The following is an 89276-nucleotide window of genomic DNA, read 5'->3' as shown; positions in this document are numbered from 1 at the left end:
CGCGTGCACAACGACGACCCGAAACCATTCGTCTGGACCGCCACCGCCGAATCAATCCTGGCCAAGGTCCGACGTGGACGAGTCGCTCTCCAGCAAGCGGCAAGCCAAAACTGAGACAGAACACTAGTTACTCCTCGTCGTCGCCCTGGCCGGCAAGCTCCGGTCGGTACTTCGCGATCCACTTCTCGACGTCCGAGGCGCGCCACACCTTGCCCTGTTGCAGATCGGCAATCGGGGCCGGGAACGACCGGTGCGACGTGATCGCGTAGACGCGCTGCCGGCTGATTCCGCCCAGCCGCATCCGGATCTCGTGAGCACCCATGAGCCGCATGAACGCGACGGTAGGCGCACGTCAAGAGGCACGAGTCAACTTGTCGTACGTCAACATGCGGTGTGCTCTTGACGAGTACTGTTGTCATACGTCAAGGTACCTCGCATACGTTTGAGCAGCAAGTTGGGCTGGCAGATCGGCTCTCGGGTTGTCCGCCCCGGCACCACCAGCACCAGCAGCACACCCCCTACGAAGGAGTTCGGCGTGACAGTGTCGGAAGCGGCGACGACAGACGTACCGACGGATGTGGAAGGTGACCTGGCCACGGGTGTGGAGGGTGCGGCGTGGGCCGCAGAGCGGGTCTGTGGCGAGTTGCGTGAGGCGTACCTGACGGTCGCGGCGGCGGCCGTGCTGCTCGGCCGGGCCGGTGACGGGTCGATGCACCCGGAACTGCGCCTGGCCCGCCGCTGCGGTGAGGAGGCCCTCGACCTGGCCAGCCACGTCGAACAGTTGCTCGGCAGCGGGCTGGCCCGGCTACGGGACCAGATCGGCGGCGGTGACGTGACCAGCATCGGCCGGGTCGTCGCCTCGCTGGACGAGTCACGTACCCAGTTCGCCGAGGCCGCCGAACGCCTCGCCGGGCTCCCCGGCCGGCTCCGCGCCGCCGAACGGCAACTCCGGGACGACGAGGACCCGAGGCTGCGGATCGTCGGCGTCACCGAGGACTGGTCGCAGGCGGCCGACCACCTCGGCCTGCTCACCGACAACCTGACCGAGGCGGTCGCCGCGCTCGCCACGTACGCCGATCGGATCACCGGCGCAACCACCACCTGACCCAGACTCCCCCGACCGCCGGACCCCCTGCCGGTGGTCGGGGGCCCGAACTGGCCCGGGGCGGGTGCCGGGCCACCGGCCGCCGCCGCATCCGGAAACGGCGGCGGACGACCCCGCCCGCCTCGGCGCCGCCTGATCGCGAGAGGAACCGATGATGAGCGTGACCAGCAACAACAGTGCCCCGATGCTCTACCGCGTCGGGCAGCGGATCCGGTCCTACCAGGTCCGCGCCAAAACGTTCGGCCGCCGGTGGCGGGGCCTCGACCCCGACGAGGTGTACGCCTACCTCCGGCAGGTCGCCGACGAACTCGACCGGGTACTGCGCTCCGAGTCGATCGCCCGCGCCGAAGCCGAACGCATCCGCCAAGGCCTGCGCCAGTGGCAGTCCCGACACACCCCGTGCTACCGCGCCGAGCAGGAACGACGCGCCGCCGCGACCCGTACCCCGAATCGCGGCCCCTGGTGACCAGCCCGCCCCGACCCGACGTGACGCCCCGGCCAGCCGGCTGGTGGTACGCCTACCGCGACGCCATCCCCGACTGGTTCCAGCCGTACCTCCTACTGGAAGCCGCCGCGCACCAGCTCCGCGAACACGCCGACCTGCTCGTCCCCGGCCTGCTCCAAACCCCGGACTACGCGTACGCCGTCTTCCAGACCCGCCTCGCCACCAGCGGCACCGAACGCGACCACCTGGTCGAGGTACGCCTGCACCGCCAACACCTGCTCCGACGACACCTGCCCCCACCACCCCGACTCGACGTGATCCTCTCCGAAGCGGTACTGCTCCGCGTCGTCGGCAGCCGTGCCACCATGGCCGGCCAACTCCGCCGACTGCACGAGGTCTCCGAGCTGCCACACGCCTCGATCCGAGTCGTCCCACTCGCCGCCGGCGCCCACCACGGCACGGTCGCCGGAGCGTTCAACCTGCTCGACTTCCCACCCGGCGACGGGCCGCCCGACGTTTCCTCGCCCGACGACGGGAGCACCGCCGAGCCGTCGTCGGTCGTCTACCGGGAGTTCCTCACCGGGGCGCTCTATCTCGACGAGGTCACCGAGGTCGACGCGTACCGGCGGATCTGGACCAGCCTCGACACCCTCGCCCTCGACGAACAACAGTCCCGACACCTCATCGACAAGGTCCGCAAGGAGGTCCACCATGGCTGAACCGACCAACGAATCCGCTGGCGTCCGGTGGCGAAAGAGCAGCCGCAGCGGCGACAACGGCGGCAACTGCGTCGAAGTCGCCGCACCCGTACCCGTTCCGCCCTGCCGGGCCGGGATCCGGGCCAGCGTCGGAGTCCGAGACAGCAAGGACCCGACCGGCCCGGTCCTCCGCTTCTCCCCCACCGCCTGGACCAGGTTCCTCCACCACACCCCCGGACGCCGCTGAGCGGGCCCACCGCCGACAACAGTGACGACGAAGGCGGGCCGGCTGCGCCATGACGGCCACGCCCGACCCGCCGCCTGCACGTCAGCTCCGTCGTCACCGATCGTGGTCACCGTCCGTGCTCACGTAGGAGAACAGCCCGCGCATCGGCTGCGGGTACACCTGGTCCTGTTTGACGAGCCGGTCGCGGAGCAGGCTGTGTCGGAACTGGTAGACGCCGCCCGCCTGACGTAGTACGCCTCGCCGGTGGGCGTCGGCAAGAAACGCCATGATCGGCCAGGGTAGTTCGTTCCGAATGCACCACCACAGCCGCGCGTGCTGGAAGCCGCCACTTGAGGTTCTCCCAAGCCCAAGCGCGAGCCCGCCCAACAGCCCAACCCCGATCCCGCCCACGAGCACGGCGGTGAGCACGGCCCCGAGACCGACCGCGAACCCGACCACAAGCCCGATCACGAGTCCACCCATGAGCGCGGCCGCCAGCGCGTTTGCCAGCGTTCGGCGCCGGTCGTTGTACAGGAGTGCGAGCGGGTCGGAGGCGGTGATGTCGCCGTCACCGTGGTCGAAAAAGGTCGTGAATTCCTTGACCAGCCCGACAATGGATCCCACGGTGGAACCGACCACGACCCCACCCACAAACCCGACCGCCCACCCGCCCACAGGTACGCCTCTGAGCCAGACCGTGAAGGCGCCCAGAAGCCCGACCGCGATCCCGACCGCAATCCCGAACGCGAGCCCGGACCCGATGCGACGGGTCAGGGGCCGGCTCGACCGCCGCCAACGTATACCCCGTTCAGACGGGGACGTGTGCCCGCCCGAGAGCCCGCCCATGAGCCCGAACGCGAGCCCGCCCCCGACGCCGGCTGCGAGTCCGAACGCCAGTCCGACCACGAGCCCGACCGCAATCCCGATCGTGAGCCCGATCCCGAGTCGGATATGGCGGGGCAGGGCGTGGACGAGTTCCCACCAGGCGAGGTCCTGGGTGTTGAGGCGGTGCATGTGGGTGGCGAGGTTGCGGAGGTACCGGTCGGCATCCGCGCGGTGCCAGGTGTGACCAATGGGATTCGGTTCGGGCGGGTCGGGGTAGACGGCGGGGATGAGGCGATCCAAGAGGTAGGTATGGACGGTTTCGGCGTCGGTCAGATCGATGAGTCTGCCGGGTTGGTTGTCGGGCTGGTCGGGATCGGTGTGGGTGATCCGGGCGAGGTCGATCCACAGGGGTGCGTTGAGTGCGGCCGCCAGCCGGCCGCCGTGCTCTGTGGTGTCGCGGTCCAACGCTGCTTCCCAGTCGCCCGGCCGGCTGGTCGTTCGGCGCAGGTAGTCCCGCACGACGTCAGCGGGAATGGCGGTGAGTTCCAGAACTGCGGCGGCGGCCATCGTGGTGCCGGGCAGTCTGGTGAGGGTGTCGAGGTATTCCGTGGTGCGGCTGGTCAGCACAAGTGGCTGGTCCGGGTCGAACGTGTTGCCGATGGCTTGGATGGCGCGTGCCCGGCGCGGGGCCGGCATCTCGTCGAGGCCGTCGAGCAGCGGAAAGAGCTTGCCGGTCGGGATGGATCTGCGGTAGCCGTAGTCGGTGGCGAGCCGGCTGGTGACCCATTGTTCGAGGGTCTGCTCGTCGGGGTTCCAGGTGGGCAGGCGTAGCAGCACCGGCACCCGGTCCTCCGGGGTGCGTGCCTGGAGGAGTCGCAGGGCCTCGCGCAGCAGCAGTGAGGTCTTGCCCGCGCCGGGTTCGCCGAGGATGACGATCCGGCCACGCAGCCGCCTGTCCGTCAGGACCTGGTGCAGGGCGTCGGGGTGACGCAGGTCAAGACAACCGTCAAGGTCCAGCGGGGTCGGGACACCGTCAACGCGGATGTTGCTCCAGTGATCGGCGACTGGCGGGCCGACGGTGGTCCAGGCGACGGGCAGGGGATGCGGATTGGCGAGCCGGCGACGACTCAGTTCCGGACGCCACACGTGCTCCACCGCCGCTGCGAGTCCGTCCCACGCCGCCGGATCCGCCTGCCCGTCAGGGGTGTCGGCAGGGCCGCCCGCAGAGCGCAGCGCCTGGACCGTCAGAACGAGCCCGAGGAGGCCGGACGTCCCCCCGATGACGCTGAAGACCTTGTCGAGCCCCTCCAGCACATCGTTGTCATGGAAGAGCCGGGCCAGCCCGATCACCACGCCACCCAGGACGAGAAGTCCGGCACCCCACACAAGGTGCCGCACTCGGCCGCCGACCCGTTCACCACCCACCACCGCATCGTACTTATCGTGATCGAATTATCACGCCAGGGTCATCCGTCCCGATATCCGCGCGCGGACGTGCAGAAAGCCGGCTGATGCCGAAAGCGGGCGACTTCGCTTGCTCGGGGTTGGGAGGTGCGAAAGGCCTGGCGCGGCATAGGGTCGGCCCGGCACGGTGACCTTCGTGAGACCAGGACGGGCGAGACATGGACCGAGGCACTCGCGGCGAGCTGCTCGGCCGGGTGGCTGAGGCGGTCGGATCCGTCACGGTCGCACACCCGACCCGGGTTGCCGTCGACGGACCGCCCGCCGCCGGCAAGACCACCCTCGCCGACGAGCTGGCCGTCGTCCTGCGTGCACAGGGCCGCGACGTCATCCGCGCGACCATCGACGACTTCCTCTTCCCCCGGGCACAGCGCTATCCGCGCGGTGAGTACTCGGCCGAAGGCTGCTACTTCGACACCCACGACCACCAGGCGCTGAACCGGGTGCTGCTCGATCCGCTCGGGCCGGGCGGAAATCGACGCTTCCAACCCACGGTGTACGACCACAGCACCGACACCCTGCTGTCCCCGCCGGTCGCGACTGCCCCGGCCGACGCCGTGCTGGTCTTCGACGGCGTCTTCCTCCTGCGCCCGGAACTGATCGACCGGTGGGACCTGCGCGTCTTCGTGTCGACGTCGCTCGAGAAGACCGTGGACCGTGCCATGATCCGGGAGCGCCGGGTGTCCTCTCAGGCCAACATCGAGCGGCGCTGGCGCGAGCGTTACATCCCCGCCCAACAGTTCTACTTCGCCACGGTCCACCCGACCCGGTACGCCGACATCGTCGTGCACAACGACAAGCCCCAGCTACCGGTCTGGGAGTTCCGGACACCCTGACCGCACGGCAGCTCAGGAAGTCGACCGACGGCGACGGGTTCGAGGACTCACGGTCGGTGGTGAGGGCGTTGCCGATCGCGGGCAGACGTCTACTTTCGGGTGACGCGCGCGACCCCGCACCCACCCCAGGCTGGTGTGGTCGCGAACCGTCGACTCCAGCGGGTCCCCGACGAGCGCTGGCCGATCCGCAGCGCCGGGAGGAACTTCGAGTGAGTACACGACCACGTCGACGGCGACGCTGGGCCTGGCTGGCGGCCGGCCTGGGCGCCCTGGTGCTGGCGGTGGGTACGACGCTGGTACTGGCGTACCCGTCGGTTGCCGCGACGACCTGCCCCCGGTGTTACGGGCTCGTGCCGGTGCAGGACGGACTCTATGCCGAACCCGACCTGTCGGACGCCGACCGGCAGCGGCTCGTCGAGATGCATCGCGACGCCGTCGCGCGGGTCGACGCCTTCTACCAGGGGCGCCGGAGCCAGCCGACAGTGCTCGCCTGCCTCACCCGCGACTGTTACCGGCGGATCGGTGGTGGCGGCGAGCGGGGGGGTCGCGGTACGCAACCAGGCGGTGATGCTCTCGCCCCGGGGCGTCGACCCGGTGATCGCCGCGCACGAGCTCTCGCACGTCGAGTTCCATGTGCGCCTCGACGCCCCGCGTGACCAGATTCCCCAGTGGTTCGACGAGGGACTTGCCGTCCTGGTCTCGAACGACGAGCGCTACCTGTTGCCGCCGACCGCCCCGGACCGCTGCCGCGACGCCTCACCGGAGCCACTGCCCCGGACACTGACCGCATGGCTCTCCGCTGCCAGCGCGGACGAGCAGGTGTACGCCAGAGCCGCCTGCCGGGTGTACCGGTGGGTCGACGCACACGGTGGCCCACCGGCCGTGCTCGACCTCGTCGACCGGCTCAACCGCGGCGAGCCCTTCGCCACACTCGTCCAGGACTGAGTCAGGTGTCGCGGCGCACGGTCAGGGCCCAGGCGACGCCGACGAACAGCAGCGCCCAGCCGGTGAGCACAAGCAGCCCGGCACCCCGTCCCAGGGCGGTGGCCGGGTCGGCGGCCCGGCCGAGGAAGCTGAGCGTCGCCTCGTGCGGGAGAAACCTGACGACCTGCGGGAACAGTCCGGCAAGCGTTGTCGACACCAGCACCGGCAGGGTGAACAGGACGGCCAGCGGTGTGACGAAGCCCCGGGCGAGGAACGCGGAACCGAAACCGACCAGGCTCAACAGCAGGTAGGCGGTCAGCAGCGCGAGCAGGTCCGTGACGGGGCGGCCCGTCGCGGTACGGCCCGGGGCGAACCCGCCCGCGACGGCGTGCTGGACGAGCAGCCCGGGAAGCACGGCGGGGATCGCGGCGACGAGGGCGACCACGGCGGTCGCGGCCAGCTTCGCGCCGAACCATCGGGTACGGTCCGGCACGGCGGCCAGGCTGACCCGGAGCTGACCGCCGTGGTACTCGGTGCCGGCCGCGACCGCCGCGATCGCGACGAACACGTAGACCGGGGCGAGCATCAGCGTGCCGACCTGGCCCACGGCCACCTCGCCGTCCGGGGAGGCGATCCGGACGGAATCGGTGCCGGCGACGATGCCGAGCAGCGTGTTCGCGACCGCCGTGAGCGCCAGTGCGATCCAACTGACCGGCAACGTACGGATCTTGGTCAGTTCCGCGCTCAGCGGGGCCCTCACCGCACGTCCCTGCGGTGCAGCAGCAGCCCGGCGGCCGTGACGGTGAGCAGCGGCCACAGCAGCAACACCACCAGGGCGTGCACCGGGCCGGCGCTGAGCCGGGAGTCCTCGGGGTTGAGCAGCAGGTTACGCCCGGCACTGAGCGGAAACAGCGCATCCAGCGCGGGCAGGTGCAGGGCGAGCACCTGGGTCATCGTCACCGCGATGAGCGCCACCGAGGCGACGACGCCGATCAGCGTGCTGCGCGCGACGAGCGTGAGGGCGTACCCCACCAGGGCCCACAGCACGGCGAAGGTCAGGAACCGTGCCTGCCCGAGCAGCGCCTCGCCGCTGACCACGACTCCCGGATCCCAGTCCCTGACGGTGGCCCACATGAAGGCGGTGCTGACACCCGCGATCACCAGCGACACGAACAGCAGGTACGCGGCGACCGCGACGGTCTTCGCGGTGACCAGTACGCCCCGGCGGGGAACCGCCAACACCGACCACCCGAGCTGCCGGGTCCGGAACTCCTGTCCCGCCAGCACCGCCGCCAGACCGGGCAGGAACAGGCCCATCTGGAACGACGACGAGACCAGGAAGTCGACGATCGCCCGGTGCGCCGGGCGTGACTCGCCGACGAACAGCTCGATCAGGCCGTCCGGGGTGATGTCGGCGACCGCCGTACCGGTCCGCCCCAGGTTCGCGACGGAGATCAGCAGGTGCAGGGCGAGGATGCCGCCGGTGACGATCCAGGTGACGCGCAGCGTGAAGATTTTGGTGAGTTCCGCGCGGACGGCGGCGGCCACGGCAGTCACCGTCCCGGACCCTGGTCGGCGGTGAGCGCGAAGAAGGCCCTCTCCAGCGACCCGTGCCCGGCGGTGATCTCGTCGAGTGGGCCGCGCGCGGCGATGCGCCCCCGGGCGATCACGACCACCTCGTCGGCGGTGTCGGCCATCTCGGTCATCAGGTGGCTGGACAGCAGCACCGTACGACCTTGGGCCGCCTGGTCGCGCAGGAACGTCCGCACCCAGCGGATCCCGTCGGGGTCCAGGCCGTTGACCGGCTCGTCGAGCACGAGGATCTCCGGATCACCGAGCAGCGCCGCGGCCAGCCCGAGACGCTGGCCCATACCCAGCGAGTACTTCTTCACCCGTTGCCTGGCGACCCCGGCGAGCCCGACCAGGTCGAGCACCTCGGTCACCCGCCGCCGGGGAATCCGGTTGGACTGGGCGATCCAGGTCAGATGGTCGACGGCCCGCCGCTCGGGCACCGGCCCGGCGCCGTCCAGCATCGCCCCCACCGTGTGCAGCGGGTGACGCAACCTCCGGTACGGCCTGCCGTCGACGAGCGCGGTCCCGGCGTCGGCCCGGTCCAGGCCCAACAAGATGCGCAGGGTGGTGGACTTGCCGGCGCCGTTCGGGCCCAGGAACCCGGTCACCCGGCCGGGCCGGACGGTGAAACTGACGTCGTCCACGGCGACCCTGGACCCGTAACGTTTGCTGAGCTGGGCTACTTCGATCACCCGCCCAGAATCGCGGCCCCGGCCGGCACCTCGCGTCCCCCGGAAGTAGACAACGAGGTTCAGCGCTGATCGTGCAACAGGCCCGCCTCGTAGGCCAGCACGGCCAGGTGGGTGCGGTCGCGCACGTCCAACTTCGCGAAGGTGCGGCGCAGATAGGTACGGACCGTCTCCAGGCTCAGGAACAACTCGTCGGCGATCTGCTGGTTCGAGTAGCCGCGCGCGACGTACCGGATGACCTGCACTTCCCGCTCGGAGAGCAACTGCCCGGCGAAGTGGTGCCGGCGCTGGGGCCGGCGCTGCGCGAACGTGTGCAGCATCCGCGCGGTGACCTCCGGCGCGAGCATGGCGTGCCCGTCGTGTACGGCCCGGACCGCTCGCAGCACCTCCTGCGGGGAGGCGTTCTTGAGCAGGAATCCCGAGGCGCCCAGCACCAGCGCCTCGTGCACGTAGTCGTCCAGGTGAAACGTGGTCAGCATGATCACCCGGGTGTCGGTGGCCGGCAGGATCCGCCGCGCCGCCTCCAGCCCGTCCACGCCGGGCATCTGCACGTCCAGCAGCACCACGTCCGGCTTCAGCGCGAGACACAGCCGGGCGGCCTCCGCACCGTCGGCGGCCTCCCCGGCGGTGCGGAACCCCTCGGTACGGTCGAACAGCTTGCGGTAGACCCCGCGGAAGCGCGCGTCGTCGTCGGCGAGCAGGACCGAGATTCCCACCGTCAGACCTTCCGCATCGGTAACCGCGCCTCGACCTCGAAGCCGCCCTCCGGGGTGCCGCCCCACGCCACCGTACCGCCGAGGGCCGCGACGCGTTCCCGCATGCCGCGCAGGCCGTACCCGGTACCGCCGGAGGCCGGCGCCGGCCCGGGTGCGCCGCTGTCTCGTACCCGTACGGCGATCTCCTTCCCGGTCTCCCACAGCTCGACGGTGCAGCGGGCCCGCGGAGCATGCCGCACCACGTTGGTCAGCGCCTCCTGCGCGATCCGCACCACCGCCACGCCGATGTCGGCGTCGACCGGGCCGTGCGGTTCCAGTCGGGCGTCCACGGAGACTCCGGCAGCACGGGTGGTGGCGATGATCGCCGGCAGCCCGTCCAGTGTCGGTCCGGGATCCCGCAGGGTACGCACCAGGCGTTGCGTTTCCTCAAGAGCGCCTCGGGCCTGCGACTCGATGTCGGCGAGCGTCTCGCGCAGTTCGGCCTCGCCCGCGTCCGGCAGTGCCCGGACCACACCGGCCTCGGCGGCGATCACCCCGAGGGTGTGCCCCACGACGTCGTGCACCTCACGGGCCAGGTCCACCTGTAGCCGCGCCCTCTCCGCCGCCCGCTCGGAGAGCATCCGCCGGCCCACGGCGGTGCCGACCAGCCACGCCAGGCACAACGCGGCCGTGGCCACGGCCACCCGCGCGCCGAGGCCGGGCGAGACTCCGATGACCAGGACGAATCCGGCGAGCATGCCGACCAGCGTGGTCACCAGCGTCCGGACGTACGGACCGCGTTCCACCGCCACCAGGTACAGACACCAGGCGGTGGCCAACATCGGATCCTGACAGACGTCGAGGGCCGCACCCACCAGGGTCGTGGCCGCGACCGCCGCGGTCGCCGCGACCGGCGCCCGGCTGTTGAGCACAAGCGCGGCACCGGTCAGGGCGGCCAGCACGATCCCGGCACAGATCCGGGCCCAGCCACCGGCCGTGATGGTGGACGGCATCCACAGCACGGCGACCACCAGGACCGCGACCAGGAGGTTTCTGCGCAGCAGCACCGTCACCCCGCTCATCTTGCCAGCGCACATGCCTGCTCGAAGCGCCATGATCGGGTGCGTGCACCGACATCGCCCGGGGCGCCGGCGACCCGCCCGGTGCTGTGGTTCGCGGGCAACGGTGAGAGCCGAAAATCTCCGTCGGATTCGAGCCCTGTTCGGATAGCATCCGCGTGATTCTCTGCGGGAAGGAAGACCGTGCAGACAGGTGTTCGTAGGTCAGCGGCGTCGGGCCTCGTCCTCGTCACCGCGATGAGCCTCTCGGTCGCTGGCTGCGGCATCAGCGGGACGCCTCTCGGCAGAGCAGCCCCGCCCAGTGCGACCTCCACGCCGGACGCCAGCCAGTTCAGCCCGGTGGAGAAGTTGGTGGACGCGGCTGCGAAAACGAACCAGGGACTCATCACCGTCGTCATGCGGGTCCCCGGGATCAGGACCGAAGCCAGAATGGATCCCGATGGCAGGAAAGCCCGGACGAACATCTTCTTGGAGGATGTGGCGGGCGACCTCTTCGAGGTCGAAGTGATCCAGATCGGCGCTGATCTGTACCTGCGGCTGCCCGACGTACCCGGTCAGACCAGCTGGATGCACGGCGGTGCCGCAGACTTTCCACCGGACAGCCCGCTTCGCGCGCTGCGCGAGAGCGACCACAGTCGCGCCGCCGACCTCGCCAACTGCGTCGTCAGCGCGGACCGGAAGGGCGGGCACGACTTCACCGGCCTGCTGGACCTCACCCGTTCGCGCAACGTCCCCCAGAAGCTGCTCACCGAACTCGGCCCGAAGGCCAAGGCGGTTCCGTTCCGGGCGCGCACGAGCCGCGACGGTAGCCTGCACGAATTCACCGTCGAGCTGCCGAGCGTGCTGCCAGGGTACGACGAGATCAGGTACACCTACAGCAGGATGGACACGTTCGACGTCGAGCGTCCCGACGCCTCCCAGGTCACCGAGCTGACCGACTCCCTCACCGACCGCTTCGAGGTGTGACCAGCCGCCGCGACGCTCCCCGCGTCGCGGTGCTCCACGTTGCCGTACCGCCGATCCTGCGTCCGTGGCGTCGACCGGACATCGACCGTTCGGCGACGTTTCCGGCCCGACGTAGGTTGTCCCGTCGTACGTCGGATTGATTGTCTTGCCCCCGTTGCGCGGTACGGGTGGAGACGGGAGCAGGCATGGTCGCGGCGCAGGAGACAACACTGCGGGAGTTGTTGGAGGGCGCGAAGCAGTACCAGGTGCCGTTGTACCAACGGACCTACTCGTGGGGGTCTGACCAGCTCAGGCGGCTGTGGGAGGACGTCGTCAAGCTGGCGGAGGACCGGGTCGAGGACCGGAGCGCCACGCACTTCATCGGCTCGGTCGTGCTGGCGCCGAGCCCGTCGATCGGCCCGGCCGGTGTCTCGGAGTTTCTGGTGGTGGACGGCCAGCAGCGGCTGACCACCCTCTCCATCCTGCTTTGCGCCATCCGCGACCACCGCGCCCAGCACGAGGGTCCCGAGCACCGCGAACGGATCACCGAACAGTTCCTGATCAACAAGTGGCGGTCGGAGCGGCAGCGGCCGAAACTGCTACCCACCCAAGCCGACCGGGCGGCGTACCTGGCCTGTCTGGACTCGACTCCGCAGGCCGGCGGGAGCGATCCGGTCGGTGCGGCGTACCGGTTCTTCGGTGACCAGCTCGCCGCGTACGACGCCCCCGACGATCCGCTGGACATCGAGCGTATCGAGGACGCGGTCATCTCCGGGCTGGCACTGGTCTCGGTGACCGCCCAGGCCGGCGACAACGTCTATCGGATCTTCGAGTCGCTGAACAACACCGGGTTGCAGCTCAAGCAGGCGGACCTGCTGCGCAACTACCTTTTCATGCGGCTGCCGACCCGGGGTGAGGCCGTCTACGAGTCGCTGTGGCTGCCGCTGCAGAGCCGGCTCACCCGCGAGGAGCTGGAGCTGCTCTTCTGGCTCGACCTGGTGCAGGCCAACCCCCGGGTCAAGCAGTCGGACATCTACTCGGCCCAGCAGGTGCGGCTGCACCGCATGCGCACGGAGGAGGAGATCGAGGCCGAGGTACGCCGGTTCGGCCGTCTCGGCCTGCTGCTCCGGGTCATCCTGCACCCCGAGGACGAGGCCGACCCGGAGGTCCGGCACCGTCTCGCCCGACTCAGTGCCTGGGGCACCACCACCGTCTATCCGCTTCTGCTGCACCTCCTCGACCGCCGGGACCAGCAGAGCGCGACCTCCGCGCAGATCGCCTCGGCGATGCTCCACGTCGAGAGCTTTTTCGTCCGGCGGCTGGTCATCGGCCGGGCCACCGCGAACATCAACCGGATCCTGCTCTCGATCGTCACCGAGATGAGCCGTGACCTGCCGGTCGACGAGGCGGTCCGGGCGTACCTCTCGACCGGTCGCAAGTACTACGCCACCGACGCCAGCGTCCGCGCCGCGGTCCGGACCATGCCGTACTACCTCAACGGCCGCCCCCACCAGCGCAAACTTGTCCTGCAGTGGCTGGAGGAGTCGTACGGCGGCAAGGAGCCGGTGAAGCCCGACAGGTTGACCATCGAGCACGTGCTGCCGCAGACGCCCACCCCGGAGTGGCGGCAGCTGCTGAGCGAGGATCTCGATCCCGACGAGAACTTCGCCGAAGCGCACGAAGGGTTGCTCCACACGCTCGGAAACCTCACCCTCACCGGCTACAACTCCGAGTTGAGCAACAGCTCGTTCACTGTGAAGCGGGCAATGCTGGCGAAGAGTGGACTCGCCCTCAACCGGGAGATCGCCGACCGGGAGCGTTGGGGACGCCCGGAGATCCAACACCGGGCCGACGCGCTCGCCGAACGCATCATCACCAACTGGCCCGGACCCACCTCCGCAGCGGCGGACACCCGGTCGGAGGTGCCCTGGGACATCATGAACCGGGCGCTCGCCGAGCTGCCCGCCGGCTCCTGGACGACGTACGGGGACGTCGCCGCCCTCATCGGCAGCCATCCGGTCCCGGTCGGGGCACGGATCGCCAACCACTCCACCCCGAACGCGCACCGGGTGCTCCAGGTCGAGGGCACCGTCTCGCCCGGCTTCCGCTGGCCGGACCCGGGCCGTAAAGACGACCCGCGCGACCTGCTGAAGGCGGAGGGGGTGCAGTTCGACAGGTACGACCGGGCCAACCCGGCGCAGCGGATCGTCACCGAGGAGCTGGCCCAGCTGATCGGGATGACGCCGGAGGATCTGCCCCGCCCCCACGTCGACCGGGACGTCCGGTTCACCGAACAGCTGACAGAACTGCTGAGCCCGGAGGTCGCCGAGGCCACGGCGCAGGTGTTGGCGGCGTGGGCGGACCTCGGCGGCGTCTTCGGCTTCGGCACCGGTGGGGAAACCTCCTGCTTCCTGCTGGCCCGGGACAAGGGCCACCGGCTCGGCAACATCTGGCCGGCGACGATCTATCCCAGCGGCAAGTTCGAGATCGTGTTCCAGCACCTCAGCATCCGTACGCCGTTCGACGACATCAGGCTGCGGGAGGAGTTCCGGCAGCGGCTGAACACGGTGCCGGGCGTGGAGATCGCCGCCGCGAAGCTCGCGCTCCGGCCCGGCTTCCCGCTCACGGTGCTCGTCGACCCCGGAGCCCGCAAGGCGCTCATCGAGCAGCTCCGGTGGTTCTACGAGCAGGCCCAGGCGGACGATTCCGACCTCTGATCACCGGCTGTGCCGGAGAGTCACCTTCGGGACTCTCCGGCGCCCGGAGCTGCGTGCTACGGAACGCTGCCTGCTGCTATCTCGGGGTGCCCGGGGACTGGCCGGGCGGCCTGGGAGGCCCAGCGGTTGACCACGAACAGCTGTCCGAGGTGCTCGACCTGGCCCGGCATCTGCGGTAGCCAGGGATGATGCGGCAACCGACACTGTTCCTGACCGTGGGACTTCCGTGTACCGGGAAGACCACCGCCGCCCGGCGCATCGAGGTCGAGCAGAGAGCCCTTCGTCTCACGAAGGACGAGTGGGTGAAGGCTCTCTACGGGCACGAGAATCCGCCGTCGGCTCAGGACGTGATCGAAGGACGACTCATCGAGATCGGGCTACGCGCCCTCGAACTCGGCAACAACGTCGTGATCGACTACGGACTGTGGAGTCGAGACGAACGCTCCTCCCTACGGCAGGCAGCAGCAGACCTCGGCGCAGCGGTGCAGATGCGCTATTTCGAGGTGACCCGGGCCGAGCAGCGTAGACGCCTGGACCAGCGCCAAGCCGAGGCGCCACACACGACGTGGCCGATGTCCGACGAGGAACTGGCTGAGTGGGCGACCACCATCGACATCCCCACGCCAGGCGAACTCGACGGCAGCGAGCCGATCGACGACCCGCCGGCGGGATTCGCGACCTGGGACGAATGGCGTACCCACCGCTGGCCGCCGTCGGTTTCCTGACGCCTGCTCCTCGCGACGCCGCCACGACCACTCGTCTGGCTTGGGGCATGGGTCGGCGCGTGAGCGACAGGATGCGTCGGAGCCCCGGGAGCCGCCTCTGCGGCTGGCCCGGGGCTCCGCCTCTCGGAACGGCTGCCCGCTGCTATCTCGGGGCGTCGTCCGGGGACGGGCAGGTCGCCGTCGGGGTGGTGGGTGAGCTGGTCGGATCGGCCGGCCCGGCGGACCCGTCTCTCGGGTTCTGCACGCTGCCGCCGACGCCCAGGCCGCCGGTGACGGTGTGCTGTGGCTGCCCGACGGCGTCGTACGCGGTGAGTGTCACCTGTTCCGGGCCCTCGTAGAACCCCGAGACCGTGTGCCGCTCCGGCGGCAGCGGAGTGGCCCGGCGCTGGGCCCAGAAGAGGGTCCAGCCGGTGGCGGCGTTCCGGGAGGTCTCGGCGTCTGTCGCGGCTCCCTCGGAGGCGACCGTGATGCGGTGCGCCGTCCTGGTGTAGAGCCCGACGTCGAGGACGGTGTTCGGCCCGAGTTCGAGTTGGCTGCTGAGGAACTGACGGGGCGGATCGTCGGCCCGCTTCCCTGCCAGGTCCCCGCTAGGGTCGCGCACCTCCAGCGTCGTGTCCCACACCTCGACCGTGCCGGCCTGCTGATCGCGGAAGGCCACTGCGAAGCCGGGCTCGTCGATGGTCCAGGTGAGGCCGATGAGGACGTCGTATCGGAGGTTCCTGCTCGGTACGTCGAGAACGGCACCGGTTTCGACCAACGTCCCGAGGGCGTCCATCTCGCTGGTCGGACCGTCCGGAGGGCTCGGGCAGAGGGACGTACCCGACGACGGCGGCCCGGCGACGTCGAAGCCCGGGGTCGCGGCGTTGACCAGCCTGACCGTGGAGACGGTACCGGCCGCGACGGCGATCACGGCGGCGGCGGCCACGGTCCGACGCCAGGTCCGGATCCGGTGGGCGCGGCGCCGGACCAGGTCCGGTGAGATGTGTACGGCCACGTCCGTGGTTTCGGCGTTGAGGGCGTGACGCAAATCGTGGATGTCTCGCATCAGGACTCCCTGGGTCGGGTCGGGGCTCCCACCCGCGACGGCAGATCGGTTGACCTCGACGGCTCGACGAGGTCAGGCTCGACGAGGTCAGGAGAGACGCGCAGCTTGGCGAGCGCGCGGGCATTGGTGCTCTTCACCGTGCCGCGCGTGACGCCCAGCTCGACGGCGGTGTCCTGCTCGGTGAGGTCGAGGAAGTAGCGCAGCACCACCACGGCCCGTTCCCGGCGGGTGAGCTGGCGCAGCGCACGCATCACGCTGTCCTGCTGCGCGAACCGGCCGCCGTGGTCCACACCGTCGGTCACGTCCGGCACGACGGCGCTGAGTGTTTCGCGTTGGCGTCGCAGCCCACGCCACCAGTCGGTGTGCAGGTTGACCATGGTTCGGCGGGCGTACCCGAAGCCGTCTCCGGGTCGTATTCGGTGCCAGGCCAGGTAGACCCGGGCGAGCACCTCGGCGACCAGATCCTCCGCCTGGGCCCGGTTGCCGCCGGTCAGCAGGTATCCGACCCGGTACAGTCGATGGGAGCAGGCGCGGACGAAGTCGTCAAAACTTTCCGGTTCCGGCATTGGCCACCTTTCGTTCGTGTCTGCAGGACGTACGAGTCGGATGCGCGGAAAGGTTGCGCCGGCCGCTCGGCAAGCTCTGTTCGGCAGCGGCCTGCCCCGGCGGCAGCGGTTCGTCGTTTGGACAACGTGCCTGAGAGTCACCGTGGTGACTCTCAGGCACATCGCGAACTGTGGGTGGCGCCTCGGCCCGGCTGGTCCGTACACGTTCGGGCTGCCCGCCCACCGCACGCTGGCCGGACTGGAGGACCGGCGTGCCGGGCGTAGTCTCGGCTCATGGATGCCGTCCTGCCGGTCCTGGTGCTCGCCGTCACGCTGGCCGCGATCCTGGCCGGGCTCAGCTGGCTGGGCCTGCGGGTACGACGCCGGGGCGCGGGCGGCGACGTGATGGGACCGTTCGAGGAGATCTGGCATCCGGCGGCCCACCGGTACCGTGCCGAGGTCCGGGTGCACGAGCAACGTATGCTGCCGACGCCGTCAGCCGCCGACCCGGATCGTCAGCGGGAATCAGCCTGAGAATGCCGAGAGTGGCGTGTCGGGACAGGCAGCGCGCCATGCTCTCAGGTGCCGGTGCTCTCCAGGACCTTCTTCAGCAGGGCGAGGTCGCCGCTGACCAGCGCGGTGTCCCGCTCGAATTCCGCGTCGGTCATCCCGGGGGTACGGCGCAGTGTGAAGACCACCTCGCAGCCGTCGCCGTCGGCGATGGCGCGTAGTGGCACGTACACCGTCGCACCGGAGGGCGTCAGCACCTCATGGTCGAGCACGCCGTACCGGTTGTCCGGGGCGAACATCACGCGGGCCCGCCCCTCGGGCGTCTCGACGAACCACTTGTCGTCGACTTTCACCACCAAGCTGCCCAGCCCTGGCGCCCACCGGGGCAGGTTCGCCGGGTCGGAGGCGAACGAGTACACCTCCGCCACCGGCCGGTCGATGTACACGCTGAGGTGGCGGGATTCCGGTCGCATCGACAGATGGTGTCACGGGTGCGCCCGTCCGGGTGTACTGCCGCCAGCACCGCTGCCACGACCCCCGTTCGCGGAGTGATCGCCGGGCGCTGCCGGCCCTCCTCGTCAATCCTGATCAAGGAACGGTGCTGGTAGAAACGAATATCCACGGTAGTGTGGATGTCATGGTTGCGGTCCATGACGAGGTGCCGTTCAGCGAGTTCCTGCACCGTCCCGGTGCGGCCGCAGAGCGGCTGAACGTCGTACGCGCGCTGCGGCTCCGCCGCCGCGACGCCGACGATCTGGCCCTGATTCGGGCCGACCAGATGGAACGCGAAGCTGTTGTCGTCGATTTCACCGCCCGCCTGCTGGCCGGCCTGGTCCGCACCGGCTCCCTGGACGCGGTACGCCGAGTTCTGGTCGACGCGCTTCCCTGGGTCACCTTTCTCCCGGAAACGGACGTCGATCAGCTCCTCTCCGAACTTGTGGCGGTAACCCAGGGGGCCGCATCGTTGGACAACCTGACCCCGATCGCGGTGCTGCTGGCCCAGTGGCGGCACACCGCCGAGGTGTACAGCGACCCCACCCTGCTGGAGATCCTCAGCCGTGAGCCCGAGGGCGACTTCGGTGCCGTGCCGCCGCCCGCGGATGAGGAGCGATGAGTCCGAAGCGTGGCGACCGGGCGGCACCGCCGCCGATCGGCGCGGAATACGACCTCAGGTTCGCCAACTCCTCGGCAGCCGTCGGCTGGGAGGAACTGGCCCGTCAGGCCGCCGCCAACCTCCGGCGGGCGTACGACGCCATCCGGACCAACCCGAAGGCGAAAGCAGCGCCGGAGCGCCACCACCGCCTCAAGGGCTCGCTCGCCAGCGGCGCGTGGAAGGGCCAGCACCTTGAACGCTGGCAGTACGAGGTCACCGGCGGCGGACGGATCTGGTATCTGGTCGACGACAACGCCCGGACCGTCTGGATCACCTACGCGGGCGTTGGTCACCCCAAGGAAACTGACTGACACCCCGCCCAGGTGGGCGTGATCCGCTCCGGCTTTCGGATGCGGCGCGTCAGGCGGTGGCGGAGGCGGACGGGGTGCCGTCTCCGCCGCTGGCCTCGGTCTCCTGGGGCTCGCCTGCCGCGGCGGCGAAGGCACGCGACGCGCGGATGATCGTCAAAGCGTCGGGCCGGATCCGGGCGATGTCGAACAGAAAGCCCGGTAGCTGCCGGGCCAGTGTCGGATACTCGCTGTCGCCAACGAGTCCAAGCCGACGTTCGAGGTCTCCGCCCGAGAGCAACTCCCAGGCCAGATAGCTGCGGTACGCCGCCTTGAACGTGTGCGGCGGGTTCCAGACCGCTTCCGCCAGCGGTCGGATACGACCGATCCCCGCCCACGGGACCGGTGCCGACGATTCGGAACGGGTCAGATGTACGCCGTCCGGCCCGAGCAGCGCCAACGGCTCCCGGGACCGCACGTACCCCGCCACCGCGGCAACGGCCATCACGATCCCGAGCAAGAGAAAGACCCAGGGTCCGAACCCGGGCAACGGAAAATCCTGGCCGCGCGCGAAGTTCCAGAAACACGCTGCGGAGACGAACGGCCGCCAGACCCACGAGAGCAGCGGCCTACGAAGGTGGATCGCCACCGGCGTCGGCGGAGGGGTGACGCGTTCCTCATCGGCCAACCACCCGAGGTTGGCGGCTTCCACCCTGGCCGGTGACCGGCTCAGCCGGCGGGCGGCCACGAACAGCAGTGCCAGAGATAACAGCAGGACAACGACCGGCACCATCCACTCGACCGCGCCGCCGGCTGCGGCAACCGGACCGGACCCGCCGGCCGCGCCAGCGGCGACCACCAACGCGATGAAGCAACCGTGGAGCAGGGCCACACGCGTCAGACGCGCACGCCCCGCCCAGGCCACCGCCGCGCCTGCCACCGCCGGATCCGGGTACCCTTCGCCGCGTCCCGCCCGCCGCCGGACCTCGGCCCGCACGTCCGCCGGCAGTTGGCGCCACCGACGATCGCCCGTCGCCCGCATGACCACACCACCCCGTTGTCGTCTGTCGGCAACTCCCAGAGCTTGCCGGGCGGCCTCGCCGTTCCGAAACCGCCGAACGCCGGCACATCTCTGGCTGGTCGACCGCTTCGGGAGTTGACGGCCGCGACCCGGCTATCCGGCCGGCCGGGTCGCGTAATCCGCGAGTGACGCCCCGAGGACCTCGAAGGCGACCCGGGCCTCGCGGGTGATGGCCTCGGCGATCGAGTTGTTGTCGTCGCCGGCGAGGGTACGGCGCATCGTCTCCTCGAAGAGCAGCCGGTGAACGCCGGCCAGCAGGGTGGCGGCGACCCGGGGCATGAGGTCGCCGTCCGGGGCGCCGGTCTCCTCGGCCAGGGTCGCGGCGAGGACTCTCTCCCGCTCGTCGTGGAACTCCCGTAGGCGGGCCACCAGCGCCGGACTGTCGATGATCATGCGGGCGAACTCGGGGCCGGAGAACCCGACGACCGGATCGTGCCCGGCCACGGCGGCGAGGTACGCCCGGCGCAGGGCGGCGAGCGCCGACTCGCCCGGTTCACGTTCGCGGACGGCGGCGGCCAACTGCTGCACGAACACCTCGCGCATGTCCAGGGCCAGGTCTTCCTTGCGCGGGAAGTAGTTGGTGACGGTCATCTTGGCGACCTGGGCGGCGGCGGCCACGTCGGCGATCGTCACGTTGTCGAAGCCCCGTTCGAGGAACAGCCGGGTGGCCTGGTTGGAGATGTTCTCCCTGGTCAGCTGCTTCTTCAGGGCTCTGAGGCCGGTGCTCTGCACGGTCATTCCGCCACTATACATGGGTCGGGCCTAAGTTTTTTCTTGACATGCTTCTAGGCTCGACCTAAGTTTGTACCCGTGCTGGTGAGCGGCCGGCACGGAAGGAGCAGCCCCGCATGGCGATCAACCCAGGCAATCGCACCGCCGCCCGCCAACGCGGCATGGGACAGGCCCGACGTCCCTGACCGCCCGCCGCGACCACCGCACCGCCCAGCGTCAACCCGGAAGGACACCGCGCTTGCCCGTCACCACCCGCACCACGCCCGCCGGTCCCACCACCGACGCGGTGGCCGACTATCTCAGGGCGATCGGCCGCACCCCGCTGCTCGCCGCCGAGCAGGAGGTGCGCCTGGGCGCCCGCATCGAGGCCGGCGCCCTGGCCCAGCGGCGGCTGGACGAGGACGGCGACCAGCTCGACCCCGCCGAGCGCGCCGAACTGCGGCGGCGCGCGGCGGACGGCCGACGCGCCAGACAACAGATGGTCGAGGCCAACCTCCGGTTGGTCGTCTCGATCGCCAAGCGGTACGCCGTCGCCGGCGGACTACCCCTGCTCGACCTGATCCAGGAGGGCACCATCGGGATGATGCGCGCCGTGGAGAAGTTCGACCACCGGCGCGGGCTGAAGTTCTCCACCTACGCCACCTGGTGGATCAAGCAGGCGATCGGCCGCGCCCTGGCTGACCAGAGCCGCACCATCCGACTCCCCGTCCACCTGGTGGAGGTACTCAACCGGGTCATCCGCACCCGCCGTACGCTGGCACAACAGCTCGACCGGGAGCCCACTCCCGCCGAGATCGCGGCCCACCTCGACCTACCGCCGGAGAAGGTGGAACAGCTGCTGCGACACAACCGCGAACCGGTCTCGCTGCACACTCCGGTCGGCACCGACGGCGAGGCCGAGTTGCGCGACCTCATCCCGGACGACGCACCCGACCCGGCCATCACGGTCGCGACCCGCTGGCGGCGTCGGTACCTCGACAATGTGCTGGGCACCCTCACCGAGCGGGAGGCCGCCGTGATCCGCCAGCGGTACGGCCTGGACGACGACCATCCCCGCACCCTGGACGAGATCGGCCGGAGACACGGGCTGACCCGGGAACGCATCCGCCAGATCGAGAGCGCGGCGATGCGGAAATTGCGCCACCCCACCCGCGCCCGGGTACTGGCGGACCTGGCGTAACCCGCCACCCCCATTCAAAAGCACCGACCATCTCACCGCGAGGAGATACCGTGACCCCCGACCCCACGATCCTGCACCCGCTGCCCGCCCACGACCGCGTGGTGTTCCTCAAACCGTTGGTCACCTCGCCGAAGATCGTGGTGGGCGAGTACACCTACTACGACGACCCGGACGACCCGACAGCGTTCGAGCACCGCAACGTGCTCTACGGTTACGGGCCGGAGCGGCTGGTCATCGGCAGGTACTGCGCGATCGCCGCCGGCACCCGGTTCCTGATGGCCGGCGCCGAGCACCCCACGATCGGCGTCTCCACGTTCCCGTTCACCATGTTCGGCGGCGTCTGGACCGACCGGACGCTGGACATCGTCACCGGCCTGCCGAGCCGGGGCGACACCGTGCTCGGCAACGACGTGTGGTGCGGCTACCAGGCCACCATCATGCCGGGCGTACAGATCGGCGACGGCGCCATCATCGCCGCCGGTGCGGTGGTCACCACCGACGTACCGCCGTACACCATCGTCGGCGGCAACCCCGCCCGCCCGATCCGGCAACGGTTCGACGACCACGACGTCGAGCTGCTGCTCCGCGCCGCCTGGTGGGACTGGCCCGTCGACCTCGTCACCGAGCACGCCCGCACCATCATGGCCGGCACCCCGGCGCAGATCGCCCAGATCGCCGCCGAGCACCTCCCTCGGCCGCCGGAGCGTCATTCCGCGGATGCGGCGGGTAGGGTGTGGCAGGCCGCGATCGACTGACCACTCTGGAGGTCCGCCGTGCCGCACCTCGCCCTCGCCAACAGTTTCTGGGAGAGCTGGGAGCTGCTCGAAAAACCGGTCCGGGCCGGCGTACGCAAGGCGATGGCGAAGTTCCAGCAGCTCAGCATCGCCGAACTGCACGCCGACAAGGGCCTGCACCTGGAGTCGGTGAACAACGCCCGCGACCCCCGGATGCGGACCATCCGGGTCAGCGACTTCTGGCGCGGCGTGGTCCTCGCCCCCGACGACGGCAGCGACACGTTCCTGCTGCTCAACGTCGTCCCGCACGACGAGGCGTACGGCTGGGCGGCGAAACGCCTCTACACCGTCAACAGCGCCACCCGGGCGCTGGAGGTCCGCAACGTCGTCGCCCTCGAACAGCTCACCCCGGCGCTGGAGAAGGCCGCGAAGACGGCACCGAGCCTGCTCTTCGCCACCCACTCCGACAAGACGCTGCGCCAGCTCGGCATCGACGACCAGGTGCTCCGCGCGGTCCGGACGATCATCGACAAGCCGCAACTGGAAGCGTTCGGCACCCTGCTGCCCGAGGACCAGTTCGAGGTCCTGCAGTACCTCGCCGAAGGCAACACCCCGGACGAGGTGTACCGGGACATCGTCGCCGAACGCCGTCCCGCCGACGCCGACGAACGCGATCCGAGCAGCGACAGCCTGGCGATCGCGATCGCCAACACCAGCAACCGGATCACCCTGGTCAGCAGCGCCGACGACCTCGCCGACATCCTGGAGAAGCCGTTCGCCGCCTGGCGGGTCTTCCTGCACCCGTCCCAGCGCCGGGTCGCCTACCGGGCGACGTACACCGGGCCGGTGCAGGTGACCGGCGGGCCCGGCACCGGCAAGACGGTGGTGGCGCTGCACCGGGTCAAACACCTGCTCGCCCGCTCCCCCGACCGTCGGGTGCTGCTCACCACCTACACCAACGCGCTCGCCCACACCCTGCGGGAGAACCTGGCGCTGCTGCTCGACAACGACCCGAAACGGCTCGACCGGGTCGAGGTGACCACCGTCAACGCGTACGCGGTGCGGGCCGTCCGGGACCTGGCCGGGCGGGTGCCGGCACTGCTCGGCGACGTCGACGAACGGCAACTCTGGCGTCGGGTCCGAAACCGGCTCGACCTGCCCTGGACCGAACAGTTCCTGGCCCAGGAATACCGGCACGTCATCCTCGCCCAGCAGGTCGAGGACCTGGCCGCGTACCAGAAGGTGGTCCGACGCGGCCGGGGCAACACCCTCGGCGCCCGTCAGCGGGAACGGCTCTGGCAGGCGGTCGAGACGTTCCGGTCCGAACTGCGGGCCACCGGCGCCAGCACCCACCTGCAGCTCTGCGCCGACGCGGCCCGGCTGCTCGCCGACGCCGCCCCGGCGACGGCGCACCGGTTCGACCACGTCGTCGTCGACGAGGCACAGGACCTGCACCCGGCGCAGTGGCGGGTGCTGCGCGCCGCCGTACCCGCCGGCCCCGACGACCTCTTCGTCACCGGCGACCCGCACCAGCGGATCTACGACTCCCGGGTCTCCCTCGCCGCGCTCGGCGTCCCCACCGCCGGCCGCAGCTTCCGGCTCCGGATCAACTACCGGAGTACGGAGGAGATCCTCACCTGGTCCACGCGGTTGCTCGACCACACCCGGGTCGAGGAACTCGGCGGCGACGGCACCGACAGCCTGGCCGGCTACCGGTCCCTGCTGCGCGGCCGGCAGCCGCACGTCGGCGGCCAACCCAGCGAGCAGGCCGAGGTCGCGGCCCTGGTCACCCAGGTCCGCCAATGGCTGGACCAGGGGGTACGCCCCAGCGAGATCGCCGTCTGCACCCGGTTCAACCTGCTGCTGGAGAAGGTCCGGGAGGCGCTCGCCGACGCCGACATCCCCGCCGTCCGGGTACGCGACCAACCGGCCGCCGACGTCGACGGGGTACGCCTGGCGACCATGCACGCGATGAAGGGGCTGGAGTTCCGCTGCGTCGCCGTGCTCGGGGTGACCGCCAGCGCCGTACCGTTCGGCAAGGAGGTCACCCCGGCCGACGTGGACCCGATCCAGCACGGCAGCGACCTGCTCCGGGAGCGCTGCGTGCTCTTCGTCGCCTGCACCCGGGCCCGGGAGGCGCTGCACCTGTCCTGGAGCGGTACGCCGAGCCCGTTCCTGCCAGTAACGGCCACGGGCTGAGCCTGCCGACCGTTCCAGGACCCCGGGCTGCCGCGCCGACCCCTAGGATCGGGACGATGCGGAAGATGGGGCTGACGATTCGCCCGGCGACCGTGGCGGACGTGCCCTCGTTGGTGCGGTTGCGCCTCGCCAACGCCGAGGCGCACCTCGCCCTCGACCCGGAGATCTACCGCGTTCCGCAGCAGGCGGCGGTGCTGCGCCACTTCACCTCCGTGCTGGCCGACGCAGCGGGGCGGGACGCCGTTCTGGTCGCCGAGGCTGCCGACGGCCACGTGGTCGGGATGGTCGAGGTGTTACGGCACTCCGACCCGCCGGACCACCAGATCCTGCGTCCCGAGCCCTCGGCGCAGGTGCACACGGTGGTGCTGCCCGAGGCCCGGGGACTCGGGGTCGGATCGGCGTTGCTGGCGGCGGCCCAACAGTGGGCGACCGACCAGGGCATCACGTACCTGTCGGCCGGCATCCACCACCGCAACGACGACGCGGTGCGCTTCTACCGTCGGCACGGCTTCACCGACGCCGGCCTATCCCTGGGCAGGCGTCTGGACCAGGGCCCGCGACGCGTCCCGGCACAGCGCCGCGCCCTTCTGCCAACAACCCGCGTTTCCGCAGGTCCGGCGGCTTTACCCTGGGCTGGTGGCGGTCCAGGTGGTTATGTTGAACGGCGGCTCGAGCGCGGGTAAGTCGGGAATCGCCCGCTGCCTGCAGGCGATCCTGCCCGACCCCTGGCTCGTGGTCGGCACCGACACCCTGGTCCTCGAGGTGATCCCGGCGTCGATGCGGACACGCCCCGAGGGGGTGACGATGGACCCGGAGGCTGGGGTGCAGGTCGGGCCGGAGTTCCTGGCCGCCGAGACGGCGTGGATGGCGGGCATCGCTGCGATGGCCCGGGCCGGCGCCCGGATCATCACCGACGGCCTCTTCCTGGCCGGGGCGGCGGACCAGCAGCGGTGGCGGCAGGCCCTCGCCGGCCTCGACGTGCTGTGGGTCGGGGTCCGGTGCGATCTGGAGGTCGCCGTGGGCCGCGAGATCGCCCGTGGCGACCGGTACCACGGGATGGCCGCGACCGAGGCGGAAACGGTCCACCAGGGCGTCGTCTACGACCTGACGGTGGACACCACGAACAGCGAGGCCATGGCCTGTGCGCGGACCATCGCCGCCCGACTCGACTGATCCGGCCGGCAGCGGTCGGGCGGTCGCCGACCGGTCAGGGCGTCAGGCGCCCCGGGCCGGCGCGCCGAGCTGGCGGGTGGCCAGCGGCACCCGTACCGGCTGGCGGTCGTTGAACCGGAAACGGACAAGTTCGGCGGCGGTCACCTCGGCTGTGCCCAGGGACCGGTGGCGCCGGGCCGCCACCCACTCGACCACCGCCGCCGGGTCGGCGATCGGTCCGGCGAAGTGCACAAGCGTGGCGTACCAGATGTTGCGGTGGAAGTCAGCCTCGAACCAGGCGTCGTCGCCCAGTTCGACGCCGAGCCGGGCCGCGAACCGGTCCGCCGCCGAGTCGACCGGGTACGCGCAGGCCATCACCCCGGACGGGGTGAGGGTCAGGCCGCGCAGCGCCAACCCGATCGGCGGCAGAGCACGGGTCACCCGTTCCAGGGCGGCGGTGGATCGGGCGACCAGCGGGTCGTCGGCCGGCAGCGTCGACCTGTGCGCCTCGATCGCCCGTACGGTGAAGTGCACCGCCTCCGGGGCTCCGGTCGGCTGCTTCCACCGACCGTACGCTATCGTCTCCCGCCGCAGCCTTCCCCTGCTGCCGGCCGCGCCGGCGCGGTCAGCTGGCCGGTGGCACGGCGCCGTTGGCGGATTCGGCGGTCGCCTGCCGCAGAGAGGGCTGGGACCGCCGGAGCGTACGCCGCCACCGGGCCGCCTCCCGGGCCGCCGCGTCCCGTCGACGCCCGACCGGCACCCGTCGACGCGACGGGCGTGCTCCGTCGCCCCCGCCGTCCGGGGGCGCGGTCGGTGGCGGCCCGGCCTGCGACGGCAACGCGGTGGTGAGCGCCTGCACGGCGGTGACCAGGATCTGTACGTTCTCGGTGAGCGCGCCGAGGTGCCGGACCAGTTGATCGTCGATCGGGCTGCCCTGCCCCGCCGGCCGGCGGGGTGCCGGGATCCGTGTCTCGGACGTCAGGTTGTCGTCGGGCGCTGACGGCGCGACCCCGTCGTGCTCCGCTGGCGGCCACGTCTCGAACAGGTTGTCGAGGGCCGAAAGATCGTGGTCAGCGTCGGAGGGGTCGCCGCTGTCATAGCCGAGCCGGGCCTCGACCGCCGCCGGCTCGTACATCTCCTCGACGATCCGCAGGTAGAGCTCGTTCGGGTTGGGCAGGTCGTGGAGCCGGCGCAGCGGTTTGCGCCAGCGCTCCGTCTGGTTCTCGAAGGTCCCGTAGTTCAGCAGCCGGCCGAGCGGCGACTGGACGTACTGGAGGTCGGTGACCCGGATGAGCGGCAGCATCTCGACCCGGCGACGCAGCACGCCACGGGTGGTCATCAGGCGCTTGTTGGTCAGCATCAGGCGGTTGAAGTACCAACGGGGAAACTGCCACAGGAGCAGCAGAACGGTGATCACGACGATCCAGATCGTCAGGTCGTCGACGTACCGGGGCTTGATCCGGACCTGCACCGCCCAAACGCCGAGTACGCCGTAGATCAATACGATTCCGCCGGACTTGACGAGACTGATCCAGTGCCGCCGCCACTCGCCCCGGTAGCGTTCGCTGGGGAAGAGGTACCGCGCCACCAGCGCCGTCGGCTCGTCCTCCAACACCAGGCTCCGGGACGGGCCGACCGGCATCTCGGGCACCGAGTCCCCGGTGGCGGCCGTCTCCGGGCGGAGGAACCGCCGGATCCGGAACAGCACCGCCGAGGAGACGAAACCGAGCCCGGTGAAGAGCTTCGAGAGCTTGCCCGGGCGGACGTTGATCAGCGCCTTGAGCTCCTCCGCGCGGATCTCCGCCTGCTCCGTCCCGCTGTACTGGATCCGGGCCGACCAGCCCACGAAGGCGCGCGCCAGCCAGGGGGACAGTTCGGTGGTCTCGTTGACGACAAGACCGAGGACAATCCCGAGAACGATCTCGATGCCGCTCATCAGCGCGCCGCCAGCCGCCGGCTCATGAAGCCGAACCGGGGCCGCAGTCGGGACGGCACCGGACGGGACTGTGCCCGTACCCGGGAACGGGCCGCCTCCACCCGGTCCGCGACGATCCGGTAGTAGCGTTTCCGGGGCCGATCCTCGCCCGGGGCCAGGGTTTCCCAGCGGGACTCGATCCAGCCCCACTCCTCGAGCCGGTCCAGCGAGCGGTAGACGGCGGGGCCGGAGCGACCCAGGGCCTTCATGATCAGCCAGCCGTGGACGTCGATGTTCCGCTCGAAGCCGTCCAGCAGAACGTCGAGCACGCGCAGTGTCGTACGGTCGATCTGCGGCTCGTCCACTCCGCCATCGTACGACCGGCCGTCCACCGTGGAACAGCACTCACACCTGCCCGAATAGACAGATCGACATGCCGTCGAGTGACGGTCGTCGGACAAACGACACGGCCGGGCGACCGGTCCGGACAATGCACCGTCGGGTGTCGCCTTTCTGGCTAACCAACTCCGGGATCCACGTTACGGTCGTCGTTGCTCAGCGCTCTGCCGGAGTGTTTGCGCAGGTCAACGTTCCGCCAGCCTTGTGCCGGTGATCGCGATGCGGCGACACCGCCCGGGAGCCGCCGCGAGGAGAAGCCATGATCCGACGTTTCCGTACCCTGCTCGCCGCCGTGGTGGTGGTCGCCACCCTGTTCGGTCCGGCCACCCCGGTCCGGGCACACGGTCCGCAGCGCCTCACGGTCGCGACGTACAACCTCTATCAGGGCGCGGACCTGACCGGCCTGCTCACCGCCCCGACACTGCCGGAACTCGTCGAACGGGCCGGGCTCACCTACCAGCGGATGGTCGACACCGACTTCCCGACCCGGGCCCGGGCCATCGCGCGGCTGCTCGCGAAGACCCGCCCGGACGTGCTCGGCCTGCAGGAGGTCGCACTGTGGAAGAAGGGCCCGCTCGGCGGCCCGCTCCAGGTCAGCTACGACTTCCTGGACATCCTGCTCCGGGAGCTGCGCGGTGTCGGACTCCACTACCGCACCGCCGCGACCGTCACGATGTTCACCGGAACGCTGCCGATCAGTGCCACCGAGCAGGCGAGTTTCTCCGACCGGAACGCGCTGCTGATCCGGGACGGACTCCAGGCGAGCAACCCGCGGTCACACCTGTACGAGGCGACGGTGGTGGTCGACACCCCGGCCGGGATCACCTTCGACCTCCCCAGCGGCTGGATCGCCGTGGACGTCGGCGCCACCCGACACGACCGGGTACGGGTGGCCACCACACACCTGGAACCCTCGGTGCCGGCCGTCCGCGACGCCCAGGGCCGGGAACTGTACGCCGCACTGGCCGGCTCACCGTACCCGGTGATCGTCGCCGGTGACCTGAACTCGCCGCCCACCGACCCGACCGGCCCGTACGGGACGTTCGCCAGCGGTGGTTACCGGGACGCCTGGCGGGCCGTGCACGGCGTACCCGGGGGTTTCACCGCCACCCAGGACCCCGATCTGCGGAATCTTCCGTCCCGGTTGGACGAACGGATCGACCACGTCTTCCACCAGCGGGGCCGGTTGTGGGCGGTACGCGCCGAGCTGGTCGGGGAGGCGGTGCGGGACCGCACCGCCTCCGGCCTGTGGCCGTCCGACCACGCCGGTCTGGTGGTCACGTTCCGGCGGGTCGGCCGGTGACCGGCCCGGGCCACCGCCGCCGACGGCCTACTTCACGGCACCCGCGCGACTCAACCAGTCGGCGAAGTGGATGGTGCCGAGGCGGGCGCCGTCGTCCGGAACGAGGGACCGGTCGTCGAGCCGGGAGCCGAAGTAGCGGGCCTCGGGGTCGGTGACCACCGGCCGGTTGTCGCCGTTGGCGGCGAGCACCCGTCGGCCGAGGTCGTCGAGCGACAGCCGCTCGGGGCCGGCGATCTCGACGATGCCGTTGACCGGGGCGGCGAGCGCGACGTCGGCGACCGCCGTGACGACGTCGTCGGCGGCGATCGGCTGCATCAGCGCCGAGGTGAGTCGGATCGTGTCACCGTCGGCGCTGCCCTGGGCGATGGCGTTGAGGAACTCCATGAACTGTGTCGCCCGGACGATCGTGTACGGGACCGAGCCGTTCCTGATCAGCTCCTCCTGCGCGACCTTGGCCCGCATGTAGCCGCTGTCCGGGTTCCGGTCGACGCCGACGATCGAGAGGGCGACGTGGTGTTTCACCCCGGCGGCGGCCTCGGCGGGCAGCAGGTGCTCCCCCGAGGTGCGGAAGAACTCCATGACGGCGGTGTCTTCGAAGGAGGGCGAGTTCGCCACGTCGACGACCACGTCGGCGCCGGCCAGGGCGTCGGCGAGTCCCTCGCCGGTGAGGGTGTTCACGCCGGTGGAGGGTGAGGCGGGCAGTACGTCGTGCCCCCGATCGCGCAGTGTGGTCACGAGTTTGCCGCCGATCAGCCCGCTGCCGCCGATCACCACGATCTTCATGGCTGTTCCTCTCGTCCTCGGGTCGCGGCGCCGGCCGCTGTCGGCCGGCCGCCCGTCACCCGAACTCGGATATCTCTTGTCCGGGATGCTACTCGGACAAGATGTGTCCGAGTCAAGGTAGGGTGGCGTGATGAAGATGTCAGGCGGGGTCGAGTGGGCGCTGCACTGCTGCGTCGTACTGACCGCGGCCCCGGGACCGGTGCCGGCCGCCCGGCTCGCCGAACTGCACGACGTCTCCGCCAGCTACCTCGCCAAGCAGCTACAGGGGCTTTCCCGCGCTGGCCTGATCCAATCCGTCCAGGGTCAGGCCGGCGGGTACCTGCTCACCCGCCCGCCGGACGAGATCACCGTGCTCGACGTCGTCGAGGCCGTCGACGGCCCCCGTCCCGCCTTCGTCTGCACCGAGATCCGGCAGCGGGGGCCGCTCGCCGCCCCGGCCGAGGCGTGCCTCGTACCCTGCGCGATCTCCCGCGCCATGCATGCCGCCGACGCCGCCTGGCGCGCCGCGCTGCGCGCGGTGACCATCGCCGATCTCGCCCACGACGTGCGCGCCGACTACGAGGTCGACGTCTTCGCCGGGATACGCGGCTGGCTGGCGGCGGCGAACGGCGAGACCTGAGCCGACCCGTCTCTTGTACGCTCGCTCTTGTACATCTGTACAAGATTCGTGTCTGTGCGGATGTACAAGAGCGGAGGGACGGGCATGGCGTATCTGTTCCTGGCAGTGGCGATCGGGGCCGAGGTCTTCGCCACCAGCATGATCAAGAGCACCGACGGGTTCAGTCGGCTCTGGCCGACCGTCGTCTGCCTCACCGGCTACGCGGTCTCCTTCGCCGCGCTCTCCCAGGCGGTGAGGGCCGTACCGGTCGGCGTCGCCTACGCCATCTGGTCCGGTCTCGGCACCGCCGCCATCGTCGCCATCGGCGCCGTCTTCCTCCACGAACCGATCACCCCGGTCAAGATCGCCGGGATCGGCCTCATCGTCGCCGGCGTGGTCACCCTCAACCTGGGCGGAGCCTCCCATTGACCCCGGACCGCCGGCCGTCCGAACCACGCCCGGCGGACACGGTGGCCGCCGGACGCCCGCAGCGCCCCCGTGACCCGCAGGCCCGCCGCCGGGCGCTCGCGACCGCGGTCCTGGAGGTCGTCGCCGAGGTCGGCATCGGCCGGACCACCCACCGCGCCGTCGCCGCCCGGGCGGGCCTGCCGCTCGGCGCCACCACCTACTACTTCCCCACCCTCGACGACCTGATCGCCGCCGGGCTGCGGCACGCCACCGAACTACTCGACGCCGAGCTGCGTTCCTGGTCCGACCGGCTCGCCACCGCACCGGACCCGACCGCCGCGCTGGTCCAGCTCGTCGCGGCCTATCTGGCCGACCGACAACGGGCCACCATCGAGTACGAGCTCTACCTCGCCGCCGCCCGCGACCTCACCCTCCGACCCCTCGCCGAAACCTGGCTGCACGGACTCCGCGGCCTGCTGGAGGCGTACGTCGACGGTGCCGACGCCCCTGCGGTCGTCGCGCTGCTCGACGGCGCGATGCTGCAGGCGCTGGTCACCGGCACCGACCTCGACACCGCCGGGTTGCGCACCGCCGTCCGCCGCCTCACCCGCCGACCCGGGTGAGGCACGGAGACCACGCGACCCGCTGGATCCCCGACCCGGCCGGCTCGCCAGGCTTGCTGGTGCGACCTACGTCACCTGCGGCGGGGGTCCCACCGAACGTTCAGCCGCCTCTCCGGGAACTCCCAACCGCGCGACGCATCGTGGGACGACCGCCCGATCCGGGGCACCCGCAGGTCGGGGCATCCGCAGCCCGGGGCATCCGCAGCCGAGGAGAGCAGCCAGCATGCCGAGTCAGAACCAGAGCCGGAAGGCCCGTGCCGAGGCGGCACGGAAGGCGATGGAGCACGCCCGGCGCCGGGAACGCCGGGCGCACCGACTCTTCTGGGGCGTCGGCGGCGGTCTGGTCGCGGTACTCCTGGTCGCCGTCGCCCTGGTGGTGGTCCTCAACCGGCCGGGCCACGCGGCGGACAACGCCGCCGAACCGGCGATTCCCACCACTGCGCCCAGTACCGCCCAGGGACGTACCGACCAGCCGCCGTGGTCGCTACCGGCCGACCCGACCGCCCGGGTACAGGCCGCCGGGCTGCCGATGCTCGGCACCGAGGGAACGGTCGAGCACATCCACGCCCACCTCGACGTGATCGTCGACGGGAAGCCGGTCACCGTACCGGCCGAGATCGGCATCGACGAGGCCGGCGGCGGGATCAGCCCGTTGCACACCCACGACACCACCGGTGTGCTGCACGTCGAGTCGCCGGTGAACGCCAACTTCAGCCTCGGACAGTTCTTCACCGAGTGGCAGGTGGCGCTCTCGCAGAACCAGCTCGGCGGACTCACCGCCGGCGACGGCAAGACCCTCCGGGCGTACGTCAACGGCAAGCCGTACACCGGTGACCCGGCCGGGATCGTGCTGCACGCCCACGACGAGATCGCGCTGGTCTACGGCACCCCCGGCCAGCAGGCGAACCCGCCGTCGAGCTACGCGTTCCCCGCCGGGCTCTGACGGTGGGTCAACCGGCGGCGGGTACCGCCAGTCGTGGCGTCATACCGACCGGCGCGCCGTCCCGCAGGAGCGCCTCGGCCTCCGCCCCGACGAGCGGCCCGGCGAAGAGGTAGCCCTGGCCGTGGTGGCAGCCGTGGCGCCGCAACTGGTCCCGCTGCGCCGGGGTCTCGATCCCCTCCGCCACCAGCTCCAGGCCGAGGTTGAGCCCCATCGAGACGATCGAGCGAACCAGCTCCCGGCTCCGGCCGTCGGTGGCGAGCGGCGCCACGAACGACCGGTCGATCTTGAAGGCGTCGATGGTCAGGTGGTGCAGGGCCTGCAGCGACGAGTAGCCGGTGCCGAAGTCGTCGATGTGCAGCTGCACACCCATCTCGTGCAGGGCGGCGAGCTTCGTCCGGGCCGCCGGCACATCGTGCACGATGACCCCCTCGGTGATCTCGATGATCAACGCCGACGGGTCGAGGCTCACCGCCCGCAGGCTCTCCTCGACGTCGGCCAGCAGCCGGGTGTGCCAGAACTGCCGGTTCGAGACGTTGACGCTCATCCGCAGCCCGTCCGGGGCGAGACCGCAGGCCCGCCAGGCGGCGATCTGCCGGCACGCCTCGGCCAGCGTCCACCGTCCGAGCGACGGCATCAGGCCGCTCTCCTCGGCGATCGGCAGGAAGTCGTCCGGCCCGACCAGCCCCCGGACCGGGTGCCGCCAGCGCACCAGCGCCTCGAAGGCGTGGGTACGGCCGTCGTCCAGCCGTACGATCGGCTGGTAGTGCAGTTCGAAGGCCCCGGTCTCCAGGGCCCGGTGCAGTTCCGCCTCGGTACGCAGCCGCCCGACGACCCGCTCGTGCATCGCGACGTCGAAGACCGCGTGTGAGCCCTTACGCTGCGACTTCGCCGAGTACATCGCGGTGTCGGCGTCCCGGATCACGTCCTCGGCGCACCGGTAGCCGCCGGTGCTGCGGGAGATGCCGATGCTCGCCGAGACGACGAACTCCTCCTCGCCCAGCCGGAACGGTACGTCCAGCGCGGCCCGGATCCGTTCCGCCATCACCACCGGCCCGGGGTCGCCGGGCGGATCGGGCAGCAGGATGGCGAACTCGTCCCCGCCGAACCGGGCCGCCACGTCTGCCTCCCCGGTGCTCGCCCGGATCCGGTCCGCGACCTGGACGAGCAGTCGGTCACCGGCGAGGTGCCCGAGACTGTCGTTGACCCACTTGAAGCCGTCGAGGTCCAGCAGCAGCACCGAGTAGTGCCGGTCCGGCTGCCGGATGTGCCCGGCGATGGCCTGCTCCAGGCGGTCGAGGAAGAGGGTCCGGTTGGCCAGCCCGGTGAGCGGATCGTAGAGCGCCGCCCGGCGCATCAGCTCCTCCTGCGTACGCAGGGACTTCAGCACGTCGTCGTGGTCGAGCGCGATGGCCAGCAGTGCCGCCCACTGGTTCATCATCTCCCGGCCGGTCTCCCGGTCGGCCTCGATGGGCCCGACGATGGCGAGCATGCCCCAGTCCCGCGTGCCGATGTTCAGCGGCGCCACGTACACCATCTGATCGGCGTCCAGGTCCGCCAGTGCGACCAGCTCGGCCGGCGGAAAGGCGTGCGGCGACACCGGCTCCGCCGGTGTCGGCACCGGCCCGCGGTCCCGCTCGAACATCGCGACCACGTCCAGGGACCGCTCGACACCCTGGTCGGCGCCAGCGTCGTCGTCCCGATCGGACCAGAGCCCGAGGCAGCCGGCCCGGGCGTCGGTGTCCTGGATCCAGGCCAGTCCCCGGGGATCCCGCTCGTGGCTGAGCAGCAGGCTCTTACTGACCGTATAGAGCATCTTGAGCGTGGTCAGGAACTCGTTCTCTTCGATCCGACGCGCCCGGGGTCGACTCTGCGCCAGCGTCAGCAGCAGGTTCTCGGTACCGGCCCGAACCCGTCCGGCGGCGTCCCGATCGTCGCGCCCGACCCGGGCGGCCAGTTCCCCGCCGAACCGCCGGATGTGCCGCATCAGCTGCACCACGTCCTCCGGGTGACGCCGGTACCGGGTCTGCAGGTCGACCAGCGCCTGGCGGAGTTCGACCAGGTCCGGACCGGGCGTGCCGTCGGCCGTGGCGGTCAGCGCGGCAGCGATCAGGGCACCTGCCCGGGCAATCGTGGCCCGGCTGGCCCGGTCCGCCGGATCCTGGCTGGGTGGCACCGCCAGCACCAACTCCGCAGCGCAGGAGGCGGCGGAGACCTCGGACGTGACAACCGCCGGGAGGGTGGCCGGCGTCAACGTGTCCGGGCAGCCGCAGGACTCGCGCGGTTGGAAGGACGTGGGGACGCGGTAGACGCGGGACTCGACCTCCTCGCCGGCCAGCGCGCGCAGCGCCAGTTCCGCCGCGACCCGCCCCAGCGAGTCGAAGCTCTGCCGGACGGTGGAGAGGCTCGGGGTGAGATACACGACCCCGTCCATGTCGTCGAAACCGACCACCGCCTGCTCGCGTGGCACGTCGACCCCGGCCTCGTGCAGGGTACGGAGCAGACCGATGGCGTTGAGGTCGTTTCCGGTCACCACCGCCGTCGCCGGGAGGCCGGCGGCGAGCATCGCCCGGGCGGCGTGTTCCCCGCCGCTCTCCCGGTTGTCCCCGGTGTCGAAGTGGAGATCGGCTCGGGGCGTGATGCCGCATTCGACGAGCGCGTCCCGGTACGCGGCGTACCGCTCCCGCAGATCGGGCGGTTCCAGGAATCCGGCAAACGCGATGTCCCGGTGGCCGTGCGCGACAAGATGGTGGACGGCCTCCCGGACACCCGTACGGTTGTCGGGAAGGACCACCGGACAGGGGAAACCCGGCATCTCCTCACTGATCATGACAACCGGTCTGCCGGAACGCCGGATCGCCTCGAGGTATGACAACGACGCGGAGTTGAGGATGACGACAAACGCGGAGACGTGCTCCCAGGCCACCGGATAACCGAAATCCGGCGGCTCCGGCGGATCGAAGTCGAAGGTGCCCGCGCCGAGCGTCTGGATCGCGATCATCCGGCCGCCCACCGCCGCCGCCGTACGGGCGATCCCACCGAGGATGCTGCCGAAGTAGTCGCAGCCGACGGACATGGTGAGCACGCCGATGGTGGGACCCTCGACCACGGGCACATCACCTCCTGCACCGGGGACGGTGCACCGAAGAGTGGGCCGGTTCCGGGAAACGCGACGCCCGCCGCGCGCCTTCCGGAATTGTTCCGGATAACGCGACGAGCCTATCTGATCAACTATCCTCCGTCGATACATCGTGTCCCTTGTGGAGCGGCGCGAACCGGCTCCACCCGTCCGACGAGACGATGGAAATTCCACCTAGTCGACGGCTCGACCGACAGGCGAATCAATACCGGAACGGGGAATGCGCCGCCAATCACCCGAAAACCCGAGGGCGGAGCCGGCGCCTCCTACCGAAGGAGGAGGCGGGTTCGTTCCGAGGGCCGGTGTCCGGGACCACGGGACGGGTGTGCCGGGGCGCCGCCCCCGCGATCGTGAGGACATGACTTCTCCCACCGCCTCCCTGCGACAGGCCGTCCGCTGGCATCCGCCACTCATGTACGTCGCCGCCACGATGACGGCACTCGGGTTCTTCGCCCTGGTCGGGCTGGTCGTCGACGACCGGATCCTGGTCGGCGCGCCGATCTGGCTCAAGCCGTTCAAGTTCGCCGTCTCGTTTGTCATCTACACCGTGACGCTGGCCTGGATGATCTCGCTGATGCAGCGCGGCCGGCGGGTCGCCTGGTGGGCCGGCACCATGGTCGCCGCGCTCGGCCTGGTGGAGACCTTACTGATCTTCCTACAGGCCGCCCGGGGCCGACAGAGCCACTTCAACGCCGCCACCACCCTGGACATCACGATCTTCGCGGCAATGGCCTTGATGATCATCGTGGTCTACACGGCCACGCTGGTGCTCGCCGTACTGCTTATGATCCAACGGATGCCCGATCGGACGATCGCCTGGACGCTGCGGCTGGGCCTGCTCATCGCGCTGGTCGGGATGGGACTCGGGTACCTGATGGTGCTGCCGACCCCCGAGCAGGAGGCCGCCGACCCGGTCACGCTGGTGGGTGCGCACAGCGTCGGCGTGGCCGACGGCGGCCCCGGCATGTGGCTCACCGGCTGGAGCACCACCGGCGGCGACCTGCGGATTCCGCACTTCATCGGAATGCACGCCCTGCAACTGCTACCGCTGATCGCCATCACACTCGGGCTGCTCGGCCGACGTGTCCGCCGGCTGCGTGACGACCGGGTACGGCTACGCCTGATCCTGGTGGCCGCGACCGCGTACGCCGGTCTGGTCGCGCTGGTGACCTGGCAGGCGCTGCGCGGCCAGCCGCTGATCCACCCGGACGGCGCCACCCTGACCGCAGCCGGTCTGCTCGCGGCGCTCACCGCCGTCGGCGTACTCTTCGCGCTGCGTCGGCCGCCGGCGGCGGTGCCGGCGGCCCCGGACGACCGGACCGAGGTGCCCGCGTGACCGAACTCCTCTTCACCCTGGTGTTCGCGCTGGCCGCGCCGTTCTGGGCGCTGATGGTCCTGGCCCCGGGCTGGTCGTGGACCCGCCGGATCGTCAGCTCGCCGTGGATCGTCGCACCACCGATCGTGGTCTACGCGGTCCTCGCCGTACCGCACCTGGACGTGCTGTGGCCGGTCGTCACCCGGCCCACACTGGACGGAGTGGCCGGCGCGCTGGCGGTACCGGCCGTCGCGGCGGCCGGCTGGGCGCACTTCATCGCCTTCGACCTCTTCCTCGGCCGGTGGATGTACCTCGACAGCCGGGAACGCGGTCTCCCGTCACTGGTGACGGCGCCGCTGCTGGTGCTGACCATCCTGCTCGCGCCACTCGGCGTACTCGGCTACCTGCTCGTCCGGCACCTGCGGCCCGCTCCGGTCGACGGTCGGACGGCGGGCCCGGTCGACGGTCGGACGGCGGGCCCGGCCACCGCCGGGCCGGGTTCGCCGATCGGCGGGCTGTCCTCGGCGCGGCCCGCCGACCTAGGCTGACACCGTGGTCCCCCGTCTGGTGTCGCGGCTCTTCGACGACCGGTACGCCTGGCTGCGGCTGACCCTGCTCGGGCTGAGCGGCGTCGGATACCTGCTGCTGCGCCCACACGACACCGAGCCGTACACCCCGCTCGACTGGGCGTTCGCCGCCGCCGCCCTCGCCTGCAGCCCGGTCGGCGTACGGTGGCCGCTGGTCAGCGCGCTCTACGCGGCGCTGGTGTTCGGTCTCGCCGGCTGGTTCGGTCAGGCCGAACCGGTCGTACCCCAGGTCGGCGCCAGCTGGGCGGTCCTCGAGCTGTCGCTGCGGGTGCCGGGCCGACAACTGGCCGTCGGAACGGCGGCGGTACTCGCCGGCTATCTGGTCGACTCGCTCGACAACCTGCCGGCCGAGTTGCCGACCTGGCTCTACGGCATCGCCCTCACGGTGGGGGTGCCGCTGCTGATCGGGATGAACCTCCGCTCCGGGCGGCAACTCGCCCGACAGGCCGAGCAGCGGGTGGCGGTGGAGGCGACCGCGGCCCGGACCAGCGAACGCGCCGCCATCGCCCGGGAACTGCACGACCTGGTCGCCCACCACGTCGCGTCGATGGTGCTCCGGGTCGGCGTCGCCCGGCACGTGCTGCGCGACGCCGACCCCCGGGTCACCGAGGTCTTCGACGACCTGCACCACAGCGGCAGCAGCGCCCTGGCGGACCTGCGTCGGCTGGTGACGGTGCTGCGGAACCCCGCGACGGCGCCCGGCGGGACCGGATACGTCCCGATCGAGCCGGGCGCCTTGCCGCAGGCGCTGGCCGAGACGGTGGACCGGGCGGTGAAGACCGGACTGACCGTGGACGTCACGATCGACCCGGCGGTGTCGACGCTGGACACCGTACGCGGGCTGGCCGTGCTGCGGCTCACCCAGGAGGGCCTGGCCAACGTGACCAGACACGCCGGCCCGAGCGCCCGGGCCCGGGTCAGCGTACGGATGGTCGACGGCGACGTGCACTGGGAGATCAGCGACGACGGCGCCGGTCCGGGGCGGAGTGCGCGCCGCTCGGAGCCGCCCGGACCACCCGCCGAACCCGGTCACAGCCTGACCGGCACGGGCCACGGGCTGACCGGCATGCGGGAACGGGTCGAACTGCTCGGCGGCGTCCTCAGCGCCGGGCCGGCCGGCGACGGATGGCGGCTGCGGACCGTGCTGCCGGCGGGGGCCCGGCCGTGATCCGGGTCCTGCTCGTCGACGACCAGCGGCTGGTCCGGGCCGGGCTGCGGATGCTCTGCGACTCCGCGCCGGACATGACCGTGGTCGGCGAGGCGGAGAACGGCCAGCAGGCGATCCGGCTCACCGAGCAGGTGGCGCCGGACGTGGTGCTGATGGACCTGCGGATGCCGGTGGTCGACGGTACGACGGCGACGGCCCGGATCCACGCCAGCCGACCGGCGGTCCGGGTGGTGGTGCTGACCACCTTCGACGACGACGAGCACCTCTTTCCGGCGTTGGCCGCCGGCGCCTGCGGTTTCCTGGTCAAGGACGCCACCCCGGAGGAGCTGCTGACCGCGGTCCGTACGGCGGCAGCCGGCGAGACGCCGTTCAGCCCGACCGTGCTGCGTCGACTGGTCGACCAGGCGGTCCGGGCCCGGCTCGGCGAGGTACCGGCGGGGTCGCTGCCGGACTGCCTGACCGGTCGGGAGCGGGACGTGCTGGCGCTGGTCGGGGCGGGACTGTCCAACCGGGAAATCGCCGAGCGTCTGCACGTCGGGGTGACCACGGTCAAGACCCACGTGACGAGCCTGCTGGCGAAGACGGGGGCCGGCAACCGGATCCGGCTGGCGCTGCTCGCCGCCCAGTCCGGCCTGGGCACCGACAGCTGACGCCGCCCCGTTCCACGCCACGGCGGATCGGACAGCTGATCCGCCGCCCCCGTACCACGGCACCGAGGAGATCCGACGTATCCAATAGACGACAGCGGAGTCACTTCCCCCGCACCCGTCACCCTGACACGCTGCGACGAGATTTCACTTTCCGGATGGGGCGGTCAGGGTGAACACACGGCGTTGGTTGGTCACGGGGTGTTCGAGTGGGCTCGGTCGGACGCTGGTGGAGCGGCTCGCCGCCGAGGGAGACCAGGTGGTGGCCACGGCCCGCCGACCAGAGACCCTGGCGGACCTGGTCGCCCGCCACCCGGGCACGGTCCGGGCGGCCGGGCTGGACGTACGCGACCCGGCGCAGTGCCAGGCCGCCGTCGACCTGGCGGTGGACGCCTTCGGCGGCGTCGACATCCTGGTCAACAACGCCGCCTACGGCCAGTTCGGCACCCTGGAGGAGATCTCCGACACCGAACTCGCCGACCAGTTCGCCACCAACGTCTTCGGGCCGTGGCGGCTGACCCGGGCGGTGCTGCCGCTGTGGCGGGCCCAACGGTCCGGGCACGTGCTCTTCGTCAGCTCGGTGGCCGGCATGGTGCCGTTTCCGGGACTCGCCGCGTACAACGCGAGCAAGTGCGCGCTGGAGGGGGCCGCGGAGTCGCTGGCCGCCGAGGCCGGCCACCTCGGGGTGAAGGTGACCATCCTGCAGCCGGGCGGCTTCGCCACCGCGTACAGCAGCAAGATGGTGCTGCCGGAGACCCGGATCGACGACTACACCCGTGTCAGCGACGGCACGCTCGGCGCACTGCGTGGGATGAACACCAACCCCGAGATCAACTCGCCGAAACTCTTCGCCGAGGTGGTGTGGCGGCTCAGCCGGCTGGAGTCGCCGCCGATGCGGCTGCCGGTCGGCGCGGACACCGAGGCGTACCTGGGGGCCGCCTACCACGCCCGGCGCAGCGAGTACGACGACGTCATCAAGGCCGGCCACCACACCGCCGGCTGAGCCGGGCCCTCGCCTGGGTCCTTGAGATGGGCGTAACAGGTGATCAGCCGGTGTTCGGGCCGTTCTCCGACGTACCGTGAGACCGTGCCGACGAAAGACGTGATCACCAGCGCTGACCTCGAGGAATTCCGCCGCTCGGCGCTCGGCGCCGCGAACCCGCTCGGGATCGCCGCCGAGCTGGCCGAGGCCGCCGAGCAGGGCCGGCTGGCCGACCCGGACGACGCCGGGGACGCGCTGACCCTGGCCGCCGAGATCGCCGAGGTCCGGGCGAAGCTGGACGCCGCACTCCGGTACGCGGAGCGGGCTGTCTCGGCGTACCCGGACCCGGACGATCCCCGGGCCGGCTTCGCCCGGGCACTGCGGGCCCGGCTCCTGTTCCGCACCCCCGACCGGGTCGACGAGGCGATGGCGGAGCTGACCGCGCTGCGTCCGCTGCTCACCCGCGAGCCCGACGCCGCCGCGTACCTCAGCGCGTCGCTGGACGCGGGCGGGCGTAGCGGCACTGCCGAGGAGTGGCTGAGCGACGCGGTCGACACGCTGCTCGGCGAACGCGCCTCGGCCACCGGCACCACCGCCGCCGAGGACGTGGCGGTGGAGGCCGGCACGCCGGAGGCGCCCGGCATCCTCTTCTTCCTGCTGCAGCAGCGGCACCGGGTACGCCGCAACCTCAACCTGCCGCACGACCGCAACGACGACCTCGCGGACCGGCTGGAGACCCAGCTCGTCCGCCGGGCCGAACAGCAGCAGCAGACCGGCGGGACCGACCTGCTCTTCTTCCCCCAGGGCGAGTTCGACCGGCTGGTCGCCGACCACCCGGACCTGACCGGGGCGGACTGGGACGAGCACCGGGCCCGGCTGGAACGGGAACTCGTTCGACAGGCCAACACCGGGCGCGGCGGGCTGACCGTACCGGCCGGCACCGTCGACGGGTTGACCGGGTACGCCGGCCGTACCGGCGCCGAGCTGACCGACCCCGAGGTCCGGGCCGGCTACGCCCGGGAGGTGGCGCCCCGACCCGCCGCGCTGATCCCCTGGCCGCCGGAGCGGAACGAGGCGTGCTGGTGCGGCTCGGGCCTCAAGTACAAGAAGTGCTGCCTGCCGCGCTCCCGTAGCTGAACCCGCCGGCAGGACGCAGGACGCGCCGACGCAGCGCCGAGGCCCCGCCGCTGACCACCGCTACCCCGTGCCGCCGCCGGTGCGGAACCTCGGTTCCCACCGGCGGGGTACCCCGCCACCACGGTCCGTCCCCGGCGGTACGTCGCCACGTCGGTCAGTCGTAGACCCCGAAGGCATCTTCGGCACAGCAGCGCTGCTCGTCCTCCTCGTCCCAGCGGCGTTGCTCGTCCGCCAGGCCTCCCCGTCCGCCGCGATCGGTCACGTCGTCCGCTCCGATCATTCGAGTACGTCCAGGCGGGCCAACTGGGCGTACCGCTTGTGTTCCCGGCCGTACCGCCGCAGCTCGTCCAGGGTCGGCGCGGGAACCTCCAACTGCCGGGCCAGCCCCGCGATCCTCCGGCGGAACTCCGCCCCGGTCTCGATGTCGGCGGTTCGGGTCATGTTCAGGGCCCGCTCCACCACCGCCTGGCGGCGCACCCCGGCGTCGTCGCACCAGAGTTGCAGGAAGTGCCGTTTACGCAGCTCGAACGAGCCGACCCGGGTCAGCGGCAGCCGGGCGTCCGGGCCGAAGGCGTCGGCCCGTAGGGTGGCCCGCCACACCCCGTTCGGTAGTTGACGCAACGTGCCCCGGCCCGCCCGGCCCTCCGCGAGCCAGGCGGTCCAGATCTCCCGGGGGTCGCCGCGCTCCTCCGCGCTGATCATGTTCCGGATGGTCGGCACCTGCCGGCAGACCTCCTCGAACAGGCTGTCCCGCTCGGCCGCCACCGCCGTGTAGACGAGGAGTCCCCGGTCCGCGGTCTCGACCACGTACGCCGGCAGGAAGGCGTCGTGGTGGCGCAGCACGCTCAGCTCGCGCAGCAGCCGAGGCAGGTTGAACTCGGTCCGGTCCGGACGCCGGGCGAGTTCCTCGACGATCGACGGCTGGAACGCGGTCGGGGCGAACAGTGGTTGGAACCGGCTCCGGTCGCCGAGCCGGTCCTCCGGCACCTCCGGCGTGGCGAAGATCGGCACCGAGCCCTGGTAGTAACGGCGGGGCAGCGGCTGGGCGCTGTACTGCTCGACGTACAGGTCCTGGCGGCTTTCCTTCGGCACATAGCGGATGCCGGCGGCGGCGGCACGGTGGCCGAGGTCGGTCAACCGTACGGCGTCCGCCTCGACCCGCAGGTGCCCGATCACCTCCAGGAACGCCAGACAGCGCCGAACCAGCGGAACCGGTGTGCCGAAGAACCGGGCGAGGTCGTCGACCCGGTGGAAACCGGCCTCCCGGACCGCACGGACGACAAACCAGTCGATCACCTCGTACGCCTGCTCGTCGTAGACGTTCGCGGTCGTCTCGACCTGCCACAGTGGCCACAACACGGGAAAAAGCCGCAGCGGCCGTACGCCGTCGAGGGCGACGGCGTGCTCCACCGCGCGACGCGCCGGATAGACCTGCCGCCCCCGGGCGACCGCCGGGCTCATCCGCGCTCCCGGGCGAGTTCGGCCAGCCGACCCGTGAACTCCCGCGAGCGCCGCAGGTCGCCGGAGTGCGCCAGGTGGGCGGCCAGCAACCGGAACAGCTCGGCGAACGGTTCGTCGCGGGCGGCCCGGAGTGTGCTGGCGTCGCCGATCACGACAAGCTGCCGACGGGCCCGGGTGAGCGCGACGTTGATCCGGCGCAGCTCCCGCAGGAAGCCCACCTCTCCCCTGCTGTTGCTGCGGGTGAAGCCGTAGACGACGAGGTCCCGTTCGCCGCCCTGGAAGGAGTCGACGGTGCCGACCCGGTCCGCGACCGCGGCGGCGTCGCCGAGCGACTTGGCGAGCAGTTCGGAGACCAGGTCGACCTGGGCCCGGTACGGCACGATCACCGCCCAGTCCGGGTAGTGGTGGACGTAGCCGGTGACCAGGTCGGTGATGATTCTGGCCTCCAGGTCGTTGACGTACCCCCGCCGGCCCCACTCCTCGCTGCCGCCGGCCCGCTCGGCCCGTACGGCAGCGGCCTGGTCACTTGTGTCCACCATCGCGAACGGCTGGGCGAAGATCGGGTCGTGGTGGTCACCGGCGTGCTCGGTCTCCAGCACGTTGGAGTAGAACGCCTCCGACACGAAGCGGGCCACCGGCTCCGGCATCCGCCGCTGCGTCGTGAGCATCACCCGGTGCCCGTCACCGGCGTCCAGGTACAGCCGCTCGAAGGCGCTGCGCCGCAACAGGTCACCGATCTCCCCCGCCCTGCCGGCGGCTGCGTCCGGCGACCTGGCGAGATTCTCCGCCCATCCCTTGACCTCGTCGTCCAGGAACGGCGGCAGCTGGTGGTGGTCGCCGACGAGGACGCTGCGCCGGGCCCGGACCAGCGGCACGAGCAGGTTCGGGGTGGAGATCTGCCCGGCCTCGTCGACGATCGCCAGGTCGAAGTCGAGGCCGGCGAGCAGCGGGGTGGTGGCGGTGCCGATGCAGGTAGCGGCGACCACGTCGGCGTACCGGACCGTCTCCCGGTGCAGGTCCTCACCGGGTTCGCGTACCCGAGCCCGCCATTCGTCGAGCAGGGCCGCCCGGCGTCGGGCCAGATCCACCGCCTGGCCGAGCGCCTCGGCGTGGCGCTGCCAGCCGGCCGGCTCGGCGGGTGGTCCGTCGGGCAGCGGTACGACCGCCCGCAGGGCGTTCCCGATCATGGTGGCGGCCCGCTCCGCCTCGCGGATCGCCTGCTGGCCCGCCGCGGCGGCGCCGTCGCGGGCGGCGAGCAGGCGTGCCGCCTCCGGATCCCGGTTGACCGCGTCGTCGATCCGGGCCCGCAGGGCTGCCCGGGTCGACTCCGCCTCCGCGAGCGCCACGCGCAGCCGCGACCGCCCCTCCTCCAGTTCCTGTACCCGCCGCCACCGCCGCTGGGCCAGCCAGCTGAAGAAGAAGGCGAACCATCCGGTACGGGACCGCGCGTCCGCCGCCGCGTGCCGACGGCGGGCGGTCTCCAACAGTCCGGTGATCGCGTGGATCTCCGCCCCGGTCCGGGTCACCGTGGCCACGGCCCCCGCCATCGCCGCCGCGAGCGGCGCCATCAGCCGCTCGACCAGGGCGTCGATCGACGCCGTGTGCGCACGTACCTCGGCGTCTCGCTGGTTCGCCGCCGCGACCTGCGACGTCAGGAACTCCTGCCAGCGAGCCAGCGGCGCGTCGGTGCCGCGGAAGGCGGCCAGCCGGGACGCGGCGCCGTCGGTCGCCGCGAGAATCTCCGCGCGCAGCGCGTCGACCTGTTTCTCCACCATGAAGCCCCGGGCCTCGCTGGTCATGGCGTCCTCGTTGCCGACCCGCACCGCCCGCACCTCGGCCGGCAACCGTTCCAGTACGTTGTCAACCGCCCGATTGGTATGCGAGGTGACCAGCACCCGCTGCCCGCGGGCGACGCAGGCGGCGGCAATCTCCGTGATGGTCCGGGTCTTGCCGGTGCCCGGTGGTCCGAGCACCAGCAGTTGGTCCGGCACGGTCAGGGCCCGCCGGAGAGCGGCCAACTGTCCCGCGTCGAGCGGCTCCCGGGGCGTCGCGGTGTGGTCGGGCTGGTAGGGCTGGAGCCACCGGTCCACCAGATTCGCCAGCAGGTACGGGTTCACCATCTCGCGCCGGCGCAGCGCGTCGAGGGCATCGAGCTGCGCCCGGTACACGCGGTCACTGGGCTGGGTCTGGAGCGCGCCCTGCGGCGGAATACGCCGGTAGTCGACGGCGGTGTCGAACCGTACGACAATTTGGCGGTCCCGGACGTCCCGCACCCGGCCGCGTAGCTCCGGTTCGTCGACCAGGTAAACGGCGGCACCGACCGCCAGCGCTGACGCGGGACGCGGGAGGTGGAAGGCGTAGACGCCGCGCGCCGAGTGCCGCTCCTCCCGGGCTGTCGTGACCCGCCGGTAGGGCACCGGTCGCCCGGTGCGCTGCCGCTCGATCTCGATGTCGCGGGTCGCCCCGACCACCTCGGTCAACAGGTCGAGCCAGGCCAGGTGATGCGGCGCCAGGGTCGGCGGCGGGGACGTCACGGCCGCGGCCCGCCACGCCCCGGCGATGGCCGGCCAGTGCCCGGACCACCCCGGCGGTACGTCCCGCACCTGGTGGTACGCCCACCAGCCGGCCGGGCAGTGCAACAGCAGCGCGCCCCGGAGCAGCCGCTCCTGGTCGCGGAAGTTCAGTGGCGTCAGATGCCCGAGCGAGTACGCGTCCCCCCGGCGGGTCAGATACAACGACACCATGTGCCGGGACGTGTAGACGACCAGTCGCTGCGGATCGTCGCCCTCGACCCGGGCGGGCAGGGTACCGGCCCGGGACAGCCGGTCGATCTCCGCCACCACGTCGGTGAGGCCGGCGACGTCGCCGGGCCCGCCGCCCCGGTTACCGGACCGGCGCTGCTGGACGGCCAGTTTCTGCGCGGCCTTCGGTGATGGGATCACCGCCACCGGGCCGGGCAGCGGCACGGTTCGGGCGGTCATCCCGCCCGCCCCGGATGGAGGTCCGGCCAGGGCTGGTCCGGTCGGGGCTGCGACAGTTCGCGGCGGCCGGACCGCAGCGCGTCCGCGAGGGCCTGGATGGTGGCCGGACGCCGTTCGGGGTCCTCGTCGAGTGCGCGGCGCAGCGCCTGGTCGAGCGGCTCCGGGAAGTCGGCCAGCGTGGCGCGTACCGGCGGGGTCAGGTTCCCGGCCGGCGGGTGGCCGGTGACAGTGTGGTAGACGACCGCGGCGAGTTGGTAGACGTCGGTACGCCCGTCGACGGCGTACGGTCGCCGGTGCTGCTCCGGTGCGCGGTACCGGCCGTCGCCCTCCCCCGGTCCGGCCGGTACGGCCGCCAACCCGACGTCCCGCAGGTAGCAGCGCTGACGGTCGACCATGATGCCCTCCGGGCTGATCGCCCGATGACTGTGGCCACGCTCGTGCAGTGCCCGTAGGCCGGTGCAGAGGTCGACGGCGGCGGTGAGCACATCGGCTGTGGTGAGCCGGTCGACGGGGATCGGACCCGGGCCGAAGACCTCGGTCCACGGCCGGCCGGGCGGCAGGGAGGTAACGAGGGTGATGCTCTCCGCCCGCTCGACGACGTCGAGCAGCCTCGGCAGGCCGCACCGCCCACCGAGTCGGGCCAGCAGGGCGGCCTGGGCACGCAACGCGGCGCGCCGCTGCTCGGCAGCGGGCATCGGCCGGTGGACGTGGAGTTGCCGGAGCCGGACCCGGCCGATGTCCGGTTCGATCCGGTCCGCGGTCGTCTCCCGCCAGGTCCAGGACCGGTCGGGGGCGCTTTGTTCGGTCGTACCCTCGTGCAGCAGGTGGACAGCCCCGCCCAGCCGGTGTTCCGCCCCGGGCCGCCAGGCGCTCTCCTCCTCCGGAGCTGGAAGTGGCCGTACCCCGGGGGTACTCTCCTCCGACGCCCGGTCCTGCCGGTACGGGTTGTAGTAGTGCCGCCGGACGTGAGCGGCTGCCGGCTGCAGCAGCAACCGGCGCAGCTCGGTCTCGTCCCACAGTTCGATGCGCGGCACGTCTCGCTGGCGCTCGGTCCGCCACCGGTGCCACCACCGGGTGGTGGGGGCGTCCATGCTGGACGGGATGCAGAGCACCCAGCGGGCGATCCGGTGCCCGTCGGCGGAGGCTGCGTTCAGCGCCGACCTGAGCGAGTGTTCGATCTGTCGCCGCTGGCTCTCGCCGACCCCACGGATGAAGTACTTCGCCTGCCAGATCGACACCTGGCCGTGCAGGTCGCCGACCAGAACGTCGATGCCCCAGTCGCCCGGGTTGGCGAAGACGAGGTTCGCCTCGCCGGAGGTGGCCTGGACCAGCAGGGCGAGCATCTGCTCGAAGTCCTCGGGCGCCCCGGCGGCGCCGGCCCGGGCCTGGTGGACCGAAAAGTTGATCATCGGCTCCGCCGGATCGGTCACCCGTCGCCCCTACTCGTCCGCAGACTCGTACCCGTCCGCCTCTCCGGGCGGCCCCTCGTCCGCGACACCCACGGCATCGACGAGGGTCTGCAGCAGCATTCCAAAGGTGACGATCGACGGCAACCCGCCGACAGGTTCCGACTACGGTCGGTGAATCGCCAGGGCCTCGTCGATCGCCGCCTCCGCCTCCTGCCGGCTCAGGCCGGCGCCGAGCGCGACCTCGGACACCAGGATCGCCCGGGCCCGCGCGAACAGCTGGCTCATACCGGGGTCGAGCGGCTCACGCTGGCTGCGCACGGTCAGGTTCCGGAGCACCTGCGCGACCTGGCGGGCCTCCAGCACCGCCGGCATGCCGTCGCGGCCGGCGTCCGCGGTGATCCCGCCGATCATCGTCAGGTACGTGTCGAACACCGACCCCCAGGTCGTCGGCTCCTTGTCCGGCACCGGGGCGGCCAGCACCTCCAGCACCGCCGGTACGCCACCGCGGCCGAGCACCTCCGACAACGGCGCCAGGCTGTCGTTGTCGATCAGGGGTGTCGCGATCATCTCCGGCTCGTCACTGTCGAACGGATAGCCGAGGACAAGACTCGTCCACGTCTTCCCCGCGACCTCCTTGGTGGTGATCGCCCGGACGATGGTGGCACCGTCCTCGCCACAGACGACCGCCTGCCCGACCTCGTATCCCATGACGGCTCCTCGACATCGACGTACCGTCACGGTATCCAGGTTCGCCGATGGCCGGCTACCGGCCGTTACTCCGGTCCGCACCCGCGTCCGGCGCACCGGTACGTCCCCCGATCGGGGGACCCGCACCTGGCAATCCCGTACCCGGAAGATCACGTTCTGTCGAGTGGTGATGCTCTGCACGTCGGCGCTGCGGTGTACCGTCCGAGATGGCGGTCCAGGGTGACAGCCCTGGGCCTGCCACCACCCCCAGCCCGTCCCTGGGAGGTACGCCATGCCGCGTTTTGTCGACCCCCAGTTTGCCGAGATCCTGCGTGACCTGCGGCGGCAGCGCGGACTCTCGTTGCGCGACCTGGCGCGGATCAGCCACCGATCGAAGGGCCACCTCCATGAGCTGGAGACCGGCCGCAAGACGCCCAGCCTCCATGTGGCACGCCACCTGGACAGCGTGTTGGAGAGCGGAGGCGCGCCCTCACAGCCAGAGCACGGAACGTCCCCTGATGATCCATGGCCCAGCCCGATGCCACGACGCACCGACGAGAGGGCGTGCCAGCGCTGGCGCCCAACCCGCGGTCGGGTGTGCGGCGAGCCGCTCGGTACGTGCGGCTCAGGAAACCGTCGAGGACCCGGTACGCCGCAGTACGAGCGTCACGAAACCCAACACGTTGCGGTACCCGCGCAGCCATCCGTCACGGTGTTCCCGGGCGACGGTGAGCGCCTCGGCAGCTCCAGGATGGCCGGGATTGTCGAGCGCCCACTCGGTGAGGGAGCCGGTCCACGACCATTCGTAGTCGTCCCATTCGGCGCCGTCACTGACGTGGGCGTACACCGGGGTCCACCCGGCCTGTTCGGCGACGTCGACCAGGCCGGCAAGATCGGTGAAATCCTCCGGCGTCGCATCCAGCGCGACGAGAGCCTCCGGCGTCGGCGGAGCCTGCCAGAAGCCCTCACCCACTATCAGGATGCCGTCGGAATTCACGTGCCGACCGGCCAGTTCCAACGTCTGGGCAAACCCGCCGAACGCGTGCGTCGATCCGACGCACAGTACGAGGTCGTGGTCACCGTCCGGCACGTACGTCCGGGCGTCACGTTCGTGCAGCGTCAGCCGGTCGGCGAGGCCACGTTCGACAGCGGCGGCCTCGGCGCGTTCGAGGGCGTACGGGCTGACGTCGACGCCGTCGGCGTGGCCGTCGGGGTAGTGGGCGAGGGCCTGCAGTGCCCAGGCTCCCTCCCCACAGCCGAGGTCGAGGATACGTGCCGACGGTTGCCGGTCCGCGCGGCGCAGCAGCCGATTGACGTTGACACCGAAGATCGGGGCCGCGATCGGGTGGTGCGTGTGCGCGATGCTGCTGAGCCGTTGACGATCCACCGTCAGAGTGAACACGACGACGATCGAGGGCCGATCACCGCCTCGCCCCTGTGGCGGATCGACGACGTGTCACCTGGCGGATTCGGGATGTGCGTCGGACCCGCACCTCCCACGAGTTCCGGATCCCCGCGGAGTCGTACCAAATCGTCACGTCGCCCGGTCTCCGGCAGAGAGTGGACCGCGACCGGAGGCCATACTGGTGTGGTGACAGCGTGGTTCGACCAGGCATCGGCGGAAGCGGCCGAAGCGCGCGGCGACTGGGCTTCCGCGATCGCCGTTGTGGGCGGGTTCGCCGAGTGTTACAGCGACGACTATTACCGGCACAACGCACACCTGTGGCACATGGATCTGCTGGTCAAGGCCGGGCTGCTGCGCGAGTTGGTTGATCGAGCCGAGACCGACGTGCACGCGCGGCGCCGGTTGGACCGATTCCTGAACGAGGACGGCCGCGACGGTGAGCTACGTGAGCGTGCCCAGGGCGGTGACAAGTACGCCCAGCACCTTCTGGCGCGTCTGCTTCGCGACCGCGGAGGGGCACGCGGCCGCTATGCGGGCGATTGCCGACATGACGCGACCGACACCTTCGCCATCGAGCTGGCGCGCCGTCCGCCGTCGAGCGGTTAGGACTACTCGGGGGGAGTTCGTGTGGGCGCCTGCCGAACCTGCTCGAAGTGGAACTCGCGGATGAAACAGTCCCGTGGTTGGCTGACCGCGAACAGCACGCAGTCGACAACCGACCGCGCGGTGAGGTCGCGGTCCGCCTGTCGGGGCCCCTCCTGGACAAAATCCGGCGGGAAGAGTGAGATCACCCGAATCCCTTCCGGCCTGAGTCGGTGCGACAGGATCTCGGCGAGTCCGGCGTGGGCGTGCTTGGCGGCGTAGAAGGCGGGATGCGCGCCCGAACGACGGTGCCCCACCTCGCCACACGCGGAGATCATGTTGACGATGTCGGGCCGCGCCGATGCCCGGAGCAGCGGCAGCAGATGTTTGGTCAGCAACACGGTGCCGGTCCCGCCCGCGGCCATGACCGATTCGATCCTGTCGTCCGGGACGTCCCCCAGATCGTCACCGTCGAGGTACGGGGCACCATTGTTGATCAGCACATCCAGGTGGTTCGTCCGCTCGGCCACGGCTGTGCTGAACGCGCGTGCCGACTCCGGTACGGCGAGGTCGCAGTGGAAGGCATCAGCCCGTCCTGGCCCCCGCCGGCTGATCGCGTCCGCGACCTGCTCGGCCGCAGCCAGGTCGCGGGCCGAGAGGAAGATCTGTGCACCGCGCTCGGCGAAGGCTTCGGCCAGTAGGCGCCCAGTGTCACGTGCGGCGCCGGTGACAGCGACGCGCAGGCCGTCGAGGTTCATGGCCGACAGCGAAGCATCTGAAGCCTGGTTGAGGTCAACAAGCGGTAGGTCACCTCCGGGGCGGGCCGGTGAAACCGTCCAGGATGGTGCTCAGGTTGTGGTGGAAGGTTTCCTCGGCGTCGAGGTGGGCGCCATCGACGACGAGCCGGGCGACGGTCGGGTAGCGGCCTGTTTCGAGCATGCGTGACAGGTAGGGCCCGAGGGCGGCCTGCCAGGCGGACAGGTCGGTGCCGGTGGACCGGGCGGTACGTCGCTCGGTGATCTCCCTGCGGAGCGCGCCGACGACGAACGCGTTGAGGGCGCCCACCGCCCGCTGGAGGTCGTCGATGCTACGTACGCCCGGGGCCTGGCTGAGCGCCGCCGCCGTCGATTCACCCACGGCGAGCGCGTGTGGTCCCAGGTGTGGCCTTGCCCCGAGCAGGTCGGCGAACCACTCGTGCTCAAGAGCGGCTTCGCGGGTCGCCTGGGCGATGGCGAGCACGGTGGCCCGCCACTCGGCGTGCTGACCGGCCTCGGCGATCTGGGCGTACACGGCGTCGACCATCAGGTCGAGCAGTTCGGATCTGTTGCGCACGTAGTCGTAGAGCCGCATCGGACCGACACCCAGCTCTTTGGCGATCTTGCGTACCGACAGCCCGTCGAGGCCGTCGGCGTCGGCGATCCGGATCGCCGTGGCAGCGATCTTCGCTCGGCTCAGCGGCACCGGCGCCGCCCGGGGCCGGGGCTCGGGCCGTTCCCAGACGGGCAGCGGTGCGCTACCGTACGGTGTATCCATGAGGTACAGCGTACGGTAAGGGAGATGATGACACGAATCGCGATCGTCGGCGGTGGCCTCGGCGGCCTGACGCTGGCCCGAATCCTGCACCTCCACGGCATCAACCCGGTGGTGTACGAGCGCGAGGCGAGCCGGTCCACGCGACCACAGGGCGGATCGCTCGACCTGCACCCGGAGTCCGGGCAACGGGCCTTGGCGGCGGCAGGCCTCGCCAACCGGTTCCGGTCCGAGGCACGGCCGGAGGGCGAGGAGCACCGCATCCTCGACCCGGCCGGACGCACCCTCGTGCACCACAGACCAGAACCCGGCTCGTTCTCCGGACGCCCCGAGATCGACCGCGCCGCACTGCGTGATCTGCTGCTCGATTCACTCCCCGCCGACACGGTGGCCTGGCAGCACCGGCTCGTCGCGGCGACACCACGAAGCGACGGAGGCTTCGGGCTGACGTTCGAGGGCGGCCACCGCGCCGACTGCGACCTCCTCGTCGGCGCGGACGGCGCACGCTCGGTCGTCCGGTCGCTGTTGACCGACGCGCCGCTCTCCCCCGTCGCCACCCTGGTGGAGCTGACCATCGGCGACGCCGACCGACACCATCCGGATCTCGCCGAGCTGGTTGGCCCCGGAAACCTCTGGTGCGTCGGCGTGAGCCGGATCCTGGCGGCACAACGCCTCGGCGACGGCGGCATCCGGGTCGGGATCTCGCTACCCGCCGACGACCGCCACCTGGACACCTACCGCAGCACCCGCACCCTGCGGGAAATCTTCGACGGCTGGGACCCCCGACTCACCGCACTCATCGAAGCCGCGGACAGCCCGCCGACCCCGCGCAGGATCGAGGCGATGCCCACCGGTACGCGCTGGACGCACCAGCCGGGCATCACCCTCATCGGTGACGCCGCCCACCTGATGCCGCCGGTCGGCGAGGGCGCCAACCAGGCCATGCTCGACGGCGCCGAACTCGCCACCGCACTGGCCACCAACCCCGCCGACCCCGACTCGGCGATCCGGGCGTACGAGGAGGCGATGTTCGCCCGGATCCACCCGATCGCCGAGATGTCCGCCCGGGTCCAGGCGATGATGCTCTCCCCCACCGCGGCAGACGACATCGTCCGCTTCTTCACACCGCAGCCCACCGAGCCGGCACCCGCCGCATGACAACGTGATCATGGTTTTGGCGACCTGCCGACGGGTGCGGCGGACAGGTCGGCTCTCCCCGGTCGGGGCGGGGCATCAACCGCCGGTGCGATCGGTCAGTACGCGATGCCGATCGCCCGGTGGATCGTCGCGGGGTCGCCCGTGGCGGCGAGCATGGCGTGGGCCACGTCGGCCCGCGAGATCGTGTAACCCCGCGCGACGTTGCCGTCGATCGCGGTGCGGTACCGCGCGGTCAGCGGTTTGTCCACCAGCCTCGGCGGCCGGACGACCGTCCAGTCCGCCGGGCTGTCCGCCATCAACTGCTCCATGACACGCAGGTCCGCGTAGACGTCCCTGAGCAGGGCGCTGATGGCGGGCAGGAGAACGCGGCGGTTGAGGAAGCTCTCCCCGTCGGGGACCGGGCCGACCGGCGTGGCGCTGACCGCGACGAGGCGGCGGACGCCTGCGGTGTGCATGGCGCTCAGGATCGTCCGGGTGGCGGTGGAGGCGACGGGCCCGTCGTTGCGTTTGCGCGGGCCGACTCCGGACAGGACGGCGTCGCTACCGCCCAGCGTCGGAGCCAACGTGTCGGCGTTGTCGAGGGCCGGCACCACGGCCACCGTCAGCTCAGGGTGCCGCACGTCGAGGCGGGCCGGGTCGCGGACGACCGCGGTCACCGCGTGCCCCTGGTCGAGCGCCTGGCGCACGATCTGGCGTCCGACGCCACCGGTCGCGCCGAAGACAGTCAGTCTCATCATCATCTCCCCAGATACGGAACCTCAGTGATTGTTACCGTACAGGACAATTACTTGGCCGTACAATGTTCGGGTGTCCGACGACTCCACATCAGGCGCGCACCGGCCGTTGGTCGGCCGGGCCAACTTTCTGCTCTCCCAGCTCGGGTTCCACATCGCGCAGACGTTCGCCGCGCGGCTGGCGCCGCTGGGCATCGCACCGAACCACTTCGGGCTGCTCATGCATCTCGGGCGCGGCGAGGGAAGCACCCAGCAACAGCTCGCGGACGTACTGGGCATCCACCGCAAGGTCATGGTCGGCCTGCTCGACGATCTCGAGGAGCGCGGTCTGGTCGAACGCCGGCGGCATCCGCACGACCGCCGCGCTCACGCCGTCCACCTCACCGACGCGGCCCGTGAGCTGCTACCTCGGGCCAGCAGGGTCGCCGACCAGCACGAGGACGAAATCCTCGCCCCGCTCGACGCCGCCGAACGCGAACAGCTCGTCGCCGTCCTGCAGCGGCTCGCCGAGCACAGCGGCAACCTGGCCGGCGTCCACCCGGGCCTGAGTCAGGCAGCCGCCCGATCCCGTCGCCCGGTCGACCCGTCGGACATGCCCGACGCCTGAACCCTGCCCTGGCTCGCAGCTCGCCCGAGCAGCTCGGGCTCGCCCGCCGGGACCTGCCCGCCACCCGACCGACGATCAGCCGGTCAACGTTTCGAGGCGGGGTACCAGGTCGGCGGGGGTCGGCATCGCGGCCATCTCCCGGCGTACCTCGTGGGCGGCGGTCGCCAGGGCCCGGTCGCTGACCAGTCGGTCCAGCGCCGCCGCAGTGATCGCCCGTTCGGGCAGGGCGAGCCCGGCACCCCGGGCCGCGACCAGGTCGGCGTTGTGCCGACGGTCGCCCGGCCCGGGCACCACGAGCTGGGGTACGCCGGCGGCCAGCGCGCCGAGCACCGAACCAGCCCCGCCGTGGTGCACCACCCCGGCGCAGTACGGCAGCGCCGCGTTGATCGGGATCCAGTCGACGGTCCGTACGTTCTCCGGCAGCCGGCCCCGGCGCAGCACCCGGCGGTCCGGGCGAACCAGCACGACCTCGACGTCTATCGTGGACGCCGCCCGGACCACGGCGGTCATCAGATTGCCGCCGCCCGGCCCCGCCACCGTGCTGCGGCTCACCAGGATCCGGGGACGCTCGCCCGGTGCGGCCAACCAGTCCGGCAGCTCGCCGAAGCCCCGCGCCGGCACACCCCGCATCGGTTCGCCGTCCCGGGCGCCGACCACACTCGGCGGCGCGATGGTGAGGGTCAGGGCGCTCGGCGGCAGGTCACCGATTCCGGCCCGTCGTCGGGTCCGGTCCAGCCGGGTCATCGTCGCCCGGACCAGTGCGGGGCCGTCGTAGAGCGAGTTCTCGTGCAACACCGCCGGCACACCCCGGCGTACGGCGGCGAACGCTCCGGCCACGGCCAGCGGCTCGTGGACGACGAGGTCCGGCTGCCAGCGGTCGGCCAGCGCGACCAGCCCGTCGGTGAGCTGGTCGTTGACCGCGCCGAACAGCAGTCCGACCACCCGGGTGCCGGCCCGACCGGTCAGCTCGGCCACCGCGAGTCCCGGATGGCGCAGGATGGTCCGCTGGGCGATCCGCTCGAACCGGAACCCGGGCGCGACGTCCTCGACCGGCAGCCCGGTCCGGCGTACGGCGAGCGCTTCGGCACCGGTGGCGATCAGCACCTCGTGCCCGGCGTCGCGGAGCGCCTCGGCGAGCGGCACCATCGGCAGTACGTGTCCGAGCAACGGCGCCGATCCGAAGAGCACCCGCATTCGGGAAGCATAACCGGCAGGGCGCGCCTACTCGGCGGCCAGCAGCCCGGCCAGCCGCTCCAGGCCGCCCCTGATCAACGTTCCGTACTCGTCGTCGCCGAGCGCGCCGATCCCCGCCTGCGCGTGCCGGAGGTGCTCCCGGGCACGGTCGAGGTCGCCGAGTCTGCGGTAGCACTCACCCAGGTTGAGGTGCAACGACGGATACAGGCCGGCCACCGACATCGGCACCCCGGCCTCGGCGATCCGCTCGTCGGTGAGCCGGTCGACCGCCGCCAGCGCCCGCTGGTCCCAGATCAGTTCCTGGCGTACGTCGTCCTGCACGTCGGCCATCGAGTGGGCGAGGACGCAGATGTGCAACGGATCGCCCTGCTCCCCGCCGATCTCGTCCCAGACCTGCGCGAACAGGTCGCGAGCGGCCTCACGCCGGCCCTGCTGGTGGTGCAGCTGCACACCCTCGTTGATCCGGACGAGCGTTGCATCGCTGATCATCTGCTGCTCCTGCCCGACCCGATCTGAACGCCAGCGACCAGCCTCATTCGCAGTGGTAGCGGCACAAGATGATCGTAGTCTCATTCGGTTCGACGGCGTACACGAGCCGATGCTCGTCGTCGATACGACGTGACCGAAGCCCGGCGAGGTTGTTCCGGAGGATCTCCGGTTTACCAATGCCCGGCCCGTCAGGGTCCCGCTTGATGTCCGCGATCAGGGCGTTGATGCGCTTGAGGGTCTTGCGGTCCTGGGTCTGCCAGTACAGATCGTCTTCTCAAGCGCGATCGGTCCAGCTGAGTTTCACTCCTCGGGAGCCCGTTCACGAGCGAGAGAGCGCTCTCGGAACCCGGGTCCGTCGGGCTGCCAGCACTTCCGGCACCGTACGGCCCCAGAGGGCGGGATGCGCTCGGCTCACATCTTCACACGGCTCTTGACCAATCGACGGCGTGCGATGACTCTGTAGAGAGCGCTCTCTGCCCCGTCCCCCACCGCAGGCGCGCTCACCCCCGCCACCGCGCACCCGGGAGCCGTCCATGCCGACACCCGTACCGCCGTCAACCCCGACACCCCCACCCCGGTCCCCCGCCCGTCACCGCCGCCACCTCGGGTACGCCGTCATCGCGCTGCTCGCCCTGCTCGCCGGCCACCTCGCCGGCCCCGCGCCGCAGGCGGCCGCCGCCGGACCGCTGATCTCCCAGGGCCGGCCGACCGTCGCCTCCTCCGTCGAGAACGACGGCACCCCGGCCACCGCCGCCACCGACGGCGACCCCGGCACCCGCTGGTCCAGCCAGTTCAGCGATCCACAGTGGATTCGAGTCGACCTCGGCAGCACCGCCACGGTCGACCAGGTCGAACTCGTCTGGGAGGGCGCGTACGCCCGGTCCTTCCAGATCCAGGTCGCCGCCGGCCCCGACGGCCCCTGGCAGACCATCCACAGCACTGCCACCGGGACCGGCGGCACCCAGACACTGACCGTCAGCGGCACCGGCCGCTACGTCCGGATGAACGGCACCGCCCGGGCCACCGGCTGGGGCTACTCACTCTGGGAGTTCCGGGTGTACGGCACCACCGGCGGCAACCCGGACCCGCCGACCGGCCAGCCGATCTCCGAGTTCAAGCAGGTCTCCGCCTCCTCCTGGGAGGGCGGCAACGCCCCCGCCGCCGCGCTCGACGGCCGGACCACCACCCGCTGGTCGAGCGAGTTCAGTGACCCGCAGTGGCTGCGCGTCGACTTCGGCGGGGTGGCCACGGTCGACCGGGTGGTGCTCAACTGGGAGGGCGCGTACGCGACCGGCTACCGGTTGGAGACCTCGAACGACGGGACCACCTGGACCACCATCTACTCCACCACCACCGGGCAGGGCGGCGTCGAACAGCTCACCGTCACCGGCACCGGCCGCTACCTGCGGTTCCACGGCACCGCCCGGGCAACCGGCTACGGCTACTCACTCTGGGAGTTCCAGGTCCACGGCACCGTCGACACCGCCGCCACGACCCCGCCGCTGCTCTCCGGCCCGACCCGGGCGCCCGACACGGTCAACCAGTTCGCGCTGACCGCCCCTGCCGACGCCGCCATGGTCACCACCACCCGCCGGCCCACCCTCTCCTGGGCCGCGGTCGCCGGCGCCAACCGCTACCAGGTGTGGATCAACGTCAGCCGGACCGACTACGACTTCACCGCCGCCGGCAACCTGATCGACCTCTACACCCGGGTCGCCGAGACCACCGGTACGTCGTACACGCCGGGCTGGGACCTGCCGGACCGGTGGACGTACAAGTGGTACGTCACCACAGCCGGCGGAACCCCGCTGACCTCGAACATCCGCCGGTTCAGCGTGTACGTGCCGACGCTGGAGACGGTCGCCGACGGCGTCAACATCGTCGACGGCGCCCGGGACCTGAACCTCAACGGCACGATCGAGCCGTACGAGAACTGGCGGCTGCCGGTCGAGACCCGGGTCACCGACCTGCTGGGCCGGATGACGGCCGAGGAGAAGGCGTACCAGATGTTCTACAACGCCCAGGCGTTCCCGCGCTCGGGCTGGCACTTCGGCCCGGCACAGGCACAGGACATGCACAACATCCTGCTCACCGCCGCCGGTACCCGGCTCGGCATCCCGCCGGTCTCGGCCGGCGACACCATCCACGGCTACCAGACCAGCTATCCGATGCAGAGCGCGCTGGCCGCCGCGAAGAACTACCCGCTGGACTACCGGCTCGGCGACCTGCAGCGCCGGGAACAGCTGGAGGTCGGCACCCGGGGTGTGCTCGGGCCGCTCGCCGAGGTCGGCACCAAGGTCCTCTACCCGCGTATCCAGGAGGGCAACGGCGAGGACGCGCAGGTCGCCGCCGCCCAGGTCCGGGCCCTGGTCGCCGGGCTGCAGGGCGGTCCGGAACTGAACCCGCAGTCGGTGCTCGCCACCGTCAAGCACTGGCCGGGTGAGGGGGCCGGCGGCGAGGCGCTGATCGTCTTCGACGGGGTCACCATCAAGTACCACATGATCCCGTTCCGGGCCGCGATGGAGGCCGGCGCGGTCAACATCATGCCCGGATACGCCGGCAGCTCGTACCTCGACCCGGGCGGCCCGGGTGCCGGTGACAGCGCGCCGATCCTCGCCTACCTGCGGCAGAACCTCGGCTTCCAGGGCCTGATCACCACCGACTGGCTGCCGTCCGGCTCCTGGGTCGGCGCGGCGAACGCCGGCTCCGACGTGATGGGCGGCGCCGACCCGGGCGCGGCCGGCTTCTCCATCGGTACGTTCCTCGCGAACGTGCCCGCCGCCCGGATCGACGACGCGGTCCGGCGGGTACTGCGGATCAAGTTCCAGCTCGGCATCTTCGAGGCCCCGTACGGTGACCCGGTCAACGGTCCGTACCGCTTCCACACCCCGGCCTACACGGCGCTGGCAAACCAGGCGTCACGGGAGGCGATGACCCTGCTCAAGAACACCGGCGGCGCACTGCCGATCCGGCTGAACCCGGGCGACAACATCGTGGTCGCCGGGCCGCGCGCGAACGACACCGCCGCCTGCTGCGTCTGGACCAGCTTCTTCCACGCCGAGTACGGCTCGAAGACGATCCTGCAGGCGGTCCAGGCCCGGGCCGCGCAGGCCGGGGTCAACGTGTACGCCAACGACGGGCCGGCGCCGAAACTGGCGGTGGTGGCGGTCGGCGAGACCAGTTACACGCACGCCACCAGCTGGGTGAAGGAGCAGCCGTACCTGCCGCCGGACCAGCTCGCCGTGATCCAGAACTTCCGGGCCCGGGGCATCCCGGTGGTGGTGGCGCTGGTGCTCCCCCGGCCGTACGTGATCACCGAGTGGCACGACCTGGCCAGCGCCATCGTGGTCACCTACCGGGGCGGCGAGGAGATGGGCCCGGCGCTGGCCAGCCTGCTCTTCGGCGACTACAGCCCGCGCGGCAAACTGCCCTGGCAGCTGCCGCGCAGTCTGGACCAGGTGCTCCGGCCGGGTGGCGCGGACGTGCTGGCCGACGCGAACGAGGCCTGGGACCTGCCGTACGACCTGGGCGCCACCACGGCGCAACGGGAACAGATCCGGGCCAGCATCAACGCCGGGCAGCCGCCGGCGACGAATTACGGCAACCCGCTCTATCCGCACGGCGCCGGGATGACCAGCTTCTGAGCTGCGGCTGACCGGCTTCTGAGCCGACCGTGGGAGGCCGCCGGCCCGGGTGCCCGGGCCGGCGGTGGCCGTCCACCGTCGGTCGTGCTCTGGCTGGCCGGCCCGTTGGACGGTATGCTCCCCGGCGATGAACACCTCTTCGTACGGATTGGGGGTCTCGTTCACCGAAGGTGAGTGCTGATGCGCTCCACTGTGAACGGACAGCCCCGTCTCTCCCTCTGGCGGCACGTACGCGAGTACGCCGTGCCGCAGTCCATGATCAGATCAGCGACCGCCCGCCGTGCTGTCGGCGACTGGGCGGGCGCGTGTGCCGCCGCCCGGGTCGACGTCGACCTGGACCTGCGCGCGGTGGCTCGCAGCCACGGGCGGGAACTCGCCGCCCGACTCCGGACAGACCTTCGACATCTGGCCCCTGACCTGCTGCGGTGGCACCTGCCGAGGGTCACACCGGACGGGCTTGTCCGCCCCGGCCTGACCCTGCCACTGGCCCGGTACCAACGGGACGGCGGCGGCACGGTGCACCTCGTCGCCCGGACCCCGCCGGGCTGGGCCGACGGCGGCCAGCGGTTCAGCCTCGCCCTGTGGGACGAGGCGGCTCCCGGAAACCACGCCGCCGCCCACCCGCACCGCCGCCCGAATCCCCGGTTCCGGCTCGACCTGCACCGTCACCTCTGGGACGCGCGGCGCAGCGCCGAACTACGGACCCGGGCCGGCCTGGACGTTCCGGCCGGCGAGAGCACACTCGACCCGGAGCTTGCCGGGCTGCGTGAGCTCGGCTACGCCGTCGACCGGTGGGCGGACGAGGCGGCCCTCCTGCTCCGGGCGGAGAACCGGGTCGACGCCGGCGCTGTCGCCGTACGACTGGGCGGCCGGCGTCGGCTGCTGCTGGAGCTGACCGGCGGGCCGGACGGGGTACGTCTCGTCTCCGGCCCGGCCGCCCGCCACACCACCGGGCTGCCGCTGCTGCCGGACGCCGCGACCTGGGTGCCACCCGACGTGCTCCTGTTGCGGGAAGGGCTGATCGGAGCCGACCGGCTGCATCCCCTGGTCGCGGCGGCGCTGGCACCGGACCACCCGACGGCCGGGCCGGTGGAGGCACCGACCGGCCCCCGCCTGGTCGAGTGTCGCGGCGCCCAGCACCGGATCGGCCTGGTCGACGGCGTCCTCGTACCACTCGACCACGACCCGGCCGAGATCCGCCGTGAGGAGCTGCTGGCCGCGTTGACCGGCACCCCGCTGGCCTGTCTGCGGGCGATCGACGAGGTGCACCGGCAACCGGAGCAGCTCGCCGACATCCGGGCCCGGCTCGACCACGGCGACACGGTCGGCGCGCTGACCGTCGTCGAGAACCTGCTCGGCCCCGAGGCGACGCTGCCCGACGGCGTACTGCGGGACGAACTGGCGACGGCGGCACTCCGGCAGGTCTCGTACGGACTGTTCCGGGCCGGTCTGGCCGACACCACACGTTCCATCCACACCCGGCCCGCCCACCGTCCCCGCGACCATCGGGGACACCCGCGCAACGCACGCCATTCGGTCACCCGCGGGCCGGCTGACCCGGACCAGCGTCCGCTCCGTCTGCACCCGTAGCCATCTCCACCTCCGCGCGTCTCCTCACCCGGCAGCCGGCACGGCCTCCGGTCGGGCCGGCCCGACCCCACAACGGTGATCACATATGTCCACTCTGTTTGCTTCCGCGACCGCCACACCCCACCCGACCGACCAGCTCGGGATCGCCACCGAGCTGCTCACCCTGCTCGGCGACACCACCACCGAGCCACGCCCGGACACCCAGTTGACGGCACTGACCCTGGCCGTCGCCGCCGACCTGCCGGTCCTGCTCTGGGGCGAGCCGGGGATCGGCAAGACCGCCGCCCTGAACCAGCTCGCCGCCTCCCTCGACCTGCCGCTGACCACGGTGATCGCCAGCGTGCACGAACCGTCCGACTTCGCCGGCCTGCCGGTGGTCGGCGACGACCCCGCCGTACAGGGTGTGCCGATGGCGCCGCCGGACTGGGCCGTACGCCTGGTCCGGGCCGGCCGGGGGCTGCTCTTCCTCGACGAACTCTCCACCGCACCGCCGGCCGTGCAGGCCGCCCTGCTCCGCCTGGTGCTCGAACGACGGGTCGGCGCGCTGCGGCTGCCGCCCGGCGTCCGGATCGTCGCCGCCGCCAACCCACGCTCGTCGGCGGCGGACGGCTGGGAGCTGAGCGCCCCGCTGGCGAACCGTTTTGTCCACCTGCACTGGACGTACGAGCACGAGGTGGTGGTACGCGGACTCGGCGGCACCTGGCCGGCGGCGACGCTGCCCCGGCTCGACCCGGACCGGCTGGCCGAGGCCGTCGCCTTCGCCCGGCGGGCGGTCTGCGCCTTCCTCACCGCCCGCCCCACCTTCGTCCACCGGCTGCCCCGCACCGAGACGCAGAAGGGCGGCGCCTGGCCGTCACCGCGCAGCTGGGAGATGACGCTGCGGCTGATCGCCTTCGCCACCGCCGCCGGCACCTCCCGGGAGGTGCTCTCCCTGCTGGTCCGGGGCACCGTCGGGGACGGTCCCGGACTGGAGCTGCTGGCCAGCCTGGACCGGTTGGACCTGCCGGACCCGGAGACGGTCCTTGCCGACCCGACCGGTGTCGAACTGCCGGAACGCGGCGACCTGCGGCAGGCCGTACTCGACGGGGTGGTGGAGGCGGTCCGGAAACGTCCGGAACGGTCCCGCTGGGACGCGGCGTGGACCCTGCTGGCCCGGGTCCTGGAGACCGGGGCCCCGGATCTGGTGGTCGTTCCCGCCACCACCCTCGCCACCCTGCGCCGGGCCGACTGGGACGTGCCGGCGTCGATCGAACGCCTCACCGACGTGGTGTCGCTGACGGCACGGGTGGACCAGGTCGCGGGCCGGGTCAGGACCGTCGTCGGAAGCGGCCGGTGACCGCTGACACAGTACCGGTCGGACCGCCGACGGCGTTGGATCTCCCGAAGCTCTTCGCCGCCCGACTGTATGCCGCCCGGGTCCGGCCGTACCTGGCGGCCGCGCTGTTCGCCCTGCGGCCGGTGGAGTCCCGACGGGTACCGACGATGGCGGTGGACCGGCACTGGCGGTGCTACGTCTCGCCGACGTTCGTGGCCCGGAGCAGCGTGGAGAAGCTGGCCGGGGTCTGGGTGCACGAGGTCTCGCACCTGCTCCGCGACCACCACGGCCGTGGTGACCGGGTCGCCGCCGAACGCGACCTGCACGGCCCCGGGGAACGGCTGCGGATGAACATCGCCGCCGACTTCGAGATCAACGACGACGTGTACGGGGACGGCCTGCCCCGCCCCGGCGACGCCGCCGTACCGGGGCTGTTGGGCCTGGCCGAGGGCCTGCTGATGGAGGAGTACCTGCGCGAGTTCACGCTCGGGCCACGTACCCAGGGGTTGGTCTGGCTGGACTGCGGCAGCGGCGCCGACGGACTGGACCGGGAGTGGGACCTCGGGCCGGACGGCGCGTACGGGCTCAGCCCGCAGGAGCGGGACGCGGTGCGGTTCCGGGTCGCGCAGGGCATCTCCGCCCGACCCGGCGACGTGCCGAAGGGGTGGCAACGCTGGGCCGAGGAGGCGTTCCATCCGCCCCAGCCGTGGCGGGACCTGCTCGGGGCGGCGATCCGCTCGGCGGCCACCGGTCAGGGGGCGGGCGAGGACTACACGTACGGCCGGCCGGCGCGACGCTCCAGCAGCCTGCCCGGGGTGGTGTTGCCGAGCCTGCGGCGCCGGCCGCCCCGGGTCTGCGTGGTCGTCGACACCTCCGGGTCGGTCAGCGACGCCGAACTGGGCAGCGCGCTGCTGGAGGTCGCCGCGATCGCCCGCGCGGTCGGCGGTCGACGCGACCTGGTCAGTGTGCTGCCCTGCGACGCCGCCGCCCACACCGTGCACCGGCTGTGCCGCGCCGAGGGTGTGCCACTGGTCGGCGGCGGCGGGACGGACCTGCGTACCGGCTTCGCCCGGGCGCTGCGGACCCGACCGCGACCGGACGTGGTGGTGGTGCTGACCGACGGGCAGACGCGCTGGCCGCAGGAGCGGCCGGCGTGCCGGACCGTGGTCGGGCTGTTCCCGAGGCAGCGGGAGTCGTGGTCGGAGGACGACCCCGACTACGTACCGGACTCGCCGCCGGAGTGGGCGAAGGTGGTGGAGATCGGGTCGAGTTAACCCGTGACCGGACGGGCCGGCGGCGGCCGTCGGAGGGTACGGCCGCCGCCGGCGGATCAGGGGAAACGGTCAGCAGCCGTACCCCCGGCAGAGGTGGCCGAGATAGCCGGTGTTCTCCGCGTACGCCGAGCGCCGCAGGCTGCCGACGCTGAACCCGACGCCGACGCCGAACTTGACCAGGATCGAGTCCGGTGTCGCCCCCTCCTTGCTGAAACCGGGGTCGGCCCACTGGGCCCGTGCCCCACCGTGCAGCAGACCACCGGCGTCCACCCCGAGGTCCAGGGTCACCCCCTCGCCGTGCACCTGGTCCGCGGGATGGTTGTTGAACTTCAGCGCGATCGAGGCGTCGATGTCCGCGCCGAACTCCAGGCCGGCACCGACCGACACGCTGGCGGTCACGCCCCTGCTGTCGGCGTTGACGCAGAACTCCTCACCGACCCCGAGCCCGGCCCCGCCCTCGACCTGGCCACAGAACGAGACCGACTGCAGGTCGATCGGCAACTCCAGGCCCCCGGCCGCCTTCATCGCCAGGTTGTAGAGGTTCCGGATCCGTTTCGGATCCTCCAGCAGTTTTGTCGGATCGAGATCGTCGAGCTGGGACATCAGGGTGGCGAACGCCTGGGCGGCCTGCCGGCGCCGGGCCGCCTCGGCGGCGGCCCGGGCCTTCTCGTGCGGCGACCGGCAGTCCCGGTCGGGCGGGCAGGACCGCTGCGTCCGCTCCCGGAGCCGCTGCGACCGGTAGTACGAGGCCCAACGGCGTTCCTGGGCCCGTACCCGCTGCTTCGCCTTCTCCGTCCAGCCCGGGGCGGCCGGGGCCCGGATCCGCCCCTCGTGGTCGACGATGTGGTACGTACCGGCCGGGTCGGACATCGACACCGGGTTGTTGTTGGCGTACCCGTACCCGTTCATCTGCTGCGGATCACCCGGGTCGAGCACCGGGTCGACGGAGACGAACCGGCCGAGCCCCGGGTCGTAGGCGCGGGCGCCGAGCTGGGTCAGGCCGGTGCCGGCGTCGACGATCCCGCCGACGAAGCCCCGGTCGTCCGGCCAGGCAGCCGGCGGGCCGCCGCGAGGGTTGCCGAACGGGTCGAACCGACGCCGGGTGACCGTCAGGCTGACCGAGTCGACCGCCACCTGTGCGGTCCCGTGGTGGTCGGCGGCTAGCCAGGTCAGCCCGGCTCCGGTCCGCACCGCCACAGTCTCGCCGCCGTGCCGGTAGTAGCGGGTGGCGGTCACCGCGCCAGTCGAGCGGTCCAACCGGACCTCCTGGTTGCCCAGGTACAGGGTGACCGCACCCGGTTCACGCCGGACCAGCCGCTGCCCGGCCGCATCGTGGACAAAGCTGGTGGTGGACCCGTCTCCGGTCACCGCGGCCAGCCGGCCCTGCTCGTCCCAGTCCAGCCGCTGGTCACCCCGGGCGACGGTGTTGCCGGCGGCGTCGTACCCGTACGTCCGGACCTCCGGGCCGGTCGTGGCGAGGACCGTGTGCGGGCGGTCCGCGCCAGCCTCCGGATACCGGTAGCCGGTGCTGACGTCCCCAGTCGCGGTGTGCTCGACCCGGCTGGTCCGGTTGCCGGTCGGGTCGTACCGGAACGAGTGCCAGTACGGCGCCGGGCCGGCCAACCCGGCCGTCGACGGTTCGGCGGCGCAGTCGCCAGCCGGTGTCCACGCCTCGGTGAGCCGGCGCAGGCTGTCGTACCGGAAACACTGCCGGTCCGCCGGCTGCTCCAGCGGAGTGTCGGCGATCCCGGTCAGGTTGCCGATCTCGTCGTACCGGTAGTGCAGGTCGGACTGCATCGGTCGGGGCAGTTCGGCGTCGACGATCGCCCGGTCCAGCCGGCGGGTCGCCGGGTCGTAGTACCGGGACAGCCAGACCCGTCGGCTCCCGGTGCCGAGCTGCAACCGCTGCAGTTCGCCGTACCGGGTGTAGTCGCTGCCCGCCGCGTAGTGGACGGTCGTACCGTCCGGGCCGCCGTGCGTGGTCAGCGGCCGGCCGGCGTCGTCGTAGGTGTACAGGACCTCCTCGGCGGGCAGGCCGCCGACCGCCGGGTGGCTCTGCCCGGCCAGGCTGCCGTCCGGGTTGTACCGCAGGTGCGAGACGTAGGTGCCGGCCAGCACACCCTCGACGGCCGGGACCGTGACCGAGGTCTGCCGCTGCTGGTAGCGCGCGGTGTAGCCGAGCACCGCCCGGGTGTACGGGTTGCCGTCGGCGTCGTAGCTGGTCGCGGTCGCCGGCTGGCCCTTCACCACCCCGTCGAAGCCGTCCGGCACGGTGTCGTACGTCCACTCCGCGAGCAGCCGTCCGTCGTGGTCGCCGGACCGGAGGGTGAGCAGCCGTCCCAGCCGGTCGTAGCGGTAGGCGAGGGTCTGGCCCCGGGCGTCGGTGGCCGACGTCAGCTGGTCGGCCGCGTCGTAGTCCATCCGCGTCCCGCCCTTGTCCGGATGCTCGGCCCGGACCTGGCGGCCCCGCAGGTCGTAGCGGTAGCTCCAGGCGTTGCCGGCCGGGTCGGTGACCCGGGCCAGCTGCCCGGGCGGGGTGTAGGCGTACCGGGTCACGTCGGCCGGGCCGGTGGGGGTGGCCCCCCGGTACTGGTGCAGTTCGACGGTCCGTCCACGCCCGTCCTGGACGGTGGTGGTCGGGGTGCCGCCGGCCGGCGGGGTGACATGGGTCCGGTCCCCGCCGTGCCGGGTCAGGGTGCGCCACCGCACCACCGCACCGGCCTTGAACACCGACTCGACCGGTCGGCCGGCGCCGTCGAAGACCGTCTCGGTCAGCCCGGGCACCTCCACGTCGGAGGCCCGCCACAGGGTGGTGTCCAGCGGCCGGTCGTTGAAGTACGGGCTGGTGGTCTTGTACGCCCGCCCCTGCGAGTCGTACCGGGTGTCGGTGATCAGCCGACCACCGCCGACCGCCGGCACCTGCACCTGGCGCAGCCGCAGCTGCCCGTCGTACAACTCGTTACGGCTGACCGGGTTGCCGTTCGGGCCGACCCGGGTGGTGGTCACCACGGTCGGCGCGTCCCGGCGGACCAGGTAGGAGAACCGGTGCGCCGGCGCGTGGTTCCACTTCCGTGGCCGGTCCGGCGACCAGACCGCGCTGACCCGACCCAGCGGGTCGTAGGCCGTGTCGGTGCTGTTGCCGTTGACGTCGGTCACCGTCACCGGCTGCCCGAGCGCCGGTTCGAGCACGCTGGTCGTGGTGAAACCCATCGGGTCGGTCACCGTCGTGCCGGTCGTCGGCCCGCCCACGGCCGGGCTGTACCCGGTCCGGGTGGTCCGCCCCAACCCGTCGCCGACCTCGACCGGCCGCCCGTGCACGTCGTAACGGGCGGTGGAGCGCGGCGCGTACCGGGGCTCGGTGCCGTCGTACCGGTCCAGCACCTCGACCCGGGTCCGGTTGCCGGCGGTCGGCGCCTCGCCCCAGGCCCGGCCGTCGTACGAGTACCGCTCGTCGGAGACGGCCTGCCCGGGCAGGGTCGGGGTGACCGAGCACCGGGCCGAGACCGTCTGCACCCGCGACGGGGTGTCCAGCAGCCACACCGAGGTGTTCCGCAGGTACGTGGTCCGGACACAGAGGTCGTCGTCGGCGGTGCCGACGTCACCCAGGTCGTCGACGACGGTGGGCAGCCCCCGGTCGTCGTACCCGGTGACCACCCGGGTCTCCCGCCGCCCCTGCTCCAGGGTGGTGAACTGCCGTTCGGTGCCGGCCAGCACCTGGTAGGCGTGCAGGCCGCCCCGGGCGGCGGTCGGCCCCCGCCACACCGGCTCGGTCAGCGTCTTCGCCACCACCGTCGCACTGTCGCCGAGGTGGTTGACCGCCTCCCGCTCGAAGCCCTGCAGCCAGTCGTGGTCCGGGTAGCCCACCCCCTCCGAGTCGGTCACCGTCACCGACCGGCTGCCGCCGCCGGGCAGTCGGTCGCCGTGCATGCCCCGGTGGAACCGCTGCTCGACCCGGCTGACCGGGCCCGCCGGGTCGTCCGGCACACCCTGCCGGACCCGGACCTGGGCGAAGCCCCGGAACTCGTTCCAGGTCCGTTTGTCGGCCGGGGTGAACTCGGAGGTGTCGTGGTGCCACGCCGCGCCGCCGAGGTACTCGTACGCGTACACCTGCTCGGTGCTGCTGCTGATCCGGTCGGAGAGGGTCACCGTCGACACCACGTACTTGTGGAACCAGTCGGTGCGGTCGTCGTGCCCGGGCCGGCTCCAGGTCACCGGGAAGCAGCGCTGGGTGTTGCTGTGCGGGTCCGTCGGCATCGACCGGCCCGGTACGCAGTCCGGCTCGGCGTAGTGCACCGAGATCACCCCGCCGGACTCGGCGACGATGCCGGTGAGCCGGTACCGCAACAGCGGCGACAGATGATCCTCCTGGTAGACCCGGTTCGGCAGCGGGGTGCCCTCGAACGTCACCGGCGGCAGTGCCTCCGTGCCGCCGACCAGCCCGGTGTGGGTGATCGACCGCAGCCAGAGCGCCGCCGAGTCCTCCCCGTCCCCCGGCCTCGGGTACTGCTGCTCCAGGGTCCAACGGTCCACGTCGGTGAAGCCGCCGTCCCGGCGTACCTGGGTGGTGACGGTGGCCAGCCGTTTGGTCGTCCAGAACGTCGGCGACCACTGGTCGGCACAGGTCGCGGTGACGCAGCGCCGGTCCAGCGGGGTGTCCGGCCAGTTCTCCGGCCGGTCCAGCGCACACGTGGCGCCGGGTACGCAGCGGTCGGTGACCCCGAACAGCACCCGGGCCGCCGGGGTCTGCGCCGCCGTGTCGTGCAGCCCGTACTCGATCCGCTCCAGCCAGCCGCCCCGGACGTACGGGACGGCGGTGTTGGTCAGGTTGACCCCGTACGAGTTGGTTTCGGTCTGGTAGGTGAGCAGCATCGTGTTGCCGTTCGGGTCCACCACCTTGTCCAGGTTCCACCGCCACGCCTGGTCACAGCGGGACGCGGTGAAGCTGGCGCCGTGACACGGCTCGCCGGTGTCGTCACCGAAGACCGGCACCGTCCAGGTCGACCGGGCCGCCGGCCGGGAGCCGAAGAAGTACTGGGTCCCGTCGACCGTGGTGATCTTCCAGTACTCGCCGTTGTCGTCCCCGTTGCCGGCGCCGCCGAGCCGCTCGACCCGGGCCCCGCTGTCGGCGCGTTCCCGCCACTGCCCGCTGGTGTCGTCCCGGACCAGCTGACCGCCGCCGCCCGGATAGCCGGCGGTGGCGTTGTCGCTGCGCCAGCAGAGGTCACCGGTGGTCGGCGGGACGGTGCCGCCCTCCCTGTCCGAGGCGCAGGCGCCGTACGCCCGTTCCACGAACCCGGGGTTGAGGTCCCAGCCGTCGCCGATCCAGGACGGCTGGTTGTTGGACGCGCTGGTCCGGCCGTCCACCGTCGACGACCGGTACGACAGCGCGAGTTCCGGCACCAGGTCACCGGGGACCGGCGGCACCCGCAGCGGATACGACCACTCGAAGTCGCCGGACTGGGTCGAGACGGACCAGGTCGCCGACGGCGACAGCGGGCTGGCGGTGGGATCGCCCCCGCCGGCCAGTTGCCCGCCGGCCGACTGGTCGCCGCCGAGCGCGTCCCCGGTCGCCGGGTCGACCGGCCGGCCCGCCATCGTCTCGGCGCTCACCGGCACCGACGGGATCTGCGGCAGCCCCACCGACGGGCCGGCCGCCACCGCCGGGGCCGGTACGGCCACCAGCAGCGTGGCCGCCACCACGACGGTGGCCAGCCAGACGAGCCGCCGACGGAGGTACGGGTGGAAGGGACTGTGTGTCACGACTTTCTCCTCCTGCTCAGTCTCGACCGGCCCGCTGGTTGATCTCGCTGTCCGGCACCACGCCGAGATCGGTCCGTACCTCGTCGATCTGGCCGGTGAAGTGGTGGGCCGGTGCGCCGTGCCGCCAGCCGCGCCCGATGGTGAGCCCGCCGGTCGCCGGCCACAGCGTGACGCCGTCGACGCTGCCGGCGAGCTGCCCGTTGACGTAGAGCCGCAGTTGGCCGCCGGCGTGGTCGTAGACCCCGGTCAGGTGGGTCCACTCCCCGACCACCGCCGCCACGTCCGACCGGGCGTACCGGAACTCGGCGGCGTCGGCGTCCTGGGTCCAGGCACCGAACACCCACCGGTCCAGGCTCGGGTCGTAGCGCAACGCGAACCCGCCCGTCCGGGTGCCGTCCTGGCCCAGCACGGTCTGCACCGCCGGCTCGTGGGTCAGCCTCGCCCAGGCCGAGACGGTGAAACTGGCCTGGGTCGGCACCCCCAGCTGCCCGGTGGTGGCGGCGCTCTCGCCGTCCAGCGACAGCGCCCGGCCCCGGACCCCGTCGACGTAGCTCACCGCGCCGGTGGTGCTGGTCGGGTTCGCCCGCCAGGACGAGTCGGTGACGGTGTTGTCGTCGAACGTCCAGTTCCCGTACGCGGCCGGGCTGGTGTCGTCGTACACCTCGGCCAGCTCGCCGTCGCGCAGCGCGGTCGGGTACGCCCGCACGTCGTCGACCGCCCCGGTGAGGTACCGGCCGTCGGTGCCACCGGACCGGCCCCGGCCGATCGTCAACGGACCGGTGGCGGACCAGGTGACGACCCCGGTCCGGGCGGCGGAGAGCCGGCCGTTCACGTACAGCCGGAGCTGTCGCAGGGTGGCGTCGTAGACCAGGCCGAGATGGGTCCAGTGGCCGGCCCGGACCCGTTCGGTGGAGACGACCGGGAGCACGGTCGGCGCGGCGGTGTCGCCGGTGGTGGTCGCCGCCGCCCACCGGCCGCCGGCGTCCTGGTAGAGGGAGAACGCACTGGACTGGGTGCCGGTCTGGGCGACGATCACCTGGTCGGCGGCGGACGTCTCGGTGCCGGGGTACGCCCAGACCGAGACCGAGAAGCCGCGTGCGGTGTCCAGCACCGGGCCGGCGGTCTGCGCGTACCCGTCGACCCCGTTGAACCGTCCGGCGTGGCCGATCCGCCCGGGCGTCCAGTCCGCGCCGCCGCCCAGGGTGGCGTCCAGTCCCCGGCCGGAGGCGTCGGCGGCGGTGCTGCCGGTGTTCTCGTCGAAGCGCCACCGGCCGGCCCCGGCGCTCGGCAGGGTGCACGGCGTCGGCGCACCGATCGTGCCGCACTGCACCGGGTACGAGTGGTAGAGGCCGCCGATCCGGCCGTCGTCCAACGCACCGGTGTAGAGCCGTACGTCGTCGACCCGGCCCGGGAACCACTGGCCCGGGTCGCCGGCCGCGTCCCGGCCTCGGCCGATCTGCAGGCCGCCGGTGGCCTGCCAGGGCTGGTTGAGAGTGCCGTCGCCCTTGCGGGTGCCGTTGACGTAGAGCCACAGTTTGCCGGTGGCCCGGTCGTAGACGCCGGCCAGGTGCACCCAGCGACCGAAGTCGGACGGCAGGACCGGCACGGCGGCCTTGGTGATCGTGCCGTCCGGCTCCGGCATCTCGAACACCCAGACGCCGTCGGCGTGCTGTCCCCGGTCCCGCCAGTGGCCGAGCCGGAACTTGCTGGCCGGGCCGGCCGGGTCGTCCAGGCTGACCGCGACCAGCTTGCACTCGAACTGGTCGGCGGCCGGCACGCAGGTACGGTCCAGCTGCACCCAGGTGGCGACGGTGAAGTCGGCGTCGGTCCGGACGTCGACCCCGGCGGTGCCGAGCCGGCCGTCGGTGCCGTTCAGCGCGACCGCGTTGCCCAGTCGCCCCGGGGTCCGGGTGACCCCGCCGGCCACGGTGGCGGCCCGCCGCCCGACCGCGTCCGCGGCCTGCCCGCCGCTGCCCTCGTCCAGCCGCCAGTTGTGGGCCAGGGTCAGGTCCCGGCCGGCCAGTTCGCGGATCTCCCCGGCGAACAGCACCCGGCCGTACACGGTCACGTCGTCGATCGCGCCCCGCAGCCGGTTCTGCCGGTTGCCGTTCCACCAGCCGCCCCCGACCTGGAGGCCGCCGGCCGGGTGGTGCCAGCTCTGGGTGTGCGGCGCGGTGCCGGCCGGTACCCCGTTGACGTACAGGAACAGCTTGCCGGCGCCGGCGTCGTAGCCGCCGACCAGGTGGGTCCAGACGCCGACCTGGGCGGTCGGACCGGACACCCGGGTCAGCACACCCCCGTTGTCCGCGTCGCTGCCGGGCATCAGGAACGCCCACCGGCCGTCCGAGCCGGACATCAGCTGGAAGGCGCTGACCCGGCTGCCGTCCTGCGACACCACGGTCGCGGTGCCGCCGGCCTCGTCGAGTCTGGCCCAGGCGGCGACCGAGAAGCTCTGCCGGACGTCGACCGTCAGCGGCACCGTCACATGGTCGTCACCACTGAGCAGCACCGCCAGGTCGGTCGGGTCCGGTACGTCGCCCTGCCCCGCACCCCAGGCCGGAGTGCCATGCAAGGTGCCGTCGCCGCCGTGGCCGCTGCCGCCCCCGGCGGTACCGTCCAGCCGCCACTCGCCGAGCGCGACGTCGTCCCGGCTGACCACCGCCTGGATCTCCGCCTCGGACAGCGCCCGGCTGTACGCCCGTACCTCGTCCACCCAGCCCGTCCAGTACGCGGCCGGCCCGCCGTCGAGGCCGCGCCCGACCACCAGCGGGCCGGTGGCGTCGAACCCGTCGGTACGCCCGGCGCTGCCGGCCAGCACGCCGTTGACGTAGAGCCGGATCTGCCGCCCGTCGGCGTCGTGTACGGCGGCCAGGTGCGTCGGCACCCCGGGCTGCGCCGGAGTCGACGACTGGATCCCGGCGCCGCCCGGGGCGTTCGTGGCGTCCGCGCCCGGGGTGGCGAACTCCCACACGTCGCCGGTCGGCCGGTCCCGGTAGCCGAGGAAGAACCCGCTGGTCGCGGCCCCGTCCTGGGACAGCGCGGTGGCCGACTGCCCGGCCGGCGGCGACACGTCGAGCTGGACCCAGCCGGCGACGGTGAAGCTCCGGTCGGTGTGCAGCACCGGGCCGGCGGTCGCGGCGTGGTCGTCGCCGTCGAGGCGTACCGCGCCGCCGACCGCGCCACCGTCGGCCAACCCGTCGCCGTCGCCGTCACCGGTGAACGCGGCGTCGCCGTGCAGGGTCAGCATCTCGCCGCCGGACACCGCGTTCCGCCCGGTGCCGCCGGTCAGCTCGTCGAACCGCCAGTGGCCGACCTGCACGTTGTCGGTGCCGACCGAGGCGCGTACCTCGTCGGCGGTGAGCGCCCGGTCGTAGACCCGCACCTCGTCGACCAGGCCCGGCCAGTGGTCGACGCCGGCACTGCCGTTCCACATCGTCCGGCCGATCTGGGTCCAGCCGGTGGCGTTCCAGTCCGGGACGGTCCGCTCGGCGCTGCCGGCGAGCACACCGTCGACGTACAGCCGCAGGGTCCGGGCGCGGGCGTCGTACACCCCGGTCAGCTGGGTCCAGACCCCGACCTGGGCCGGCTGGGCCGAGGTGGCCAGGTCGGTGCCCTGGTAGCCGGCGTCCGACCGGGGCATCCCGAACGCCCACCGGCCTCCGTCCTCCGGTCGGTACCAGAGCACGTAGCCGGCGAAGTTGGTGCCGCTCTGGCTCAGCACGGCCCGGGCGTACCCGGCGCTGTCGAGCCGGACCCAGGCGGAGACGGCAAAACTGGTGTCGGTCCGGACCGCGGGCGGCGCGGTCAGGTACGCCGCGGTGCCGTCGAGCCGGGCTGCCTGACCGACCGCGCCGGGCCCGTACGTGACGGCGCCGACCGCGGTCGCGTCCCGGTCGCCGAGCCACGCGTCGTCGGTCGTACCGCCGTCGAGTGACCACTGGGCCAGCGGCCCGCTGCCGGCCCGGACGTAGAAGTGGTACTGGCGTACCGGGCCGCGGTGCCCGGCCCGGTCCACGCTCTGCACGAACAGGTCACGTGGCCCGTCGCCGGGTGGGGTCAGTTCCACGGTCGCGCCGCCACCGAGCGCGTCGGCGGGGACCACGTTGGTCGGGTCCTGGGTCCACCCCCACCGGTAGTGGTCGACGTCGCCGACCCCGCCGGAGTCGAAGACGAACCGGTCCGGTACGCCGACCCCGCCGTGCCAACGGTTGTCCGCCTGGTACAACGTGCCCCGGACCCCGGGTTTCGCGGCGGGCGGCTGGCGGTCGACGACAAACCGGGTGCCGTACGCGAAGTCGCCGCCATGCCGGGCGGTGTCCTCGGCCTTCACCGCCCACTCCACCGCCTGACCGTGCCGGCCGTCGGTGTCGACCGTGTACGAGTGCACCAGGCCGGAGTCGACGTACCTGCTGCGGGACTCGTACCAGGCGCCGCCGACGTTCACCCGCCACAGCGACTGCACCTGGTCGCCGTCCGGGTCGGCCAGCGTCGCGGTCAGCCGCACGGCGGCGTCGCCGACGTACCGGACCCCGGCGCACCAGCGGCACGGCTCCGGCAACGGCGGGTCGGTCCGCAGGTCGGTCGGAACACCCGGCACCCGGTTGAAGTTGACCCGCAGTTGGGCGTTGTTCTGGTACCGGCGCCACGCCAACTGGTCGGCTGGATCCTTCGCCCTGACGAAGAAGGTGGTACTGCCGCCCAGGTTGACGTGGCCGGCGACGGAGAGTCCGACCTCCTTGTAGCCGGCGCAGTTGGTGTGCACGCCCGGGGCGGAGAACTCGCTGACCAGCGTTCCGCCCGCCCGGGTGTTCCAGCTGCTCCTGGCCTGGGTCAGCGCCGCGTTCGCCCGGTAGAGCTGGTGTGTCCCGCTGGTGCAGTTCGGGCTGGCCACCACGGTCGCGTTCAGGTCCGCCGAGATGATCAGCCGCCCGGTAAGGAAGCTGGTGTCGAAGAGCCAGTACGTCCACGCCTCACCGATCCCGTTGCACTCGCCGGACGGGACGTAACACTGGCCGACCTGCGCCCACGGCGGCGCCCCGCTGCTGTTCCAGTACGACGTGCCGGCGTTGCCGGAGAGCACCGACGCCCAGGACTGCTTGTCGGCGGTGTGCCACAGCGGGTCCACGGTGACCGGATACCGGGTGGCCGGGTCGGCCAGCAGCTTTGGGTCCGGACGCAGGGTCAGCGTTGTCCTGCCGACCGTGACGGCCACCTCGGCGTTCCGTCGGGGCGTGCCGGAGTCCCACATCCGGGACGCCGGAGAGCCGAACAGCACGGTGCCGGTACGGTCCCGGGCCTCCAACCCGCCGGACTCGGTGCCCCGGACGGTCAGTCCGGAGGTACGCAGCCCGAGCCGGGTCTGCCGGACCTTCGGGTTGGCGGCCGCGGCACGGTTCTTGACCACCAGGTACTGGGCGTAGCCGTCGACGTCGGCCCGCAGCCGCAGGTCGACGCCGGGCAGCACCTCCGGGTAGGTGGCGGTGTCGCCGTCGAGTGTCGGCGCGGGCAGTCGGCCGGGCCAGGAGAGTTCGAGCCAGCCGCCCCGGTTGCCGTACCGGACCAGCGGGGTGTCGACGCCGCCGCCGGAGAAGGACAGTTCCACGGTCGCCACCGCCGGGCCGACGGTGCCGTCCGGCCGGCGTACCAGCGTCGGGTCGACCGGCGTCCACGTGCCGTCCGGCCGCTGGGCGCGTACCGGACGGCTGTCCAGCTCCGCGGTCATCGTGCCGTCCGGCTCGGCGTACACCGTCCGGGACGCGGTCCGCAGCTCGACCGCCTCCACCCGGCTGCCCTGTCTCCGGGCTGCCGCCAGCGCCGTGGTCGCCTCCGGCGCCTCGGACAGCCGTACCCGGTCGGCGGCGCCGAGCGGTTCCTGCCGTTCGACCACCGCCACGGCCGGCGGTACCGCCGCCAGGACCGTCACCACGACGGCCGCCCCGGCCCGCCACCGGAGTCCGGCCCGTCCCCCCATGATCCCCCGCACGTCACGTCCCTTCCCCTCGGATCGAGCGGACGCCAGGGTGGACGCCTCCGCCTTCAGCGCGGCTTCACCGCGTCACCAGTCCGGTTTCACCGGTCCCCGTGGCGGCGGCAGGACCGCGACCGTGCCGGGTCAGCTACGTCCGGAGCTGCCCGGACGGGGCCGGTTGCGCGATCACGCAACAAATCCGCGAGGTGATCTCGTCGACCCGAGACATCAGCGCCGGCCTGTGCTTGTATCGCGGCGTACCGAACTCCGGGGGGAGGGGGGTTGCCCATGACGGGCAGGAGCACGGGGGTGCTGGCCGTCGGGACCGCGGTGCCGCTGCTGGTCCGGTGGGGGCTGTCGGCCGACGCCGACCTGGTGTACCGCTGCCTGGTCAGCTTCGGCCCCCGGAACGCCGGCGCCGTCGCGGCGAGCCTCGGGCTCCCCGTACGGCGGGTCCGTGCCGCGGTGGAGGAGCTCGACGACGCCGACCTGGTGGGGGTGACCGGGCCGGCCACCGCCTACGGGGCGGGGGCGGTGAGCTGGCGGGCGGTGCCCGTCGACGCGGCGGTGGCGACCCTGCGGCGGCGCGCGCTGCGGCGCACCGCCGCGCCGGTTGGTGCCACCGCCGCGCCGGTCAGTGCCGGCTCCGGCCCCGGGTCGTCCAACCCGGGGTTCCCGGCCCGGCACCTGCCGGACCGGGCCGCCACCCGACGCCGCATCGCCGAACTGGTCGCGGTCGAACGTGCCGAGCACCTGGCGATGAACCCGGAGGAGATCTTCAGTACGGAGGCGTTGGCGATCGCCGCACCGATGGACCTCGCACTGCTCCGGCGCCGGATCCGACTGCGGTCGCTCGGCCGGGCACCGGCGGACGGCGACCGGTCGTCGCGGCACGCGACCGAGTTCGCCCGGCTGGGTGGGGAGTACCGGGAGGCGGCGCGGCTGCCACACAAGCTGATGATCTTCGACCGGCGCGTCGCGCTGGTCGCCGTCGACCCAGGCGGGCTGGACCGCGGGACCTGGGAGGTCGTCGAGCCCGCCGCGGTCGAGTCCCTCGTCTCGCTGTTCGCCCGGCACTGGACGGACGCGACCGACCCACGCCGGAACGGAGTACCCGAGGTCGTGCTCACACCACGAGAGAGAGCGGTGGTCGGACTGCTCGCCGAGGGGCACACCGACACCAGTGCCGCGAAGCAGCTCGGCATCTCGACCCGGTCGGTCACGTACACGCTGCGGGCGTTGATGGACCGGCTCGGGGTGGAGAACCGCTTCCAGCTCGGACTCGCCCTCGGCGCACTGAACGCGGCAACCCCGTCCAAGGCGGCGACCCCGTCGAAGACATCCGAGTGTGAACCAACCGAGGGGGACGAACGATGAGACGACTGCTGGCGATGCTGGCCGCCGGGGCGGTCAGCGTACTCACCGCACTCAGCGGCGCCGGACCGGCGCTGGCCGGTGAGCCGGTGTGGCACCGGATCCCGTGCGGGTCGGGTGCGATCGACCTGCTGGAGGTCGAGACGGACGAGGTGAAGGGGATCAACTACCTCACCCTCGCCGGCCACCTCGACTGCGCGGATCCGAAGCAGACCGCGACCTTCGGGTACGCCACCTACCACGAGTACGAGCCGCAGGGGGTGCTGTACGACATCCGGCTGCGCCCGTACGCCACCACCGCACCGACCCCGTTCCAGGAGACCAATCCGCTCGCCCCGGGCGCGATCGGGATCTGCGTGGTCACCGACCACACGGTACGGATCGGATGTGTCGGGGTGGGCTGGGACCCGGAGGTCGGGGTCACCGTCGAACACCTGCCCACCGACGATCCGCTGGTCGACCGCTGCGTCCGGGTGGTCCGCCACGGCGACTCGATGCCGAGCCCGGTCTGCGGCACCTGCTGGTGACCGGGTCCGGGAGCCGAACGAAACCGAGGGAATCGTGCACGGTGTCCTGGAAATCAATCTGCTCGGGCCGACGCAGGTCGTGGTGGACGGCCGGCCGGTGCCGATCGCCGCGCCCCGCCGACAGGTGGCGCTCAGCGCGCTCGCACTAACCCCCGGACGGACGGTGAGCACCGGGGCGTTGGCCCGGTACCTCTGGGGTGAGGAGGTTCCGGCGCTGGCCCGTCGGGCGATCTCCACCATCGTCACCCGGCTGCGCCACGACCTCGGAACGGACGTGGTCGCCGGGATGACCGGCGGATACCGGTTGACCACGCCACCGCAGACGGTCGACGTGTACCGGTTCCGGGCCCTGGTCGGCGCGGCCCGGACCGCCGACCCCGGCACCGAACTGGACCTTCTTGACCGCGCGCTCGGCTGCTGGCGTGGCGAACCGCTGCAGGACGTCAGCTCCGAGTGGCTCGTCGCCGAGTACGCGCCGGGACTGGCCGAGGAGTGGTACGCGGCCACCGAACGCCGGCTCGACCTGCTGCTCGACGCCGGCCGGCACGGTGACCTGCTGCCGCAGCTGCGGGACCTGACCGCCCGGCAGCCGTTGCGGGAGTCGCTGTGGTGCCGGTTGATGGTGGCGCTGTACCGGGCCGGCCGGCAGGCCGAGGCGTTGCAGGCGTACCAGTCGGTGCGGGAGGTGCTGGTGGCGCAGCTCGGCGTCGGTCCCGGTGCGGAGTTGCGGGGACTGCACCGGGCCGTACTCGCCGACGACCCAGCGCTCGGCGCGTCCCTCCCCGTCAATCCCAACTGGCTGGCCGGGCCGGGCGCCGGAGCGGTGGACTCAGCTGCGACACGGATCGTCGATGTCCAGCCCGCTGAGGTAGCGGTCGTAAGGCGCCGCTGGTCTCGAACTGTCGAGGAGCCCGCAGAGCGAGTGCCGCCATGCGTCGATGTCCACCTCCGACACGGTGAGCGATCCGTCGGAGGCGACGACAACGACGTGGTCTCCGGCCGGCAGAGTCATCCCCGCATCACTGCTCTGCCGGACCGTCCAACTTCCTGCGGACTCCGCGTTGCTGGTGTCCCAGAATCGGAGTACGACGACCGGCCCGACCCGGTCGGGCTGCACGAGCAGGCGGGCATCCCGGCTGAAGACGGCGTGATCGTCCCCGTTCCCCGCCAGCCCGTTGACCACTTCGCCACTGTCGACGTCGACGATGAACAGCCGGCCGTCGTCGTCGATCAGGGCGACCTTGTCCCCGTGCGGGCTCACTGTCAGATCCGCGCCGAACTCGGCGCCCTGTGACTCGTACGGGACCTCTCGGATCTTCTCGAGCTCGCCGTCGGTCCACCCCCAGACCCTGATGGTGTTGGTCGGGGTGTCCAGGAGTGCCAACGTTGTGCCGTCGTCGCTGGCCGCCACCGCGCCGATGCCGCTGCCCTCGTCTCCGATCTGCCGGCGCGCCCAGCTCCGGGTGTCGATGAGCAGCGGGCCGTCCCGCCCGAGCACGACGACGTGAACTCCATCGGCCAGGAAATGGACGCCGTCCTCGGTCTCGAACGACACGTCATAGTCAAAATAGATATCGCTTAGTCCGATCTGCTCGCCGGTAGGTAAGTCCCACAACGACAACTCTGCGGTGAACGGTGGCTCGCCCTCGTCAACGAAGACTGCCCGCGTTCCGTCGCGGCTGACGGCGAGAGCGTCCTCCCCCGGTTTGACCACCACCGGGAGAATTCCCAGCCGACGCGGGCCACCGCCGTCATCCGTCCCGGCCCACACCTCGGTGGTCGATTCGACCACCCGCAGGGCCAGGCGTCCGTGCGAGACGAGGTCTCCTCCCTTCGGCACGCTGCCCGCCAGGGCCTCACCGGTGCGCGCCCGATCGGCGTCGAAGAGCGTCACCGCACCGTCGGTCGATCCGGCGGCGATCCAACGCCCGTCGCCAGAGACGGCGATACTACGGGCGGGCCAGGCGAACGAACCGAGGGTGACCTGCGACCGGAGCGCTGTGTCGTAGATCATGATCTCACCACCGCGCGCTCCCACCACCGTCGAGGCGTCGTCGGCGGGCAGCATCGCCAGCAGGCCACCACTGCGGGTGATTCCCTGCCGCCGCCCCGCAAGCAGGTCCCACAACTCCGTGGTGCTGCCGGAGCTCGTACTGATCAGCGCACGGCCGTCGGGGAAGAGTGCCTGCACCTCCTCTTCCGCCCCGATCGCCCGGGGCTTGCCGATGCCCGTCCACGCCCGGGTGCCGGTGGCGAACCGCCGGAGTCGACCCGGCTCCCAGGCGAGCAGGCGTTCGCCCTCGTCGAAGGCGAGTTCCTCGACGCGGCTCGCGCCCTGGCTCAGCACCGCGCCGGTCTGCGCGTCCCAGATGGTCAGTTGGCGGTCGTCGACGCCGGAAGTGTGGTATGTGGCGGCCAACCACCGTCCACTCGGGGAGAACGCGGTGGCCCAGAGCCCGTCAACGGCGTTGGCGAGTTGCGAGGGATCCCCGGCCTTCAGGGTGCGCAGCCGCGTCGCCTGGCGGACATCCCAGAGTTCGATCTGGTTGGGCGAGACCTCGAGCGCCAGCAGCCCTCCGTCGGCGCTGAGCTCGAGAAATCCGGTACCCATCGGAAATCCGCCGGTCTCCAACTGGCGCTCGGCACCGGTCCGGATGTCGTGGACGTGGACGGTCTGGCCCGGGTCGTAGTGCGAGTAGTAGGCCAACGTCCCACCGTCGCGACTGATCGCCACCTGGGTGTCGTAACCGCCCGCTGATCCCGTATAGCCGGCGACGGCGTTGGAGCCGCCCCGCAGGTGCCGGACGACGTACCGGTTGGCGTCCATCGCGGCGGCGAGGGCCCGCGTGGACTCGCTGGTCTGTTGGGCGCTGCGGGAGTACAGCGCCAGTTGGGCGGCGGTGCGTGGGTCCTGGTCGGCCACCTCGATTGACCGTGCCGCCATCGCCTGCGAGGCCGCGACGTGTGCCCGGTTCAACGCCTCGTTCCGTTGCTGCCACGCGACAACGAACGCGCCCACGGCAACGACCAGGAGGATCGCGAGAATGGCGAAGGCGAGGCGGCGCACCAGCGTGAACTGGCGGTGCTGGCGGATGTCGTCGCTGTCGAGGTCATCCTTGGTACGACCGTGCAGCGGCGCGGCGAGCGTGGCGACCGCATCCCGGAACTCGCCCTGCCGCAGCGAGTACTTCTCACCGAGACGGGCCACCGCCAGGTCGACCCAGAGCGGTTCGGCCGGGAACCTCCCGCGCAGCGTGGGCGGCAGGGCGTCCGTACGCGACCAGTCGAAGTCGTTGGCGTCGGGATCCCAGACGAGGGTCCCCGCGCTGACCGCGATGAGGAAGTGCTCCATGGGTCGGTTGGCGACCCAGAAGTCGATTTCCCTGCGAACCCACCGCGAGGCGGCCGCCTCCGGCGAGGCGAGGTAGATGAAGTACCGACTCTCCTGGAGCTCACCAAGGATCGACGACCACAGGTCGTGGTTGGCCGACAGGCTTGTGGTGTCCCGGAACACCCGGATGATCGGTCGGCGGGCCCAGGGTCGGGCCAGGTGCTTCAGCCCGTGCTCGAGGGCCTTCGCCAACTGCTTGTCTCGCTGGTGGCTGTACGAGATGAACGCGTCCCGCCTGATGAGCGCACCTCCACGTCACCGTGCCCAGTGGTGGGGAAATCGAAGATTGTGCTGACTGGCGACGGACGTCGTCAGCCCGCCGAGCCGTGACCCGATCGACATGTGTGCCCCGGGTCCAATGCGGTCAGGCGGTGTTGCGCTGGTGCGGCAGCGAGCCGGTGCCCTTCGCATTTGTGTTGTCGAGGCCGGGCTCTCCATCCAGCAGCGCCCTGACCGTGTCGTCACTCATGCCGGCGAGCTTCCCGAAGCCCAGCACGTAGGCCCTGAGCCGCGTCTGCATGGCCGCGAGCTCGGTTCGGCACTCGGCGTTCTTCGGCCACTCCTGGTCGGGCCGACCGGGCGACTCCTGCTCCCAGGCGTGCAGCTCGGGGTGCCAGCGGGAGAGGAACGGCGCGAGCTCCCTGTTCAGCATGGCGAGCGCGAGGTGCTCGACCGACGGTGCCGCGCCGACGATCTTGCTCGGCCTCACCTCGTCGAGAATCTGCCGCGTCAGCAGTACAAGCGCGTGCAGCGAGGACAGCGCCTCCCGGAGCCGACCGGTACCGGGAGCCAGCGGTCGTACGGCCACCCGGCTGGTCATCTCCTTGAACAGCCGCCAGGCGACCTGCTGCGTGTCACGGGTGAGCACGAAGTTCAGCTCACTGAGCTGAGGCACGGTCACCTTGACGTCGGTCAGCCGGATCCCGCTGACGCTGTACGCGTGCACGACCACCGCTGCCACGGCGCCTGCGGTGGCTCCGGCGAGAATGAAGAGGTTCTGCCCCTTGAGCAGACTCGCGTAGTAGACCGCCACGCCCACGGCAGCGCCGACAACCAGGCCCACCAGGGCCTTGAACCACCAGCCTCGGCGCACCATGTAGCCCCCCCGCTCTCCGTGACGCGGATGTGCCCTCCGCCGCGCGTCAGCAGTGTCATTCAATCACGATGGAACGTACTGCCGGCACCCGGACGATGTGGACAGGACAAGCAGCCACGCGACACACTCGATGCCGTTGCGGTATCAGCTGCCGTGCTGTCGGCGCACCATCTCGGTGATCCAGATCGGCGCGTACGGCGACGTGCAGCCCGGCGAGGTCGGATAGTCCTTGAGCACCGCCAGGCGCTCACCGATGCCGATCGCCCGGGCGCGGTACTAGGCGTGCTCGATTCCGATCTGGGCCAGGCAGTGGTTCATCGCCCACTGCAGACGCTCCGGGGCGTCCTTCATCTCCGCCTCGATGATGTCGAGTAGTCCGGGCAGGTCGAGGCCGTCGGGCGTCTTCGTCACGCGTTCGGTGGTCAGCGCCCAGCCGGCGCTCGCGACCACCGGATCCGGGTCGGCGAACCAGGCCACCCGCAGCTCCTCGGCGTACGGGCTCTTCTTCACCACGTAGTTCACCAGCCAGTCGTGCACCTTGGGGGCACGCGCCGCACGCAGCATGGCATCCAGCTCGTCGCGGCCGAACGCCTTCGGGCGGCAGATCAGCAGCGCCAGCAGCCTCGCCGCGAGTACGTCGAGGAGTTCGGCTGATCGACCACCACCGTCGTCGTCACCACCGAAACCGAGCACCATGGTCGATTGATAGTTCCGGAACCTTTCCGTAACTTGACTATCGACGTCTGCTCGGGGGAGGACTGACGTGGTGCTGGAGTTTCGGCTTCTGGGATCGTTCGAGCTCCACGACGGGGAACAGCCGGTCCCGCTCACCGCACACAAGCCCCGGACGCTGCTGGCCCTGCTGCTGCTGCACGCCGGCCAGCTCACGCCCTGGCACCGGCTGGTCGACGAGCTGTGGCACAGTCGGCCACCCCGGTCGGCGATCCCCAACCTGCGTACGTACGTCACCGAACTGCGGCGGGCGGTGTTCCACAACAGCGGGCAGCTCGCGACCGAGCCTGGCGGATACCGACTCCGTCTCGGCCCCGAACTGGTCGATCTCGTCGAGTTCGACCGACTGTGTACCGAGGCGCGCCACCGACACCTCGACTGCGATCTGGTCGCGGCGGAGTCCGCGTACACGAAGGCGTTACGGCTGTGGCGTGGGCCGCCGCTGGCCGGCCTGCACACCGGTCCGGTGCTGGCGGCCGCCGCCACGGTGCTGGCGGAGCGGCGGACCGGCGTGGCGGAGGACTATTTCGAGGTACGACTCGACCTGCTCGGCGCCGGGCACGGTGGAGGTCCGGAACTCGTCGCCGACCTGCGCCAGCACATCGCGGAGTTTCCGTTACGGGAGCGCCCGCGCCGGCAACTGATGCTCGCGCTCTACCGGCTCGGCGACGTGGCGGGCGCCCTCGCCGTGTACCGGGCCGGGTGCGAGGAGATGCGCACCTCGCTCGGGCTCGACCCGGACCACGAGCTCGAACGGCTGCACGCCGCGATCCTGCGCCGGGACCCCGGCCTGCTCCGGACCGCCCCGCCCCGCTTCCAGATCCGCCCCACCCACCGCTGAGCCCGGGCCGAACACGGCGTGGTGGTTCCACCAGACCTCGGAGCGCGCTGCGGCGGTGGGCCGGGGCACGATCAGGCCCGCCCCTGCCTGCCGGACGGGTGGCCCTCCGGTTCTGGGGCCTGGCCCTCCGGTTCCGGGGCCCGATAGCCCCGGGCCTGGAGGTGGAACAGTCCCGCGTAACGCCCACCGGCGGCCAGCAACGACTCGTGGGAGCCCTGCTCCACGACCCGGCCGCCGTCCAGCACCACGATGAGGTCCGCGTCCCGGACCGTGGAGAGCCGGTGCGAGATGAGCAGGCTGGTCCGCCCCTGTCGGAGCGCGCGCAGCCGCAGGTGCACCTGGTGCTCGGCCTCGGCGTCCAGTCCGGCGGTCGGCTCGTCCAGGATCAGCAGGTCCCGTTCGTCGCGCAGCAGTGCACGGGCGACCGCGACCCGCTGCCACTGCCCGCCGGAGAGTGACACGCCGATCCGGGGGTCCTCCTCCGCCGCCGCGTCGTCCAGGAAGATCCGCGACAGCAGGGTGTCGTATCCGGCGGGCAGTGCGGCGAGCGTGTCGTGGCAGCCGGCCGACCGTGCGGCCGCCGTGATGCCCGCCCGGTCGGCGAGCCGGTCCAGGTCTCCGACGCCGATGTTCTCGGCCGCGGACAGGTCGTACCCCATGAAGTCCTGGAACACCACGCTGAGCCGTTTCCGTAGCCCGACCACGTCGAGCTCGCGCAGGTCCGTGCCGTCCCACCGGACGCCGCCCCGGACCGGGTCGTAGAACCGGCACAGCAGCTTGACGAGTGTGCTCTTGCCCGCTCCGTTGAGTCCGACCAGGGCCACCGTCGACCCGGCCGGGATGACCAGGTCGACGCCGCGCAGGATCCAGGGCTGGCCGTCCGCGTACCGGAACCACACGTCACGCAACTCGACGCCGTGCCGTAGCGGGCCGGGTTCCACCGCCCCGGCCGGTTCCGGCAGGTCCGGTGGCGCACCGACGACCGCCCGGTAGTGGTCGAAGAGCAGCAGTGCGTGGTGCATGCCCGCGCCCTGCGCCACCATGCCGCCGAGCGCGGTCTGCACCCCGGCCACCGCCGCGACGAAGAGCGTGACGTCGCCGACGGTGAGCCGGCCCCCGGCGGCGAGGGTGATCGCCCAGGCCAGCCCGCCGGCGGCCACCGCGGCGGCGAGCAGCGCCAGCGTCGCCTGCCCGACCATCTCCCGGCGGTCCATCGTGTTCCGTTCGCGGTTGACGTGCCGCAACTCCCGCAACAGTCTGGCGGTGAAGAAGTCGCCGAGGGCGAAGAGGCGAATCTCCTTGGCCGCTTCGAGGCTGGTCAGCAGGCGTGCGTAGAACAGCTCCCGCCGCTCGGCGTGCCCCAGTCGCCAGGCCAGGGCGGCGCGTTGCCGGCTCAGCCGGATCTCCACCCAGGTGGTCGGCGCCGCCGCCACCGCGACCACCAGCACCATCGCCGGTGCGACGGCCACCAGGGAGCCGAGGAACCCGAGCAGCGTCAGCGCACCCTGCGCGACGCCGAGTCCGCCGCTGACGCAGTGCGCCGGCCCCAGCCGTCCGGCGCTCTCGGCGAGCTGCAGGCGGTCCCGGAACCGGGGATTCTCCAGTCGGGCCAGCCCGGCGAAGGAGTTCACCGCCGTGTAGAGACGGCCGGTGACGAGCAGCCGGAGCGCCCGGCCACTCACCCCGTCGACGTATCCGGTCAGGTGTGGTTGGGCCGCGACGATCGCACCCACCACGCCGAGCGCGGCGGCCAGCATCAGCAGGTCGCCGAGGTGCCGCCCGGCCGCACCGGAGGCGAGCCGGTCCAGCACCAGTTTCGTGAGCCAGGCCAGCGCCACCGGACCAGCACCGGCCAGCAGGGCGAGCAGCACCTTGGCCGAGGTGGCCAGCGGCGCCGCCCGCCAGGCCAGCAGCAGGGCGTCGAGCAGATAGCGCCCGGCCGTGGTCGCGCCGAGACGCGCCGACGACGGCCCCGCCTGCCACGCGTCCGGGTCGGTGGTACGGCTCATACCGCCGACAGTTCGGGCAGCCGGTCGACCACACTGCCGCTGGCCCCGATCCGGCCGTCGCCGTCCAGCACGCACACCGCCGGATAACCCTGCACCCCGAACGCCCGGTGCAGCGGCCCGTCCTCGACCTCGACCACCACCCGGGCGACCGGTTCGAGCAGGGTCACCAGGTCGTGCACGGTCTCGGGGGTACCGACGGCGACCGCGAGCGCCCGCCCCGGGCCGGCCGCCGTCGCCCGCTCGACGAACCGGGGCGCCTGCTCCCGGCACGGGGCACAGCTCGGCGAGAAGAACCCGACCAGGGTCGTCCCGACCAGGGCGTCCCGGTCGAGCGGCTCGTCCGCCGTGGTCAGGACCGGTTCGAACGGGGCAGGTTGTGCGCCCGGCGCCAGCATGATGTCGGAGTTGGCCGGTCCGGAGGCCAGTGTGTCGAGCCGACTGGTGTGTTCGCGCAGTCGCCGGATGACGCCGTACGTGAAGATCAGGTTGGCGACGGCGACGATTCCCAACAGGACGTTCGCCACGACGAGATACGGCACGACAGATCTCCCTCGGTGTCGGTCAGGCGGGTGTGGCGGTCAGGCCCACAGCTCGACCAGGTCGTCGAAGTGGATGACAAAACTCGCCAGGAGAACGGCGGCCCCCACGGACAGGAGCACGCCGGCGGCGTCGGTCGACGACGCCGTGCCGGGCGACAGCGCCGCGACCAGGCCGAGCCCGCCGACCAGGAGCAGCAACAGATTGCGTACGACGTGCCGCCGCCCGATGCGCGCCCGGCCCGCGCCGAAGCACCGGCAACGCACGACCAGCCGACGTCGGACGACCAGCACCACCCCGGCGGTCAGTACGCCGAGCAACCCGCCGGCCAGTCCGAAACCCCAGACCGGCGCCACCAGCAGCAGCGGCGGCACCAGCACCTCGGCGGCGGTGAGCAGGGCCGCCGCCGGCACGGTACGGCTCACCAGCGGGGCGAGTGACCGGGCGAACTCGTCGAAGGCGGTACGCGACCGAAGTTTGGTCACCGCCGACCAGGCGAACACCACGGCCAGCAGCATCCCGCAGCCGATCTCCAGGTACGCCATCCCGCCGATCCCCTCGCCTCGGTCCGTGACGCCGGAATCGGCGACGCCGACCGGAGGGCCGGCGCCGCCGATGCGGTGACCGTCTCAGCAGCCGGTCGGCCCGGTGCGGGCCTGGCAGCTGCAGCTGTAGGAGGTGCCGGAGGCGCAGCACCGCTGGTAGTAGAGATAGCTGGACCGGCAGTAGCAGTACTCACCCCACCAACAGGGCTGCGCCTGCGCCTCGACGCGCGGCACGGCCATGGTCACCATCCTGTCGGCGACCCGGCGGACAAGTTTCTTCATCCCCGACCTCCTTCGATGTTGATCTGCCCCCACGCTAGGCACCGGCGATACACCGGCCGTACAGCGCGCGCATAGCGGTCCCGGAGAGGCAGGTCAGCGCCGCCACGGCAGTCAGGTCATGGTGCGTGGCACGGCACTCAGATGCGGCGGAGCACGGCACCGAGGAGGCGGTCGGCGGTCACGTAGCCGTAGTGACGCGAGTCGTAGCTGGCGCCCGGGTTGTCACCGATCGCCACGAGGCGACCCGGTGGCACCACCTCGTCGTCGAGCACCGCCAGCGCCGGCCCCGCCTCACGCGGCACCGGGTCACCCGGCAGCGCGACCGCCCGCTTGATCAGCCACCCTTCGGCCGTGTCCACCCTCCCCGGGTCCGGCAGCGCCGGTCGGGTCGGTGGACGGGAGGGTGCCGGTGTCTCGGCGAAAACCACCAGGTCCCCGGTACGCAGCGCGACCAGCGGGCGACGGCGGACCAGAACCCGGTCGCCCTCGCGCAGCGACGGTTCCATGCTCGGGCCGCGGACCGTCACCACCACGAACCGGCGACGCAGTACGGCCACACCGACGACCACAGCCACCGCGACCCCGGCCGCGACGGCGAGTACGCCGAACCACGCCCCGTCCACCATCGGGCACAACTGTAGCCCGCCGGCCGGGACGCGGGCCCGTTTGCGGGGGCACGTCGAGGAGTGCGGCTGGTGGGGTCGGCACGCGTCGAATTCATTGCATATTGCCGACAAATTCGCCGATGGGCACTGACCGAGCGATCGACAAACCTCCACACTGGAGCCGGACCCGCCCAGGACGCGGGTCCACGCATCTCCCGCCGACCGGCTCTGGAGGTTCCGTTGACCGTCTCCGCCCCAGTCCCCCGCCCTGTCCGGGTGCGTTTCCCCCGGCTCCTGCTCCTGGTCGCGGCCATCGCGACGATGCTCGTCGGACCGGCCGTGGTCGTGCCGACGTACACGAGTTCCGCCTCGGCCGCCGTCTACAGCTCGTGCACCATGGCCCGCTGCGCGGACGCCCGTACGGCGCGCAGCGGCTGGGCGGCCAAGGGGTTCCCCACCGCCCGCAACTGGTACTCCTGGAGCGGCGGGCTCGCCAACTTCGCCGGCGGGCAGTTCTACAACCGTGAGGGGCAACTGCCGGCCGGCGCCACCTACCACGAGTACGACGTCTACCCGCGGACGCAGGGTGCCGCGCGGGACGCGTACCGGATCGTGGTCAACCGGAGCACCGGGGTCACCTGGTTCAGTCCGAACCACTACACCGACTTCTACCGGCTCTGACCTGATCGTCGTGGGTCGGGTGGACCGGCGTCCGCCCGACCCCGACACGGGGGTGACCGGCCCGAGACGACGATTCCGACTGTGGGAGAGCTTCATGCCGGAGGACGACCGCCTGCCTCGGTGGCTGGGGGTGACGACCGTCGCCGCCCTGACGACGGACGCGACGGTGCTGGACGGCGCCGCCTGCCGGACCCGGGCCGGCCTGTACGCGGAATGGGCCCGGGTACTGCACTTCCCCGACCACTTCGGGCACAACTGGGACGCGTTCGCCGACAGCCTCCGCGACACCCTGCCGGTCACCGGTACGACGCTCGTCCTGAGCGACGCCGGACAGCTCCTCGTCGACGAGGCACCCGCCCAGCTCGGTACGCTGCTCGCGATCCTGGACGAGGTGGCCGCCGCGGATCCCTCGTTCCGGGTGGTCCTGCAGACCGCCCCGGTCGGAGCGGCCGACCTGGTCCGGCGGCTCAGTCGCGGTTCTCGTTCACCCAGTTCCGGCCCAGGGTGAACGCCTCGACCGGGTCGCCGGTGCCGGCGCCGGGCGACGCGCCGACAGCCGGCACCGACGGCGGTGATGCCGGGGCGTTGTACGGTACCCAGCACTCCGTCCGCGAACGCTGGTAGGGGAACATGAGCGCCGCTCACCGGCCCACCTTCAAGACATCGATTTTCCTGAGCTACCCCAAACCCTGCATGGACCAGCAACAACGGTTCATCGACCGGCTCTGCGACCACCTGGACAGCCGGGGCTTCGCGCCACGCACCCTGGGCGTCACCGACTACGACATGGACGCACCGCTGAAGGCGATCCGTCGGCTGATGCGCGAGTCGAACGGCTTGATCACGGTCGCCTTCCGCCGGACGTACGTCGAACACGCGGTGGGCAACCATCGGACCGACCTGGCCGGCCGCGAGAGTCACGACCTACGGGAGGTCTGGTTCACGAGCCCGTGGTCGCACATCGAACCCGCCATGGCGTACCAGTTGGGCCTGCCGATCCTGATCCTCAAGGAGAGCAAGGTCGTCGCGGACGGACTTCTCGAACGCGGGGTTGTCGGGACGTACCTGCCGGAGTTCGACGTCGAGGACCCGGCCGAGGAGTATCTCGAGTCGCCGGAGTGGCGACAGCTGATCGGGCAGTGGGAGGGCCAGGTCCGCCAGGTGGTCGACCGCAAGGGCAACCCGCCGCAGCTCTACTGATCCGGGTGCCCTCGGGGCACGGGAGCAGACGGCCACCTTGTGGCGGGCGGTGGCCGGTCAGCCCGGGTCCGACTCGACGTACCGGGTCAGGCCGTCGGCCCGGGCCCGCAGCAGCTCGGTCAGCAGCACCCGTCGCGACGCCGGCAGCAGCGACCGGGCCACCT

The 89276-nt window shown here is 71.7% G+C and carries 81 protein-coding genes and 3 pseudogenes (1 of these 84 only partly in view); 43 read left to right on the top strand and 41 right to left on the bottom strand.

Annotated elements, in window-relative coordinates; genetic code table 11:
* Positions 1-114 (top strand): annotated as a pseudogene (locus ABGB21_RS08240) (IS630 family transposase); the annotation flags it as partial.
* A gap of 13 nt (positions 115-127) precedes the next feature.
* On the opposite strand, the gene ABGB21_RS08235 reads toward ABGB21_RS08240, so the two are convergent.
* Positions 128-331 (bottom strand): hypothetical protein, encoded by a 204-nt coding sequence (locus ABGB21_RS08235; protein WP_347655713.1) that lies wholly within the window; start codon positions 329-331, stop codon positions 128-130.
* 204 nt (positions 332-535) lie between these two features.
* On the opposite strand from ABGB21_RS08235, the gene ABGB21_RS08230 reads away from it, so the two are divergent.
* The 4 genes from ABGB21_RS08230 to ABGB21_RS08215 all read left to right on the top strand — a co-directional run bounded on the left by ABGB21_RS08230 (position 536) and on the right by ABGB21_RS08215 (position 2495).
* The gene (locus ABGB21_RS08230; RefSeq protein WP_347655714.1) at positions 536-1105 is read left to right on the top strand and encodes a hypothetical protein; all 570 of its coding nucleotides are present in this window, start codon (positions 536-538) and stop codon (positions 1103-1105) included.
* A 184-nt stretch (positions 1106-1289) separates the two neighbouring features.
* On the top strand, positions 1290-1571 hold the full coding sequence (locus ABGB21_RS08225) for a DivIVA domain-containing protein (protein ID WP_347677179.1): 282 nt from the start codon (positions 1290-1292) through the stop codon (positions 1569-1571).
* Positions 1568-2269 carry a DUF5753 domain-containing protein gene (locus ABGB21_RS08220; RefSeq protein ID WP_347677157.1) on the top strand — a complete coding sequence of 234 codons (702 nt, stop codon included), beginning with the start codon at positions 1568-1570 and terminating at the stop codon, positions 2267-2269. Before ABGB21_RS08225 ends, ABGB21_RS08220 begins: the two co-directional genes overlap by 4 nt.
* Positions 2262-2495: a DUF397 domain-containing protein gene (locus tag ABGB21_RS08215; RefSeq protein WP_347677155.1), complete on the top strand. Its 234-nt coding sequence runs from the start codon at positions 2262-2264 to the stop codon at positions 2493-2495. The genes ABGB21_RS08220 and ABGB21_RS08215 overlap by 8 nt, the downstream gene beginning before the upstream one ends.
* 93 nt (positions 2496-2588) lie before the next feature.
* Here the strand turns inward: ABGB21_RS08215 and ABGB21_RS08210 are convergent, their stop codons facing one another.
* On the bottom strand, positions 2589-4724 hold the full coding sequence (locus tag ABGB21_RS08210; protein WP_347677153.1) for a hypothetical protein: 2136 nt from the start codon (positions 4722-4724) through the stop codon (positions 2589-2591).
* Between the two features lie 197 nt (positions 4725-4921).
* On the opposite strand from ABGB21_RS08210, the gene ABGB21_RS08205 reads away from it, so the two are divergent.
* On the top strand, positions 4922-5596 hold the full coding sequence (locus ABGB21_RS08205) for a cytidylate kinase family protein (RefSeq protein WP_347677151.1): 675 nt from the start codon (positions 4922-4924) through the stop codon (positions 5594-5596).
* Between the two features lie 525 nt (positions 5597-6121).
* Complete coding sequence (locus ABGB21_RS08200; RefSeq protein WP_347677149.1) at positions 6122-6541, top strand: hypothetical protein; 420 nt, start codon at positions 6122-6124, stop codon at positions 6539-6541.
* Position 6542: 1 nt separating this feature from the next.
* On the opposite strand, the gene ABGB21_RS08195 is transcribed toward ABGB21_RS08200, so the two are convergent.
* The 5 genes and pseudogenes from ABGB21_RS08195 to ABGB21_RS08175 all read right to left on the bottom strand — a co-directional run bounded on the left by ABGB21_RS08195 (position 6543) and on the right by ABGB21_RS08175 (position 10558).
* Positions 6543-7280, bottom strand: a complete 738-nt coding sequence (locus tag ABGB21_RS08195; RefSeq protein ID WP_347677147.1) for a hypothetical protein — start codon at positions 7278-7280, stop codon at positions 6543-6545.
* Positions 7277-8077, bottom strand: coding sequence for a hypothetical protein (locus tag ABGB21_RS08190; RefSeq protein ID WP_347677145.1), 801 nt, complete (start codon positions 8075-8077; stop codon positions 7277-7279). Before ABGB21_RS08190 ends, ABGB21_RS08195 begins: the two co-directional genes overlap by 4 nt.
* A gap of 86 nt (positions 8078-8163) precedes the next feature.
* A pseudogene (locus tag ABGB21_RS08185) lies at positions 8164-8784 on the bottom strand (ATP-binding cassette domain-containing protein); the annotation flags it as partial.
* Positions 8785-8843: 59 nt separating this feature from the next.
* The gene (locus ABGB21_RS08180; protein ID WP_347677143.1) at positions 8844-9497 is read right to left on the bottom strand and encodes a response regulator transcription factor; all 654 of its coding nucleotides are present in this window, start codon (positions 9495-9497) and stop codon (positions 8844-8846) included.
* Between the two features lie 2 nt (positions 9498-9499).
* Positions 9500-10558 (bottom strand): sensor histidine kinase, encoded by a 1059-nt coding sequence (locus ABGB21_RS08175; protein ID WP_347677141.1) that lies wholly within the window; start codon positions 10556-10558, stop codon positions 9500-9502.
* 180 nt (positions 10559-10738) lie between these two features.
* Here ABGB21_RS08175 and ABGB21_RS08170 point away from each other — a divergent pair, with 180 nt between their 5' ends.
* From ABGB21_RS08170 to ABGB21_RS08160, 3 genes are all read left to right on the top strand, one after another.
* The gene (locus ABGB21_RS08170) at positions 10739-11521 is read left to right on the top strand and encodes a hypothetical protein (protein WP_347677139.1); all 783 of its coding nucleotides are present in this window, start codon (positions 10739-10741) and stop codon (positions 11519-11521) included.
* A gap of 185 nt (positions 11522-11706) precedes the next feature.
* On the top strand, positions 11707-14217 hold the full coding sequence (locus tag ABGB21_RS08165) for a DUF262 domain-containing protein (RefSeq protein ID WP_347677136.1): 2511 nt from the start codon (positions 11707-11709) through the stop codon (positions 14215-14217).
* Positions 14218-14402: 185 nt separating this feature from the next.
* Positions 14403-14942: an ATP-binding protein gene (locus ABGB21_RS08160; protein WP_347677134.1), complete on the top strand. Its 540-nt coding sequence runs from the start codon at positions 14403-14405 to the stop codon at positions 14940-14942.
* Positions 14943-15084: 142 nt separating this feature from the next.
* Here the strand turns inward: ABGB21_RS08160 and ABGB21_RS08155 are convergent, their stop codons facing one another.
* Both ABGB21_RS08155 and ABGB21_RS08150 read right to left on the bottom strand, forming a co-directional pair.
* Positions 15085-15987 carry a hypothetical protein gene (locus ABGB21_RS08155; protein ID WP_347677132.1) on the bottom strand — a complete coding sequence of 301 codons (903 nt, stop codon included), beginning with the start codon at positions 15985-15987 and terminating at the stop codon, positions 15085-15087.
* On the bottom strand, positions 15987-16553 hold the full coding sequence (locus tag ABGB21_RS08150) for a SigE family RNA polymerase sigma factor (protein ID WP_347655730.1): 567 nt from the start codon (positions 16551-16553) through the stop codon (positions 15987-15989). Before ABGB21_RS08150 ends, ABGB21_RS08155 begins: the two co-directional genes overlap by 1 nt.
* A 273-nt stretch (positions 16554-16826) precedes the next feature.
* Between ABGB21_RS08150 and ABGB21_RS08145 the strand changes: the two genes are divergently transcribed.
* The gene (locus ABGB21_RS08145) at positions 16827-17066 is read left to right on the top strand and encodes a hypothetical protein (RefSeq protein WP_347655731.1); all 240 of its coding nucleotides are present in this window, start codon (positions 16827-16829) and stop codon (positions 17064-17066) included.
* Positions 17067-17110: 44 nt separating this feature from the next.
* Here the strand turns inward: ABGB21_RS08145 and ABGB21_RS08140 are convergent, their stop codons facing one another.
* Positions 17111-17515 carry an SRPBCC family protein gene (locus ABGB21_RS08140; RefSeq protein WP_347677130.1) on the bottom strand — a complete coding sequence of 135 codons (405 nt, stop codon included), beginning with the start codon at positions 17513-17515 and terminating at the stop codon, positions 17111-17113.
* A 164-nt stretch (positions 17516-17679) separates the two neighbouring features.
* Between ABGB21_RS08140 and ABGB21_RS08135 the strand changes: the two genes are divergently transcribed.
* Positions 17680-18156 (top strand): hypothetical protein, encoded by a 477-nt coding sequence (locus tag ABGB21_RS08135; protein ID WP_347677128.1) that lies wholly within the window; start codon positions 17680-17682, stop codon positions 18154-18156.
* A complete protein-coding gene (locus ABGB21_RS08130; RefSeq protein WP_347677126.1) occupies positions 18153-18506 on the top strand; it encodes a hypothetical protein in 354 nt (117 codons plus the stop codon). The genes ABGB21_RS08135 and ABGB21_RS08130 overlap by 4 nt, the downstream gene beginning before the upstream one ends.
* A 49-nt stretch (positions 18507-18555) precedes the next feature.
* Here ABGB21_RS08130 and ABGB21_RS08125 read toward each other — a convergent pair whose 3' ends face one another.
* Both ABGB21_RS08125 and ABGB21_RS08120 read right to left on the bottom strand, forming a co-directional pair.
* Positions 18556-19422, bottom strand: coding sequence for a hypothetical protein (locus ABGB21_RS08125; protein WP_347655737.1), 867 nt, complete (start codon positions 19420-19422; stop codon positions 18556-18558).
* A 234-nt stretch (positions 19423-19656) separates the two neighbouring features.
* Positions 19657-20301, bottom strand: a complete 645-nt coding sequence (locus ABGB21_RS08120; RefSeq protein WP_347655738.1) for a TetR family transcriptional regulator — start codon at positions 20299-20301, stop codon at positions 19657-19659.
* A gap of 232 nt (positions 20302-20533) precedes the next feature.
* On the opposite strand from ABGB21_RS08120, the gene ABGB21_RS08115 reads away from it, so the two are divergent.
* The 5 genes from ABGB21_RS08115 to cpt are packed head-to-tail and all read left to right on the top strand — an operon-like array spanning position 20534 to position 25581.
* On the top strand, positions 20534-21475 hold the full coding sequence (locus tag ABGB21_RS08115) for a sigma-70 family RNA polymerase sigma factor (RefSeq protein WP_347655739.1): 942 nt from the start codon (positions 20534-20536) through the stop codon (positions 21473-21475).
* A gap of 50 nt (positions 21476-21525) precedes the next feature.
* Positions 21526-22230: a CatB-related O-acetyltransferase gene (locus ABGB21_RS08110; protein WP_347655740.1), complete on the top strand. Its 705-nt coding sequence runs from the start codon at positions 21526-21528 to the stop codon at positions 22228-22230.
* A gap of 18 nt (positions 22231-22248) precedes the next feature.
* Positions 22249-24408, top strand: a complete 2160-nt coding sequence (locus ABGB21_RS08105) for a UvrD-helicase domain-containing protein (protein WP_347655741.1) — start codon at positions 22249-22251, stop codon at positions 24406-24408.
* 56 nt (positions 24409-24464) lie between these two features.
* Positions 24465-25091 carry a GNAT family N-acetyltransferase gene (locus ABGB21_RS08100; RefSeq protein ID WP_347655742.1) on the top strand — a complete coding sequence of 209 codons (627 nt, stop codon included), beginning with the start codon at positions 24465-24467 and terminating at the stop codon, positions 25089-25091.
* The gene (gene cpt, locus ABGB21_RS08095) at positions 25063-25581 is read left to right on the top strand and encodes a chloramphenicol phosphotransferase CPT (protein ID WP_347655791.1); all 519 of its coding nucleotides are present in this window, start codon (positions 25063-25065) and stop codon (positions 25579-25581) included. The genes ABGB21_RS08100 and cpt overlap by 29 nt, the downstream gene beginning before the upstream one ends.
* A 42-nt stretch (positions 25582-25623) precedes the next feature.
* On the opposite strand, the gene ABGB21_RS08090 is transcribed toward cpt, so the two are convergent.
* The 3 genes from ABGB21_RS08090 to ABGB21_RS08080 form a co-directional block, all read right to left on the bottom strand.
* Positions 25624-26094 (bottom strand): hypothetical protein, encoded by a 471-nt coding sequence (locus ABGB21_RS08090; RefSeq protein ID WP_347655743.1) that lies wholly within the window; start codon positions 26092-26094, stop codon positions 25624-25626.
* Between the two features lie 91 nt (positions 26095-26185).
* Positions 26186-27496 carry a PH domain-containing protein gene (locus tag ABGB21_RS08085; protein ID WP_347677124.1) on the bottom strand — a complete coding sequence of 437 codons (1311 nt, stop codon included), beginning with the start codon at positions 27494-27496 and terminating at the stop codon, positions 26186-26188.
* A complete protein-coding gene (locus ABGB21_RS08080; protein WP_347655745.1) occupies positions 27496-27840 on the bottom strand; it encodes a winged helix-turn-helix domain-containing protein in 345 nt (114 codons plus the stop codon). Before ABGB21_RS08080 ends, ABGB21_RS08085 begins: the two co-directional genes overlap by 1 nt.
* Positions 27841-28133: 293 nt before the next feature.
* On the opposite strand from ABGB21_RS08080, the gene ABGB21_RS08075 reads away from it, so the two are divergent.
* The gene (locus ABGB21_RS08075; protein ID WP_347677122.1) at positions 28134-29177 is read left to right on the top strand and encodes an endonuclease/exonuclease/phosphatase family protein; all 1044 of its coding nucleotides are present in this window, start codon (positions 28134-28136) and stop codon (positions 29175-29177) included.
* A 27-nt stretch (positions 29178-29204) separates the two neighbouring features.
* On the opposite strand, the gene ABGB21_RS08070 is transcribed toward ABGB21_RS08075, so the two are convergent.
* Positions 29205-29960 carry an SDR family oxidoreductase gene (locus ABGB21_RS08070; protein WP_347677120.1) on the bottom strand — a complete coding sequence of 252 codons (756 nt, stop codon included), beginning with the start codon at positions 29958-29960 and terminating at the stop codon, positions 29205-29207.
* A 130-nt stretch (positions 29961-30090) separates the two neighbouring features.
* Between ABGB21_RS08070 and ABGB21_RS08065 the strand changes: the two genes are divergently transcribed.
* The 4 genes from ABGB21_RS08065 (at position 30091) to ABGB21_RS08050 (ending at position 32532) form a co-directional block, all read left to right on the top strand.
* A complete protein-coding gene (locus ABGB21_RS08065) occupies positions 30091-30579 on the top strand; it encodes an Rrf2 family transcriptional regulator (protein ID WP_347677118.1) in 489 nt (162 codons plus the stop codon).
* Between the two features lie 84 nt (positions 30580-30663).
* A complete protein-coding gene (locus tag ABGB21_RS08060) occupies positions 30664-30987 on the top strand; it encodes a multidrug efflux SMR transporter (protein ID WP_347677116.1) in 324 nt (107 codons plus the stop codon).
* Between the two features lie 41 nt (positions 30988-31028).
* The gene (locus ABGB21_RS08055) at positions 31029-31589 is read left to right on the top strand and encodes a TetR family transcriptional regulator (protein ID WP_347655750.1); all 561 of its coding nucleotides are present in this window, start codon (positions 31029-31031) and stop codon (positions 31587-31589) included.
* A gap of 223 nt (positions 31590-31812) precedes the next feature.
* Positions 31813-32532 (top strand): hypothetical protein, encoded by a 720-nt coding sequence (locus ABGB21_RS08050; RefSeq protein ID WP_347677114.1) that lies wholly within the window; start codon positions 31813-31815, stop codon positions 32530-32532.
* A 7-nt stretch (positions 32533-32539) separates the two neighbouring features.
* Here ABGB21_RS08050 and ABGB21_RS08045 read toward each other — a convergent pair whose 3' ends face one another.
* Entirely contained in the window at positions 32540-35638 is a 3099-nt protein-coding gene (locus tag ABGB21_RS08045; RefSeq protein ID WP_347677112.1) for an EAL domain-containing protein, read from the bottom strand.
* 388 nt (positions 35639-36026) lie between these two features.
* Between ABGB21_RS08045 and ABGB21_RS08040 the strand changes: the two genes are divergently transcribed.
* From ABGB21_RS08040 to ABGB21_RS08015, 6 genes are all read left to right on the top strand, one after another.
* The gene (locus ABGB21_RS08040) at positions 36027-37004 is read left to right on the top strand and encodes a hypothetical protein (RefSeq protein WP_347655753.1); all 978 of its coding nucleotides are present in this window, start codon (positions 36027-36029) and stop codon (positions 37002-37004) included.
* Positions 37001-37531, top strand: a complete 531-nt coding sequence (locus tag ABGB21_RS08035) for an ABA4-like family protein (RefSeq protein ID WP_347677110.1) — start codon at positions 37001-37003, stop codon at positions 37529-37531. The genes ABGB21_RS08040 and ABGB21_RS08035 overlap by 4 nt, the downstream gene beginning before the upstream one ends.
* Before the next feature lie 4 nt (positions 37532-37535).
* Positions 37536-38738 (top strand): histidine kinase, encoded by a 1203-nt coding sequence (locus ABGB21_RS08030; protein WP_347677108.1) that lies wholly within the window; start codon positions 37536-37538, stop codon positions 38736-38738.
* Positions 38735-39388: a response regulator transcription factor gene (locus ABGB21_RS08025; protein ID WP_347655756.1), complete on the top strand. Its 654-nt coding sequence runs from the start codon at positions 38735-38737 to the stop codon at positions 39386-39388. Before ABGB21_RS08030 ends, ABGB21_RS08025 begins: the two co-directional genes overlap by 4 nt.
* Positions 39389-39557: 169 nt before the next feature.
* Complete coding sequence (locus ABGB21_RS08020; protein WP_347655757.1) at positions 39558-40388, top strand: SDR family oxidoreductase; 831 nt, start codon at positions 39558-39560, stop codon at positions 40386-40388.
* An 84-nt stretch (positions 40389-40472) separates the two neighbouring features.
* Positions 40473-41504: an SEC-C domain-containing protein gene (locus ABGB21_RS08015; protein WP_347677106.1), complete on the top strand. Its 1032-nt coding sequence runs from the start codon at positions 40473-40475 to the stop codon at positions 41502-41504.
* Between the two features lie 154 nt (positions 41505-41658).
* Here the strand turns inward: ABGB21_RS08015 and ABGB21_RS08010 are convergent, their stop codons facing one another.
* The 5 genes from ABGB21_RS08010 to ABGB21_RS07990 all read right to left on the bottom strand — a co-directional run bounded on the left by ABGB21_RS08010 (position 41659) and on the right by ABGB21_RS07990 (position 48063).
* Positions 41659-41784: a hypothetical protein gene (locus ABGB21_RS08010; protein WP_347677104.1), complete on the bottom strand. Its 126-nt coding sequence runs from the start codon at positions 41782-41784 to the stop codon at positions 41659-41661.
* Entirely contained in the window at positions 41781-42965 is a 1185-nt protein-coding gene (locus ABGB21_RS08005; protein ID WP_347677102.1) for a hypothetical protein, read from the bottom strand. Before ABGB21_RS08005 ends, ABGB21_RS08010 begins: the two co-directional genes overlap by 4 nt.
* Positions 42962-45946 (bottom strand): DEAD/DEAH box helicase family protein, encoded by a 2985-nt coding sequence (locus ABGB21_RS08000; RefSeq protein ID WP_347655760.1) that lies wholly within the window; start codon positions 45944-45946, stop codon positions 42962-42964. Before ABGB21_RS08000 ends, ABGB21_RS08005 begins: the two co-directional genes overlap by 4 nt.
* A complete protein-coding gene (locus ABGB21_RS07995) occupies positions 45943-47376 on the bottom strand; it encodes a serine/threonine protein kinase (protein ID WP_347677100.1) in 1434 nt (477 codons plus the stop codon). The genes ABGB21_RS08000 and ABGB21_RS07995 overlap by 4 nt, the downstream gene beginning before the upstream one ends.
* A 141-nt stretch (positions 47377-47517) precedes the next feature.
* A complete protein-coding gene (locus ABGB21_RS07990) occupies positions 47518-48063 on the bottom strand; it encodes a hypothetical protein (protein ID WP_347655762.1) in 546 nt (181 codons plus the stop codon).
* A gap of 271 nt (positions 48064-48334) precedes the next feature.
* On the opposite strand from ABGB21_RS07990, the pseudogene ABGB21_RS07985 reads away from it, so the two are divergent.
* Positions 48335-48514 (top strand): annotated as a pseudogene (locus ABGB21_RS07985) (helix-turn-helix transcriptional regulator); the annotation flags it as partial.
* Between the two features lie 153 nt (positions 48515-48667).
* On the opposite strand, the gene ABGB21_RS07980 reads toward ABGB21_RS07985, so the two are convergent.
* Positions 48668-49429 (bottom strand): class I SAM-dependent methyltransferase, encoded by a 762-nt coding sequence (locus ABGB21_RS07980; protein WP_347677098.1) that lies wholly within the window; start codon positions 49427-49429, stop codon positions 48668-48670.
* A gap of 204 nt (positions 49430-49633) precedes the next feature.
* Here ABGB21_RS07980 and ABGB21_RS07975 point away from each other — a divergent pair, with 204 nt between their 5' ends.
* Positions 49634-50053, top strand: a complete 420-nt coding sequence (locus ABGB21_RS07975; RefSeq protein ID WP_347655797.1) for a hypothetical protein — start codon at positions 49634-49636, stop codon at positions 50051-50053.
* A gap of 2 nt (positions 50054-50055) precedes the next feature.
* Here ABGB21_RS07975 and ABGB21_RS07970 read toward each other — a convergent pair whose 3' ends face one another.
* Together ABGB21_RS07970 and ABGB21_RS07965 are read right to left on the bottom strand one after the other, a co-directional pair.
* Entirely contained in the window at positions 50056-50787 is a 732-nt protein-coding gene (locus ABGB21_RS07970) for an SDR family oxidoreductase (RefSeq protein WP_347655764.1), read from the bottom strand.
* Between the two features lie 49 nt (positions 50788-50836).
* Positions 50837-51562 carry a TetR/AcrR family transcriptional regulator gene (locus ABGB21_RS07965; protein WP_347655765.1) on the bottom strand — a complete coding sequence of 242 codons (726 nt, stop codon included), beginning with the start codon at positions 51560-51562 and terminating at the stop codon, positions 50837-50839.
* 24 nt (positions 51563-51586) lie between these two features.
* Between ABGB21_RS07965 and ABGB21_RS07960 the strand changes: the two genes are divergently transcribed.
* A complete protein-coding gene (locus ABGB21_RS07960; protein WP_347677096.1) occupies positions 51587-52717 on the top strand; it encodes an NAD(P)/FAD-dependent oxidoreductase in 1131 nt (376 codons plus the stop codon).
* 95 nt (positions 52718-52812) lie between these two features.
* Here the strand turns inward: ABGB21_RS07960 and ABGB21_RS07955 are convergent, their stop codons facing one another.
* A complete protein-coding gene (locus ABGB21_RS07955) occupies positions 52813-53451 on the bottom strand; it encodes an NAD(P)H-binding protein (protein WP_347655767.1) in 639 nt (212 codons plus the stop codon).
* Between the two features lie 73 nt (positions 53452-53524).
* Between ABGB21_RS07955 and ABGB21_RS07950 the strand changes: the two genes are divergently transcribed.
* Complete coding sequence (locus ABGB21_RS07950) at positions 53525-54058, top strand: MarR family winged helix-turn-helix transcriptional regulator (protein ID WP_347677094.1); 534 nt, start codon at positions 53525-53527, stop codon at positions 54056-54058.
* A 75-nt stretch (positions 54059-54133) separates the two neighbouring features.
* Here ABGB21_RS07950 and ABGB21_RS07945 read toward each other — a convergent pair whose 3' ends face one another.
* Genes ABGB21_RS07945 through ABGB21_RS07935 form a run of 3 tightly spaced genes read right to left on the bottom strand, consistent with a single transcriptional unit; the run spans position 54134 to position 56006 of the window.
* Positions 54134-55252 (bottom strand): nucleotide disphospho-sugar-binding domain-containing protein, encoded by a 1119-nt coding sequence (locus ABGB21_RS07945; RefSeq protein WP_347677092.1) that lies wholly within the window; start codon positions 55250-55252, stop codon positions 54134-54136.
* Positions 55253-55279: 27 nt separating this feature from the next.
* Positions 55280-55741 carry a tetratricopeptide repeat protein gene (locus ABGB21_RS07940; protein ID WP_347655770.1) on the bottom strand — a complete coding sequence of 154 codons (462 nt, stop codon included), beginning with the start codon at positions 55739-55741 and terminating at the stop codon, positions 55280-55282.
* Positions 55742-55784: 43 nt separating this feature from the next.
* Positions 55785-56006, bottom strand: coding sequence for a Txe/YoeB family addiction module toxin (locus tag ABGB21_RS07935; RefSeq protein ID WP_347655792.1), 222 nt, complete (start codon positions 56004-56006; stop codon positions 55785-55787).
* Positions 56007-56274: 268 nt separating this feature from the next.
* Between ABGB21_RS07935 and ABGB21_RS07930 the strand changes: the two genes are divergently transcribed.
* The 4 genes from ABGB21_RS07930 (at position 56275) to ABGB21_RS07915 (ending at position 63564) form a co-directional block, all read left to right on the top strand.
* Entirely contained in the window at positions 56275-59385 is a 3111-nt protein-coding gene (locus ABGB21_RS07930) for a discoidin domain-containing protein (RefSeq protein WP_347677090.1), read from the top strand.
* A 180-nt stretch (positions 59386-59565) separates the two neighbouring features.
* Positions 59566-60975, top strand: coding sequence for a hypothetical protein (locus ABGB21_RS07925; protein WP_347677088.1), 1410 nt, complete (start codon positions 59566-59568; stop codon positions 60973-60975).
* A gap of 85 nt (positions 60976-61060) precedes the next feature.
* Positions 61061-62311: a MoxR family ATPase gene (locus ABGB21_RS07920; RefSeq protein ID WP_347655774.1), complete on the top strand. Its 1251-nt coding sequence runs from the start codon at positions 61061-61063 to the stop codon at positions 62309-62311.
* A complete protein-coding gene (locus ABGB21_RS07915; RefSeq protein ID WP_347655775.1) occupies positions 62308-63564 on the top strand; it encodes a VWA-like domain-containing protein in 1257 nt (418 codons plus the stop codon). Before ABGB21_RS07920 ends, ABGB21_RS07915 begins: the two co-directional genes overlap by 4 nt.
* A 69-nt stretch (positions 63565-63633) precedes the next feature.
* On the opposite strand, the gene ABGB21_RS07910 is transcribed toward ABGB21_RS07915, so the two are convergent.
* Both ABGB21_RS07910 and ABGB21_RS07905 read right to left on the bottom strand, forming a co-directional pair.
* Positions 63634-69324 (bottom strand): RHS repeat-associated core domain-containing protein, encoded by a 5691-nt coding sequence (locus ABGB21_RS07910; RefSeq protein ID WP_347677086.1) that lies wholly within the window; start codon positions 69322-69324, stop codon positions 63634-63636.
* Between the two features lie 16 nt (positions 69325-69340).
* On the bottom strand, positions 69341-75307 hold the full coding sequence (locus tag ABGB21_RS07905) for a LamG domain-containing protein (RefSeq protein ID WP_347677084.1): 5967 nt from the start codon (positions 75305-75307) through the stop codon (positions 69341-69343).
* A gap of 273 nt (positions 75308-75580) precedes the next feature.
* Here ABGB21_RS07905 and ABGB21_RS07900 point away from each other — a divergent pair, with 273 nt between their 5' ends.
* Both ABGB21_RS07900 and ABGB21_RS07895 read left to right on the top strand, forming a co-directional pair.
* A complete protein-coding gene (locus ABGB21_RS07900) occupies positions 75581-76669 on the top strand; it encodes a helix-turn-helix transcriptional regulator (RefSeq protein WP_347677082.1) in 1089 nt (362 codons plus the stop codon).
* On the top strand, positions 76666-77193 hold the full coding sequence (locus tag ABGB21_RS07895; RefSeq protein ID WP_347677080.1) for a hypothetical protein: 528 nt from the start codon (positions 76666-76668) through the stop codon (positions 77191-77193). Before ABGB21_RS07900 ends, ABGB21_RS07895 begins: the two co-directional genes overlap by 4 nt.
* Before the next feature lie 145 nt (positions 77194-77338).
* Here ABGB21_RS07895 and ABGB21_RS07890 read toward each other — a convergent pair whose 3' ends face one another.
* From ABGB21_RS07890 to ABGB21_RS07875, 4 genes are all read right to left on the bottom strand, one after another.
* Positions 77339-77932, bottom strand: a complete 594-nt coding sequence (locus tag ABGB21_RS07890; RefSeq protein ID WP_347677078.1) for a hypothetical protein — start codon at positions 77930-77932, stop codon at positions 77339-77341.
* A gap of 90 nt (positions 77933-78022) precedes the next feature.
* Complete coding sequence (locus tag ABGB21_RS07885; RefSeq protein ID WP_347677177.1) at positions 78023-80806, bottom strand: hypothetical protein; 2784 nt, start codon at positions 80804-80806, stop codon at positions 78023-78025.
* 142 nt (positions 80807-80948) lie between these two features.
* The gene (locus tag ABGB21_RS07880) at positions 80949-81680 is read right to left on the bottom strand and encodes a hypothetical protein (RefSeq protein WP_347677076.1); all 732 of its coding nucleotides are present in this window, start codon (positions 81678-81680) and stop codon (positions 80949-80951) included.
* Between the two features lie 276 nt (positions 81681-81956).
* The gene (locus tag ABGB21_RS07875; protein ID WP_347677074.1) at positions 81957-82376 is read right to left on the bottom strand and encodes a DNA alkylation repair protein; all 420 of its coding nucleotides are present in this window, start codon (positions 82374-82376) and stop codon (positions 81957-81959) included.
* A gap of 67 nt (positions 82377-82443) precedes the next feature.
* On the opposite strand from ABGB21_RS07875, the gene ABGB21_RS07870 reads away from it, so the two are divergent.
* Positions 82444-83253: an AfsR/SARP family transcriptional regulator gene (locus ABGB21_RS07870; RefSeq protein ID WP_347677072.1), complete on the top strand. Its 810-nt coding sequence runs from the start codon at positions 82444-82446 to the stop codon at positions 83251-83253.
* A 71-nt stretch (positions 83254-83324) separates the two neighbouring features.
* Here the strand turns inward: ABGB21_RS07870 and ABGB21_RS07865 are convergent, their stop codons facing one another.
* The 5 genes from ABGB21_RS07865 to ABGB21_RS07845 all read right to left on the bottom strand — a co-directional run bounded on the left by ABGB21_RS07865 (position 83325) and on the right by ABGB21_RS07845 (position 87252).
* Complete coding sequence (locus tag ABGB21_RS07865; protein WP_347677070.1) at positions 83325-85262, bottom strand: ABC transporter ATP-binding protein; 1938 nt, start codon at positions 85260-85262, stop codon at positions 83325-83327.
* Positions 85259-85801 (bottom strand): hypothetical protein, encoded by a 543-nt coding sequence (locus tag ABGB21_RS07860; protein ID WP_347677068.1) that lies wholly within the window; start codon positions 85799-85801, stop codon positions 85259-85261. The genes ABGB21_RS07865 and ABGB21_RS07860 overlap by 4 nt, the downstream gene beginning before the upstream one ends.
* Positions 85802-85840: 39 nt before the next feature.
* Positions 85841-86344 carry a MauE/DoxX family redox-associated membrane protein gene (locus tag ABGB21_RS07855; protein ID WP_347677066.1) on the bottom strand — a complete coding sequence of 168 codons (504 nt, stop codon included), beginning with the start codon at positions 86342-86344 and terminating at the stop codon, positions 85841-85843.
* 84 nt (positions 86345-86428) lie between these two features.
* The gene (locus ABGB21_RS07850; RefSeq protein WP_331213171.1) at positions 86429-86626 is read right to left on the bottom strand and encodes a hypothetical protein; all 198 of its coding nucleotides are present in this window, start codon (positions 86624-86626) and stop codon (positions 86429-86431) included.
* A 137-nt stretch (positions 86627-86763) separates the two neighbouring features.
* Positions 86764-87252, bottom strand: a complete 489-nt coding sequence (locus ABGB21_RS07845) for a S26 family signal peptidase (protein ID WP_347677064.1) — start codon at positions 87250-87252, stop codon at positions 86764-86766.
* A gap of 300 nt (positions 87253-87552) precedes the next feature.
* On the opposite strand from ABGB21_RS07845, the gene ABGB21_RS07840 reads away from it, so the two are divergent.
* The 3 genes from ABGB21_RS07840 (at position 87553) to ABGB21_RS07830 (ending at position 89112) form a co-directional block, all read left to right on the top strand.
* Complete coding sequence (locus ABGB21_RS07840) at positions 87553-87912, top strand: ribonuclease domain-containing protein (protein ID WP_347657531.1); 360 nt, start codon at positions 87553-87555, stop codon at positions 87910-87912.
* Between the two features lie 94 nt (positions 87913-88006).
* A complete protein-coding gene (locus ABGB21_RS07835; RefSeq protein ID WP_347657522.1) occupies positions 88007-88420 on the top strand; it encodes a barstar family protein in 414 nt (137 codons plus the stop codon).
* Between the two features lie 185 nt (positions 88421-88605).
* The gene (locus ABGB21_RS07830; RefSeq protein ID WP_347657521.1) at positions 88606-89112 is read left to right on the top strand and encodes a hypothetical protein; all 507 of its coding nucleotides are present in this window, start codon (positions 88606-88608) and stop codon (positions 89110-89112) included.
* A 57-nt stretch (positions 89113-89169) separates the two neighbouring features.
* Here the strand turns inward: ABGB21_RS07830 and ABGB21_RS07825 are convergent, their stop codons facing one another.
* Positions 89170-89276, bottom strand: partial view of an NUDIX hydrolase gene (locus ABGB21_RS07825; protein ID WP_347657520.1) — the end only. Its footprint extends 352 nt past the window's final position; only the last 107 of its 459 coding nucleotides appear in the window; its start codon lies beyond the right edge, outside the window; the stop codon is at positions 89170-89172.

Source organism: Plantactinospora sp. B24E8 (assembly GCF_039871735.1).
GTDB lineage: Bacteria > Actinomycetota > Actinomycetes > Mycobacteriales > Micromonosporaceae > Plantactinospora.
Note: the sequence above shows the minus strand (reverse complement) of the source record. Positions and strands in the feature narration are given on the sequence as shown.

Excerpts from the sequence above, each read along its gene's own strand:
- ABGB21_RS08235 (WP_347655713.1), bottom strand. The coding sequence starts at position 331 with ATGCGGCTCATGGGTGCTCACGAGATCCGGATGCGGCTGGGCGGAATC.
- ABGB21_RS08225 (WP_347677179.1), top strand. The coding sequence starts at position 1,290 with ATGCTCTACCGCGTCGGGCAGCGGATCCGGTCCTACCAGGTCCGCGCC.
- ABGB21_RS08215 (WP_347677155.1), top strand. The coding sequence starts at position 2,262 with ATGGCTGAACCGACCAACGAATCCGCTGGCGTCCGGTGGCGAAAGAGC.
- ABGB21_RS08205 (WP_347677151.1), top strand. The coding sequence starts at position 4,922 with ATGGACCGAGGCACTCGCGGCGAGCTGCTCGGCCGGGTGGCTGAGGCG.
- ABGB21_RS08175 (WP_347677141.1), bottom strand. The coding sequence starts at position 10,558 with ATGAGCGGGGTGACGGTGCTGCTGCGCAGAAACCTCCTGGTCGCGGTC.
- ABGB21_RS08165 (WP_347677136.1), top strand. The coding sequence starts at position 11,707 with ATGGTCGCGGCGCAGGAGACAACACTGCGGGAGTTGTTGGAGGGCGCG.
- ABGB21_RS08160 (WP_347677134.1), top strand. The coding sequence starts at position 14,403 with ATGATGCGGCAACCGACACTGTTCCTGACCGTGGGACTTCCGTGTACC.
- ABGB21_RS08155 (WP_347677132.1), bottom strand. The coding sequence starts at position 15,987 with ATGCGAGACATCCACGATTTGCGTCACGCCCTCAACGCCGAAACCACG.
- ABGB21_RS08150 (WP_347655730.1), bottom strand. The coding sequence starts at position 16,553 with ATGCCGGAACCGGAAAGTTTTGACGACTTCGTCCGCGCCTGCTCCCAT.
- ABGB21_RS08145 (WP_347655731.1), top strand. The coding sequence starts at position 16,827 with ATGGATGCCGTCCTGCCGGTCCTGGTGCTCGCCGTCACGCTGGCCGCG.
- ABGB21_RS08140 (WP_347677130.1), bottom strand. The coding sequence starts at position 17,515 with ATGCGACCGGAATCCCGCCACCTCAGCGTGTACATCGACCGGCCGGTG.
- ABGB21_RS08135 (WP_347677128.1), top strand. The coding sequence starts at position 17,680 with ATGGTTGCGGTCCATGACGAGGTGCCGTTCAGCGAGTTCCTGCACCGT.
- ABGB21_RS08130 (WP_347677126.1), top strand. The coding sequence starts at position 18,153 with ATGAGTCCGAAGCGTGGCGACCGGGCGGCACCGCCGCCGATCGGCGCG.
- ABGB21_RS08120 (WP_347655738.1), bottom strand. The coding sequence starts at position 20,301 with ATGACCGTGCAGAGCACCGGCCTCAGAGCCCTGAAGAAGCAGCTGACC.
- ABGB21_RS08100 (WP_347655742.1), top strand. The coding sequence starts at position 24,465 with ATGCGGAAGATGGGGCTGACGATTCGCCCGGCGACCGTGGCGGACGTG.
- cpt (WP_347655791.1), top strand. The coding sequence starts at position 25,063 with ATGTTGAACGGCGGCTCGAGCGCGGGTAAGTCGGGAATCGCCCGCTGC.
- ABGB21_RS08085 (WP_347677124.1), bottom strand. The coding sequence starts at position 27,496 with ATGAGCGGCATCGAGATCGTTCTCGGGATTGTCCTCGGTCTTGTCGTC.
- ABGB21_RS08075 (WP_347677122.1), top strand. The coding sequence starts at position 28,134 with ATGATCCGACGTTTCCGTACCCTGCTCGCCGCCGTGGTGGTGGTCGCC.
- ABGB21_RS08070 (WP_347677120.1), bottom strand. The coding sequence starts at position 29,960 with ATGAAGATCGTGGTGATCGGCGGCAGCGGGCTGATCGGCGGCAAACTC.
- ABGB21_RS08065 (WP_347677118.1), top strand. The coding sequence starts at position 30,091 with ATGAAGATGTCAGGCGGGGTCGAGTGGGCGCTGCACTGCTGCGTCGTA.
- ABGB21_RS08060 (WP_347677116.1), top strand. The coding sequence starts at position 30,664 with ATGGCGTATCTGTTCCTGGCAGTGGCGATCGGGGCCGAGGTCTTCGCC.
- ABGB21_RS08050 (WP_347677114.1), top strand. The coding sequence starts at position 31,813 with ATGCCGAGTCAGAACCAGAGCCGGAAGGCCCGTGCCGAGGCGGCACGG.
- ABGB21_RS08040 (WP_347655753.1), top strand. The coding sequence starts at position 36,027 with ATGACTTCTCCCACCGCCTCCCTGCGACAGGCCGTCCGCTGGCATCCG.
- ABGB21_RS08010 (WP_347677104.1), bottom strand. The coding sequence starts at position 41,784 with ATGATCGGAGCGGACGACGTGACCGATCGCGGCGGACGGGGAGGCCTG.
- ABGB21_RS08005 (WP_347677102.1), bottom strand. The coding sequence starts at position 42,965 with ATGAGCCCGGCGGTCGCCCGGGGGCGGCAGGTCTATCCGGCGCGTCGC.
- ABGB21_RS08000 (WP_347655760.1), bottom strand. The coding sequence starts at position 45,946 with ATGACCGCCCGAACCGTGCCGCTGCCCGGCCCGGTGGCGGTGATCCCA.
- ABGB21_RS07990 (WP_347655762.1), bottom strand. The coding sequence starts at position 48,063 with ATGGGATACGAGGTCGGGCAGGCGGTCGTCTGTGGCGAGGACGGTGCC.
- ABGB21_RS07970 (WP_347655764.1), bottom strand. The coding sequence starts at position 50,787 with ATGAACCTCGACGGCCTGCGCGTCGCTGTCACCGGCGCCGCACGTGAC.
- ABGB21_RS07965 (WP_347655765.1), bottom strand. The coding sequence starts at position 51,562 with ATGGATACACCGTACGGTAGCGCACCGCTGCCCGTCTGGGAACGGCCC.
- ABGB21_RS07960 (WP_347677096.1), top strand. The coding sequence starts at position 51,587 with ATGATGACACGAATCGCGATCGTCGGCGGTGGCCTCGGCGGCCTGACG.
- ABGB21_RS07955 (WP_347655767.1), bottom strand. The coding sequence starts at position 53,451 with ATGAGACTGACTGTCTTCGGCGCGACCGGTGGCGTCGGACGCCAGATC.
- ABGB21_RS07945 (WP_347677092.1), bottom strand. The coding sequence starts at position 55,252 with ATGCGGGTGCTCTTCGGATCGGCGCCGTTGCTCGGACACGTACTGCCG.
- ABGB21_RS07940 (WP_347655770.1), bottom strand. The coding sequence starts at position 55,741 with ATGATCAGCGATGCAACGCTCGTCCGGATCAACGAGGGTGTGCAGCTG.
- ABGB21_RS07930 (WP_347677090.1), top strand. The coding sequence starts at position 56,275 with ATGCCGACACCCGTACCGCCGTCAACCCCGACACCCCCACCCCGGTCC.
- ABGB21_RS07925 (WP_347677088.1), top strand. The coding sequence starts at position 59,566 with ATGCGCTCCACTGTGAACGGACAGCCCCGTCTCTCCCTCTGGCGGCAC.
- ABGB21_RS07920 (WP_347655774.1), top strand. The coding sequence starts at position 61,061 with ATGTCCACTCTGTTTGCTTCCGCGACCGCCACACCCCACCCGACCGAC.
- ABGB21_RS07900 (WP_347677082.1), top strand. The coding sequence starts at position 75,581 with ATGACGGGCAGGAGCACGGGGGTGCTGGCCGTCGGGACCGCGGTGCCG.
- ABGB21_RS07895 (WP_347677080.1), top strand. The coding sequence starts at position 76,666 with ATGAGACGACTGCTGGCGATGCTGGCCGCCGGGGCGGTCAGCGTACTC.
- ABGB21_RS07880 (WP_347677076.1), bottom strand. The coding sequence starts at position 81,680 with ATGGTGCGCCGAGGCTGGTGGTTCAAGGCCCTGGTGGGCCTGGTTGTC.
- ABGB21_RS07875 (WP_347677074.1), bottom strand. The coding sequence starts at position 82,376 with ATGGTGCTCGGTTTCGGTGGTGACGACGACGGTGGTGGTCGATCAGCC.
- ABGB21_RS07865 (WP_347677070.1), bottom strand. The coding sequence starts at position 85,262 with ATGAGCCGTACCACCGACCCGGACGCGTGGCAGGCGGGGCCGTCGTCG.
- ABGB21_RS07855 (WP_347677066.1), bottom strand. The coding sequence starts at position 86,344 with ATGGCGTACCTGGAGATCGGCTGCGGGATGCTGCTGGCCGTGGTGTTC.
- ABGB21_RS07850 (WP_331213171.1), bottom strand. The coding sequence starts at position 86,626 with ATGAAGAAACTTGTCCGCCGGGTCGCCGACAGGATGGTGACCATGGCC.
- ABGB21_RS07845 (WP_347677064.1), bottom strand. The coding sequence starts at position 87,252 with ATGGTGGACGGGGCGTGGTTCGGCGTACTCGCCGTCGCGGCCGGGGTC.
- ABGB21_RS07840 (WP_347657531.1), top strand. The coding sequence starts at position 87,553 with ATGCTCGTCGGACCGGCCGTGGTCGTGCCGACGTACACGAGTTCCGCC.
- ABGB21_RS07835 (WP_347657522.1), top strand. The coding sequence starts at position 88,007 with ATGCCGGAGGACGACCGCCTGCCTCGGTGGCTGGGGGTGACGACCGTC.
- ABGB21_RS07830 (WP_347657521.1), top strand. The coding sequence starts at position 88,606 with ATGGACCAGCAACAACGGTTCATCGACCGGCTCTGCGACCACCTGGAC.